This window comes from Streptomyces sp. NPDC019937 (genome assembly GCF_040631655.1).
GTDB lineage: Bacteria > Actinomycetota > Actinomycetes > Streptomycetales > Streptomycetaceae > Streptomyces.
The window spans coordinates 1-113,762 of record NZ_JBEYAL010000030.1; the positions used below are offsets into that span (position 1 = coordinate 1).

Genomic DNA, 113,762 nt, shown 5'->3' on the forward strand with positions numbered 1-113,762 from the left:
GCGGGTTGCGAGGCTCCCCCAGCTACCGCTGGGAGGTGCCCCCTGCACCAGACGCCGCTCGCTGATCCGGCCTGATCCACACGACACCCCCTAGTCCGCCGGTCCCGGGCCGCCCACCCGGGACCAGGCGCGCAGGGCGAGGCCCCGCTCGTCCGTCTTCTGACGCGCCACCAGCAGCCCGCCGTCCGGCGCGAGCGCGGCCAGGACGACCAGCCCGCGCCCGTCGCGGGCCAGCGCCGGGTGCTGGGCGCCGGGGTCGCCGGACGGGGTCCACCACACGCCCGCCGCCTCGTCCTCCGCCGGATGCGCGGCGACGGCCAGTCGGCCGCCGGCGGCGTCGCGGTGCGCCAGTACGGTGCAGTCGTGGCCGTCCACCGGGGCGCGCAGCACCGCGACCGGGCCGGTGCCCGTCGCCCCGCCCAGCGGCGCGGGGGCCGGGGCGTCCGGCCGCCAGGCCATGACCTCACCGCTGCTGGCGTCGCGCCAGTAGTGGGTGACGGTGCCGGGGCTGGTCTCCACCGCGGACGCCGAATCCGGCCGGGCGTCGGCGGGGACGTCCTCGCCCCGCTTCGGGGCGGCGCCGGGCTCGGGCTGGTACCAGCGCAGCGCGGCGCCCTTCCCGGCCGGTGCGAGCAGTTCGAGGCGGCCGTCTGCGGTCACCGCCGCCGACAGGCCGTCCAGCACGTGCGCGCCCTTCCAGTCGGTCCAGCGGTCCCATCCGCCCTTGGGGTCCTGCCGCCGCGCGCTCACCCCGCCCCCGGCGTTGCGGACGAAGACGCGCAGGGCGCCCGTGGAGTCCACCGCCGCGGCCGGTGCGCCGATCCGCCGCGCCTTGGCGCGGTCCTTGGGGTGCGGGGTGCCCAGGGAGTGCCACGCGGTGAGCGGGCGGCCGGTCTGGAACTGGGTGGCGTGGACGATGTCGGTCTGCGGCCCGTCCTTGCCCTCCGTGTGCCGGAGCCCCACGAGATGGACGTAGCCGTCGGGCCCCTGAGCGGCCGTCACCCGGGACAGTCCGGGGGCCTGGATCAGCCAGGGGCCCGTCCAGTCCGGTCCGCCGGGGCGGTCCTCGGTCCAGCGGGCGACACCGCCCGCCGCCGGTGCGTAGGCCGTGAGCCTGCCGTCCTTGCCGCGGAGCAACCGCAACGCCATGGCCCGCCGACCAACCTTCCCGCGTCGATGTGTCCGACCCCCGTCGCCCATAGTATTTTGCCTGGTCTATGAGTGGTCTTGTCGGGCTCGTGATCGTGGACGCGGCGAACGTGGTCGGTTCGGTGCCGGACGGCTGGTGGCGCGACCGGCACGGGGCGGCCGAGCGGCTGCGCGACCGGCTCGGCGCGATCGCGGTGAGCGGCGTCCCGGAGCGCGCGGGCGTCCCCGGCTGGGCCCGTCAACCGCCCCTGGACATCGTCCTGGTGGTGGAGGGCGCCGCGCGCGGAGTGGAACCGGTGGAGGGCGTACGGGTGGAGGCCGCGCCGGGGAGCGGGGACGACCTGATCGTGGAGGTGGTGGCCCGGCGCGACGCGGGGCGGCCCTGCCTGGTGGTCACCGCCGACCGGGAGCTGCGGGAGCGGGTGACGGCGCTGGGCGCGGAGGTCGTGGGCCCGCGCAGCGTCCGGGGTTAGGGGGTGTCAGGGGGCCGACGGGGCGTCAGCCGCGCGTACCGGTCTCGGTCACCCGGCTGTGGCCGCGCCCGTACAGGACGTAGACGACCAGCCCCAGCACCATCCACACCACGAACCGCAGCCAGGTCTGCGCGGGCAGATTGAGCATCAGCCACACCGACGCCGTCACGGAGACGGCGGGCAGCACCGGCACCCATGGCGCCCGGAAGGCGCGGGGCAGGTCGGGACGGGTGCGGCGAAGGACGATGACGCCGAGCGCGACGACGACGAACGCGAAGAGGGTGCCGATGTTCACCAGGGCCGCCAGCTGCTTGATGCTGGTGAACCCGGCGACCACGGCGATGAGGCCGCCCAGCAGGATCGTCGAGCGGTACGGCGTGCCGAACCGCGGGTGCACCTTGGAGAAGACCCGCGGCAGCAGCCCGTCGCGGCTCATCGCGAAGAAGACCCGGCTCTGGCCCAGCAGCAGGATCATGCACACGGTGGTGAGCCCGACCGCCGCGCCGAAGCTGATGAGGCCCGCGTAGAGGGGGTGCCCGGTCGCCTTGAAGGCGTCGGCGAGCGGGGCGTCGATCGACAGCCGGGAGTACTTCTCCATGCCGGTGACCACGATGGACACGGCCACGTAGAGCACGGTGCAGATGAAGAGCGAGCCGAGGATGCCGCGCGGCATGTCGTGCTGCGGGTGCTTGGTCTCCTCCGCCGCGGTGGCCACGACGTCGAAGCCGATGAACGCGAAGAAGACCACGGCGGCGGCGGTGAAGATTCCCTCGACGCCGTAGGCCGTCGGCTGGTAACCGGCCATCAGCTGGATCAGCGGCGCGTTCAGCCCGGAGGCGGCGGGTGTGCTCCGGGGCTCGGGGATGAAGGGGTGGTAGTTGGCGCCGTCGATGAAGAAGGAGCCCGCGATGATGACGAGCAGCACGACGGTCACCTTCACCGCGACCACGACGGAGGTGACGCGCGCGGACAGCTTCATGCCGAGGACCAGGATCGCGGTCAGCACCAGCACCAGCAGGGCGGCGAGGATGTCGAAGGTGAAGCCGCTCGCCTCGTCGGGGCCGGAGAGCACGGCGGGCAGCCGCCAGCCGGCGTTCCCCAGGAGCGAGCGCACGTACCCGGCCCAGCCGACCGCGACCACGGCGGTGCCGAGCGCGAACTCCAGGACCAGGTCCCAGCCGATGATCCAGGCCGGCAGCTCGCCGAGCGAGGCGTACGAGAAGGTGTACGCGGACCCGGCCACCGGCACGGTCGAGGCGAACTCGGCGTAGCACAGCGCGGCCAGCGCGCACACCACGCCCGCGACCACGAAGGCCAGCGCGGTCGCGGGGCCCGCCTGCTGCTTGGCGACGGCCCCGGTGAGCACGAAGATGCCGGTGCCGATGATGACGCCGACGCCGAAGACCGTGAGGTCGAGGGCGGACAGCGACCGGGTGAGGGCGTGCTCGGGCTCCTCGGTGTCCTGGATGGACTGCTCGATCGTCTTCGTCCGCAGATAGGCCGGCCGGGCCTTGCCCCGGGGGCCGCCGCCACGGCCTCCGTCGCCGCCTGGTTCCTCATCGCTCACCGGTGACACCTCCACGCCTGCCCCCGCGCGTCATGGTTCTGCCAACCGCCCCGGAGCGAAGCGCGCACACTCGGCGGCCTCGCCGATTCACCCGATGGGGGCGGGCGAGCGGGACCGGCGCTGGGCCGGTCGGAGCAGATGAGGGCCCCGGCCCGGACCGCGGAGGTCCGGGCCGGGGCCCTCGTGTGACGAAGCTAGTCGCGCACCGGCTCGGCGGGGGTCGCCGGGCGCGTCGCCACGCCCTGCCCCTCCGTACCGGACGGCTCCTCGTAGCCGCCGCCGAGCCGCGACACCAGGCCGGTGATCTGGCGGGCGACGTCCGGGGCGGTCAGACCGATCTCGGCCATGACCTCCTTGCGGGAGGCGTGCTCCAGGAAGCGCGGCGGAATGCCGAAGTCGCGCACCGGCATGTCGACACCGGAGTCGCGCAGCGCCTGGGCGATGGCGGAGCCCACACCGCCGACCCGGCTGTTGTCCTCGACGGTGACGACGACGCGGTGGCGCTCGGCGAGCGCGGGAAGCTCCTCGTCCACCGGCTTGACCCAGCGCGGATCGACCACGGTGGCCGAAATGCCCTGCTTGTCCAGAAGGTCGGCGATCTCCAGGCACATCGGGGCGAGCGCGCCGACCGAGACCAGCAGCACGTCCGGGGTGTCCCCCGCGGTCTCGGCGGGCTCGCGCAGCACGTCCATGCCGCCGATCCGGCCGACCGCGGCGACCTCCGGGCCGACCGCGCCCTTGGAGTACCGCACCACCGTCGGCGCGTCGTCCACCTCGACGGCCTCCCGCAGTTGCGCGCGCACCTGGCCCGCGTCGCGCGGGGCGGCGATCCGCAGCCCGGGGACGACCTGGAGCAGCGACATGTCCCACATGCCGTTGTGGGAAGCCCCGTCCGAACCGGTGATCCCGGCGCGGTCGAGGACGAAGGTGACGCCGCACTTGTGCAGCGCCACATCCATCAGCACCTGGTCGAAGGCGCGGTTGAGGAACGTGGCGTAGACCGCGAAGACCGGGTGCAGCCCGCCGGTGGCCAGGCCCGCCGCCGACACGGCGCCGTGCTGCTCGGCGATGCCCACGTCGAAGACCCGCTCGGGGAACCGTTTCGCGAACTCGGTGAGGCCCACCGGGTGCAGCATCGCCGCCGTGATCGCGACGATGTCCTCCCGCTCCTCGCCGAGCTTGACCATCTCCTCGCCGAAGACCGAGGTCCAGTCGGCGCCGCCCGCCGAGATCGGCAGACCGGTGTCGGGGTGGATCGGGCCGATGCCGTGGAAACGGTCGGTCTCGTCCTGCTCGGCCGGGGTGTAGCCGCGGCCCTTCTCCGTGAGGCAGTGCACGATGACCGGGCCGCCGAAACGCTTCGCCCGCTGCAGCGCGGACTCCAGCGCCTCGATGTCATGGCCGTCGATCGGGCCGACGTACTTCAGCCCCAGGTCCTCGAACATGCCCTGCGGGGCGATGAAGTCCTTCAGCCCCTTCTTGGCGCCGTGCAGCGTCTCGTACAGCGGCCGGCCGACGACCGGGGTGCGCTCCAGGAGGTCCTTGCCGCGGGCCAGGAAACGCTCGTAGCCGTCGGTGGTGCGCAGGGTGGCGAGGTGGTTCGCGAGGCCGCCGATGGTCGGCGAGTAGGACCACTCGTTGTCGTTCACGACGATCACCAGCGGGCGGTTCTTCGCGGCGGCGATGTTGTTCAGCGCCTCCCAGGCCATCCCGCCGGTCAGCGCGCCGTCCCCGATGACCGCGACCACATGGTCGTCCTTGCCCCGCAGCTCGTTCGCCTTGGCGATGCCCTCGGCCCAGCCGAGGACGGCGGAGGCGTGGCTGTTCTCGATGACGTCGTGCTCGGACTCGGCGCGCGACGGGTAACCCGACAGCCCGCCCTTCTTCTTGAGCCGCGAGAAGTCCTGGCGCCCGGTGAGCAGCTTGTGGACGTAGGACTGGTGGCCGGTGTCCAGCAGCACCTTGTCCCTCGGCGACTCGAAGACCCGGTGCAGGGCGATGGTCAGCTCGACCACACCCAGATTGGGCCCGAGATGCCCTCCGGTCTTGGACACTGCGTCGACGAGAAAGGTGCGGATCTCCGCGGCCAGCTGATTCAGCTGCTCCGGGGAGAGCCGGTCCAGATCGCGCGGTCCCCTGATGCCGGTCAGCAGCACCCGTGCCTCCTTGCTGTCGAGCGTCTCCATCGAGCCAGTAGCCCCCGAGAGTCTAATGCTGCCCTACGGAAAGGCCCGGTTCGTCTCCGGGGCACGGTGTCGGTTCGCGCCCGGCCCTGGAGACGTCCCCACGACGGAGGGGGTTCCTAACCGCGGCCGGCCGATCGCTGTGTTCTCCGCGACACCGAGTCGATGACCACGGCGGCCAGCAGCACCGCGCCGGTGATCATGTACTGCACGGAGTTCGCGACGCCCAGCAGGTTCATACCCGACGAGATCGACCCGATGACCAGCATGCCGAGCATCGCCGACCACACCGAGCCGCGCCCGCCGAAGAGGCTGGTGCCGCCGATGACCGCGGCCGCGATGGCCTCCATGAGCAGGTTGCCGGTTCCGGCCTGCTGGCTCGCCGATCCGATCCGGGACGCGATCATGAGACCGCCGAACGCGGCCATCAGCCCGGACAGGGCGAACACCGAGATCCGCACGGCGACCACGTTGATGCCCGCGCGGCGCGCGGCCTCGACGCTGCCGCCCAGGGCGATCACCTTGCGTCCGTACGGGGTACGGCGCACCACGAAATCGAGCGCGACCAGCACCACCACGAAGATCACCAGGGCGAGCGGCAGGCCCATGTACTCGTTGAGCCGCCAGGCCGCCGCGTAGGCGATCACCGCGAGCACGGCGGTGCGCACCAGGATCTCGCTCAGCGGCCGGGAGGGTATGCCGACCGCCTTGCGGCGCCGGCTGTCCAGGAACTGGGCGAGAAAGAATCCGGCCACCGCGACCGTCGCCGCGCCGTAGGCGGCGATCAGCTGGCTGAAGTAGTGATCGGTGAGCATGCGCACGAAGCTGTCGTCGTCGATGCCGATGGTGCCGGTGGTGCCGAGCACCTGCAGCATCAGCCCGTTCCAGGCCAGCAGGCCGGCGAGGGTGACGACGAACGCCGGGACGCCGATCTTGGCGAAGAAGAAGCCGTGCAGCGCGCCCAGCGCCGCTCCGGCGGCCAGCGCCGCGACCACCGCGACGCCCTCGGGCACGCCGTGGCGCACGTTGAGCACCGCGAGGGTGGCCGCGGCCAGACCGCTGAGGGAGCCGACGGACAGATCGATCTCGCCGAGCAGCAGCACGAAGACGATCCCGACCGAGATCATGCCGGTGCCGCCGATGAGGATCGACAGGTCGGAGAGGTTCTTGGGCGAGAGGAAGGCGCTGTCCTTCCACTGGAAGACCGCCCAGATGACGGCGATGCCGACGATCACCGGGACCGCGCCCAGGTCGCCGCTGCGCATCTTGCGGGCGAACTCGTGGAGGTAGCCCTTGAAGCCCTCCTGGCGCACCAGCAGCCGCGGATCGACCACGGTCACCGCGTCCTTGGCGACCGGGCCGGCGTCGGCCGGTCCGGCCGGGGCCTTGTTGCCGACGCCGTCCCCGCCGGCCCCCTCCCCGCCATGGGCGTCATTGGTCTTGTCGAGACGGGTGCTCACTTGGCGGCCTCCCCGCTGCGCGCCTTGCGGCGGGTCACGGCATTGTCCGTGGCGCCGGTGATGGCGGAAATGATCTCTTCTTGAGAGGTGGTACGGACGTCGAACGTGCCGTTGTTGCGGCCCAGCCGCAGCACCGCGACCCGGTCCGCGACCGCCTTGACGTCGGCCATGTTGTGGCTGATGAGGATCACCGCGAGCCCGCGCTCGCGCAGCCGCTCGACCAGGTCGAGGACCTGCGCGGTCTGCTCGACGCCGAGGGCGGCGGTCGGCTCGTCCAGGATGACCAGCTTGGGCTCGCCCAGCATCGAGCGGGCGATGGCGACGGTCTGCCGCTGGCCGCCGGAGAGCGAGGCGATCGGGATCCGCACGCTGGGGATGCGGATCGACAGGGTGCTCAGCAGTTCACGGGCGCGGCGCTCCATCTCGACCTCGTCCAGCACCCCGGCGCGCAGGATCTCGCGGCCGAGGAAGAGGTTGCCGACGACGTCGATGTTGTCGCACAGGGCGAGGTCCTGGTACACCGTCGCGATGCCCAGGTCCTGGGCGTCGTGCGGCCGGGTGATCTCGACGGGCCTGCCCTGCCATTCGAGGACGCCCTCGTCGGCGGGGCCGACTCCGGCGATCGCCTTGACGAGGGTCGACTTTCCGGCGCCGTTGTCGCCCACCAGGGCGACCACTTCACCGGCGCGGACCTCCAGTTGGATGTCGGTGAGCGCCTGGACGGCGCCGAACCGCTTGGAGATCCCGCGCAACGCCAACACGGGTTCGTTCGGCACGATGGCCATCTCCGTTCCGGGCAGGGGGCGGCCCCTGCTGTGTGACGGAGGGGAGAGGACTCTCCCCTCGGACGGGGGTGTTCGTGGGGCAGCGGCCGGGCCGCCGGTGTGTTCACGGCGGCCCGGCCGCGCGCTGACGCGCTGACGCGCTGTGCGCCGTACGGGGCGTACGGCCCGTACGGGTCGTACGAGCGGTACGGGGCGTACGGCGGGGGTTACTCGAGCCCGGCCGCGGCGCAGGCGGCCTTGAACCTCGCCGTGCAGATCTGGCCGACCGAGTACAGACCGTCCTTCACGACGGTGCTCTTGATCTTGTCCTTGGTCAGCGAGATCGGGGGGATGAGGGTGGCCGGGATGTCCTTGGTGGTCGGGCTGTCGACCGTGTTGGACTCGGCGACCTTCTCACCGCGACCGAGGGCGACGGCCATCTTCGCGGCCGCGGTCGCCTCCGCCACGTAGGACTTGTAGACGCTCATGTACTGCTCGCCGCTCACCACCCGCTGCACCCCGGCGAGTTCGGCGTCCTGGCCGGTGACCGGGGGCAGCGGCTTGACGCCACCGCTCTTGAGCGCGGTGATCGCGCCGCCCGCCATGCTGTCGTTGGCGGAGTAGACGCCGACGATGTTGTCCTTGCCGACGGAGGAAATGGCTCCCGTCATGGCCTTGTTGGCCTCTTCGGCCAGCCAGCGGTCGATGTCGTAGGACTTGGCGATGTCCACCTTGCCCTTGAGGACCGACATCGCGCCCTTCTTGAACATGGCGGCGTTGGGGTCGGCCTCCCAGCCGTTGAGCATGATGACCTTGCCGTCCTTGGCCTTCTTCCCCAGCGCCTTCAGCAGCGCCTCGCCCTGGACCTTGCCGACCGTCTCGTTGTCGAAGGACGTGTAGGCGGAGACCGGGCCCTCGGCCAGCCGGTCGTAGGCGACGACCGGGATGTGCGCCTCGGCGGCCTTCTTGACCGATCCGGCAATGGACTTGGAGTCCACCGAATCCAGAATGATCACATCGACCTTCTTGGTGATCATGGAGTCGACCTGCTGCTGCTGTACCGCCGGGTCCGACTTGGCGTTGGCGTACTGAATCTTGCAGCCGGAGCAGTCGGCCAGGATCTTCTTCTTGATCAACGGCCGGTCGAAGTTCTCGTATCTCGCCGTCTGGTCCTCGGGCAGAAGGAGACCGACGGTCAACGGTCCGGACTTCTTCTTCTTATCGCCCTTGTCGTCCGCTTCCTTCGCCGAACCACAGGCGGCGAGCGAGGCGGCCATCGATAAGGCGGCGGTGACCATGGCGACGCGGCGCATCGTTGCGTTCATAACGGGGGTGACCTCCCTGACGAGGCCGCGTCATTGCGGCCGAGGTTGGCGTGAAGTCAACTCCGGCCCCGTCATGGCGTCAAGAAGTAAATCCTTAACGAGATGGCAACGGTGCCATTCGTTATCTGAATGAACGCAGCCGGACGTGCCCGAAAGGCATGCCGCGTGCCCCCGAGGGCACCGGAAAGGCCCTCGGGGGCACGCGGGGCGTCAGACGTACGGCAGGCGCCGCGTACGGCGGCGGCTCAGGCGAGTGCCGGGGTGCCCGCCGAGAGGGCGCCCTCCAGCAGCGTCGAGTCGCCCATCTCGCTCAGCACCAGCGCCAGCGCCCCCAGCACCTCGGCCCGGCCGCCGAGCGCCCCGGGCATCACGGCCAGCTGACGGGCGGCGCTGGGAATGGCGTACCGCGCGACCGACTCGCGGATCGGGCCCAGCACCAGCTCCCCCGCCTCGGCGAGGTGGCCGCCGAGCACCATGCGGCTGGGATTGATCAGGTTGCACAGGTTCGCCACGCCGCTGCCGATGTGCCGGCCGACGTCCGCGATCACCCGGCGGCAGCCGGGGTCGCCGTCCCGGGCGAGCTGCACCATGCGCTCGATGGTGAGGTCCGCGCCATGGCTGGAACGCAGCAGCGGCAGGATGTAGCGGGCCGCGGCGAACGTCTCCAGGCAGCCCCGGTTGCCGCAGCGGCACACCGGGCCCGACTCGTCGAGGGTGATGTGGCCGATCTCGCCCGCCGTGCCGCCCGGGCCCCGGTAGATCTGGCCGCTGATCACCAGCCCCGCGCCGACACCGTCGGCGACCTTGATGTACGCCAGGTCGGCGACCCCGCGCCCGGAGCCCCACACCAGCTCGCCGAGCGCGCCCAGGTTGGCGTCGTTGTCCACGTGCACCGGCACCCCGAGCCGCTGGGCCAGGTCGTCGCGCGGATTGGTGCCCGCCCAGCCCGGCAGGATCGCGGTCGAGCCGAGCGTGCCGGTCTCCACGTCGATCGGGGCCGGAACGCCGAGGCCGACGCCGACGACCTTGTCCTGGCTCAGCCCTGTGCCGGCGATCAGCCTGCTGACCAGCTGCTCCGCCCGGTCCAGGCCCTGTGCGGAGGAGGCGTCCACATCCAGCGGCTCCGCCTCCTCGGCCAGGACCTGGTGGGCGAGGTTGCCGACCGCGACCCTGAGGTGCGTATGGCCGAAGTCCACGCCCACGACGATGCCCGCGTCCCCGCTGAGCGAGACGCTGCGCGCCCGGCGGCCACCCGCCGAGGTGGGCGTGACCTCGACCGTTCCGCCGTCCTTCAGCTCGCGCACGATGTTGGAGACGGTGGCCGCGGACAGCCCGGTGGACCGGGCGATCTCCGCCTGGGTCAGCGAGCCCGCCATACGCACCGCCCGGACCACCCGCTCCAGGTTGGCCCGGTGCAGCGACGACTGCGATCCCGGAGTCTCCACGCCCATCCACTCCCGCCTTCACGGGCGGCACGCCGGCCGCTCCGCCGGCCGGGCCGCAGCAGTGAGGCCCGGCTTTGTCTCCAACATGTGAACTCTAAGCTGAGCCGCCCCGCTTGTTCCACGTCAAGCCCTTGACATGGTGAGGCGGCCTTCGAGCGAGGGTGTGGCAGGAGGTTTCCCCGCGCTTCCCCGCACAATCGCGATATCCCGCCAGCGTACGACGGAGCGATTGCATCCGTTTCGTTCACATATCGAATACTCCGCGGGTTCTACTTGAGCGCCCCGGCGGTCAGACCGCTCTGGACCTGGCGCTGGAAGACGATGTAGGCCGCGAGCACCGGAAGCATCGCCAGCACCAGCCCGGCGAACAGCGCCGACCAGTCGCCCTTGTACTGCTGGCTGGCCGCGAGCTGCACCAGGCCTTGGGTGAGCACCCGCTTGTCCTCGTCCGTGTTGAGCACCGTGGGCAGCATGTACTGGTTCCACTGGCCGAGGAAATTGAAGATGCCCACGCTGATCAGCCCGGGCTTCGCCATCGGCAGCATGACCTGGAAGAACGTCCGGGTGTGGGACGCGCCGTCGATCAGTGACGCCTCCGCCACCGAGGTGGGCAGGGTCTTGAAGAAGGAGGTGAGGAAGAAGACGGTGAACGGCAGCGAATAGGCGATGTAGACCAGGATCAGCCCGTGGAAGGTGTTGAGCAGGCTCATGTTCTTCATGACGAAGAACAGCGGCACCAGCGCCAGGATGATGGGAAAGCTCATCCCGCCGACGAACATGAAGTAGATGACGCGCTTCCCGGGGAATTCGAACCGGGCCAGCACATACGCCGCCATCGCCCCCAGCAGCATCGTGCCGATGAGCGAACAGCCCACCACCAGAATGGTGTTGACGAAGAAGTCGCCGATGTTGGACTTGCTCCAGGCGCGCGACCAGTTGTCGAAGTGCAGCGCGGAGGGCAGCCCCCAGGGCGAGGTGAAGATCGCCTTGTCGGTCTTGAGGGAGCTCATCACCGCCCACAGCAGCGGCATGGTGACGAGCAGCCCCCAGATCACCAGGATGCCGTGCGAGAAGACGTTGAGGACCTTGCCCTCGCTGCCGATCCGCCCCTCCGGGGTGAAGCGCGGCGGCTGCTTGGCGACGGGTCCGGCGAGCGGCGGCGCGTCGTCCTTGGTGACGCCGGCCTTGGTGACGCCGGGGAGTTCCGAGGGCTCTGCTTGCGAGGTCACTGTGATCCCCCCAGGTCGGCGGTCGAGCGGTGGTTCGCGGGTGCGGTCACGGGCCCCGGCATCAGTACTCCAGCCGTTCGCGCCGGCCGAGCCTGCCCACGACGACCGCGAAGATCAGGGTGACGATCAGCATCGCGACGCCGATCGTGGTCGCGCGTCCGGCCTGCCCGTCGTGGAAGGTCTTGGTGTACACGTAGTAGCCCAGGACCTGGGTGGAGTCGGCGGGTCCGCCCGGGCCCACCGTCATGATCTGCACGACGGCGAACGCGTCGAGGGCGATGATGCCCATGTAGATCCAGCCGGTCTGGACGGTGTCCCACAGCAGCGGCAGGGTGATCCGGAAGAAGGTGTGCACGCGGTTGGCGCCGTCGAGCAGCGCCGCCTCGTAGAAGTCCTTCGGGATGGAGCTCATCCCGGCGGAGAAGAGGACGACGTAGAAGCCGACGTTGCTCCAGACCATCACGGCCATGAGGCACCACAGCGCCAGCTTCGGATCGGCCAGCCACTCCTGTTGCAGCGCGTCCAGGCCGACTCCGCCGAGGAAGGCGTTGAGCGCGCCGTTGCGCGGGTTGTAGGTGAACTGGAACAGCAGGGCGACGATCGCGATCGACAGCACCTGCGGAAAGAAATAGATCACCTTGTAGACGCCCGACCCGCGCACGCCCGTGATGGCCGCGTTCTTCCTGCCGCGGCCGCCGACGTTGAGCATGAAGGCGAAGAAGAGTCCGAGCCCGAGCGTCACCAGCGGCACGACCAGCAGCAGCAGAACGTTGTGACCGACCGCTTTCCAGAAGAGGTCGTCATGCAGCAGCCAGTTGTAGTTCCTGAACCCGACCATCTTGAAGTCGGAACTCAAGCCCGTCCAGTCCGTGAACGAATAGTAGATGGCCTGGACGAACGGCGAGATCACGAAGACCGCGTAAAGGATCACCGGCAGGGCCAGGAACCCCGCGATGAACCGGTATTTACCATGCTGCATTTCTACCGACCTCGGACTTCTCTCGCGGATAATGCCGCCGGCGACGCGTCGAACTCCATCAGATGTGCCTCGATCAGACGTGCTTGTACTTCTTGACGGCGTCGTCCTTCGCCGTGGCGTCGGCGAACTTCTGGCACTTCTTGATCGCCTCGGCCGGGGTCATCCGGCCCGCCATCATCTCGCCCAGCGCGCCCACGCCGATCTGCTGCTTCTGGAGCGTCACGTACCAGTCCTGAAGGCGCGGGTTGACGACGTTCTTGCCCGCCTTCTCCAGCGCCTCCTGCGCGGACGACAGGCCCGACGGCAGGGACAGCCCGTCGGTACCGCCGTTGAGCGAGGAGAGCGAGGAGACCTGCTTGACGAAGTTCTTGGTCGACTTCTCGCCCAGCATGATCCGCAGCAGCTCCATGCCGCCCTGCGGGTTCCTGGCCGCCTTCGGCACGATGAAGGGCTCACCGCCGGAGGCCCAGAGGGTGCCGTACGGCATCGCGTCACTCTTGTCGAGGCTGGAGGGCGCGCCCACCGCCATCTGGAAGTCCTTCGGCGTGGTCTTCTTCGCCTCGTTCTCCACCCAGGAGCCGTTGGGGATGAACAGCGCCTTGCCCTGGTTCCACGCGGTCTGCGACTCGATGTGGGTGAGGCCCGGGGTGCCCTTGAGGATGTAGCCCTTCTTGTACAGCTCGTAGTACGCCTCGAAGGCGGCCTTCACGGCCGGGTGCTTCCAGGCGTTCGGCTCCAGGTTGTCGATCGAGTCCAGGACCTGCTTGCCGCCGATCTTGGCGATGAAGGGGTAGAGGCTGAACGGCAGGTAGTACGGGAACTTGCCCGGGTAGGTCCAGCCCGCGACGCCCTTCTTCTTCGCCTTCTCGCAGACCTTGAGCATGTCGTCCCAGGTCTCGGGGTATTCCACGTCGAGCTTCGCCAGATTGCTCTTGGAGTACCAGACGCCGTAGACGGTGTACGCGTAGTACAGGATCCACACCGGCTTGCCGTCGAACTGGCCCATCTCGACGACGCCGGGGCGCAGCGTCTCGCGCACCGTCTTGTTCGGGTCGTCGAGGGAGGGCGAGTCGAGCAGCGGGGTGAGGTCGGTCAGCTGGTTCTTGGCGACCAGGGTGCCGAAGTCCATCTGCTCGGCACCGGAGTTGTCGACCAGGTCCGGCGGGGTGCCGCCGTTGAACCGCGGCTGGAGCACCGTCTGGATCTTCTGCGTCGCGGAGTGCTTGATCTTGCCCTTGGTCTTGGGGTACGCCGTGGCGTACGCGGCCTCGGCGTCCTTGGCGTACTGCTGGCCGAAACCGCCGTCGAAGATGACGACGTCGAGGGCGGCGCTCTCGTTGACGGCGAGCGGGTTCTTGGCGCTCTTCTTGCCCTTGTCGACCTTCTTCTCACTGTCGTCGCCACCACTGGCACAGGCGGAGAGCACGCTCATCGCCGGCACGGTGATCAGCCCGAGGGCCGCCGACCGCTTGATCAGGTCACGCCGTCCGAAATCTGGGGTGGATCCCATGCTCAAGTCCTCGCCTTCGTCAGGACTCAGGCGGTGTAACGGTTTCCCGTACATGCTCGCCTCCGGGCGAGGGGCCCGACACCGCGGGTCAGTTGAAGCGTGAAGCGGAATTGCTGGGTGTGCGCCGGGAGAGCTCAGAACCGCCGAGGCCAGCTCGACACGGCCGTGGCGCGGCCTCCCCCTGGGGCGACAGGTATAGTCCACTGGGCATCGAGAGGGCAAGATCGAATGGTCATCGGGTGGGCATCTTTCCCGAGTTGAGACCTGTCCGACATACCGTGGGGGGCCCAGCCCGTACGGCACTCAGCCGTGCGCGCGATCCCCGAGAGGCGGTCCCCGTGTCCCGCAAGCAGCTCCCCCTCGCCACCAGTGTTGTCGTGGCCGCGACACTCGCGTTCTCCGCGGGCTGCGGCTCGGACAGAGGCGGCTCACCGGCCGGGGACGCCAAGGGCGGTGCGGCGATCGGCAAGGGCATGGCCCGCCTCCCGGTGGAACCGACGCAGGAGCCGACCGAGGAGCCCACCGACGAGCCCTCGGACGAGCCCACCGGCGGCTCGGGGCTCATATCGGCGGACGCCAAGATGGGCACGTGCGGCTGGAGCCCGGACGGCAAGCCGTACGCCAATGTGAAGATCAGCAACTCCAGTTCCTCCACGGCCTACTACTTCCTCCTCGTCGGGTTCGTGGACAGCTCCGACGAGGTCGTGACCACGGGCACCGAGTCCGACGCCTCGGTGGCGGGGAACTCCGACAAGACCGTCAAGGTTTCCGGCCTCCAGGCGGACTCCTCCAAGAAGGCGAAGAAGTGCCGTCTGTCGATGGCCACCAAGTCCGACTCTCCCGGCTGATGGATCGCTGATGGATTATTGACCGGCCGTCATGGACGGGGGCCGCATCCGCCGCGCGGCTGCGGCCCGCGTCGCGCGGTCGCCAGCCCAAGATCACTCGCATGGAGTGCTCGGCCACGTGCTCACCCGCACGGGTTGTGCGCCGCCGTCACCTTGACACCACCCTCCCCGCAACGCCCTACTTATCCTTGCCCCACCCAATCGACAACGTTGTCAGACTCGTTGAGAGGCCGAGTATGCGACAGAGACGGCTCAGACGCAGACCTCCGTTACGCCGAGCGGCCGCCCTGGTGGCGGCCGCTCTGCTGGCGGTCACCGCCCAGGGCGTGGCGACCGCCGTTCCGCGGAGTCCCGGAGCGGCCGCGGACCGGGCCGGGACGGCGTTCGCCTCGTCCTTCGAAGCGGACGATCCGCAGCCCGACTGGCGCAACACCGTCGAGACCACCCCGGACGGCGCGAAGAAGGCCGACGGCGTCGACGGCGGCTACACCACCGGCATCCCGGGGAACGTGACCGACAAGGTCACCGGCATCCGGGCGAGCGGCGAGTACACCGACGCGGGCGAGACCAAGGAGAACCTGGTCGACGGTGAGGTCACCACCAAGTGGCTCGCGTTCGACCGGACGCCCTGGCTCGAATTCGACCTCTCCGAGCCCGTCGCCGTCGTCCGTTACGCCCTCACCTCCGCCAACGACGCCCCGGAGCGCGACCCGGCCGACTGGACGCTCAAGGGCTCCGCCGACGGCTCCGACTGGACCACCCTGGACACCCGCGAGAACGAGGCGTTCGACAAGCCCCACCAGACCCGGGAGTTCCCCGTCGAGGGCGCCGCCCCCTACCGCCACTTCCGCCTGGAGATCACCCGTAACAGGGGCGCGGACGCCACCCAGCTCGCCGAGGTGCAGTTCGGCAACGGTGACACCAGCCCGCCCGCCCCCGCCGACATGCGCAGCCTGGTCGACCAGGGCCCCTCCGGCTCCCCCACCGCCAAGCGGAACGCGGGCTTCACCGGCACCCACGCCCTGCGGTACGCGGGCACCCACACCCCGGACGGCCGGGCGTACTCGTACAACAAGGTCTTCGACGTGAACACGGCCGTCACCCGCGACACCCTGCTCTCGTACCGGATCTTCCCGTCGATGCCCGAGACCGACCTGAGCTATCCCGCCACCCATGTGTCGGTCGACCTCGCCTTCACCGACGGCACCTACTTGAGCGAGCTGCCCCGCGCGGTGGACCAGCACGGGGCCCGGATGAGCCCGCAGGGCCAGGCGGCCTCCAAGACGCTGTACGTCAACCAGTGGAACCACAAGGAGTCCCGGATCGGGGCCGTCGCGGCGGGCAAGACGGTCGACCGGATCCTCGTCGCGTACGACTCCCCGGGCGGCCCGGCGAAGTTCCGCGGCTGGGTGGACGACATCTCGCTCGCTCCCAAGGCGCCCGAGAAGCCACTGAAGCACCTCTCCGACTACGCGGTGACCACGCGTGGCACGAACTCCAGCGGCAGCTTCTCGCGCGGCAACAACTTCCCCGCGACCGCCGTCCCGGGCGGCTTCAACTTCTGGACGCCGGTGACCAACGCGGGCTCCACCAGCTGGCTCTACGAATACGCCCGCGCCAACAACGACGACAACCTCCCCACCATCCAGGCGTTCGGCGCGAGCCATGAGCCGAGCCCCTGGATGGGCGACCGGCAGACGTTCCAGGTGATGCCGTCCGCCGCCTCCGGCACCCCGGACGCCTCCCGCACCGCCCGCGCGCTCCCCTTCCGGCACGAGAAGGAGACGGCCCGGCCGTACGGCTACGGCGTGACCTTCGAGAACGGCCTCAAGGCCGAGATCGCGCCCACCGACCACGCGGCGGTCATGCGCTTCACCTATCCGGGTGAGGACGCGAGCGTCATCTTCGACAACGTCGACAACGACGGAGGGCTCACCCTCGACGCCGAGCACGGCGTCGTCTCCGGCTACTCCGACGTCAAGAGCGACCAGTCCGCCGGCGCCACCCGGATGTTCGTCTACGGCGTCTTCGACGCGCCCGTCAGCGCGAACGGCAAGCTGCCCGGAGGGGGCGGGCAGGACGTCACCGGCTACTTCCGCTTCCGCCCGGGTGCGGACCGTACCGTCACCCTCCGCATCGCCACCTCCCTCATCGGCGTCGACCAGGCGAAGACCAACCTGGCGCGCGAAATCCCCGCCTCCGCCTCGTTGGAGCAGGTCAAACGGAGCGCCCAGAGCGCCTGGGACGACATCCTGGGCCGTATCGAGGTCGAGGGAGCCAGCCGCGACCAGCTCACCACGCTCTACTCCAGCCTCTATCGGCTGTACCTCTATCCCAATTCCGGTTACGAGAACACCGGGACCGCGCGGAAGCCGCGCTACCAGTACGCGAGCCCTTTCTCGCCCGCCGCCGGGGAGAACACCCCGACCCGCACCGGCGCGAAGATCGTCGACGGCAGGGTGTACGTCAACAACGGCTTCTGGGACACCTACCGCACCACCTGGCCCGCCTATTCGCTGCTGACCCCGAAGCGCGCGGGGGAGATGGTCGACGGCTTCGTCCAGCAGTACAAGGACGGCGGCTGGATCTCCCGCTGGTCCTCCCCCGGCTACGCCGACCTCATGACCGGCACCAGCTCGGACGTGGCCTTCGCGGACGCGTACCTCAAGGGCGTCCGCTTCGACGCCGAGGCGGCGTACGAGGCGGCGCTGAAGAACGCCACCGCCGTGCCGCCCTCGCCGGGGGTGGGGCGGAAGGGCATGTCCACCTCCCCCTTCCTCGGCTACACCAGCACCGAGACCCATGAGGGCCTGTCCTGGGCACTGGAGGGCTACCTCAACGACTTCGGCCTGGCGAACATGGGCAAGGCGCTCTACGCGAAGACGAAGAAGGCCCGCTACAAGGAGGAGTCCGACTACTTCCTCCACCGTGCCCAGAACTACGTCACGCTCTTCGACGACAAGGCGGGCTTCTTCCAGGGCCGCGACACGGCCGGGAAGTGGCGTGTGCCGTCCGACAAGTACGACCCGCGCATCTGGGGCTACGACTACACCGAGACCAACGGCTGGGGCTACGCCTTCTCCGCCCCGCAGGACAGCCGGGGCCTGGCCAACCTCTACGGCGGGCGTTCCGGGCTGGCGAAGAAGCTCGACACCTACTTCTCCACCCCGGAGACGGCCTCCCCCGACTTCAAGGGCTCCTACAGCGGCGTCATCCACGAGATGACCGAGGCACGCGACGTCCGGATGGGCATGTACGGGCACAGCAACCAGGTCGCGCACCACGTGACGTACATGTACGACGCGGCCGGACAGCCGTGGAAGACCCAGGAGAAGGTCCGCGAGGTGCTGGCCCGCCTCTACACCGGCAGCGAGATAGGGCAGGGCTACCACGGCGACGAGGACAACGGCGAGCAGTCCGCGTGGTACATCTTCAGCGCGCTCGGCTTCTACCCCCTGGTGATGGGCGGCTCCGAATACGCGATCGGCTCGCCGCTGTTCACCAAGGCCACGGTGCACCTGGAGAACGGCCGCGATCTGGTCATCAAGGCGCCGCGCAACAGCGCGCGGAATGTCTACGTCCAGGGGCTGAAGGTCAACGGCAAGCCGTGGAACTCCACCGCCCTCCCCCACTCGGTCCTCGCCGAGGGCGGCACGCTGGAGTTCACGATGGGCGCCGAGCCGTCGAAGTGGGGCACGGGCGCGAAGGCGGCCCCGTCCTCCATCACGAAGGACGACAAGGTTCCCACCCTGCGCCACGATCTGACGGTCCCGAGCGGTGGCACCGCGCTGCTGGACGACACGTCGGGGACGGAGACGACCTTCGAGTCGGTGGACCTGCCGGTCGAGGAGGCGGGCCGCGCGGTCCAATACACCCTCACCTCCGCCGACCGTACGAAGGCACCCGCCGGGTGGGTGCTCCAGGGCTCGCCGGACGGCAAGGCCTGGAAGGACCTGGACCGCCGGACGGATGAGTCCTGGTCCTGGGACAAGCAGACCCGCGTCTTCACGGTGCGGACGCCGGGTACGTACGAGCACTACCGCCTGGTGCCGGACGACAAGTCGACACTGGCAGAGGTCGAACTGCTCGGCTGAGCCATGGGGGTGGGTCGGGCGGCGTGAACGTGCCCGGCCCTCTTCCCCGCCGTCTCGCGCCTGCGGCGCTTGGAGCATGCGGCGGCCCCGGGGTCCCAGTCCGCGCCATTGCCGTCCGTCGGACCGGATGGGGCGGGGCCTGTGGCACATGGGGTTGGTGAGGTGAGCCCGCTCAGTTGCGGTGAGTTTGAGCCGCGCCATGGCGCCCATGTGCCCTGTGTTGACGGATCAAACTCCCCGCAAACGCCACGGCGCCCCGCCGGACGGCGACGGCGCGGGCCCCGCCCCGGGCCCCGCCGATGCTCCATGCGCCGAAGGCGCGAGACGATGCCCGCGCCCGAGAGCCGGTCTCAGGCCGCCTCGGCCCGTTCGAAGGCGGGCGCCGTGGGCGCGGCGAACCACACGAGCCGCGCGGTGATCCCCTTCTCCCGCCCGAACCACCACGTCGCTCGTTCGGGTGAAGTGAGGCTGAGCCGGTGTTGCCCGTTGGCGGTGACAACGTGCGCGCTCCCGTCCCCGTACGCCAGCCCCCACGCGGCGATTTCCCCGTCCAGCGCGCCGGGTTCCACCTCGTACTGCACGGCGACGGCGAAGACGCGGGGCGCCTGGTCGAGTGCGAGGTCGCGGAGTTCTTGGTCGAAGTCGAAGGCAACCATGGAAGTCTCCCGTCAGGAAGGGGAATTGGGCCATGCACGTACGGTGACGTGGTTCACACCATAACGGGACACACCTAAACCTTTACTTGACTTACCTCGAATCTATTACAGATACCCTCTTGTGGGGGACAAGGGAGGGAACCGACATGCCACCGAGCAACCCGCCAACCGCGCGACGACAACGCCTCGGCGCCGAACTCCGCAAGCTCCGCGAGCGCGCGGGAATGTCTGCCGCGACGGCAGCAGGTCGCCTGGGCGGCAACCAGACCCAGATCAGCAACATCGAGGCGGGCCGCCACGGAGTGAGCGCCGACCGCGTCCGGACCCTGGCTCGCCTGTACTCGTGCGGAGACCAGGACTACATCGACGCACTCGCCGCCATGACCGGCGCGCGCACGCGAGGGTGGTGGGAGGAGTACCGCGAGCTTCTGCCAGTCGGGCTGCTCGACCTGGCCGAGGTGGAACACCACGCCACGTACGTACGCGTCGCCACCATGGTCCACATCCCAGGGCTGCTCCAGACCACCGAACACGCCCGGGTGGTCTTCAACGCGGGCATCCCGCAGCTCGCACCATACGAGGTGGAGCACCGCGTCTCACACCGCATCAAGCGGCAGGCGATCCTCTACGGGGACGCTCCGACTCCCTTGGTTGCGATCATTCACGAAGCGGCTCTCCGCATGGGATACGGGGGCTCCACGGTGGCCCGTGGGCAGCTTCAGCACCTGATCGACATGGGTGAGCGGGACAACATCACCATCGTGGTGATTCCGTTCGGAGCGGGACCACTTCCCGGCTCCGGTCAATCCGTCGACTACTTCGGAGGCCCCGTGCCGCAGCTCGACACCGTCGAACTCGATACGAGTCACGGCGTCGAACTACTCGACGCAGAGGCCCAACTGGTCAATTACCGAAGTGTGCTGGACCGTATGGAGCAGTACGCTCACAAGCCCGCAGCGTCCAGGGACCTCATCCACCGCATTGAGCAAAGTATCTGAGGGGAACCAACGTGCGCATCCATGACTGGCAGAAGTCCTCGTACTGCGCTCAGGCATCCAACTGCCTCTATGTCGCCGCTCCCGCCCCCCACACCATCGCGCTCCGGGAGAGCGACGAACCGGACGTCATCCTCACCACCACCCCCGCCACGCTCGGCACCTTCATACGCGCGGCCAAGGCCGGGGCGTTCGACGGGCTCGCCCAGGACCGATAAGGCGCGCCGTGCCGCCCCCGAATGCCAGGATGGACCGCATGGCTACCGTCCTGGCATTCCACGCCCACCCCGACGACGAGGCGCTGCTGACCGGCGGCACGCTCGCCCGGCTCGCCCACGAGGGGCACCGGGTGGTGGTCGTGGTCGCCACGGACGGCCTCGTGGACGCGGCACCGACGCAGGCCGAGTCACCCCGCCTGCACGAACTGCGCACCAGCGCCGCCCTCTTGGGCGTCGACCGCGTCGTCCACCTCGGCTACGCGGACAGCGGCCACGGCCCGCTCCTCTACCCCGACCCGCCGGACCGCGCGCGCTTCGTCCGCGCGGACACGGAAGAGGCCGCCGAGCGGCTGGCCACGATCCTCCGCGACGAGGACGCGTCGATGCTGCTCCACTACGACCCCCACGGGGGCTACGGCCACCGCGACCACATCAAGGTCCACCAGGTCGGCCGTCGCGCCGCCGAGCTGGCCAAGACGCCGAGGGTGCTGGAGGCAACGGTCCCCCGCGACACCGCCGAACGCCTGGTCCGCCTGGCCCACCGGCTGCGGATCCCCCTCCGCTTCACCGCCGAGGAGCTGAGCACCCGCTTCAGCCCCCGGTCGGACATCACCCACCGCCTCGATGTCCGCCGCTACGCCCGCCAGAAGCAGGCCGCCCTGGCGGCCCACCGCTCCCAGATCAACGGCACGGGCCGCTCAAGCGCCGTCTTCCGCAAGATGATCCGCCTGCCGTCCCCCCTCTTCGGCTTGCTCCTTGGCCGGGAGTGGTTCATCGACGTCTCCCCCGTCCGCTCCCCACAGCCCTAGCCCCGCGCTTTCACGAGGTGGCGTCCCGCCCATGCCCAGTGGCTCAGGCGGAGGCGAAGACGAGGGAGAGACCAAACGCCATGAGGATGGCGCCAATGGTTCGGTTGAGGGTCTTCTGGCGGCGGAGCATGCGGCTGCGGAGGGCGGGGGCGGAGAAGAGGCCGGCGGCGAGGCCGAACCAGATCAGGTGGGCGAGCGACATGAAGAGCCCGTAGCCGACCTGCTGGGCGAGGGGGGTGTCACGGTCAACGACCTGGGTGTAGGTGCTGACGACGAAGAGCATGGTCTTCGGGTTGAGGGCGTTGGTGAGGAACCCGGTGCGCAGGGACCGCCGGCGGGAAGCACGCGATTCCGTGCCGACGGCCTCTGCCGTGGTGTTGATCTCGGCGCGGGCCGAAAACGTCTTGTAGCCGATCCAGACCAGATAACAGGCACCGACGATCTTGACCACGGTGAACAGGGCGGGGGTCCTGGACAACAGCAGGCCCACACCGAGCATGGTGTACGTGACGTGGACCAGGACGCCGAGGCTGATGCCCACGGCGGCGAACAGGCCTGCGGTGCGACCGTAGAGGTAGCTGTTGCGGACGATCATGGCGAAGTCGGCCCCGGGGCTGATGACGGCCAGGACCGTGATGACGGCGACGGCGATGATCTCGGCCACGGGACCGACTCCTTGGCTATGGCGCGGTGGTGAAAATCAGGCGCGATGACGGTAGGTGATCACCAGGACGTCCCGGTGGACGGGGCAGGATGAGTCGTCCTGAAGGACGGGGCTGACGCCGTGGAAGACGCGTTCGTCGTTGACGAACACCAGCTCACGCGGCTCGGTGAGGGTGAAGGAGGTCAGCGGCTGCTTCTCGACGCTGTAAACGGTGCTTTCGCCGCCGGTGACGTTGTCGCGGTCGACCAGCGCCATGAGGACGAATAGGTGTCCAGCGGCATGGGCTGCCAGCTGGCGCGGAATTCGTCCCAGCCCCACCAGGCCGTCTGGGAGAAGTCCGACAGCAGGCGAGATGCCTCGGGGCGGGCAGGTGCACATAGCTGTTGCCTGATAGGCACCGGGCAAGCGTGGTCACAGAGACGAGCGAGGTGGTCAAGAGAAGACCTCTCCTTGCGCTAAGTGATCGGCTTCGCGCTGACGCTGCCCGGCGAGGCTAACCAAGAACAACATGACCGGGGTCGGCTGTCTCAATCTTGTGCCCACTTGTCCCGAAACCGGGGATGATCTGTCTGCATATCACCGCGCCGGGGCGCCTCAAGCTCCCTCGCGCATGCGTTCTCCCCGGCCGCCCAGACGGGCATCGCTGACCTCGAAAACAAGTCACGCTCACCGCTTCACCGCTGACGTGCTGTAATGGCCCACCTGCGTCGTACCGGGTACGGGAACACGCCCCCGAAGGCGAGACGGAAGCGGTGAGCCGACTGCGCGGCCATGCGCTGCACCAAGCCGCGAAGTGCCTGATCGTCATGGTCAAGATCAGCAAGAAGGAGAAACGGTTCGTGCTGACCGTGATCCCTGGAGACAGGCGCGTCGCCTGGGAGCGGTGAAGGAACTGTACGGGGGAACGTACGCCGGCTTCGCCTCACAGGACATCGCCGAGGAGCTGGCCGGCAGCGCCACCGGCACCATCCTGCCGTTCTCCTTCGACGACCGCCTGGAACTCGTCGTCGATCCCGCCCTGCTGAAGGAACCTGAGTTCTTCTTCAACGCGGCCCGTCTGGACTGCTCGATCGCCCTGCACAGTCAGGACTTCCAGCGCATCGCCCAGCCACGCGTCGAGAGCGTCTCCGTAAGCTGACCCTCCCCGAGCGGGGCTTCGACGGCCGCCGGGTTCATCGACGTCTCCCCTGTCCGAGGGCCGCAGCCCTAGCCGTCGGCGAACAGCTCCTCAGCACGAGAGACGGTCCCGGCCCGGTCCAGCCAGGTGCCGAGGACATCCATGTCCTTGCACGACTCAATGCGCTCACGCGTCTCGGCAGTGACCTCAATCCCCCGAGCCTTGAGGAACCGCAGGAGATCGTTGGCGCGCACCTCCGCGAAGGCGTGCTGGACGTGCTGCGAACGGAAGTAGTTCATCAGCGCGCCCATCAGTCGAACAATTCCTCGACGCGAGACGCGGTCACGGCCCGGTCTAGCCAAATGTCCAGGAGTTCCAGATCCTTGCACGACTGGATGCGCTCACGGGCCTCGGAGGTGACCTCGATCCCTCGACGGCCGAGCACCCGCAAAACATCCTTCGCACCCTTTTCAGCCCGAACCTCGGCGAAGGCTCGCTGGGCGTGCTCGGAACGGAAGAAGTTCAGCAACGCGGACATCAGGTCGCTCCAAGTCTTTCGTGCCGTGGTGTTCCCGAGTCCCGCTGCGACGAGCTCGGCGTACATGGTCGCCTCTTCGAGGGGAAGGGTCTTGGTGAGTGTGGTCCCCAGCACCTTCAGTATGTCATCGACGTTTTCATCCCTACTATGCGTCATCGCAGAGAAGGCAGCGATCGGGATATCCCGGGCCACCTCTTTCGCATCCATGATGACGGGAACGTTGCCGGGCCCGAGAACGAGCGGGCGTACCGTCAAGGAGGGGTGATGGGGGATGCCGAGCGTGATCGGGCGGGCGGCCCAGCGGGCCGTAGCCTCATCCGGGCAGAGCACGATCAGCACCGGCTGGTGACCGAACTTCGCATGCATGTACGAGAGATAGTAGGCCCAGGCCGCGGGCTTCTTCGGATCCCTCCTGCTCTGCGACTCGATGGCGAATAAGTATGTGCCGTCATCCTTGGTCTCAACCTGGAGCAACGTGTCCACGCGCCTTTCGATCGGCGCGATCTCGGTAAGGTCCGGGCTGACGACAAACGCCCTGTCCGGCTCGGGAAATGGGACGCCGAGTAGCTGTCTGAGCGCTCGAATGACGGCACCGGTGTCCTCCTGGAAAATCCGGTGGAGCGCTTCGTGTGAGGAACTGACCATGCGTTGAACGCTAAAGATGCGAGGGCAAGTGCCAACGGCATTTGCCCTCCCTTCACCCGAACGCATGCAGCCGCTATTGGCGTTGACGCAAGGCGTCCAGCACCTCCGCCTCCTTCTCCGGATCCAGCCCCACCACCGGCCGGTCCGCACGCTGCGGGGCCTCGCCGCCCAAGCCGCGCAGCCAGGTCCACGTATCGGCCACCGTCTCCCCGACCGGACGGCACCGCAGGCCCGCCGCCACCGCCTTCGAGACGTCGGCGGCATGCAGCGTGTCGTGCAGCTCGCCCGGGGGGATCCAGATCGGGAGGTCGGTCCAGGGGGCGATGTCGGCGGCCAGGATGCGGTCCGGGTCGGTCCAGCGGAGGTCGGCGGCGGCGCCGGTGACGCGTACGCAGGTCTCCAGGAGTTCGCCCATCGTGGTGTGGCCGGGCGGGCTGACCGTGTTGTACGGGCCGCCGAGGCCGCGCTCGGCGGCGTCCAGGAGCCAGGCGGCCAGGTCGCGGGCGTCGATGTACTGCAGGGGCAGGGTGCGCGGACCGGGGGCGAGGACCGGGCCGCCGCGGGCGATGCGGGTCAGCCACCAGGGCAGTCGGCCGATGTTCTCGTACGGGCCGAGGATCAGCCCGGGCCGGGCCAGCAGCGCCCGGTCGCCGAAGGCGGCGAGCGCGGCGAGTTCGCCGCCCCGCTTGGCGCGGGCGTAGTCGGTGTCGTCGCCGTCGTCCGGGGACGCCTCCACCACCGGGCCGTCCTCGGCGAGTCCGGCGCGGGCCGGGTGGGTGTAGACGGAGCGGGTGGAGACGTAGGCGTAGTGATGGACGCGACCGGCGAGGAGGCGGGCCGTGTCGTGTACGGCCGAGGGGGCACCGGACCAGGTGTCGACGACGGCGTCCCATACGCCGGTTTCGAGCGCGGTGAGCCCACCGCGCGCGGTGCGGTCGCCGCGCAGCACCGTGACTCCCGGCGGCGGGGCATGGCGTCCGCGGTGGAACGCCGTGACCTCCCAGCCGCGGGCCAGGGCCGCCTCGGTGACGGCGCGTCCCACGAATTCCGTTCCGCCCAGCATCAGCAGTCTCATAACGGGACTGTTGCCCACTGAGGGCGACGCGCGCCGGTGGATTAGCCCTCGGCAGATTTCGCGCCATGATGGTCCGCATGATCCTCCGCCAGCTACGTGACACCGAGGAGGACGCCGAGGCCGTGAGGACCGTGGCCTCGGCCGCCTTCGACACCTCGCGGGCCCTGCGGGGCGAACCGGCGGCCGACTGGCCGCCCGACCGGCTCGCCCGCGTCGACAGCCGCAACCGCCATCTGGCGCGGACCGATCCGGGCGGCTGCTGGCTCGCCGTGGACGATGTGGGGATGCCGGTCGGCACGGTGCTGTCCACGCGCCGCGAAGGCACCTGGGGGCTCGCGCTGTTCGCCGTGCTGCCCCGGGCCCAGCGGCGCGGGATCGGCCGGGAGCTGCTGGCCGCGGCGCTGCTGTACGGGCGGGCCTGTCTGCGCGGGATCATCTGCGGGTCGCGGGATCCGCGCGCGGCGGCCACCTACCGGCGGGCGGGGTTCACCCTGCATCCGACGATGCGGCTGCGCGGCACGGTCGACAAGGAGCTGAAGACGCGGCTGCCCCCGCTGGACGGGGCGGTCCACGAGGGCACGGAGCGGCACCGGGACCTGATGGACTCCGTCGACCGCCGCACCCGCGGCGGGGCCCACGGCCCCGACCACGAGGAGATGCTGCGGCACTCGCGGCTGCTGGTCGTCGACGACCTGGCCGGGAGCGGCTACTGCTACGTCGGCGCCGACGGAGACGTCGAACTGCTCGCCGCGACCTCCCGCCGGCTGGCGGGCCGACTGCTGACCGCCGCCCTGCTCAGCCTCCCGGAGGGCACGGAGGTGGCGGTGGAGAACCTGACGGCCGAGCAGGAGTGGGCGGTGGACGTCGGCATCGTGGCGGGGCTTGAGCTGTCCAACGCGGGCTACGTGTGCCTGCGCGGCATGCGGCCGCCGTCGCCGTACATCCCCTCCGGCGCGTTTCTCTGAGAAATGCGAACGGGCCGCACCCCTGCACAAGGGGTACGGCCCGTCCGTGGCGTGACAGCGCCTTACTTGCGGATCAGCGAGCGCAGCACGTACTGCATGATGCCGCCGTTGCGGTAGTAGTCCGCCTCGCCGGGGGTGTCGATGCGCACCTTGGCGTCGAACTCCACGTCACCGGCCTTGACCTTGACGGTCTCCGGGATGCCGCCGTCGTTGAGCGCGGTGACGCCGGTGATGTCGAAGGTCTCCTCGCCGGTCAGGCCCAGCGACAGCGCCGAGGCGCCCTCGGGGAACTGGAGCGGGAGGACGCCCATGCCGATGAGGTTCGAGCGGTGGATGCGCTCGTACGACTCGGCGATGACGGCCTTGACGCCGAGCAGCGCGGTGCCCTTGGCGGCCCAGTCGCGGGACGAGCCGGAGCCGTACTCCTTGCCCGCCAGGATGACCAGCGGGGTGCCGGCCGCCTGGTAGTTCTGCGAAGCGTCGTAGATGAAGGAGACCGGCCCGCCGTCCTGGGTGAAGTCGCGGGTGTAGCCACCCTCGGTGCCGGGCGCGATCTGGTTGCGCAGCCGGATGTTGGCGAAGGTGCCGCGGATCATGACCTCGTGGTTGCCTCGGCGGGAGCCGTAGGAGTTGAAGTCACGACGCTCGACACCGTGCTCGGTGAGGTACTTGCCGGCCGGGGTGTCGGCCTTGATCGCACCGGCCGGGGAGATGTGGTCGGTGGTGACCGAGTCGCCCAGCTTGGCCAGGACGCGGGCGCCGGTGACGTCCTCGACCGGGGCCGGGTCCATGGTCAGGCCCTCGAAGTACGGGGGCTTGCGGACGTAGGTGGACTCCGCGTCCCACTCGAAGGTGTTGCCGGTCGGGATCGACAGCGCCTGCCACTGGGCGTCGCCGGCGAAGACGTCCTGGTAGGACTTGTTGAACATGTCCTCGCCGATGGCGTTGGCCACCACGTCGTTGACCTCGGCCTCGGTCGGCCAGATGTCCTTGAGGAAGACCGGGTTGCCGTCCTGGTCGGTGCCCAGCGCGTCCGTGGTGATGTTCACCTTCATCGAACCGGCGATGGCGTACGCGACGACCAGCGGCGGGGACGCCAGGTAGTTCATCTTGACGTCGGGGTTGATCCGGCCCTCGAAGTTCCGGTTGCCGGAGAGCACCGAGGTGACGGCGAGGTCGGCCTCGTTGACGGCCTTGGAGACCTCGTCCGGCAGCGGGCCGGAGTTGCCGATGCAGGTGGTGCAGCCGTAGCCGACGAGGTTGAAGCCGACCTTGTCGAGGTAGGGGGTCAGGCCCGCCTTGTCGAAGTAGTCGGTGACGACCTTCGAGCCCGGGGCCAGGGTGGTCTTGACCCACGGCTTGCGGGTCAGGCCCTTCTCGACCGCCTTCTTGGCCACCAGGGCGGCGGCGACCATGACGTACGGGTTCGAGGTGTTGGTGCAGGAGGTGATCGCGGCGACGGTGACGGCGCCGTGGTCGATCTCGTACGTCGAACCGTCGGGGGCGGTGACCAGGGTCGGCTTGCTCGGTACGCCGTTGGAGACGGCCGGGGCGTCGGAGGCCGGGAAGGACTCCTTGCCCGCCTCGTCCTCCTCCGCCTCGGCGACGTAGTTGCGGACGTCCTGGGCGAACTGCTGCGCCGCCTCGGCGAGCACGATGCGGTCCTGGGGCCGCTTGGGGCCGGCGATCGACGGGACGACCGTCGACAGGTCCAGCTCCAGCTTCTCGGAGAAGTCCGGCTCGGCGGCCGGGTCCAGCCACAGGCCCTGCTCCTTGGCGTACGCCTCGACGAGCGCGACCTGCTGCTCGGAGCGGCCGGTGAGCTTGAGGTAGTTCAGGGTCTCGTCGTCGATCGGGAAGATCGCGGCGGTGGAGCCGAACTCCGGCGACATGTTGCCGATGGTGGCGCGGTTGGCCAGCGAGGTGGCGGCGACGCCCTCGCCGTAGAACTCGACGAACTTGCCGACGACACCGTGCTTGCGCAGCATCTCGGTGATGGTCAGCACGAGGTCGGTGGCGGTGGTGCCGGGCTTCAGCTCACCCGTCAGCTTGAAGCCGACGACGCGCGGGATGAGCATCGAGACCGGCTGGCCGAGCATCGCGGCCTCGGCCTCGATGCCGCCGACGCCCCAGCCGAGCACACCGAGGCCGTTGACCATGGTGGTGTGCGAGTCGGTGCCGACGAGGGTGTCCGGGTACGCCTGACCGTTGCGCACCATGACGGTGCGGGCCAGGTGCTCGATGTTCACCTGGTGGACGATGCCGGTGCCGGGCGGGACGACCTTGAACTCGTCGAACGCGGTCTGGCCCCAGCGCAGGAACTGGTAGCGCTCCTTGTTGCGGCCGTACTCCAGCTCGACGTTCTGGCCGAAGGCGTCCTTGGTACCGAACTTGTCGGCGATCACGGAGTGGTCGATGACCAGCTCGGCTGGGGCCAGCGGGTTGATCTTCGCCGGGTCGCCGCCCAGCTCCTTGACGGCCTCGCGCATGGTGGCGAGGTCGACCACGCAGGGCACACCGGTGAAGTCCTGCATGATCACGCGGGCCGGCGTGAACTGGATCTCCTGGCTCGGCTGGGCCTGGGAGTCCCAGCCGCCGAGCGCTCGGATGTGGTCGGCGGTGATATTGGCGCCGTCCTCCGTGCGGAGCAGGTTCTCCAGCAGAACCTTCAGGCTGTAGGGGAGGCGGGCGGCCCCCTCCACCTTGTCCAGCCTGAAGATCTCGTACGACTCGTCGCCCACCTGCAGGGTGCTGCGGGCATCGAAGCTGTTCGCCGACACGACAGTCTCCTTCATGCATGAATTACGCGCGTACCACCGCAATGCTGCCGCGACATGCCCGCGCCGATCCGCTAAGGTAAGGCTAAGTTAGGTCACCCTTACCGGTGCGGCGCGACGGTAGCGCCCGCCGACAGATATCTCGATGTCGAGATAACTCTAATACATGGCCCTCGCGCGGGTCAGCTCAGCCCTGCCACCCGGCGGCGTCATGCCGTGCGGATCGCGGTACCCGGCCTCGGCCCCGGTATCCGGCAGACCCGTGAACGGCCCTGCCGAGCCGCGATACTTGTCCCCATGGATCCGCATCTGCTCCGCACCTTCGTCTCCGTGGCCCACTGCGGCTCCTTCTCCGACGCCGCCCACAGGCTCGGCGCCACGCAGGCGGCCGTCTCCCAGCAGATCGCGACCCTCGAAGCCGATCTGCGCACCCCGCTGCTGACCCGGCGGCCGGTGACGCTCACCACCGCCGGGGCGCGGCTGCTGGAGCACGCGGGTCCGCTGCTGCGGCGGCTGGACGCGGCCCGGGCGGACGTCGAGCGGCTGGCCGGACCCGCCGCCGCACGGCTGGCCCTCGGCGCCTCACCACTGGCCATGACGCCCGCGGTCGCCACGGCCCTGGACGAGACGCGCCGCGCCTGCCCCGACGCGGCCGCCGCCGTACGGATCCTCGGCCGCCGGGAGCTGCCGGCGGCCGTCGCTTCCGGCGCGCTGGACCTGGGGCTGCTCGACGGCCCGGCCGCCCCCGGCGAGCCCCTGCCGCTGCCCGACGCGGGGCCGCTCACCACGGTCGCGGTCGCGGAGACGCCGCTGGTCGTGGCCCTGCCGCTCGGCCACCCGCTGGCCCGTCGGCTCGGCCTGCGGCTGGCCGACCTCGCCGACGCCCCCTGGCTGGACGCACCGGACGCCGCGGTACCGCTCGGCGCCCTGCGCGCCGCGAGCGGCACCGGCGGCTTCCGCCCCTCACTGACGTACGAGGGCACGGACGTCAGCGCCCTCCTCGCCCTGGCCGCGGCCGGCCACGGCCTGACGCTGCTGCCGCACGCGGCCGCCGAGCGCGCCCCCGGCCTCGCCGCGATCCCCCTGACCGCACCCCGCCTGATCCACCGCACCGAACTCCTCCACGGCCCCGCCGTGGACGGCCCGGCCCGCACCCTGGCGGCGGTCCTGACGGGAGATGGTCACCGGTACGGGTGATCTCGGGCGGATATGCCCGAGCCGGTCGCGGCAGAGCTCCGGCCCGGCTCAGCCGCCCGCCAGCCGGGTGCGCACCAGGGACAGGACCTCCTCGTCCGACAGGCCGAGCGACCGGGCCTCCTCCACCAGGCTCTGGACGCCCTCCAGGAGCCGGGCGCGGGCGGTGGGCTGTTCGCCGGTGACCACGGCGCCGCGGCCTCGGCGGAGGTCGATCAGGTCCTCCTCGCGGAGGCGCTGGTAGCCGCGGAGCACCGTGTGGACGTTGACACCGAGGGAGTCGGCGAGGGTGCGGGCGGCGGGGAGGCGTTCGCCGGGGCGGAGGGTGCCGTCGGCGATGGCGCCGCGGACGGCGGCGGCGATCTGGTCTCCCAGCGGGACCGGGGAGCCGAGGTCGACACGGAAGAGCATGGTCAGCCTTACGTTCCAGGAGCGGGCCGGCCGCGCTCGATCAGGGTGTTGAGCAGGGCCGCCGCGGTGGCGGCGTCGTCCACCGTCACCACGAACTCCTTGCCGGTGACCAGCCGCAGGAACAGCGCGTCGCCCGAGCGCAGCACCAGGGACCTGCGCCCCGGCTGGATGCGGTAGCCCCAGCCGCCGAGGCCGAGGGCATGGGCCTCGCGGCTGGTGGCCTTCTCGATCCGCTCCAGCGGTATCCGCAGCCGCGGGCGCGGTGCGAACCACGGCGCGACGGACAGGCCCCGGCGGTCGGCGATGACCCGGCAGCGGCACAGCGCCACCGAGATCAGCCCGGCGGCGATCAGCACCGCTTCCGCCGTCACCTCCATGGCCACGGTGAGCACCACGCCCAGCAGGGTGCAGCCCGCTCCCACGACGGCCAGCACGGGCGATCCGACGCTGTGCGTCCAGACGGCGGCCTCGCCCTCGGCGAGCGGCAGCCGGGGTCCGGCCGCCGCGTCGGCCTCGTCGGCGGGGGCGGGGCCCCGGCCCGCCAGCAGCCATCCCGCCCAGCCGGCGGCCACGGCGACGGCGAGCGAGACGGCCAGGTGCCACAGGGGGAAGGTCACATCGGCGGCACGGGCGGCGCCGGCGTTGGCGCCCAGCAGCGCGATGAAAACGTACGCGAGCATCGTGGCCATCCCGTACCCCGTGGCGACCAGCATCCGCCACGCACTGAGCCGCGCACGCCACAAGCCGTGCGCACCGGCCGCCGCGAGGAGGCCGAACACGAGCAGAAGGGTGGTGACCACCGGGAGGAAGGCACCCAGACCGGTGAATCCGTCGGCCTGCCCGCCGGGGCCGACATGGATGGCGAGCGGATCCGGCAGCCGGTCGCGCAGCACGGCGAAGGCCGCCAGAACAGCGGCCCAGGCCAGCACAAAGGGCAGAGCGACGACAGCCGCGCGCCGCCAGGAGCGGTCCACCACAACCTCCCTTGTTCGCGTACTACTAGAACAATTCCCGGCTGGACAGCCGCTACACCTCCCCTCCCCCCGGTCGCGTGCGCATCTCATATCTGAGATAGCCTCTTCTGTATGACTGACGACTACCTCTCCCGCATCGGCAAGCTCATCCGTGACGCCCGGCAGCACCGGGGCTGGACCCAGTCACAGCTCGCGGAGGCGCTCGGCACCAGCCAGAGCGCCGTCAACCGCATCGAGCGCGGGAATCAGAACATCAGCCTTGAGATGATCGCCCGCATCGGTGAGGCGCTGGACAGTGAAATCGTCTCCCTCGGGTACGCGGGCCCGATGCATCTGCGTGTGGTCGGCGGCCGGCAACTGTCCGGCGCCATCGATGTGAAGACGAGCAAGAACGCGTGCGTCGCGCTGTTGTGCGCCACGCTCCTCAACTCGGGACGCACGACGCTGCGGAGAGTCGCCAGGATCGAGGAGGTGTACCGCATCCTGGAGGTGCTGGGCAGCATCGGCGTCCGCACCCGCTGGATCAACGACGGGGCCGACCTGGAGATCGTGCCGCCCGCCGAACTGGACCTCGACTCCATGGACACCGAGGCCGCGCGCCGCACCCGCAGCGTGATCATGTTCCTCGGTCCGCTCCTGCACCGGATGGACCGCTTCCGGATCCCCTACGCGGGCGGCTGCGACCTCGGCACCCGCACCGTGCAGCCGCACATGACCGCGCTGCGCCCGTTCGGCCTCGAAGTGACCGCCACCGACGGCATGTACCACGCCCGGGTCGACCGCTCGGTCTCCCCCGGCCGCGCGATCGTGCTGACCGAGCGCGGCGACACGGTCACCGAGAACGCGCTGCTCGCGGCCGCCCGCCACGACGGCGTCACGGTGATCCGCAACGCCTCCTCGAACTACATGGTCCAGGACCTGTGCTTCTTCCTGGAGGAGCTGGGCGTCAAGGTCGAGGGCGTGGGCACCACCACGCTGACCGTCCACGGCGTCACCCACATCGACCGTGACGTCGACTACGCGCCGTCCGAGGACCCGGTGGAGGCGATGAGCCTGCTCGCCGCCGCCGTCGTCACCGAGTCGGAGCTGACGATCCGCCGGGTGCCGGTGGAGTTCCTGGAGATCGAACTGGCCATCCTGGAGGAGATGGGGCTCGACCACGAGCGCACCGCGGAGTACGCGGCGGACAACGGCCGTACCCGGCTGATCGACCTCACGGTCCGGCCGTCGAAGCTCCAGGCGCCCATCGACAAGATCCACCCGATGCCGTTCCCCGGCGTCAACATCGACAACGTGCCCTTCTTCGCCGCCATCGCGGCCGCCGCTCAGGGCTCGACGCTGATCCACGACTGGGTCTACGACAACCGCGCCATCTATCTGACGGAGCTGAACCGGCTCGGCGCCCACGTCAAACTCCTCGACCCGCACCGCGTCCTGGTCGAGGGCCCCACCCGCTGGCGCTCCGCCGAGATGATGTGCCCGCCCGCCCTGCGCCCCGCCGTGGTCGTCCTGCTGGCGATGATGGCCGCGCCCGGCACCTCCGTGCTGCGCAACGTGTACGTGATCAACCGGGGTTACGAGGACCTGGCCGAGCGCCTGAACTCGATCGGCGCGCAGATCGAGACCTTCCGCGACATCTGAACCCGGACGCCGCCACACCCCTGCCTGAGCGGCACGCATGCGAGACGGGAGGAGGCGTGGCGGCATCCATGGGACTTCTCTGGGACTTCGGGGCCCACGCCGGGACATCGGCGACGGCTGTCCGTGCCTTGCGCCGGGCGGTGCGGGCCGGCCGGGTGCCCGTACCCGTGTGCTCACGCGGTGAGCGCCCCGGTACCCGGCAGGCTGAACGGACGGCGGTGCCCACCACGACGGGCAGGGCGCCCCCGGCGCCGATCGCGTCCTTCAGCTCGTACGGACCCGCGCCGGTCAGCACCGGCATGCCGAGCAGCCGACCGCGGGGTCCGGGGGTTCGACGTGGTGCAGTTCCGGGGTGTCGGTGCTGCAGTAGACCAGCCCGTCGGGGTCCACGTCGCAGGGCGTGACCGTGCCGTCGTCGTACACGAGCCAGGCGAGCACGGGACGGCGTTCGAGGTGTTCGGCGCCGCCGACGCCGTCCGTACCGCCGGGGCCGCCCGCGCCGCCGGGCGGCGGTGCGCCGAGTCGGTAGCAGACCGTCCACCCCATTCCGGGCAAGGCCCCGACGACCTGTGGACGTCGCTCGTATGCCAGGAATCCCGGGTGACGGTCAGCACGGACGACACGGCCCTTGTCCCCATGGGCCGCGTCGCCCGTGCCGCATATGTAGCCGACCAGTTCCGCCTCTTCGGGCAGCCACTCGACGATGTCGCACGCCTCGGCGTATCCGTTTCCGCGGTCGACGAGAGCGACCCATCGCTGGCCCATTCGGGCGGTGGCTTCCACCGGCGGTCCTTTCGACGGCTGGTCAGTCGGTCATCGGGTCATGTCATCGGGTCATGACGGTCCGCGGGGACGGCGGCCGGGCCGCCGCCAGCCGACGCGTGATCAGCGGCGTCACCAGGACGACGACCAGCAGGCGCAGGCTCTGCACGGTGGAGACCAGAGCGACATCCGCGTGGGAGGAGACCGCGGTGGCGAGGACCGCGTTGATCCCCCCGGGGGTCGTGGCGAGATAGGCGTCGGCGAACGGAGTGCGCGTCAACCCGGCGAAGATCCACGCCAGCCCGGTGCAGCCGAGGCATACCGCCGCCATGCAGGCCGTGATCGGGAGCAGCAGGCGCCGCACCCTGATGAGCGTCTGGCGGGTGAACCGTACGCCCACGTCGAGGCCGACGAGGACGAAGACGAGGTTCTGGAGCATCCCGACGGGCGCGAAGCCCGGTACGGCGCCGCTGAGCGTGGCGACCAGGGCGGCCAGCATCGGGCCGATCAGCAAGGGCGTGGGCACCCGCAGCCGCCGGCCGGCCCAGGAACCGGCGACGGCGATGACCGCGAGGGTGAACAGGCCGGTGAGCTGGTCCTGCCCCGCGACGACGTGGAGGAGGCCGGAGAAGAAGCCGGACCCGGCGCCGCCGCTCGCGGCCGGGTGACCGCCCGCCGCCGGGGAGGCGGAGGTCAGCCAGTGGGCCGCGAGCGGGGCGGTGGCGGCGACGAGGCCGACACGCAGGTACTGGGTGAAGGCGACGAGCCGCACATCGGCGTTCAGCTCGTCGGCGCAGGTGACGATCGCGGCCGAACCGCCGGGCACCATGCCGAGGAGGGCGCTGGGCCGGCCGATGCGGCCGCCGCGGGCCAGGAACCAGGCGACCGCCGCGCTCATCCCGATCGTGGCCGCGGTGACCACGGTCAGCGGCAGCGCGACGGGCGCGGCGGAGAGGAGGGCGGAGGGGGTGAGATAGCTGCCCATGAGGGCGCCGACCAGCGCCTGGGAGGCCCGGTTGGCCGGCGCCGGGAGCCGGTCGCGGACCCTTCCGCACAACGCCAGGGCGGCGCCGACCAGCAGTGAGGACAGCAGGTAGGGGGCGGGAACGCCGAAGGCGTGCGCCGCGAGGCCCGCGGCGTAACCCCCGGCGATGATCAGGGCCCAGAGCCCGAGGGGAGCCGAGCGGGAGGAGACACGGGATGCGGAGGTGCGCGGGGCGGGCTTCGGCGCGGTACCGGCGGCGGGGGACGGATGTTCGTCCATGCGCCGCGGCGCGGAAGTCGGTGCCACGATGGGCGCCTTTCGTCGAATGGTGCGGGTCCGTTGGACTCGGTGCGTGAACGAAGCAGGCACTTCCCCACTGTGGCGCTTACGGGCTGTGCGCACACTGAGAGCGCTGAGTGAACGCTGAGGAGACCCTGAGAGCCCGCTGAGAGACGCCCGGCCGACCTGCGGTCCGGCCTCTAGACTCGCAACCGAGGATCAGTCTTCCGGCCGACGCGTCGGTACGGTCACGAGGTGATGTCGGGTGCGCGTGCTGGTGGTCGAGGACGAGCAGAACATCGCCGCCGCCGTGGACCGCGGCCTGCGCGCCGAGGGATTCGACGTGGACATCGCCGGGGACGGCGAGAAGGCCCTCGGCCTGATCAGGCACAACGACTACGACGTGATCGTGCTCGACCTGATGCTGCCGGGCCGCAACGGCTACGACGTCTGCCGGACCCTGCGTGCCGCGGGCCTCACCACCCCCGTACTGATCCTCACCGCCAAGGACGGGGAATACGACGAGGCGGACGCCCTCGACCTCGGCGCCGACGACTATCTGACCAAGCCTTTCTCGTTCGTGGTGCTGCTGGCCCGGATCCGCGCACTGCTGCGCCGCAGCGCCCCGCAACGGTCGCCCGTACTCCGTGCGGGTGATCTGTGGCTGGACCCCTCCGCGCACCGGTGCGGTCGCGGCGACGAGCGCCTGGAACTGACACCGCGCGAGTTCGGGCTGCTGGAATTCCTGCTGCGCCACCCCGACACGGTGGTGAGCAAGACCGACCTGCTCGCCCAGGTCTGGGACGCCTGGTTCGAGGGCGACCCCAATATCGTCGAGGTCTATGTCGGCTACCTCCGGCGCAAGATCGACACCCCCTTCGGCCGGTCCGCCATCGAGACCGTGCGCGGTATCGGTTACCGGCTGGATGCGAAGGGCGGCTGAATGTCCCGACGCCTTCGCATCGGGCGTCCGGCATTCGGCCGGGTGCGGCGGTTCACCCGGAAGCTGAGTCTGCGGGCCCGGGTCACCATGTGGGCGACCATGGTGGTCGCCATCGCGATGGTGGCGGCCGGGCTCGGGCTGCTGCTCGGTCTCCAGCACTCCATGTGGGCCGATCGGGACAGCACCGGCCGCCAGCGGCTCTCCGACGTCACCGCCCTCGTCCGGCACGACCAACTGGGTCCCCTCATCCCGTCCAACGGAGGGGACGCCGACGTCGTCGAAGTTCTCGACACCCACGGGAAGGTGCGGGCCAGCTCCGACTACGACACCCGCCCGGGGAGCCCCAGCGGCTTCCCGACCCCGCTCCCCCCGCGGGTGCTCTCGGGACACCCCACCACCCTGCGCGACCTCGGGATCGGCGACGGAGGCGACTTCCGCGTCCTGGCCCGGCCGATCCGCGTCGACGGCCGCCCCGCGACCGTCGTGGTGGGAGTGTCCCTGGCCCAGGCCGAACACACCCTGTCCAGCCTCACCACGGGCCTGGCGATCGGCGTACCCGCACTGACCGCGCTGGTGGCCTGGACGATCTCGCTCACCGCCGGCCGCACCCTGCGCCCCGTGGAAACCCTGCGTCGCCAGGCCGCCGACATCACCGCGACCGATCTGCACCGCCGCCTGGACCTGCCCGCCTGCCAGGACGAGATCCACGCCCTCGGCGCCACCCTCAACGACATGCTCGCCCGCCTCGACGACGCTTCCATGGCCCAACGCCGCTTCGTCGCCGACGCCGCCCATGAACTGCGCAGCCCGCTGACCGCGTTGCGCGCCCAGCTCGAGGTCATGTCCAGCTACCCCGACCCCGGCCGGGACCCACAGATGGCCGCCACCCTGCTGGAGGACACGGTACGGCTGCACGACCTGGTGGAGGGACTGCTGGCACTGGCCCGCAGCGAGGACCCCGCCCGGTCGCGGTCACAGGTCGCGCGCGTCATCGACCTGGACGAGGTGGTACTGGCCGAGGTCCGCCGGCAGCGCTCCCTGACCCAGGCGGACATCGACGCCCGACGGGTCTCCGGCGGGCGGGTCCGGGGCGACGCCGAGGCGCTGCGCTGCGTCGTACGCAACCTGCTGGACAACGCCCGCCGCCACGCCGACCAGGCGGTACGGGTGACCCTGGGCGAACGCGGGAGCACCGTCGAACTCACCGTCAGCGACGACGGGTCGGGCATCCCGCCCGCGGACCGGCTGCGCGTCTTCGAGCGCTTCACCCGGCTCGATGAGGCACGGTCCCGCGAGGCCGGCGGTTCCGGCCTCGGCCTCGCCATCGTCGGAAAGGTCGTCACCGCGCACGGCGGCACCGCCTACGCCGACCAGGACCCCGCGCCGGACGACGGCGGCCTCGGCGGGGCGCGTCTGGTGGTCAATCTGCCGGCCGCGCCCGCACCGCTCGAAAAGTGATCGAAGGGCGAGCCGCAGGGGACGCCGCGGCACCGCGCGCTCCCTGCTCGCCATCGTCCGGCCCGACGGCTCAGGCCGCCGCGTCGAGATCCCGGAGCAGCCCGTAGGTGAACGTGTCCATCGGGCGCTCCCCGCCCGGGGGCACCTGGCTGACGTTGTTCGTCATCATCACCACCGCCACCCCGCTCTCCCGGCTGAACGCCGCGTAAGTGCCGAAGCCGCCGGTGCTGCCGTTGTGCCAGGTCATGGTGCGGCCGCTGGGCAGCGGGCTGAGGTGCCAGGCGAGCCCGAGCCGCAGGTCGCGGCCGGCTGTGAAGCGGGGCCGCTGGGTCAGTTCGATGGCGTCCCGCAACGGGGAGCGCCTTGGGCGGAGTTGGGCGGCCAGGAAGCGCAGCATGTCGTCGGCCGTGCTGTAGATCGAGGTGCCCGCGCCGCTGAGCACGTGGTCGTGCCAGTCGGGCACCGGCGTGCCCTCGAGGTGGCCGACCGCCTTGCGGAGCAGCATGTCCGGCCGCAGTGTCGTCGTGGTGTCGGTCAGGCCCAGCGGCGCGGCCACCCGGTGCCGCAGCATCTCGTCCACGCGGTCGAAGGCCAGCGCCTGGCCGAGGAGCCCGAAGCCGAGGTTCGAGTACGCGTACTCGGTGCCCGGCTCGGTGGCCAGGGTGGTCCTGCCGAGGCCCTCGGCCAGGTCGTCCAGGGTGTAGTGCGCGTACGGGTCGTACGGGTTCGCGCCGTCGAGCAGGCCCTCCGGCAGTCGGGGCAGGCCGGAGGAGTGGGTCGCCAGATCGGCGAGGGTGATCCGCCGGGGACCCTTGCGGGGTATGGGAAAGCGGGCGGGCAGGGTGAGCGGTGCGTCGAGACGCGTTTCGCCCGCGGTGACGGCTCGGGCGAGGGCGGTCGCGGTGAGCGTCTTGCCGATCGAGCCGAGCTGGAAGACGGTCCGGCCGTCCGGCGTCCGCTTGCCCTTTCCGGCCGCACCCGCCACGTACGCACGCCCGCCCCGGATGACGCCGCACACGGCGCTCGGAGCCCCGGCGGCCAGCACCTGGTCCAGGGTGCGCCGCACCTGGGCGGGCAGGGTGTCGCCGGCCGCGGCGGCGGTGCCGGGCAGCAGTGAGGCGCCCGCAGCCGCGGTCGCCATGGCGATTAATTTACGTCGGTTCATGAGTCATTCCCCCGTGGTGGGTTTGCCTGGTGGCACCACCGCGGACAGCAGCACGAGCAGCGGTACGACCCGGCCCGCGGGCACCTGGTAGTGGCCGCGGCCCTCGGCCTGGAGCCAGCCGGCCGCCGTGAGCTGTTTGAGGTGGTGGTAGAGCTGGCCGGTGGTGTTCAGCCCGGCGGTCTCCTGCAGTTCGGCGGCGGAGCGGGTGCCGCCCAGTACGGCGCGCAGCAGGGTGAGCCGCACCGGGTGGCCCAACGCGGCGTAGGGCGCGGCGTGTTCGGACCAGTCCGCATCCAGCAGGCCCTCCGTCGTGGCGCCCTGCTGCCATTCGTAGCGCTGGCCGGTGGGCAGCTCGACCGCGCCGGTGAACAGCACCTGCCCGTGTCCCGTGATCCGCCGGCGCAGCCCCTCCAGCGCCCAGAACACCTCGCTCCGGGGGGAGTCCGGCGCTTCGGACTCCAGCCGCGACACCCGTTCTTCGAGTGCGGCGACCCGCTCGTGCAGGGACTCGTCGGCCATGCGCGAGAGATTACGTTATTCCGGAATAACGGAGCAAGGGGTGGTTACGGCAGCACCGCGATCCCGTCGAGTTCGACCATCGCTTCCTCGTCCCACAGCCGGACGACGCCGATGACCGCCATCGCCGGGTAGTCGCGACCGGCCATCTCCTGCCAGATCCGGCCGAGTTCGGCGGCGCAGTCGCGGTAGGCGGCGACGTCGGTGGCGTAGACGGTCAGCCGGGCGAGGTCGGCGGGGCTGCCGCCGGCGGCCTGCAGCGCGGTGAGCAGATTGGTGAGCGCCCGGCGGAACTGGGCGGGGAGGGTGTCCCCGACGACCTTGCCGTCCTGGTCCAGCGCGGTCTGGCCGGCCAGGAAGACCAGTTGTCCGCCGGTCGCGGTGACGGCGTGGCTGAATCCGGCGGGCGGGGACAGCTCGACGGGGTTGATGCGGTGCAGGGGTTCGGTCATCGGTACAGCTCCTTCGCGATGATCGTGCGCTGGACCTCGGTGGCGCCCTCGTAGATCCGGGGCGCGCGCACCTCACGGTAGAGGTGTTCCAGCGGATGGCCACGGCGCAGTGCGCGGGCGCCGTGGATCTGGACGGCCGCGTCCACGACGTACTGCGCGGTCTCGGTGGCCAGCAGCTTGGCCATGGCCGAGCGCCGGGCGATGCCGGGCTCGCCGTCGTCGTACGCCGCGGCCGCCGCGTACACCAGCAGCCGGGCGGCCTCGGTGCGGGTGGCCATCTCGGCGAGCTGGTGCGCGACGGACTGCAGGTCCTTCAGGGGCCCACCGAAGGCGGTGCGGCTTCCGGCGTGCGCCAGCGAAGCGTCCAGCGCCGCCTGCGCCATGCCGACGGCGAACGCGCCCACGCTCGGCCGCAGCAGGTTGAGGGTGCGCATGGCGACGCGGAAGCCCGCGTCCGGCACGCCCAGCACGTCCTCGCCGGTGACCGGGACGCCGTCGAAGACGAGGCGGCCGATGGGGTGCGGGCTGAGCATCTCCAGGGGCTCGCCGCCGAGTCCGGGGCGGTCGGCGGGCACCAGGAAGGCGGTGACGCCGCGTGAGCCCGCGCCCGGGGTGGTACGGGCGAAGACGGTGGTGACATCGGCCTCGGGCGCGTTGGAGATCCAGCACTTCTCGCCGGTCAGCCGCCAGCCCCCGGCCCCGTCCCGGTCGGCCCGCAGGGTGAGCGCGGCCGCGTCCGACCCGGCGTCCGGCTCGCTCAGCGCGAAGGCGCTGACGGTGCGTCCGGCCCGGATCCCCGGCATCCAGCGCTCGTACATCTTCTCGCCGCCGGACAGCACGATCGGGTACCCGCCGAGCCCCTGGAGGGCGAGCGCGGTCTCGGCCTCCGTGCACTCCATGGCCAGCGACTCGCGCAGCAGGCACAGGTCGAGCGCCCGGACCGGCCCGTCCTCCGGGAACAGCCGCCCCAGCAGGCCCAGTTCGCCCAAGCAGGCGGTCAACGGCCGGTTGATCCGCCCCGGCGTACCGGCGTCCGCGAGGGGGCGCAAGCGCTCGCGGGCCAGCGCGCGCAGCCGCGCGCACCAGCGCCGCTGCTCCGGATCCAGTGCGAATGACGGCATCGGGGCCCTCCCTCGGCGCGACCCTGGTCCGCGACTATCGCGGGATATTGACTGTCGTCACCATCACGTTACGCTGACACAGCGGCTTCAGACAGCCATCCGGCAGGCACATCGGGCAGGCAGGGGGGCGCATCCTCGATGGAGCTCAGGCCTTCGGCACACCTCGACACCTTCGCCCGTGACCACCTCCCGCCCGCCGACCAGTGGCCCGGGCTCCTCCTCGACCTGCCGGGGCCGCGCCGCCCCGACCGGCTCAACTGCGGGGCCGAATTACTGGATCGCACCGTCGAGCGGTACGGCCCGGAGCGGGCCGCCGTGCGCGACGGCTCCGGCGCGGTGTGGACGTACGGGCAGCTCCTCGCGCACGTCGACCGGATCGCGCACACCCTCACCACTGCCCTCGGCGTCGTCCCCGGCAACCGGGTGCTGCTGCGCGGCCCCACCTCCCCCTGGCTGGCCGCCTGCTGGCTCGCCGTCATGAAGGCGGGCGCGGTCGCGGTGACCGTGCTGGCCGCCCAGCGCTCCCGCGAACTGGCCACCATCTGCGACATCGCCCGGGTCGGGCACGCGCTGTGCGACGCGCGGTGCGCGGACGACCTGGTCAGGGCCGGGGTGCCGGGGCTGCGCACCCTCACCTACGGCGGTGACGCGCCCGACGACCTGCTGCGGCTCGCGGCCGGCGCGCCCGCCTCGTACGAGGCCGTGCCGACCTCCGCCGACGACGTCGCCCTCATCGCCTTCACCTCGGGAACCACCGGGCGGCCCAAGGGCTGCATGCACTTCCACCGCGATGTGCTCGCCATCGCCGACACCTTCTCGGCCCAGGTGCTGCGGCCCACCCCCGACGACGTGTTCGCGGGCAGCCCGCCGCTCGGCTTCACCTTCGGCCTCGGCGGCCTCGTCGTCTTCCCGCTGCGCGCCGGGGCGTCGACACTGCTGACCGACCGGGGCGGGCCGGACCGGCTGCTCGCCGACATCGCCCGGCACCGGGTGTCCGTGCTGTTCACCGCGCCGACCGCCTACCGGGCGATGCTGAACCGGCTGCGCACCGAGCCCGCGGCGTACGACCTCTCCTCGCTGCGCCGCTGCGTCTCCGCCGGGGAGAACCTGCCCGCCGCCACCTGGCACGACTGGCAGCGGGCCACCGGGCTGCGCATCATCAACGGCATCGGCGCCACCGAACTGCTCCACATCTTCCTGTCCGCCGCCGACGACGCGATCCGCCCGGGGACGACGGGCGTCCCGGTGCCCGGCTTCGAGGCCCGCGTCGTCGACGCCGACCTGCGTCCCGTCCCCGACGGCGAACCGGGCCTGCTCGCCGTGCGCGGCCCGACCGGCTGCCGTTACCTGGCGGACGAGCGCCAGCGCTCCTACGTACGCGACGGCTGGAACCTCACCGGCGACACCTACATCCGCGACCCGGACGGCTACTTCCGCTACGTGGCCCGCGCCGACGACATGATCATCTCGTCCGGGTACAACATCGCGGGCCCCGAGGTCGAGGACGCCCTGCTGCGCCACCCCGACGTGGTCGAAGCCGCGGTCACCGGAGCGCCGGACACCGAACGCGGCACGATCGTCGTCGCCCATGTGGTGCTGCGCGCGGGCGTCCCGCGGACCGAGGAGACCGTGGCCGCCCTCAAAGCCTTCACCACCGCCGAACTCACCCCCTACAAATGCCCGCGCCGCTTCGTCTTCCTCGACGCGCTCCCGCGCACCGCCACCGGCAAGCTCCAGCGCTACCGCCTCCGCGACAGCGCTCTACAGTGACCCCGTGAACGACCAGCACACCCCCCGCTCCCTGATCGTCACCCACTACGGCGCCTACGGGCGCGGCACCGCCGACCGCCCCGCCGGGCCGGTGCCCGTCGCCGCCCTCATCCGGCTGCTGGGCGCCGTCGGCGTCGACCCGCCCTCGGTGCGCTCCGCCGTCTCCCGCCTCAAGCGGCGCGGCCTGCTGGTCGCCGATCGCACCGCGACCGGCTCCGCCGGGTACGCCCTGTCCGCCGACGCCCGCCAGCTCCTCGACGACGGCGACCACCGCATCTACCCCCGCCCCGCCCCCGGGCCCGACCGCTGGCTCCTCGCCGTCTTCTCCGTCCCCGAACAGGAGCGCAACAAGCGTCACCTGCTCCGCTCCCGCCTCTCCCGCCTCGGCTTCGGCACCGCCGCCCCCGGCGTCTGGATCGCCCCGGACCGCCTCTACGACGAGACCCGCCACACCCTTCAGCGCCTCGGCCTCGCCTCCTACGTCGACCTCTTCCGGGGCGACCACGCGGGCTTCACCCCCACCGCCGAGGCGGTCCGCCGCTGGTGGGACCTGGACGAACTCGCCGCCCTCCACCACGCGTTCCTCACCGGCCACGAGCCGGTCCTCACCCACTGGACGCACCACGCCCCCACCCCCGAAGCCGCCTACCGCGACTACCTGCTGGCCCTCGACTCCTGGCGCCACCTGCCCTACGCCGACCCCGGCCTCCCCCCATCGCTCCTCCCCGCCGACTGGCCCGGCGCCCGCGCCGCCACGGTCTTCGCGGCGCTTCACGACCGCCTGCGCGACACGGGCGCGAAGTACGCGGAGGCGGCGCTGCGCGGAGCGGCGGTGAGACCGGCCTGATGGCACTCGCGGGCCGTTCGGGCTAGGCCGGCGGCACGGGCTGAAGGTGCTGGGCGGCCTCGGCCGCGGTGTAGGAGGCGGTGAAGGTGAACGCGCGGGGGGACGGCCCGTGCGCCCGCAGGTCCGCCAGCCGCTCCAGGGCCTCGTCGACGGTCGGGAGGTGACCGGCGGGGATCCACCAGAGCACCAGGTGCGCCTCGACGTGCCGCTCGAACCATTCGCGGCGCCGCCGCATCGCCTCCAGGTGCCCGCTGCGGTAGGTGAAGTCCCACAGGGCCTCCCGGGTCTCCCACACCGACAGGGTGACGATGACGTTCTCGCCCGCCGGGCGCAGGCCGGTGGCGTCGGCCGCCCCCTCCTCCACGAGCCGCCACACAAAGCCGGGTGCGCCGTCGGCGGCGGCGTTGACCGGGTCGAGCCTCTCGACGAACGGCGCCGTGCGCGGGTCGTCGAGGGGGTGGCGGAGCGTGGCGACGTTGAGGTGGGCGAGGTGGGCGAGGTGGGCGGCATGCGGGGATGCGGTCATGGCGTCATACCAGCACGGCCGACTTTCTATGTCAATCGATATTGTTTTTAGAAGGCTCGACCACCACACAGCACTCCCCCGGCCGGGCGTCCATGCGGGCACGGACGGGACCGTCCGTGCCGAGCAGCCCCTCCAACAGCGCGAGATTCATGCCGCAGACCAGCGGCGGGAAGCGTTCGGCGACGGCATGGAAGGGGCAGTTGCGCATACGGACGACGCGCGCGGCCGCCCCGGGCGCCCCCTTGGCGCCTTCGGCATCTTCCAGGTGGGGTTCGTAGCCGCGGGCGGCCAGCGCCTCCATGGCTTCTTCGAGACCGCCGCAGGGCGCCGCCGAGCCGCGCAGGGCCTCGCCCCGGCGGCGGGCGGCCACGCAGAGCCCGGCGTCCAGCCCGGCCTGCTCAGCGGCCTCGGCGAGCAGCTCGGCGGCGGTGCGGTAGTCGCGGGCGGGCAGCGACACCGCCCGCTCGGCCCGTGCCCGCGTGTACACCTTGGCGGGCCGGCCCGCCCCCGGCCCCGAACGCCCTGTCAGGCGGCGGCTGCCGCTCTCCAGCAGCCCGGCCTCGGCCAGCCTGTCCAGATGGTGCGCAGCGAGCGCGCGCGCCACCCCGGCCGCCTCGGCGGCCTCGTTGCGGCCGACCTCGCGGCCCTGTGCCACCACGTACTCGTACAGGCGGCGGCGCACCGGATCCCGCAACGCCGCGATCGCTTCGATGTCCTTCACCCGGCCATTCTAGGAATAATGCAGATTGGAGATAGAAGCCCCGGTTCCTCACCGGCACCACCCGGGGCGAATGTCGGCCACACCTTCTAAAGCGATTGCCTTAATAAGTCAGTCGACTTACGGTGATCGCAGGTCCCCGACACCGGAGGAGTCCCCCATGACGGAAGCCGTCCCCGACTACCCGTTCGAGCAGCCGAACCTCCTGGAGCCCCCGCGCGAGTGGGCCGAGACGCGGGCCGCGTGCCCCGTGGCACACGTGCGGATGCCCAGTGGGGATGTGGTCGGTCTGCTGACCGGGTACGAGGAGATCCGCGGGCTGCTGACCGACCCGCGGTTCAGCCGCAACCTCGACCGCAAGGGCGCCGCGCGCATGGCGACCACCGACGACGGGGGGATGTTCAGCCGGCCGTCCCCGGGAGAGGTGGACAACAAGGAGGGGCCGGGGCACCGGCGGTGGCGGCGGCTGATCAGCCGTGCGTTCACGGTGAAGAAGATGGAGGCGTGGCGGCCGCGCGTCCAGGAGATGGCCGACGCGCTGGTGGACGACATGATCGCCAAGGGGTCGCCCGCGGATCTCCGCGCGGCGCTGGCGCTGCCCCTTCCGGTGCAGGTCATCTGCGCGCTGCTCGGCGCGCCGAGCGAGGACCAGGACAGGTTCGCGCACTGGTCGGAGGTGCTGCTGACGCTGACGCGTTACACCCAGGCCGAAGTGGACGAGGCACAGCGGGACTTCCACGCCTACGCGTCGGATCTCGTCGAGCGCAAGCGGGCGCGTCCGGGCGAGGACCTGCTCAGTGAGCTGACCCAGATCTCCGACAGCGAGGACGGGCGGCTCAGCCACGACGAGCTGATCTCCACCGCGGTCGGCCTCCTGCTGGCGGGGCACGAGACCACCTCCAACATGATCCTGAAGATGACGGCGATGCTGCTGTCCGAGCGGGAGCGCTACGAAGCCGTGGTCGCCGACCCCGGGCTGGTCCCCGGCGTGGTGGAGGAAGCGCTGCGGATGGACGCGAACGGCGGCGTGGGCATCCCGCGGTTCATCACCGAGGACACGGAGGTCGGCGGGGTGCCGGTCGCCGCCGGGAGCACGCTGTTCGTCAATCTGCACGCCGCCAACCGGGACGAGCGCAAGTTCCCCGAGCCCGACCGGTTCGATCCGCGCCGCGAGAACAACGCCCAGCACCTCGCCTTCGGCGCGGGTCCGCACTTCTGCGTCGGGCAGACCCTCGCGCGGGTGGAACTCCAGGTGGTCCTCGGCACGTTCGTCAGGCGGCTGCCGGAGCTGCGGCTGCGGGAGTCCGCGGAGAATCTCCGCGCCCGCGAGGGAGTCGCGGCGGGCGGTTTCGAGGACCTGTGGGTCACCTGGTGACGGCCGGCGAGGAAGGTACCATGAAGATCACTGCTGACCAGGGAGTCTGCTGCGGCAGCGGGATGTGCGTGCTCAGGGCCGACCAGGTCTTCGACCAGCGTGAGGAGGACGGGATCGTGGTCGTGCTGGACGACGCTCCGCCTCCGGAGCACTTCGACGCCGTCCGTGAGGCGGCCTCGGTGTGCCCGACCGGCGCCATCCACCTGACGGAATGACCCTCCCAGCGGAATGACTCTCCCCGGCCCGGCTGCCCCGCCCTCTCCCCGCTCGGTGCTCGCGCGGGACAAACTGATGCGCACCGCCGAGCGGCTCTACGCCGAGCGCGGCTTCGCGAACGTGTCGGTCAGGCAGATCAGCGAGGCAGCCGGCCAGCGGAACAACTCCGCGGTGCAGTACCACTTCGACAGCCGTGACAACCTCATCAAGACGATCCTGTCGAACCACACCGCGCTCGTGGAGAAGCACCGCATCGCCATGGTGGAGGCGCTGCGCGGGCAGAGGGCCGTGTCCCTGGAGGAGCACTACCGCTGCCTCATCCTGCCGACCGTGGAGACCCATGTCGAAGCGGGCACCCCCACGTGGCGCGCCCGCTTCTTCGCCCAGGCGCTCGTCGAACCGGTGTTCCGCGACTACGTCCTGCGGGAGCATCTGGACAGCCCGTCCCTGCGCCTGCTGGACGAGATCGGCGCCATTCGCCGGGACGACATCCGCCCCGATCTCTTCGCCCGGCACGGCGCCATGGTGCGCCAGCTGTCGGCGCACGCCTTCGCCGAGCTGGAGTACGACCTGGCGAACGGCCGTATCGACCCCGCCGCGGCGGTGGATTCGTGGCGGGTCCTGGGCCGGGACCTGATCACAGCGCTGTGCGGGCTCAGCACCGCCCTGCTCGGTCCCCTCTGAGGTTCTGGAGCGCGAGCCGGGGCCGGGGGGCGTCGGTGCGGCCGGTGGGGGGTTTGCGGCTGCCCGCCCGGTACGGGAGGGGCCAGGGGGCGGCGGGGCCGGTGTAGCCCTGGTCGGCGGCGGCGTGCAGGGTCCAATGGGGGTCGTAGAGGTGGGGGCGGGCGAGGGCGCAGAGGTCGGCGCGGCCCGCCAGGATCAGGGAGTTGACGTCGTCCCAGGAGGAGATGGCGCCGACCGCGATGACGGGAACGCCCAGTTCGTTGCGTATGCGGTCGGCGTAGGGGGTCTGGTAGGAGCGGCCGAAGTCGGGGGTCTCGTGGGGGACGACCTGGCCGGTGGAGACGTCGATGGCGTCGGCGCCGTGAGCGGTGAAGGCGGCGGCGATGGCGACGGCGTCGTCCGCCGTGGTGCCGCCGTCGGCCCAGTCGGTGGCGGAGACGCGGACCGTCATGGGGCGGTCGCCGGGCCAGACGGCGCGGACGGCGTCGAAGACCTCCAGCGGGTAGCGGAGGCGGGCCTCGATGGAGCCCCCGTAGGCGTCGGTGCGGTGGTTGGTGAGCGGGGAGAGGAAGCTGGAGAGCAGATAGCCGTGGGCGCAGTGGAGTTCGAGGAGGTCGAAGCCCGCGCGGACGGCGCGTTCGGCGGCGCGGACGAACTGGTCGCGGACGGCGGCGAGTCCGGCGGCGTCGAGGGCGTGCGGGGTCTGGCTGACGCCGGGGCGGTACGGGAGGGGCGAGGGGGCGGCGAGGGGCCAGTTGCCGTGCGGGAGGGGAAGGTCGATGCCCTCCCACATCAGCCGGGTGGAGCCCTTGCGCCCGCTGTGGCCGAGCTGGACGCCGACGGCCACGCCCGGCGCGTGGGTGTGGGCGAAGTCGGTGACACGGCGCCAGGCGGTTTCGTGGGCGTCGGCGTAGAGGCCGGTGCAGCCGGGAGTGATACGGCCCTCCGGACTGACGCAGACCATTTCCGTCATCACCAGCCCGGCCCCGCCGAGCGCCCGGCCGCCGAGGTGGACGAGGTGGAAGTCGCCGGGGGTTCCGTCGTGGGCGGCGGAGTACATGTCCATGGGGGACACGACGACGCGGTTGCGGAGGGTGAGGCCGCGGAGGCGGAAGGGGGTGAACATGGGCGGGGTCGCGGCGGGAACGGCGGCCTCCCGCTCCACCGTCTCGACGAATTCCGTATCGCGCAGCCGCAGGTTGTCGTGGGTGACGCGGCGGCTGCGGGTGAGGAGGTTGAAGGCGAACTGCCGGGGCGGCTGGTCCAGATACAGCTCCAGGTTCTCGAACCACTCCAGGCTGGCGCGGGCCGCGCGCTGGGTGGATTCGACGACCGGGCGGCGTTCGGCCTCGTACGCGGCGAGCGCGTCGGGCAGGACGGGGTGTTCGTCGAGGGCGGCGGCCAGGGCGAGGGCGTCCTCGACGGCGAGTTTGGTGCCGGAGCCGATGGAGAAGTGGGCGGTGTGCGCGGCGTCGCCGATGAGGACCGTGTTGCCGTGTGACCAGCGCTCGTTGACGACCGTACGGAAGGCGGTCCACTGGGAGCGGTTGCCGCGCAGGGGGTGGCCGCCGAGGGCGTCGGCGAAGAGCTTGGCGCAGCGCTCGGTGGATTCGCGCTCGGTGCACCGGTCGAGTCCGGCCCGTCGCCACACCTCTTCCCGCGTCTCGATGATGACGGTGCTGGCGTCCGGCTCATACGGGTAGCCGTGGAGCTGCATGACGCCGTGCCCGGTCTCGGCGATCTCGAAGCGAAAGGCGTCCAGGGCGATGTCGGCGGCGAGCCAGATGTAGCGGCAGCGGTGGGTGGTGATGTGGGGGCGGAAGGCGTCGGCGTGGGCCTGGCGGGTGGCGCTGCCCGCCCCGTCGGCCGCGATGACCAGGTCGTACGTGCGTGACAGCTGCTCGGCGGGCGGCGCCTGGGTGCGGAAGCGGAGCCGTACGCCGAGGGCCTGGCAGCGCTCGTGGAGGATGCGCAGCAGTCGGCGGCGGCCGAGGGCGGCGAAGCCGTGGCCGCCGGAGGTGAGCACATGGCCCCGGTGGGCCACGTCGATGTCGTCCCAGCGGACGAACGCGTCGCGGAGGGCGGCGTAGACGGCCGGATCGGCGTGTTCGATGCCGCCGAGGGTCTCGTCGGAGAGGACGACACCGAAGCCGAAGGTCTCGTCGGGGCCGCCCCGCTCCCAGACGGTGATCTCGCGCCGCGGGTCGAGGCGGGCGAGCAGGGCCGCGGCGTAGAGGCCGCCGGGGCCTCCGCCGATGACGGCGATGCGCAGGGGGCGGCCGGGAGAGGGGGCGGTCATCGGCCCTGCCACCGGGGGGTGCGGCCGGCGGTGAACGCGGCGTGGAACTCGGCGTAGTCCGCGCCGGTCATCAGCAGCGCCTGGGTCGACGCGTCCATCTCGATCGCGGCGGACAGCGGCATGTCGAGTTCGGCGGTGAGCAGCGCCTTGGTCTGGGCGAGGGCGAGGGAGGGGCCGTCGGCCAGCCGCCGGGCGAGCGCCGCCGCCTCGGCCCCGGCCTGTCCCTCGTCGGACAGCACGCTGATCAGTCCGATGCGCTCGGCCTCGGGGGCGCGGACCGGTTCGCCGAGCATCAGCAGCCGGGTGGCGTGGCCGAGTCCGACCACGCGGGGCAGCAGATAGGCCGCGCCCATGTCGCCGCCGGAGAGCCCGACCTTGGTGAAGAGGAAGGAGAAGCGGGCCGACGGGTCGGCGACCCGGAAGTCGGCGGCGAGCGCGAGGACGGCGCCCGCGCCCGCGGCGGCGCCGTGCACGGCGGCCACCACGGGGAAGGGGCACTCCCTCAAGCCGCGGACCACCTGCCCGGTCATCCGGTTGAAGTCGAGCAGCCGGCGGGTGTCCATGGCGAGGGTGGCGCCGATGATCTCGTCGACGTCGCCGCCGGAGCAGAAGCCGCGGCCCTCGCCGCCGAGCACCAGGGCGCGCACGGAGCCGTCGCGGGCCAGCTCGGCGAGGAGGTCGCGCAGATCGGCGTAGGCGCCGAAGGTGAGCGCGTTGAGCTTCTCGGGGCGGGCGAGGGTGACGGTGGCGACGCCTTGGTCGAGGGTGAGGCGCAGATGCCGCCAGTCCTCGGTGCGGGGCGCGGAACCGGTGAATGGACTCATGGGGGCCATGGCCTCCTTCAGCCGGACGGCTGGGTCTGCCGGGTGCCTGCCCTTCGAAGTTATCACCGGTACGTGACTGTCGTCACGAGCGCGCGATAGGGCGGATGCATGATCGGGGAGGACATAAGTCCTCCCAAGAGTGGTCCATGGCCCCTTCCGGCACTATCGTCCGCTTCATACCGTCAAGGGCTGCGGTGCCCCTCCTCCCCACCGACCGACTGGACCAGTACGTTGCCCGATCCCACCCGCGCCGCCACCTGGCGCTTCGCACTGCCGCACACCACGGCCGCGGTGCCGCTGGCCCGTGCGCTGATCCGCAACACGCTGGCGGACATCGGCGCGCCCGTGGACGGTGACACGGCGGAGCTGCTGACGGCCGAGCTGGTCGCCAACGCCGTGCAGCACACGGTCGGGGACGAGCCGATAGAGCTGGTGGTGGAGCTGGTGCCGACCGGCGGCTGGCAGGTCGAGGTGCACGACATGGACCCCACCCCGCCCGGCGGGTTCGGCGGACCGGACGGCCACGGTCCGGGCGGCACACGGGAGGCCGTACGGGACGGCGTGCGCGATGACGTGCGCGATGACGTGCGCGATGACGTGCGCGAGTCCGACGGCCCGGGCCGCCCCGAGGGCCCGAAGAGACCCGACGCCCTCGCCGAACGGGGACGCGGGCTGCTGCTCATCCGCGCCCTCAGCGCGGACACCGGCTACCGCCCCACGCCCTACGGCAAGGCCGTCTGGTTCACACTGCCCCCGGCGGAAGCCTCGGAGGCCACGGAGAGGTGACGGCTTCGGCTACGCGCCGAGCGTCGCGACCAGCACCGCCTTGATGGTGTGCATCCGGTTCTCCGCCTCGTCGAAGACGACCGAGTGCTCCGACTCGAAGACCTCCTCGGTGACCTCCAGCTCGGTCAGCCCGTGCCGCTCGTGGATCTCCCGGCCCACGTCGGTGCCCAGGTCGTGGAAGGCCGGGAGGCAGTGCAGGAACTTCACGGCGTCGTTGCCGGTGGCGCGCAGCACGTCCATCGTCACCGCGTACGGCCCCAGCAGAGCTATCCGCTCGTCCCACACCTCCTTGGGCTCACCCATGGACACCCAGACGTCGGTGGCGATGAAGTCCGCGCCGCGCACGCCCTCGGAGACGTCCTCGGTGAGCGTGATCCGGGCGCCGGAGGCCTTGGCCATCTGACGCGCCAGCTCCACGATGGTGTTGTCCGGCCACAGCAGCTTGGGCGCGACGATCCGGACGTCCATGCCCAGCAGGGCGCCGGTGACGAGGTAGGAGTTGCCCATGTTGTACCGGGCGTCGCCGAGGTAGGCGTAGGCGATCCGGTCCAGCGGCTTGGTGCTGTGCTCGGTCATGGTGAGGATGTCGGCGAGCATCTGGGTGGGGTGCCACTCGTCGGTGAGGCCGTTGTAGACCGGCACCCCGGCGTGGGCGGCCAGCTCCTCGACGACGCCCTGGCCGTGTCCGCGGTACTCGATCGCGTCGTACATCCGCCCGAGCACCCGCGCCGTGTCCTTGACCGATTCCTTGTGCCCGATCTGCGAGCCGGTCGGGTCGAGGTACGTGGTGGAGGCGCCCTGGTCGGCGGCGGCGACCTCGAAGGCGCAGCGGGTGCGGGTGGAGGTCTTCTCGAAGATCAGGGCGATGTTCCTGCCCTGGAGCCGACGCACCTCCGCGCCCGCGCGCTTGGCCGCCTTCAGCTCGGCCGACAGGTCGACCAGGCGCCGGAACTCCTCCGCGGTGAAGTCCAGCTCCTTGAGGAAGTGACGGCCGGTGAGGTCAATCGCCATGGGTGGGCTCCTATGTCGCGGCGGTCGAGCGGGTCGGGCGGGCGGACGTGGTCGCAGCGCACATCACTCCGACCGGAACCATGGAAGCATATACGAGCAGCTGTATATATACGGAGGCCCGGGGGGTGACCCCTCCATTACGGCTCCACGGCTACGACTCCACGGCGTCCCGCTCGACCGGGCAGCTCATGCAGCGCGGCCCGCCCCGGCCGCGGCCCAGCTCGCTGCCCGGGATGTCGATGACCTCGATACCGCGCTTGCGCAGGAAGGTGTTGGTCGTCGCGTTCCGCTCGTAGGCGACGACCACGCCCGGCTCGACCGCGAGCACGTTACAGCCGTCGTCCCACTGCTCGCGCTCCGCCGCGTGCACGTCCTGGGTGGCGGTGAGCACCCGGATGGCGTCCAGGCCGAGGGCCGCGGCTATGGCCCGGTGCATGTGCTCCGGCGGATGGTCGGTGACCTTCAGTTCCTGGCCGCCCGCGCCCGGCTCGATGGTGTACGAGCGGAGCATCCCGAGCCCCGCGTACTGGGTGAAGGTGTCCCCGTCGACCATCGTCATCACCGTGTCGAGGTGCATGAAGGCGCGCCCCTTGGGCATGTCGAGCGCCACGATCGTACGGGCGGAACCGGCCTCGAAGAGCCGGTGGGCCAGCATCTCCACCGCCTGCGGGGTGGTCCGCTCGCTCATGCCGATCAGCACCGCGCCCTTGCCGAGCACCAGCACGTCGCCGCCCTCGATCGTCGAGGGGTACGCGGCCTGGCCCTCCGACCAGACGTGGAAGTCCTCGTCCGCGAACAGGGGGTGGTGGCGGTAGACGGCCTCGTAGTGCACCGTCTCGTGCCAGCGGGCGGGCCAGCGCATCGCGTTGATGGCCACCCCGTCGTACACCCAGGCGGAGGCGTCCCGGGTGAAGAGGTGGTTGGGCAGCGGGTTCACCAGGAAGTCGTCGGGCTCCATGGCGTGGAAGCGGATGGAGACCGGCTCCGGGAACCGCGCCAGATACTCCCGCTTCGTCATGCCGCCGATCAGCGCCTCGGTCAGCTCCGGGGCGGTCAGCTCGTCGAACGCCGCGCGCAGCCGGTCGGTGGCCAGCGGGCCGTACTCCTTCTCGTCGAAGACCCGGTCCAGCACCAGGGTCCGCGCCTCGGCGAGGGCCAGGCTCTCGGCCAGCAGGTCACCGAACAGATGGACCTCGACGCCCCGGTCGCGCAGCACGTCCGCGAAGCCGTCGTGCTCCTGACGGGCCCGGCGCACCCACAGGACGTCGTCGAAGAGGAGCGCGTCCCGGTTGGAGGGGGTGAGCCGCTTCAGCTCCAGGTCGGGACGGTGCAGAATGACGCGGCGCAGCCGCCCGGCCTCCGAGTCCACATGGAATCCCATGATTCCATCTTCGCCGTTCCGGGCCCGCCGCGGATGTCCCGCGACACAAGTCGTGACCGAGGCCCCGGGCCTGACCGCCCCGGTCAGACCGCGGCCAGGATGACGATCAGGACCAGGGCCACGGCCAGGAAGCCCAGCAGGGCCGAGACCCACAGCTGACCGGGCTGCAGATCGATGCGGCCACCGCTCTCCTTGGCGGGTCGGCGGGCGGGCCGGCGGGCCCCACGGGGGCCGGCCTCCGCGCGCTCCCGGCACCCCTCATGCTCCCGGCACTCCTCCGCCAGCCCGCCGAACAGCGCCTTCCAGCCCTTCTCCCCGAAGCCGGTGACCTGCCGGGCGGCGACGATACGGCGCACCACCTCGCGCCCCGCGCCGTCGCCCGCCGCCCACAGCCCGGGCAGGACGCACGCCATCAGCTCGGGCACGGCGCCCCGGTCGGCGTACGGGCGCACCAGGCCCTCGTACAGCATCAGCGCGTTGCGCACCCGAAGCCGGTCGCCGCCGCCCGGCTGATCGAGGTAGAGGTGGGCGATCAACACCTTCTCGCAGACCGCGTCGGCGAGCCGTGGCCCGCGCTCGGGGGCGCGGCGCACCAGCTCGACGACGATGCGGGTGGCCCGGTCGGCGGGCAGCCCCGCGTCGAGCGCGCTCAGCAGCAGCCCGTCGTCGGCCTCGCGCAGCGCCGCGGGGAGGGCGTCGCCGCCATGGCGCAGCGCCTCGCGCAGGCCGCGCTGGGTGCGTACGCCGCCCACCGGCGTCCGGGACGGGCCGCCGCCCGTGTCCTGTACGTGCTCCGTGTTCCGTATGTGCCCCGTGTCCTGGGTGTACTCCGTGTCCTGGGTGTACTCCGTGTCCTTCACCATCGACGTCCCTCTCCTCACAGCGCTTCCAGCACCTCCCGGATCCGGGTGGCCGCCCGTACGTCGAGCGGTTCGTCACCGTCATGCGCCAGCCGGGGCAGGAAGCCGTACAACACCGCCAGCTGGCGGTCGTCGCGGGCGGCCCGCCGGATCCAGCCGACCAGCGCGTCTTCGGCCGCGGCCGCCGACCGGGCCCAGGTCAGGGCGGCCCGCAGCAGTTCGGCGAGCTGCGGTGCGCTGCCCGGGCGGGCCGCCAGCAGCGCGGTGGCCAGCGGCCAGGCGGCGTACGGCTCCAGCTCCGGCACCTCGCCCAGGCCCCACAGGTGGGAGGTCCGGGTGGTGACGGCGCGCAGCACCGTCAGCAGCGCCAGGTCCCGGCGCGGCCGCCGGGTGTCGTGCAGCCAGTGGGTGAGCCCGGCGAGCACGGCCTCCGGTTCCGTCCCGGCCAGCAGCCGCAGCACGCTGTACGAGGTGATCCGGCCGTCGTCCTCGTACGCCAGCCGGGCCAGCTCCTCCAGGGACGCCCGGACCGAGCCCGCCGCGAGGCCGTAGCCGTGGGCGAGGACCGCCGTCTCGCGCTCGCGCTCGTCGTCGCCGAGCGCCCAGCCGCGCAGCAGGCCGTCCACGGCGGGCCGTACGCCCTCGTCACGGGCCGCCTCGGCGAGCGCGGTGGCCGCCGCCATCCGCTGCACCGGGCTGTCGGCGCGGGCCAGCGGCAGCAGCAGTTCGACGAAGCCGTACAGATAGTCGCGGGCGCAGAGCACTCCCGCGGCGACCGCCGCGCGCACCCACACCTGGGGGCGCGGATCGTCGCACAGGGCGCGCAGCCAGCGGGCCATCGGGCCGCGGACGTTGTGGTGGCCGTCCCACGCCTCGCACAGCACCGCGGACGCCAGCCGCCGCCCCTGGAACCGGACGGCGCGGACCGGGACCGACGCGTCGCCCAGGTCCTCCACGCCGTCGCCGCACACCGCGCGCGCCGCGGCGAGCCCCGCGCCGGGGCGGGCGGCGAACAGCTGGCGCCCGGGCGCGTACTGCGGGTCGAGGGTGACGGCCAGCTCCCAGGTCAGCAGCTCGGCGGCCTCGGCGGTGAGGCTGTGCGCCGAGCCGTTGAAGACGGCGAGCGCGATCCGCAGCGCCGCCGTACGCAGGGCGGGCAGCGCGGCGGGCAGCGTCCCGGGGCGGCCCGCGCCGTCGAACCACGCGCGGGCCTGGTCCGGGGCGAAGGCCCGGCAGCGCTCCCGCAGCCCCTCGTCGGACAGCCGGCCCTCGGCGTGGGCGGCGAGGTGCCGGGCGAGCCGGGCGGCCTCGCCGGGGCGCGGCTCGTCCAGGCCGAGCGCGTCGGCCACGTCGGGGCGGGCGGCGGTGGCGCGGGCGAGGTCCAGCAGTTCGGCGGGTTTGTCCGCGAGCAGGTCGGCCAGCTGGTGGTCCAGCACCTCGGCGGCGGCCGGGGGTTCGTACGGTACGGCGTGCCGGCGGACGCTCAGCAGCCGGTCGGCGGCCGGGCCGTCCGCGACCAGGACGACGGCGAACGCCTCGCGCTCGGCGAAGTGGGCGCGCAGCCGGTCCAGGAGGGGGCCGGGGTCGGTGTCGTCGGCGGGGAGTTCGAGGAGGTAGCCGTGGCCGCGCTCGGTCCGCTGCGCGGTGGGGGCGGCGCCGGGCCCGAGCCGGATCACGTCACCGCCCGCCGCCTCGGTCTCTCCCTCGGTCGGGCCGTCTCCCTCGGTCAGGTCGTCTCCTTCGGTCAGGTCCGCCAGGAGCGCGAGTCCGGTCCAGGCGCGGCCGGTGCCGGGTTCGCCGCACAGGGCGAGGAGGTGAGTGTGGCGCAGCCGCTCCCGCATCGCGGCGTAGCCGGGGACGGGCCGGTAGACCCGGCGCAGATGCGCCAGCTCCTCGCGGGCGACCGGCCCCTCGGGCAGCGGACGGTGCTCGTCCCCGCCCGGCGGGCGCGGCGGGCAGTCGGCGAGGCGCAGGTGCGCGCGCGCCTCGCGCGCCGTGCGGGCGCCGCCCGCCTCCCCCGCGCCGTCCAGCGGGCCGCCCCTCGGGATGTCCAGCCGCCGCGGGCCCGGTTCCGCCGGGATGCCGATGTCGTCCGGTCCGCTCATCGCCCGCCGTCCTTCATGCCGTGGTCCCCGTGGGTCCTCGTACGTTCCTCGGGGGCGGCGTCCTTGGAGGCAGGCCCGGAAGCGGGCGGCGAAGCCTCTCCCCCGATCCGCCCCGCCGCCCTTCTCCGGTGCCAGGCACTGGGCCGTGTGCACCCCCGTCGCACACGGTCCCGTTCGCCTGTGCCACCACCAGAGTGGGCCGGGCGCGGGGCGGGGGCTGTAGCCGTTTACACAGTCGCGCGCATTCGCGGGGCGTGCGCGCCCGCGCTCATTCGCAGGGGCGCGCCGGGATGTGCTCCCCCGTCGCACGCCCCTCGGCCAGCAGCCGCAGCAGCCCGATGTCCCGCACCTCGAAGCGGCGCGAGGCGGTCCGTACGACACCCTGGTCGCGCAGCAGCCGCAACGCCTTGGCGACGGCTTCCCGGGTCGAGCCCACGGCGGCGGCGATGTCGTGCTGCGGCAGCGGCAGATCGACGGCGATGGCCCCGCCGGGACCGGTGTGCCCGGTGCGTTCGGCGATCTCGACCAGCCGGGCGGCCAGCCGCTGGAGCACCTTCTCGGAGGCGAGGGAGCGCCGTTCACCGTCGGAGCTGCGCAGCCGGGAGCTGAACTGGCGCATGATCAATACGGTGGCGACCGGCCGCGCGGCCAGATAGGCGCGGAACCGGTCGCCGGAGACCACGACCGCCTCCATCCGGCCGAGCGCGGTGACGGTGGCGCTGCGCGAGCCGTGGTCCACCGCGGCCTGGTCCCCCACCACCTCGCCCGCGCCGCGCAGCGCCAGGATCAGCCGCACCCCGCGCTCGGTCTCCACCGAGACGGTGGCCCAGCCGGAGACGATCGCGACGACGAAGGTGGTGCGGTCGTGCTCGCGCAGGACGACCTCGGAGGGTTCGTACGTCCGCGGGCTGCCGAGCGCGAGCAGCGCGCGCCGGTCGTCGGCGGGAAGCGCGTGCAGAAAGGGCCGGCCGTCCTCGAAGAGACTCATCCGCCCTCCCGCTTCGCTGGTGGCTCGTCAGGTTGCGGAGAACCGATGGGATGACGAGCACGCTAGGCAGGTGGCACGGGCACGTCAATGGGGCGGCCGGAACCGGTGTCCACGGACGGACCTGCGGCGGAATCCGTTCGAACACCCCTGCAGTCCCCCGCCCGTCCGTCGGAGCCGGCACCGGCCCGCCCGAGCCGAGGGACAGCCGCCGCCCTCCGCTACAGCCGGGGGTCCACCGGCTCCGACTCCAGGGCCAGCACCGCGAACACCGCCTCGTGTACCCGCCACAGCGGCTCGCCGTCCGCCAGCCGGTCCAGCGCCTCCAGCCCCAGGGCGTACTCCCGCAGGGCGAGCGAGCGCTTGTGGCCGAGGTGGCGCCGGCGCAGCCGGTCCAGGTTCTCCGGGCGGGTGTACTCCGGGCCGTAGACGATCCGCAGATACTCCCGGCCCCGGCATTTGACGCCCGGCTGGACCAGCCGGCCGTCGCCCTTGCGGACGAAGCCCTGGAGGGGTTTGACGACCATGCCCTCGCCGCCCGCCTCCGTCAGCTCCAGCCACCAGGCGACGCCCTCGGCCACCGACGCGTCGTCCTCGGTGTCGACGACCAGGCGGCGGGTGGGGGCCAGCAGGGGGCCGCCGTCCGGGCCCGGCTTCTCCGCCTCGATCATGCGGTCGATCAGGGCGAGCTGCCGGTCGTGCGGGAGCGCGGTGAGACTGCGGCCCTGGGCGGCCAGGATCTGGAACGGCGCCATCCGTATGCCGTCGAGCCCGTCGACCGGCCAGCAGTAGCGCCGGTACGCCTCCGTGAACGCGGCCGCGTCCACGGCCCGCCCGCGCTGCTTGTCCAGGAGCGCGGTCACCTCGACGCCACGCGCCGCCGCGCCCTCCAGCGCCGAGAGCACCCCCGGGAAGACGGCGCCCGAGGCCGCGCCCACCGCCGCGTACTGGTTGCGCAGCAGCCCCGCCGCCTTGAGGGACCACGGCATCAACTCGGCGTCCAGCAGCAGCCAGTCGGTCTCCAGCTCCTGCCACAGACCGGCGCCCCCGATGCCGCCGCGCACCCCGCCGAGGACGGACTCGGTCAGCCGCGGGTCGTCGAAGAACGGCCGCCCGGTGCGGGTGTACACCATGCCGGATACGCCCTCGGGTGCCCCGAAGCGCTCCTTCGCCACCTCCTCGTCGCGGCAGACCAGCGCCACCGCCCGGGAGCCCATGTGCTTCTCCTCGCAGATCACCTGGCGCACCCCGTCGGCCCGGTAGGCGGCGAACGCCTCGGCCGGGTGCTCCAGGTAGTGTCCATCAGCGGCTCCGCCGCGGGCCTCCTCGGCGGAGGTGGCGGCGGGCGCCATGGTGGGCGGGAGGTAGGCGAGCAGCCGCGGGTCGACGGCGAAGCGGCTCATGACCTCCAGCGCCGCCGCCGCGTTCTCCTCCTCGACCGCGATCCGGCCCATGTGCCGGGTCTCGACGACGCGGCGGCCGCGCACATCGGCCAGGTCGAGCGGACGGCCGTCGGTGCCGCCCGGGGCCTCGTTGCCCAGGGGCTTGACCGGCTCGTACCAGACGCGCTCGGCCGGGACGTCCACGATCTCGCGCTCCGGCCAGCGCAGCGCGGTCATCCGGCCGCCGAAGACGCAACCGGTGTCCAGGCAGAGGGTGTTGTTCAGCCAGGACGCCCTTGGGGTGGGGGTGTGGCCGTAGACGACGGCGGCGCGGCCCCGGTAGTCCTCGGCCCATGGATAGCGCACCGGCAGCCCGAACTCATCGGTCTCACCGGTCGTCTCCCCGTACAGCGCGTGCGACCGCACCCGGCCCGAGGTGCGGCCGTGGTACTTCTCGGGCAGCCCGGCGTGACAGACCACCAGCGCCCCGCCGTCCAGCACGTAGTGGCTGACCAGCGACTCGATGAACTCCCGCGCCCGGTCGGCGAACTCCGGGTCCGCGGCGTGCTCACGGTCCAGCTGCTCGACGGTCTCGGCGAGGCCGTGGGCGATCCGGACCTTGCGGCCCTTGAGGTAGCGGACGAGCTTGTTCTCGTGGTTGCCGGGCACGCACAGGGCCGCCCCGGAGGCGACCATGCCCATCGCCAGGCGCAGCACCCCGGGGCTGTCCGGACCGCGGTCGACGAGGTCGCCGACGAAGACGGCGGTGCGCCCCTCGGGGTGGACGGCGTCGACCGGGCGGCCCCGCTCGTCGCGGCGCAGCGCGTATCCGAGCTTGCCCAGCAGCGTCTCCAGCTCGGAGCGGCAGCCGTGGATGTCGCCGATGATGTCGAACGGGCCGGTGAGGTGGCGCAGATCGTTGTAGCGGCGCTCGGTGACGACCTCGGCGGCCTCGACCTGCTCGGCACCGCGCAGGATGTGCACCTTGCGGAACCCCTCGCGCTCCAGGGACCTCAGGGAGCGGCGCAGCTCGCGGCGCTGGCGCGGGATGACGTGGGAGGGCATGCCGGCCCGGTCGGGGCGGGCCGCGTTGCGCCGCGCGCATTCGCCCTCGGGGATGTCGAGGACGATCGCGACCGGGAGGACGTCGTGCTCGCGCGCCAGCTGGATCAGGGCGCGGCGGGCCTCGGGCTGGACGTTGGTCGCGTCGACCACGGTCAGCCGCCCGGCCGCCAGCCGCTTGCCCGCGATGTAGTGGAGCAGGTCGAAGGCGTCCGAGGTGGCGCTCTGGTCGTTCTCGTCGTCGGAGACCAGGCCCCGGCAGACGTCGGAGGAGACGATCTGGGTGGGCAGGAAGTGGCGCCGGGCGAAGGTGGACTTGCCCGAGCCGGTGGTGCCGACGAGGACCACGAGGGACAGGTCGGGCACGCCGAGGCTGCGCCGGTCGAGCGTCGTGGTGTCGGTCATGCGGCGGCCTCCTTCGATGGGGTCGTCGTGTTGGTCGTCGTGGTCGTCGTCCGGGTTTCGCCGCCGTCCTGCCGGAAGAGCGCGAGCTGGGTCGGCGGGCCGACCTCGGGGTCCTCAGGGCCGACGGGGCGGAACTCCACGGCATAGCCGTGCCGTTCGGCGACCCCCCGGGCCCAGTGGCCGAACTCCTCGCGCGTCCACTCGAAGCGGTGGTCGGGGTGGCGGACCTGCCCGGCGGGCAGGGACTCCCAGCGCACGTTGTACTCGACGTTGGGCGTGGTCACCACGACGGCCGTGGGCCGGGCGGCGCCGAACACCGCGTACTCCAGGGCGGGCAGCCGGGACGGATCCACATGCTCGATCACCTCGCTGAGCACCGCCGCGTCATAGCCGGTCAGCCGGGAGTCGGTGTACGCGAGCGAGCCCTGCGTCAGCTTGAGCCGCGCCGACTGCCGCTCGGGCATCCGGTCCAGGCGCAGCCGCCGCGCCGCCTCGTTCAGCGCGCGTATCGACACATCGATACCGACGATCTCGGTGAACCGCGCGTCCTTGAGCAGCTCGCCCAGCAACTGACCCTGGCCGCAGCCGAGGTCCAGCACCCGGGACGCCCCGGCGCCCCGCAGGGCTTCGAGGATCGCCGCGCGCCGCCGCACGGCCAGCGACACCGGCCGCGGTGCGCTCTCCTCCTCCGGCTCCACTCCCCCTCGCTCCCCTCGCTCCACCTGCTCCGGCTGCCCTCCCTGCTCCGGCTGCTCCGGCTGTCCTTCCTGCTCGGCGGGGTCGGCCGCGTACTCGGCGGCGGGCTCCTCCACCGCGTTGTCGATCTCCTCCACCTCGGCGTCGTCCGTCTCCGCGAGCCGCGCCAGCTCCAGCCGCTCCATCGCGCTGCGGGTCAGCGACCAGCGGCGGGCCAGATAGCGGTTGGTGATCAGCCGCTGCTCGGGATGGTGCTCAAGCCAGCCCTCGCCGGACCGCAGCAGCTTGTCCACCTCGTCCGGGGTGACCCAGTAGTGCTTGGCGTCGTCCAGGACCGGCAGCAGTACATACAGATGGCGCAGGGCGTCGGCGAGCCGCAGCTCGCCCTCCAGCACCAGCCGTACGTACCGCGAGTCGCCCCACTGCGGGAACCGCTCGTCCAGCGGCACCGGCTCGGCCGTCACCGCCCAGCCCAGCGGCGCGAAGAGCCGCTCGACCAGGGCGGCGCCGCCGCGCGCGGGCAGGGCGGGCACCTCGATCCGCAGGGGCAGCGGCCGCTCCGGCAGCTCGGGCCGCGCCTTGCACTGTCCCCTCAGGGCGCTGGAGAAGACGGTGCTCAGCGCGACGGCCAGCAGCGAGGAGGCCGCGTACGGACGGTCGTTGACGTACTGGGCGAGCGCGGAGTCGGGCGCGCCGCCCCGCCCCTTGCCCCGGCCTCGCCGCACCAGCGCGACGGGGTCGACCTCCAGCAGCAGCGCCGCCGTGCAGCGCTCGGCGTCCGCCTCGGGGTAGAGGAGATGCGCCGTGCCGTGGGAGGTCGAGAACCGCTGCGCCTTGTCGGGGTGTTTGTGCAGCAGAAATCCCAGGTCGGTCGCGGGGCGCTCGCTGGTGCCGGTGGTGGTTATCGTCAAGAACACCCGTCCGAGTATCGCCGGGTGAGCGCCCCCTCACCTAATGGTTTCCCACGACGCCCGCCAGTTCGGCGATCCGGTCCGGCCCCACCCGGCAGCAGCCGCCGATGAGCCGCGCACCGGCATCCCGCCACGCCTTCACCCGCGCCGGGTCGAAGGTCGACCGCCCGCGCCAGCTCCGGGCCGCCGCGTCCCACTCCTCTCCGCTGTTCGGATACACCACCACCGGCTTTCCGGTGGCCTCGGCCGCTATCTCCACGGCCCGGTCCGCGTCGCCCGGCTCGCAGCAGTTGACGCCGACGGCGATCACCTGCTCGTTCCCGGCGGCGAGGGCGAACGCCTCCCGGAGCGGCTGCCCGGCCCGGGTGGTCTCCCCCGCGATGCTGTACGACAGCCAGACGGGCACCCCGCAGCCCTCGACGGCCCGCAGCATGGCCGCCGCCTCGTCGGCGTCCGGCACCGTCTCCAGCGCGAGCACATCGGGCCCGGCCGCCACCAGGGCCTCGATCCGCGGCCGGTGGAACCGCTCCAGCTCGGCCACGCTCAGCCCGTACCGCCCCCGGTACTCGCTGCCGTCGGCCAGCATCGCCCCGTAGGGCCCCACGGAGGCCGCCACCCACACCGGGGCGGCCTGGCCGGCAGCCTGCCCGGCCGCGCCGCGCGCCAGCTCGACGCTGCGGCCCAGCAGCGCCGTGGCGTCCTCGCGCGCCACGCCCCGGTGGGCGAAGCCCTCGTAGGTGGCCTGGTAGCTGCTGGTGATGAGCACCCGTGCGCCCGCCCGCACATACGCGGCGTGCGCCGCCTCGATCTGCCCCGGGTCGTCGGCGAGCAGCCGGGCCGACCACAGCTCGTCGGACAGGTCGCAGCCCTGTGCCTCCAGTTGGTTGGACAGCCCGCCGTCGAGGACGAGCGGCGCGCCTTCCAGAGCGGTGGCCAGTGGCGTGGGCGGGACGGACATCACGGGTACTCCTGGTGGTTCGGTGAGCCATGGGGCTCCGTCGGCCCGGCGGCCGGGGCGGGCCGACGGGTCGGTCGGACCGGTGGCCGATGGGACCTGCCGGCCGGCGGTCAGCCCAGCTGGGCCTGGACCTGGGATGAAATCAGCTCGAGGTGATCGAGGTCGTCGAGGTCCAGAATCTGGAGGTAGACCCGGGACGCCCCGGCCTCCGCATAGCGGCCGATCTTCTCGACGACCTCGGCCGGGGAGCCCGCCAGCCCGTTCTCCTTCAGCTCCGGGACCTCGCGGCCGATCTTCGCGGCCCGCCGGGCGACCTCGGCGTCGTCCTTGCCCACACAGGCCACCAGCGCGTTGGAGTACACCAGGTCGTCGCCCTTGCGCCCGGCCTCCTCGGCGGCCGCCCGCACCCGGCCGAACTGGGCCTGGCTGTCCTCGACCGAAGCGAACGGCATGTTGAACTCGTCCGCGAACCGCGCGGCCAGCCGCGGGGTGCGGGTCGGCCCCTGGCCGCCGACCAGCACCGGCACCCGGTCCTGGGCGGGCTTGGGCAGCGCGGGCGAGTCGGTGAGCTGGTAGTGCGCACCGTCATGGCTGAAGGTCTCGCCGGCCGGCGTCTTCCACAGGCCGGTGACGATGGCCAGCTGCTCCTCCAGCCGCGCGAACTTCTGCTTCGGGAAGGGGATGCCGTACGCGGTGTGCTCCTCCTCGTACCAGCCGGCGCCGAGGCCCAGCTCGACCCGTCCACCCGACATCTGGTCGACCTGCGCGACCTGGATCGCGAGGACGCCCGGCAGCCGGAAGGTGGCGGCGGTCATCAGGGTGCCCAGCCGGATCCGCTTGGTCTCGCGGGCCAGCCCGGCCAGGGTGAGCCACGCGTCGGTCGGGCCCGGCAGCCCGTCGACATCCCCCATGTGCAGATAGTGGTCCGAACGGAAGAAGGCGTCGAAGCCGAGGTCTTCGGTGGCCTTCGCGACGGACAGCAGAGTGTCGTAGGTCGCCCCCTGCTGGGGCTCGGTGAAAATGCGGAGATCCATGGCCCCCATCCTGCCTTCTCACGCCGCACCACCCCACTCCCCACCCCACTCCAGCTCCGTGAGGTGCCTCAGCATCCCGTGGACCCGGTCCCTGGCCTCGTCCGCCGCGTCGATCGCCTCCACGCACTGCCAGTACAGCGCCTCCTCCTCCGTGCTGGAGGCGACGCCCACCAGCGCGAATCCCGCCTCCGCGAGCAGATCCCCCAGCGCCAGCAGCACGCCCCTGGGGTCCCGCACCTCCGACATCTGAGCCGCCCGTAACCCCGCGCCGCGCAGCGCGGGATGGTGCAGCGCCGGGTGGAACAGCGCCCCGCGCGCCCTGCCACCCGCCTCGCACAGGCCGCGCGCCTCCGCTCGCGCCGCCGCCGGGCCGCTCACCATGAAGTATCCGCCGACCGCTTCCGCCAGCGCCTGGACCTGCCAGGCCTCGGCCACGATGTCGTGCACACCCCCGGCCTTCGCCAGGGCGTGCCGGGTGACACCGATCAGCCGCATCGCGTCCATGCCCCGAACCCCTCTCAACGGACTTTCCGCACCCGTCACTCCTCCACTACCCAGAGTGATGACTAACAGGCCGAAAAGCTAGGGGAATTCAGGAATCTGTTGACAACAGTTGCGTTATGGATAACTTCATCACTACTGAGAGTGACGAACGGGGCCTCCAGGGCCCGCGACCGGGAACCGGCCCTCGTTGCGGTCGATCTTCGCGGCCAGCGCCGCGAGCGCGTCGATCCCCAGTACCTCGCAGAACTGGAGCAGATACGCCAGCACGTCGGCGACCTCGTCCTCGACCCGGGCCGCCTTCCCCGGCTCCTCCATCACCCGCGCCGACTCCTCCGGCGTCAGCCACTGGAAGATCTCCACCAGCTCCGACGCCTCGACGCTCAGCGCCGCCGCCAGGTTCTTCGGGGTGTGGTACCGCTGCCAGTCGCGCACCGCAGCGAAGGCCGCCAGCCTGCGCTGCAGGCCCGCCACATCGAGGTCGTCGGACCGTCGCTCCCCAGCGGCGGGACACGCGGCGGAAGGCACACCGGACTCGGGTTCACAAGACTCGCTCACGCTCCAGGTTTACCACCGTGACGGGGGCGTCCCCGACCGCCCCCGTCACGTCCCCCACCGTCCCCACCAGCCGGATGTGCCCCCGTGCGCACATCCGGGCCGCCACCCCCAGCAGCTCCCGCGCCTGCCGCCGGTCCAGGCACCGGTCGAAACCGTCCGCCAGCACCGTCAGCACCTGCCGGGCCGGCAGGACGTCCGCGGCCGGGTCCATCGCCAGCACCCCCGGCCCGGTCAGCAGCACCAGCGCGAGCGCCAGATAGCGCAACTCCCCGTCGCCCAGCCGCTCCACGGGCATCGCGCCCAGCTCCCCCTGCTCCACCAGGGCCCGCACCCCGCCGCCCCCGGCGCCCTCGGTCACCAGGCCCTCCACCGGCCCCGCGCACCCCGCCCGCACCGCCGCGACCAGCGCCGCGTGCCGGGAGCCGCACTCCCGGCTGGTGCGCCGCAGCACCGCCGCCAGGTTCTCGCAGCCCCCGCGCAGCCGCCCGTCGCGCGGCGCGGCCGGCGCCCGCATCCGATCCGGCCGCGGATCGCACGGGAACACCGAGCGCAGCGCGATCACCACCTGCTCGGCGGCGGCCAGCGCCAGCCGCTGCCCCTCGGTGATGCCCGCCACCCGCAGGGGCAGCACCGAGGTCGCCAGCCGGTCGTCGGGCAGCGGAGCCCGGGTGACCGCGACCGCCCCCGCCGTGTGCCAGGCGGCCTGCACGCAGCGCCGCCCCGGGTCGCGCAGTGCCGTCTCCAACAGGGTCTCCCCCGCCCCCGTCAACCGCTCGCCCACGATGCGCAGTTCGGGTTCGGCCTGTACGGCGACATCGAGCCGCACCGGCCCGACCGGGCCGTCCACGGTGCACCCGATGCGAAAGCCGCGCCGCCCCTGCCGGTCCGGCCGCGCCCGGCGCGGGATGTACGACGCCGGCTCGCGGAACACCTCCGCGAGCCGGGCGCCGCCCGCCAGGCGCGCGAGCGCCCCGTACGCCTCCAGCACGCCCGACTTACCGCTTCCGCTCGGCCCGGCGAACAGCGTCAGCGGCCCCAGGGAAAAGACCGCACGTCGATGGGACTTGAAGGCGGACAGCCTCAACTCGGTCACGGCGGGCCGCAGCCCGGATGCGCTCATGCCCGGAACATATCTGTGGCGCATACCGCCGAACCGTTACTCCTTCCGTATCTTCCTACCATCGGGGGATGGTGACCGTGGCCGAAGATGACCGATGGGGAAGCGGGGGCGACATGAACGGGGCAGCGGTGAGGGGTGGTCGTGTTGGCTGACAGCACCTTCTGGATCGCGGCGCTCACCGGCGGCACCGCCGTCCTGGCCAGCTGGGTCACCAGCCGCGGCAACACCCGCGCCGCCCAGATCCAGGCCGACACCGCGGCCCGCGCCCAGCAGAAGGAGCGGCTGCGCGACAGCAGGCGCACCGCGTACCTCGAACTGATCGAGCAGGTTCACCGCATGGGCGACTTCTACTGGGAGATCTCCGCGGCCCAGCGGAGCGGCGAATTCCGGACCCGTCCCGCCCTGCTCGACGAAACGCTGGAGCGCGAGCGCGACCACTACGGGAAGCTGCGGCACTGTGCGCGGGTGGTCGAACTGGAGGGCCCCGCCGCCGCGGGCGAGGCGGCCCACAAGCTCCAGAAGTCGACCGGCCGGTTCCACCGCTCGCTGGAGGCCATGGCCGCCGACGACGCCGAGGCGGTACGGCGCTTCAACGACGCCTACAGCCCGTTCTGGGCCGCCCTCGCGGACTTCGTGGACGCCGCGAAGACGTCCCTCCAGGAGCCGTAGACGACGGCCGCCGACCGCGGGCCCCAACAGCACAACCTTCAACTTGACTTGACCGTCTATTTACGGTGAGCTGCGGCGTCTACTTGATGAGATCCGGGGGGATCCCGCATGAATCGCACCATACGTACCGCCGCCGTGTCCGTGGCCCTCACCGGCCTCGTGCTCGGCCTCGCCGCCTGCACGGAGGAGAAGGCCGTCGACACCGTGGACAAAGTGGTGGACCAGACGTACGAGGTCACCTACGAGGTGACGGGGAAGAACGTGGACTCGATCGAGTTCAACGGGGGCGGCGGCAAGGCCATGAACCCCAAGACGGCGACGGTGAAGAAGCCCACGCTGCCCTGGAAGAAGACGGTGACGCTGCGGGGCATCATGCCGTCGTCGGTGATGCCGGTCTCCACCGACTCCACGGTGAGCTGCAAGATCCTGCACAAGGGCAAGGTCATCGCCGAGGAGAAGGGCGAAAGCCTGATCAACGCCGGCGGCTGCGTCGCGGAGTCGCCGATCGGCGAGTGACGCCGGGCGGCTCGCCCGGGGTCGCGCATCACCACCCGCTCAGTGGTGCCGGGGATGCGCTTCGAGTGCGCCGAGGCTGATGGTTGCGCGCTGCAGTTTCGCGTCGTGGGGTGCGTTCAATCCGGCGTTGGCGATGTACAGCTGGTTGCCGTGTACGGCGGTGGTGGTGGGTGAGGCGAGGCCGTCGGCTGCGGTCGGTGCGGTCTGGGCGGTTCCGTTCGGGGGCACGACGCTGATCCGGTCGGTCGGGTCGTTCTGCGCGGCGAAGACGGTGTCGGAGCGGCTGTCGAGGAAGGAGAAGTCGTCGACGTCGGGCAGCTTGTCGGCGACAGTATGGATGGCGCCGGGCGTTCCGTGGACGGTGACCGGGATCCTCAGCAGCGTTCCCTGGTTGAAGTTGCTCACCCATACGGCGCCCTTGTGGAAGCGGACGCCGTTCACACCCAGCTTCAGGGATGCCTTGGGGTCGGGTGCGAGCGCCGGGCCGGTCAGCCAGACCCTCGCCGGCCCGCCGGAGGCGGGCATGGCCCACACCGTGCCGCTCCGGCTGTCGGCGGCATAGAGGGCACGGCCGGTCGGATCGATGGCCAGGCCGTTGAGCAGGCCGTCGACGGGCAGGGCGGCCAGGCGCTCGGGGCGGCCGTGCGGGGGCAGTTTCCAGGTACCGTTCCGGGAGGCATCGTCGGAGGCCACGTTGTAGGAGACGGTGCCGTCGCTGCCGCGGGTGTTGCCGGTGATCTGATCGCCCAGGTGCCCGCTGACGAGGGTGGTCCGGTGCCCGGACGAGGTGATCCGTATCAGCTTCGGCGGCTTGCGCGCGGGCGCGCCCAGCAGGGATACGGTCAGGGAGCCGTCCGGGTCGACGGTGATGTTCTCGGGAGAGTCGCCGGAGGCGAAGTCGCACGCGGCCATGGTCTTCACGTTGGTGACGACGGGCTGCGTACGGTCTGCTCCGGCGGACGCGGACGGGGGCAAGACGAGAACAGCCGCCGCAGCGGGGATTGCCGCGACGCGAGCCGAGCGAGTGCGCATGATGGCCATGACTGAAGCCTTTCTTTCTCTCGCCGTGGGGTCGTCGCCGCCGTCCGGTCAGCGCGCTTGACGCCGTCCGGGCGGCAGGTAGGGGTCCCTTGCGGGGTCAGCTCTGTGCTGATTCCGCCCTGCGGTGGGAGGCGGCCAGCAGGCCAAGAGGCAGCAGGGCCGCCAGGGCGAAGGCGAAGCCGGTCAGCGACGGGCCTCGCAGGCCCAGGCTGGAGGTCAGGGCAAGGCCGCCGAGCCAGGAGCCCGTGGCGATGCCGATCTGGAACGCGGACGTGGCCAGGGCCATGGGCAGGGAGCGGCCGGCTCCGGCGATGCGGACGACCTCGCCGACCACGATGGGGTTGTTGGCGAAGCCGGCGGTGCCGAGCAGCACGACCAGGACCACGGCCACGACACTGTTGGTCGCCCACAGGGTGATGGCGCCCAGAAGCGCGGTCGTGAGGGCGGTGGCCGGGAAGAGCGTGGCGTAGGGGCGTCGGTCGCCGAGGCGTCCGCCGACCGTGGTGCCGGCCAGGGCGCCGACGCCGTAGCCGAGCAGCGCCAGCGGCACCAGGGCGGTCGCGAGGTGGGCGCGGTCGGTCAGCAGCGGGGCGACATAGCTGTAGGCGGCCATGAGGCCGGCCTGGATGAGGGCGATGGCCAGGTAGACCAGCCACAGGCGCGGGTGCCTGAGCGCGGTGGCCTCGGCGCGCAGGGAGGTGCTGGCGCGGGTGGTGTCGGCCGGGATTCGGCGGGCGATCACGGCGGCGGCGGCCACGGCGAGAGCGGCGAGCAACCAGAAGGGGACCTGCCAGCCGCCCAACTGGCCGGCTGCCGTACCGAGCGGGACGCCGACGATGTTGGCGAGGGTGATGCCGCCGACCATCACACCCATGGCGCGGGTGCTGGCGGCCGGTCCCGCGGCGGCGGTCGCCACCACCGCGCCCACGGCCCAGAAGGTGCCGTTGCCCAGCGCGGCAGCGAACCGGCCGACGAGCGCGAGGGGCAGGTTCGAGCTGAACGCACCGACGACGTGCCCCGCGGCGAAGACCAGCAGCGCGGCGACCAGGGCCGAGCGGCGCGGCAGGCGCTGGGTCGCAACGGACATCACCGGTGCGCCGATCATCATGCCGACGGCGAAGGCGGTGATCAGCGTCCCGGCGCCGGAGACGCTGACGTCGAGGGCGCCGGAGATCTGCGGCAGCAGGCCGGAGACGATGAACTCGCTGGTGCCCATGATGAAGGCGACGGCACCCAGCAGCCACACCACCGGTGGCAGCTTGACCTTTCCCGCGGGTACGGTGCCGCCGCCGTCGCCCGTGAGCGGGGCGGCGGCCGAGGTGTCCGGCTTCGTGGACGAGGGGGAACTCACTGTCGGTCCTTTCAAGACAGGTGGCGCGGGCCCGGTCATCCGGGGCGTGCCGGCGAAGCGGCACGCGCGCCGAGGGTTGTGCGGGCGGAGCCCATCGGCCCGCCGCGATCCACGAAACCAGGAGCCGAGCCCGGCAGGCAGTCATGCTTGTGAGGGGTAACAGCGGGGACCCCCTCATACCGGAGGCGTGAGCGTGTGCACGGCGGTCGGGGCAAACGGCCGCGGCACCGGATGGGGCGGCGCCGATGGCCGGAGCCGACGGGACGCCGCGTGTGACGGGCGTGAGGTGCGGCGGGCCGACCGGCACGGAGGCGTCGGGTGACCGAGGGAAAGGAGGGGCCGGCCGGCGTCAGCGCTCGGTGTCGACCTGCGAGGCGGCGGCGTCCCGCTCCTGGCTCGCAGCCCAGCTGGCGAGGAGCTTCAGTGCGTCCGCGGCCGGAGTGCCGGGATCGGCGCTGTAGACGGTGATGGAGAGCCCCGGATCGCCGGACAGGTCCAGACTTTCGTGAACCAGCTCCATCTCGCCCACCGCCGGGTGGTGGAACCGCTTGGTGCCCTCGGTGAAAACGTGCACGTCGTGCGCGCCCCACAGGGTGCGGAAGGCGTCGCTGCGGGTGGACAGCTCACCGATCATGTTCGACAGCTCACGGTCGAACGGGTTCTTGGCGGCCTCGACCCGCAGTGCCCCGACTCCGTTGCGGGCCACCCGTTCCCAGTCGGGGTAGAGCCGGGTGGCGCGGGGGTCGAGGAAGACGAACCGGCAGGTGTTGGCCGGCGTCTGCTCGAACACCTCGTAGTGCAGGGCGCGGGCGAGCGGATTGGCCGCCAGGACGTCCATGCGGTTGTTGCGCACGTAGGCCGGCTGGTCGTGCAGTCCCTCGATGATGCGCAGCACGCTGGGCCGCACGGTTGCCTTCCTCGGGCGGCGCCGGACCCGGGCCGGGGTCGTGCTCGCCGCTCGGGCCAGGGCGTAGAGGTGGTCCCGCTCGGTGTCATCCAGCCGCAGGGCCTGAGCGAGGGCGTCCAGAACGCTGTCGGAGACCCCGCTCAGGTCGCCGCGCTCCAGCCGCGTGTAGTACTCCACGCTCACCCCGGCGAGCATCGCGACCTCGCCCCGGCGCAGCCCGGGCACCCGACGGTGCCCGTACACCGGCAACCCCGCCTGCTCCGGCGTGATCCTGCCGCGGCGGGACTTGAGGAATGCGCTGACTTCGGCCCGATTGTCCATACATCCCAGCGTAGGAAGGCGAGGCGATCAGTGGGGGTCCCTGTCAGTACCCCTCACAGCACAGACATCACCCCGCGCCGACGTACTCGCTGAGGGCTGTACGAGCGCCCGTTGACGGATCACGACGCTAAGGACGCCAATGGTGTCCGCGCGCAGTTCAGCGGCTGCTGGTGCGGTCGGGGTCTGCGGTGGTGGAGGCGTCCGTGGTGGCGGCCCAGGCGGCCAGCAGTTGCAGTGCTTCATGCGCCGGAGTGTCCGGGTCGGCGCTGTACGCGGTCAGGGTCAGGCCTGGCTGTGCGGGCAGCTCCATGGCGTCGAAGTCAAGGGCGATCTGGCCGACGACCGGGTGGCGGAAGGCTTTGCGGCCGGTGTGGTGCAGGCGCACGTTGTGCTGGGCCCACGCGGTGCGGAACTCCTCGCTGCGGGTGACGAGCTCGCCGATCAGCCCGGTCAGGTCCCTGTCGCCGGGAGCCCGCCCGGCCTCCGTGCGCAGCAGGGAGACGGTCGTGTTCACGGACTGCTCCCAGTCGGGGAAGAAGTCCCGGCCGTGCGGGTCCAGGAACTGGAAGCGGGCGACGTTGACCGGGCGCGGCGCGTCCTCGGTGTACAGCGGCGCGTACAGGGCGCGGCCGAGGCGGTTGACGGCGAGGATGTCGAGGCGGCCGTTGCGGATGAAGGCCGGTGAGTCGGTCATGGAGTCAAGGACGCGCAGGACGCTGTCCGGAAGCGGGCCGCGGCTGCGTGTGGGGCGGCGGGCGGGGCGCCTGGCGACGGCGCGGGCCAGATCGTAGAGGTGGGCGCGTTCGGCCTCGTCGAGCTGCAGGGCTCCCGCGACCGCGTCGAGGACTTCCTCGGACGCTCCGGCGAGGTGGCCGCGCTCCAGGCGGACGTAGTAGTCCACGCTGACGCCGGCGAGCATCGCGACTTCCTCGCGGCGCAGCCCGGGCACGCGCCGGTTGCCGCCGTAGGCGGGCAGTCCCGCCTGCCGCGGGGTGACCTTGGCGCGCCGGGAGGCCAAAAACTCGCGAATGTCACTCTCGGTACTCACGCACTCCAGGCTAGGCGGGCAGGCGCAGACGAGGGGGGTTCTGTCAGTACCTGGTACAGCCATACCTTCCACACGCGCGTGGCCTGCGGTTACCTCGGTAATGACCTGCCGCCCCGGCGTCCGCGCGGGCGAGGACCGTTCCTGCGGGCGGCCCCGGCACGGCCCGGCCGTTGAGGCCGCCGTAGCGCGCACTGGGCGCTGCGCCGACCCCCGGACCAGAGCCCCTACCGGATGGGAGGAACCACGCATGACGATGACCTACAACCACCTCGGCCGGACGGGCCTGAAGGTCAGCAAGCTCGGCCTGGGAACCATGAACTTCGGCTGGGTCACCGACGGGCCCACCGGCTTCGCCATCCTCGACCGGGCCGTCGAGGAAGGCGTCAACTTCATCGACACCGCCGACGTGTACGGCGGACCGCAGTCACCCGGCATGGCACAGGGCTACGGCCTCTCCGAAGAGATCATCGGCCGCTGGCTGGCGAAGGACGGCGGCCGACGCGACCGGATCGTGCTGGCCACCAAGCTCTACCAGCCCATGGGCACCGGCGCGAACGACAAGTACCTGTCGGCCTACAAGATCCGCAGGGCCGCCGAGGCCAGCCTCCGACGCTTGCAAACCGATCACATCGACCTGTACCAGATGCACCACATCGACCGCTCGACCCCGTGGGACGAGATCTGGCAGGCCATGGAGCAACTCGTCCGCGAGGGCAAGGTCACCTATGTCGGCACCCGAAGCGTACGCCTGGTAGCCCGCGGAGCAGGACGACAAGCACGTGACCCGGCACGCGTCACCGAGAACGACGTCCGACGCTCCGGCGGCAGCCCCACCGCCCCCGCCACCGCAACGGCTACCACCAAGGAGGACACGATGCACCAGCGCACACTGGGGCGCGACCTGCACGGCTTTGCCATCGGCCTCGCCGTCGCCCTCTTCGGCACCGCGGAGGGACGCGACGTGACCGTGGAGGCCGGCGCGTGAACGACCAGGCGACACTTCCCACTGGTCACCACTCGGCCACAAGCCCCACGCGACACGTCGGGCCGGCCCTGTCCACGCTGCTGATGCTGCTCACCGTGTTCGGCCCCATATCGATGGACCTCTACCTGCCGGTCCTGCCCTCGCTGACGAGCGATCTCGGCGCGGCCACCCCCGCGGCGCAGTTCACCCTGACCGCCTGCCTGATCGGACTCGCTGTCGGGCAGATCATCGCCGGGCCGCTGTCGGACCGGTTCGGACGCCGCCCGCCGCTGCTCATCGGCATCGCCGCCTACATCGCCGCGTCCGTGCTGTGCGCGATCAGTCCCAGCCTCGTGACCCTGGTGATCGCCCGGCTCGTGCAGGGGCTGGCGGGCGCGGTGGGGATCGTCATCGCGCAGGCGGCCGGCCGGGACGTCTATGAAGGCGGTGCCCTGATCCGCTACTTCGGGCGACTGACCGTCCTCGGCGGTCTCGCCGCGATCGCCGGTCCCGTCCTGGGAGGGCAACTCGCCCGCATCACCGACTGGCGCGGCACCTTCCTCTTCCTCGCCGTGATCGGGGTGCTGTTGCTGGTCGCCACCCTGATCATCTTCGGCGAGACGCTTCCCGTCGACCAGCGCACCAGCGGCGGCATGAAACAGACAGGCCGCGACTTCCGCCGCCTGTTCTCCGACCGCCTCTTCATCGGATCAGTGCTCATCACCGGTCTGACCTACGCCGCGCTGTTCGCCTACCTCTCCGGGGCGACCTACATCCTCCAAGGCGCCTACGGGCTCTCCCCGCAGGCTTACTCCGTCGCATTCGGTGCGAACTCCTTCGGTTTCATGGTCCTCGGCTACATCGGCGGCCGCACTGCCGAGCGGTGGTCCGAACGCGGCGCACTCGTCATCGGCCTTGCCATGACCGCCACCGGCTCCCTCGGGCTCCTCACGACCGGACTGTGGAACCTGCCCCTGCCCGTCGTGCTCGTCTCCCTGTTCGTCCTCGCCTCCGGCGTCGCGTTCGCCGCGCCCCCGACCACGTCGCTCGCCCTGGCCGACTACCCGGAACTCGCCGGCACCGCGTCCTCGGCACTTGGCTGCGCCCGCTTCGGGCTCGGAGGGGTCGCCGCACCGCTCGTCGGCCTCGGCGGCGCCCAAGCCGTCCTCCCTCTGGGCATCGTCACCGTCGCGTCCATCGCACTCGGCGTCGTCGCCCATGCCATGTTCGTCAGGCAGTCGGGTCAAGACGCCACGGCCCGAGGGCGCCGCGGGCACGAGGGGGCGCGGCGACGCGGTCGATGAGAAACAAAGACCACAAGGGGAGCACTCGCAAAACCACCCACATCCATCAACCGGAGTATTCGATACCGCTATGAAGTACACACGACTTGGAACCTCAGGGCTCGTTGTCAGTCGTCTCGCGTTCGGCTGCATGACGTTCGGGGAGGGAGCGAACAGTTTGAAATGGGCGCTCAGCGAGGAGGAATCGGAGCCGATTTTCCGGCAGGCCGCCGAACTGGGCATCACCTTCTGGGACACCGCCAATGTCTACAGTTTCGGCAGCTCGGAAGAGATCGTCGGGCGCGCGATCAAAAAGTATGCGCGCCGCGAGGACATCGTGCTCGCCACCAAGCTCTTCTACCCGATGCACTCCGGCCCAGGGGGATCCGGAACGTCCCGCAAGGCGGTCATGGAGCAGATCGACGCGTCGCTGACCCGGCTCGGCACGGACTACGTGGATCTCTACCAGATCCACCGCCTCGACCATGAGACGCCCGCCGAGGAGACGATGGAGGCCCTCCATGACGTCGTCAAGGCGGGCAAGGTGCGCTACATCGGCGCGTCGTCGATGCTGGCCTGGGAGTTCGCCAAGCTGCAGTACACCGCTGATCTGCACGGGTGGACGCGGTTCGTGTCCATGCAGGACCAGTACAGCCTCCTCATGCGTGAAGAGGAACGGGAGATGTTCGGCCTGCTCGCAGATCAGGGCGTCGGAAGCATCCCGTGGAGCCCGCTGGCGCGCGGCCGGCTCACCCGGCCCTGGGGTGAGCAGACCCGGCGTTCGGAGGCCGACCCCGCCTACGGGCGCCTCTTCGTCGAAGAAGAGTCGAACCGGAAGATCATCGAGGCAGTGCGGTCGGTGGCCCAGGCACGCGATGTGTCCATGGCCACGGTCGCACTCGCGTGGGTCCTGGCGAATCCCGTGGTCACCGCCCCGATCATCGGGGCGTCCAAGCCACATCACCTGGCGGACGCCGCCGCGGCTCTCGATATCAGCCTGACGGACGAAGAGATCACCACGCTCGAGGAGCACTACACGCCTCGATTTGCCACCGGCATGAGCGCCGCAGACCGTCCGCCGGGGCGCTGACAGCAGCCGACGGGTCCGCAAAGCGAAGCAATTCACAGGAACGTGAGGAAACTCCCGGATGAAAGTCATCGGACTGAGCGAATGCGGCGGCCCGGAAGTGCTGCGGCCGTTCGAACTCCCCGACCCGCACCCCGGAACACAGGAGGTGCTGGTGCGGGTGCACGCCGCCGGTGTGAACCCCGTCGACGCGATGCTCCGCTCCGGGCAGCTGCAGCAGCTGTACCAGGGGCAGACGCCCCCGTTCGTTCCCGGGATGGAGTCGCCGGCACGATCGAGGAGGTCTTGACGTCTTCCGCCTGTCCCCGGGCGCCACCCTCCTGATCACCGGCGCCGCCGGCTCGGTCGGCGGCCACCTGGCCGAACTCGGCGCCGCGGAGGACCTGCACGTCGTCGCCGTCGCAGCCGAGGACGACGCGGCAGCCGCGCACATACGACTCGAACAGGGCGCCCTGCGTGAACGCATCGTCCTGACCTTCGACCACGACAGGTGACCATCCCACTCGGCAGGACAGACCCACTCGGCTCATCGAGCGGGCTGGCCGGCAAGGAGGAGAACGATGCACACACGAACGCTCGGACGGGACCTGCGCGTCTCCGCGATCGGGCTCGGCGCCATGGGCATGTCCCAGAGCTACGGCCCCAATCCCGGTGACCGCAAGGACATGATCGCCGTACTCCGCGGGGCCGTCGAACGCGGCGTCACGTTCGTCGACACCGCGGAGGTGTACGGCCCGTACGTCAACGAGGAACTCGTCGGAGAAGCTCTCGCACCGCTGCGCGACCAGGTGGTGATCGCCACCAAGTTCGGCTTCCGCATCGAGGACGGCGCGCCCGCCGGGCTCAACAGCCGTCCCGAGCAGATCCGCGCCGTGGCCGACGCTTCCCTCAGGCGCCTCGGAGTGGACACGATCGACCTGTTCTACCAGCACCGCGTCGACCCGGACGTACCGATCGAGGACGTTGCCGGCACGGTGGGTGAACTGGTCCAGGAGGGCAAGGTGCGCTGCTTCGGGCTCTCGGAGGCCCGTGCGCGGACCATCCGCCGTGCCCACGCGGTGCATCCGGTGACGGCGGTGCAGAGCGAGTACTCGCTGTGGACCCGGGACCCCGAGCCGGAGGTGCTGCCCACGTGTGTGGCCCTCGGCGTCGGCTTCGTGCCGTTCAGCCCGCTCGGCAAGGGATTCCTGACCGGGACGGTCGACGCGTCCACGCCGTTCACGGACGGCGACGTCCGCGCCACCATCCCCCGGTTCTCCGCGGGGAACCGCGCGGCGAACCAGGCTCTGGTGGACCATGTCGCGGCACTCGCGCAGACCAAGGGCGCCACTCCCGGCCAGGTCGCCCTCGCCTGGCTCCTCGCCCAGCACCCGTCGATCGTCCCGATCCCCGGAACGCGACGCCTGTCCCGCGTAGAAGAAAACATCGGCGCCACTCACCTGCCGCTCTCCGCCGACGAACTGGCCGACTTGAACGAACTGGCCGGCCGGATCGGCGTGCGGGGCGACCGCTACAACGAGCACCACATGTCCCTGGTCGACAAGTAGGCGTCAGGGCCGCCCTGCGCGGCCCCGTCGACGCACGGAGGCACCACGCGCCTGCCGTCCCGGCAAGGCTCGGAACCAAGAAAGCCGCAGGTCAGAGCCCCTTGGGTGCAGGCTCCAGCACCGCCACGCACTCCACGTGGTGCGTCACCGGAAAGATTTCGGCCTGGACATAGACAGGAAAGCAGCAGGCCAGAGATGCTTTGGGGGCCCGGATGAGGGTCGCCGGGCGCCCGGAGCGTCAAATGAGCGTCACGGCCCTACGTCGGTTGAACTCTGGCGCGTCATGGCTCCCCGTAGTACGCAGCGCTTCCACCGGAACGGAGCCTCACGCCGGTGGAGTCGCGTCGGTGCGCCCAGTGCGCACGAGAGGCCCGCCGTCAAAGGGGCAGTGTGATCGAAATTCGCTGACGAGGCCGCTCCGGGCCTGGGAGGCTTGTCCCGCTTGTTGCACGCCGCCCGGGGACAGAGCCACCTACTTTGATCATCCTGGACACGAACATGTTGTGGGGTGTCTCCCCTGACAACGCGAACGTCGACCTGCTCAAGACCATCCGGGCGACGGGGGTGCAAGGCGTCGCCGTCCCGTGGACGGTCATGGAGGAGTTGGCCGCGCAACGGGCGCTGCCTAGATCATTCTCGACGACGAGGAGCCTCGCGTGTGGCTTCATTTAGACCGGGATCATGCCTCGTTCGCCGGGATGGAGATCTGCGGATTCGACCTGGGGCCAGCCCCGGTGCTCGACCTTGACCGGCCTTCCGAGATGAGCTGATTCCTGCGGTCGTGCCGTCCCGACCATGCGACCGTCGGTCGGGGCGTGCCGTTGACTGACGCGCAGTGGGTGCACCTGACCCCCGAATACGACTCACAGAGTCATGGCGAGCAGGCCGAGGACGAGGAAGAGGAGCTTTTCGGTGGGTACCACTACTATCCAGGATGCCTCGCGGGACGACGAACGGAGTCAGGGAATGGGCTACGTGAACGAAGCAGCGGTCAAGCGGAAGTTGGGTATCCCGAACTGGCGAAACCTGTCCAAGGACAAGGTGCTCAAGTTCGCGGCAGCGATGCCCGAAATGGCCACCGAGGTGCGGCTCAAGCTCATCGAGCAGTTCCCCGCCTTCAAGGACCTGGGCAAGGCCGACATCGATGCGGTCACAGAGGCCCACAAGTCCACTCTTGCAGCCAACGAGAACAGTCAGAATCGCTTCTACCAGGCTTCGCAGGACCAGCGGGACGCCCTGCGGGCCGGCCTCGGTCGGGACGACCTCAGCTGGGCACAGCGGGAGGCCCTCGACGACCGCCTCGACCGAAACGTGCGGCAGGTACACGAGAAGGACAGCGAGAGCAAGCAGTTCCTGGCGGCGGGGATGAAGGTGGTGGCAGCCGCCAGTGCAGCCGCCCTCGGGCTGGGCGTGGTATTCGTCGGCGGCAAGATCGTTGGAGCGAGCGAAGACGGTTCCGAGGAACCCGCTTGGCCGCCCCAGGCATCCGGAAGGGAGCTTACGCATCTTCACGGGATTGTAGACGGGCTCGTATCTCCTCTTTTTGGTCTTTCTCTAGATTCATTTTCAGTGCTTCGCGCCAGCATGCGTGGGCTCTATCGATCTGTCCCAGCTTCTCCAATGCCAGCCCCAGCAGGTTCAATATCGTGCCACGACGCAGCTTGTCGCCGAGGGAACGCATGGACAGGGCCTGTTCGGCATGTGCGGCTGCTTCGGTTGGACGGTCCGACGCAAGGTACACTTCGGCCAGTCGAGCATGCGTGGAACCTTCCCAGAGCCGTTGCCGATTATCGCGGAATATGGCGAGGGCCTCCAGAAACTCATGCAGAGCCTCAGCGTGACGTTCTGCTTGATGCAGGGCAATCCCTAAGGCGAACCGGGCATTGCCGACTCGCCACACAGAACCCAGGCTGCTCCATAGGTTAAACCCGCGTGTGGCCAGCTCGATCGCGCTCTCAGCGTGCCCCGTGGCGGCGCGTACACGAGAGAGGTTGCATAGCGCGCTGGCGACTCCGGAGAGGTTGCCGTCGGTTTGGAACCCATGAAGTGCGTCACGGAAATATCCTTCAGCATCTTCGAATCGCCGCTGATAGATCGCGATGACGCCGCGCATATTCGAAGCGTGACAGGCGGCGGTCAGGTCTCCGATCGTGGTTGCGAGATCGCTGGCCAGGCTGGCTTCGTTGTCGGCTTGTTCCTGCCCCATGGCGTGGGGGAACAAAAGTGCGAGCGTCAGGTGCGCTCGGCTTTTCGCTCTCGTGTCTCCGGCGATGTGGGCGGCTTTCTGTACCGACTGGGCTGCTGTCACATATTGAGAGGAACGCGCGCCGGACTCGGCCAGATCTCTCGTGACCAGGAGGAGATCTGCGGCGCGGCATACGGCGCTTTTGTCGGAGGACTCGGCAGCTTGCTGGGCACAGGCGAGCAGGCAGTCGGCCTCCGTGAAGAGCCAGTCCAGTGCGGTGCCGACGTCTGGGAAGTGTTGCCCGAGGTGGTGGGTGGGTGCCAGGTGGTCGACGAGCCGGTCTTTTGGCCGTCCCATGGCGTAGGCGTGTGCAGCCGAGGCCAAATAGAAGTCCAGCAGACGTGATCTGGCTGCTGTTCGACTTTCTTTCAGTTCGTCCCGGTCGGCGCAGGCGCGGCCGTAGAGTCGTACGAGGTCGTGGTACCGGTAGCGGCCGGGTACGGTCGAATTCAGCAGGCTGGTGTCGACGAGTGCTTCGAGTAGGTGTTCGGTCTCTCTGGTGTCCATGTCGAGTGTGGCCGCTGCTGCGGCCAAGGAGATGTCCGGCCCGTATGTGAGTGCCAGGAGCCGGAATGCACGTGCCTGGGCTGGTTCCAGCTGTGCGTATCCGAATTCGAAACTAGTCTGGACTTCGAGGTCTCCGGCCCGGAGTTCTTGCAGGCGGTGCTGGGTGTCGGCCAGGCGGCTGGTGAGCATGGTGACGGACCAGTTGGGGCGGCTTGCCAGGCGGGCGGCGGCGATGCGGATGGCCAAGGGAAGGTAGCCGCAGGCAGCAACGGCTTCGCGGCAGGAATCCGGCTCAGTCGCGGCCCGCTCTTCGCCGATGATGCGGGTGAACAGGGCCAGGGCCTCTGACGGGTCCATGGTGTCCAGGTCGATCAGGTGGACGCCGTCGAGTCCGACCATGGAGGTACGGCTGGTGATCAGGGTGGCACAGCCGGGGGCGCCGGGCAGCAGCGGGCGTACCTGTCTCGTGTCGTGGGCGTTGTCGAGCACGACCAGGACACGGCGGTTGGCCAAGGTGGAGCGGTACAGCGCCGCCCGCTCGTGCAGCCCCTCCGGGAGGTCGGAGGAGGGGATGCCCAAGGCGCGCAGGAACACGCCGAGTACGGCTGTGGGATCGGCCGTACGGGAGCTTTGTCCGAGGAGATCCACGAACAACTGCCCGTCTGGGAAGTGCTCCCGGACGACATGGGCAACGTGTACGGCCAAGGCGGTCTTGCCCACCCCGCCCAAGCCTCGTACCGCGAAGACTGCCATCACCGTCCCCTGAGCGTTCAGCAGTCGCGCTCGCAGAGTGTTCACGGCGGAGGCGCGGCCGGTGAAGTCAGCCGGTCCGGCTGGGAGCTGAGCCGGACGCGGTATGGATAGGTGCGCCGCCTCCACATCCGATGGATGCTCCTGGAGTATGAGGGTGGGGTCGGCGTGCAGGATGCGTTGGTGCAACTGGGCGAGCTCCGGGTCTGGGTCCACGCCGAGTTCGTCGGCGAGCAGACGGCGGGTATCGGTGTAGACACCCAGCGCTTCTGCCTGCCGGCCGCTGCGGTAGAGCGCCAGCATCAACATGCTGCGCAGCCGCTCCCGCAGCGGGTGCTCGGCCGTGAGCGCGGTCAGCTCCGAGACCATCTCCGTGTGCAGGCCCAATTCCAAGTCGAGCTCGAGGCGGGCCTCCAGCAGAGCCAGGCGCCATTCCTCCAGACGGCTGCGCTGGGCCTGCGCGTACGGGCCGGGAACCCCGGCCAGCGGCTGCCCATCCCACAACCCGAGCGCCATGCACAGCAATCTCCGCGCCTCAGACAGAGCCCCTCCTGCCCGGGCATGCTTCGCTTGCGCCTGGCGTTCCTCGCAGACCTCGAGGTCCAGCGCCTTCGGCCCCGCTCGGAGCGCGTACCCTCCGGCTTCCGAGACCAGTACGCCAGGCCCCAGCTTCCGACGCAGCCGGAAGGCATAGGTACGCAATCCCGCGATCACTTCAGGCGGCGGCGTTTCCCCCCACACCGCGTCAACCAACTCCTCCGCGGTGGCTGTACGTCCCTGCCGGAGGAGCAGCACACACATCAGTGCCTGCTCCTGCGGGCTGAGGGCCGCACGTGCTCGTTCACCACGCCAGATACGAACCGGCCCCAGCACGGCGAACCGTAACCTCGTGCCCGCGTCATCGGGCAGCTTGTCCGGTCTTCCGGTGACACCGGCCTTCTCCGACGGCAACCGCGCATCGACGGTGGAATCAGATGTGGTGGGTGAGCCCGCCGTCGATCGGCGGCGCGAGGGCAGAGTAAAGCCAAGCTGCTCCAAGGGCATTTCGAACATCTCTTCCAGCACCCGCTGCCGAGACGGTCCCGGGCACGGCGGATCAGGCTGACGCCACCGGTGAAACTGCCGCGCTGTCACCTGCTCGGGCTCTCCCAGGCTGGCCGCGGCCCTGGCGTACGCCCTGAGAAACGCCTCCGGCCGACCCCACTGACGCTCCTCACACAGCCGCCTGAAGACTGCTTGATCCACTCGTGTCTCGCCTCCGTGCCCCATGTCCACCGGATGCCCGGTCACCGTAGCCCCCTGACAGAAGCGCCCCCAGAGCGCAACCAGCCACAAGTCCGGAAGTCCGATTACGTAAGACTTCCTGTTCCGTCGGGAAGCTCACAAGAACACCGCTGACCAGGACCAACACCTTCGAGACGGAACATTAGTTCGGTGATGTCTGAATTCACTGAGTTTTTATGCGCGAACGGTTGTCTGTTGCTGTGCTTGAAATTCGGCACTGGCACCACGACCCCGTAGAAGAGGGCAGGGGGCTTGGGAAATCCTTCACATGCTGATTCTGTTCTCGTCCTCGACCGAAGGAGGCTCAAGGTGAGTTCGAGGTTACGTACGTCCATAGCGGCGACAGCTCTGGCGACGGTCCTGGGCATGATGGCCGCACCCGCTGCCGTGGCATCTCCCGGTTCCAGCGCCTTCGCGACGCAGAGTCGGCAGGCTGGGCTGACCGCCACGCAAAGCGCGCGATTGCAGCGGGATGTCGACGCAGTCATCGCTGAGTCCGGTGGCCGGCAGGTGGCGGCAAACATCGTCGACCTCGGCGACGACGCCTCGGTACGGCTCGTCGTGCCCGGCGAGAAGTACGTGCGCGACCTCGCGACCACCCGCGGCCCTGTGACCGCTCCGATTCAGGCAGTGTGCCCTTACAAGGACTTCTGCGCCTATCAGGGCACCAACTACACCGGGCACGAACAGAGGTTTGGCGAGTGTCGAGAGGAGAACCTGAAGGGAAGGGGCTGGAGCGGGTCGGGTTCCTGGTACAACAACCAGTCAAAGCCGTCCATGCGCGCGAAAATGTACGGCAAGGCCGGCAATCTGGTTTACAAGGACGGCGGGCCAGGATCCCACGACCTGAACGCGAACTGGCGCCCCGTTTGGTCGATCAAACCCTGCTGATCTCGTCAGCGGTGGCGCTGAAGGTGCACTCGCGTCTGGCCTGATGCCAGGAGTGCCGAAACGGATGAAGGATCTCCGGTCGACAGTCCGGGGGTCCTTCATCCGTTAAAGGCCCTCCCCTTCGCGAGGGACTGAACATGTCGGGAGGGCCGATCGGCCACCTCCTCACTCTGGGTGCCGGTGGATGTGGTCAGCTCTTCCATGTACGCGTCCTGCTGCTCGGTGCTCATGCCGCTCCTCCCTTGCCTTTCGGGTGCCAGTTGGTTGCCCAGTGCGGGTCGCGCTCGGGCACGTCGACCGGCTCGGGGGCCGGCCGGTGGGCAAGCCGCCAGCTGGCGCGCGGCGCGGTGACGAAGTGGGCCAGGACGAGGGCGGCCTGTCAACGTGGGGCGGTAGAGGTACCTCCCGGCGGCTCTTGGAGCTCTTCGGGTACTCCTTGATTCCGCTCTTGGTGTTGACCTCCACGACGAACAGGCGCGAGCGGCGCTGGTCGACGCGATGGCGATGCAGGCCGGAGAGCTCGCCCCACCGCAGCCTGGTGTAGAAGCCGAGCAGGCACATCGTCCGCCACACGGTGGGGAATTCATCCAGAATGCTCTGCGCCTGGTCAAGGGTGAACCACTGCGGTGGCTTGACCGCGATCTGGGGCAAGTCGATGCTGCGGCATGGGGACACGGCCAGGACATCGTCGTCGACTGCCGCGCGCATGATGGAGGACGTCAGGTTGTAGGCCCGCTTGATCGCAGCGGCCCCCGCTCCCTTCTCGACCAGGGTCCGGATCCAGCTCTGGATGTCCATGCGGGTGATCGCCCGCATTTCCCAGTCCGCCCAGTAAGGAATGACGTGGTTCTTGATGCTGGAGGCATCGCCGCGCAGCGTGTGGGGCTCAACAATGCGAGCGTTCCACCACCGGTCGTGCCACTCGCGGAACGACATCTCGCCGGCACGTGGGTCACGCATGCCTCCGCGAGCGAGCTGTGTCTCCATCTCGATGCCCCAGGCGCGGGCCTGCGCCTTGAGGGGGAACGACTCGCTGAACCGGTCTCCTGTCCGGTTGCGTACCGTCGCTTGCCACTTGCCTGACTTCAACCTGCGGAGGTACGAGGTTCTACTCCTTGTTCAACGGTGACGGGGCCGGAACGGCCTCGGTCAGCGGCGGCCTGGCAGCGGCACTACGGCCCGGCGGCTGATGAACTCGTCGAGCCCGGCCGCGGGCACCCGTACGCGGGACCGGCCTGGTCCGGTACGGAGGTCGACCACAGGAAGGTCGCCAGCAGCGATGAAGCGGTAGACGGTGCGCCGATCGACGTCCAGAGCGGCGGCGACGGCGGGGATGGACAGCAAGCGTGCAGGCATAGCGGAGACCTTGAGGTGATGGGAGAGTGATGAGCTGGCCGCTCGGGGCAGCCAGCGATCAGAGCTCAGCCGGTCAGAGCGGCCGACCAGTCTTATCCGGGGTGTGGGAACCCTTTACGGAGAGCTTCGGCAAAAAGGAGGCCCGCCCAGCCGACGGCTTCGCCGGAGTAAAGATCACCGTACGAAGAGGGTGAATTGTGCCCTGTGGCCCGCGCTCTGGACGTCAGCCAGAGCGCGGGACGAGATTCACGACTTGAGCGGCTCTGGAGCGGCCATGGCATCGGCAAGCTGATCCCGGTCGATCGCGGCGTTCTCCGCGCGGAAGCAGTGCGGATAGCGCAGCGCCAGCCAACTCGGGGTCACGCCGGCAAGCTCAGCAACCGCGAAGCATGAGATGCCCATCTGGAGCCACTTCACCAGGCAGGACTCGCGGAGGAGATCGGCTCCCCCAGGCGCCATGAGTACCGCTCGTCCCGTGGCAGGACAGCTTCTTGGGCCTGCTCCCACACCCGCTGGTATTCGGGAGTCGAGAGCGGTCGGCCGCCCCTGCTGGGGAACAGCAGATCGCCCTCCCGTAGACCGGCCTCGCTGATCCATTCCCGCAGGAACTCGACCAACCGCGGCTTGAGGGGAATTTCACTCGCGGTCCTCCTGGAGCGAACGTTCAACTTCCCCCAGCCATGCACCGGGAGGTCTACGTCACTGACACGCAGTGCCTGGGCTTCGCTCGGGCGCAGGGCCTGCTCGGCCACGATGCACATGAAGGGATAGACCGAGCGTTCGGCGCCCGCCCGTCCACGCACCCACTCGAGCAACGCTCGAACCTGCCCCTCGGAATACAACCACTCTTCTTCCATGACCTCGACCGACATAGCTCTGAACTCCTCACAAGAAAAGACGGAACACGTCACGCAGATCAGCGGGGCAGGTTCAATGGTCTGCAGAATTGCCGGTTTGGCCAACCGGCGATCGTCGGCTATGTTGCGCCTGGCTCGACGCTCGTGACGTCTCGACAGACACACGAATGCAACGCGTAGTCGCGCTACTGCGGACTGTTCTAGGTTTGCTTGCTTCGCCGCGTCATTCCAGTCCGTTGCGCCCTCAATGTGTCTGCCGTCGGCGAATCAGCACAACCAAGCATCACAACGGGGCGCTGCCGCCGGCACCGCCGCCAAGCGGCGAGGAGCCGAGAACAGAGCAGGTGCCTTCTAAGCGCTTACTCTATCCACCAGAAGCATACCCAGCCTCCTGCTTGCATTCGCCTAGACACAGACCTCGACTGACCACATTCGCTGAGCGGCCTACCCGAATAGTGCAGTTCATGGCTGACCGGGCCGGTCGATGCAGACGAGGTGAACGTGCAGCGCTCCATCAAGCCGCCACGCACTTTCCGCTCCGGAGAACAAGGGCCGCTTGGAGTCGCTCAACGGTGACGTCGGCCTATTCGACGTCGTTGATGCCCTCGCCCTCTTCCTGCTCTTCGTCCTCTTCCTCGCGATCCGCAACCTGAGGATGAACAAGGATTTCACCGGCCAGCTTGCGTACTTCGTTGATGATGCGGTCCAGTTCGTCGGGCGACCCGAAGGGGTGCACGGTAGTGGCTCGTGCCTCGGGAGTATCGGCAAGACTCATCAACTTTCTCACCGCTTGCCTTGCATCGGCTACGGCCTGGCGTAGGGTGCGCCGCTCGGCGGCCAGCTGATCGGACACCGGCAGTTCGGAGGCGTCGTTCTCGTTCTGTTGGTTTCGATCGTTTTCCGCGTCGCGCGCTTTGTCTGGGTTGGAAACAGTCACGACACGCCACTGGTCGAGAGGTTCGGGGGCGACACCGCCCGCGTCCTTGCGGATCTTGTCCTCGGCGGTGATGTCGACTGCGGGGATCGAGTACATCGTGGCCGTGTTGCGTGCCAGGAGCTGCGTATTGGTGAAGGAGTTGAGGCATTCCCGCTCGGCGTCGAAGGCCCTGGCAGCGAAGGCGAGAGTCCACAGCCCCTCCTCGGAGTCTGCGAGCCCGGCGATGATCTGATCCGTGTTGGCGCGGAAGGGTACCGTCTTGCCCACTGCAGACCCGACGTTCCTCGTGATGAGCTTGTCCGTGATAAGAGCGACTCCCCCTGCGACGGTGAGTGTCTGCCGCGCGCTGTTGTTACCGTTCAACGCCTGCTTGACGAGTTCGGTGAAATCCGCCGTGGGGACGGGCCGCCAGTCGCTGAGAACGCCCTTGGTCAGCGCTCCACCGTTCGCCCATGCGTTCCGCGCTTGTTGGAGCGTTCCCGCCTTGTAGCCCCGCCAGGGAAGGTCGATGACCGGCCCGAGGAGTTCCGCGTATCCGGAGGTCTTCATCTTGCTCGTGCCCTTGATGTCCTTGGCGAACCCCTTGACCTGCTCGAAGACGTCAGGCCGGGTGAGGAAGTGCACCAGGTAGACGGCCCGCCACAGAGGCGTTCCGGGAACGCTGTCGTCATGGAAAACGTCCGGCAGTTCCACGGGCTTCCGACGTCCGAGCGCAAGGCCGATAATGCCGTCGAGGAGATTGTTCTGCGGCAGTCCGGGGATACGGACACGGCTGATCGCCCGCGTACCGACCTCCACGTTCTGCGCTGCCGCCTCCCAGTGCCGAAATTCGACGTGAATCGAGGCAAGGATGGAGCGGACCGCGTCATCAAAGACCTCTTTGGCAGAGAGTCCGGCCGAGCCGTGCCGGTGAACTCCGACCGTGACCTGGGCGGGCACTACGAGGGTCTGACCGAGGCGCACTGAGCGATCCGTCGGTTGCGCCTCGTTCACTCCGCGCTGGAATTCGGCGAGGAAGCCGTTGAGTGCCTCCTGCCGGCCGAGTGCCATCCGCTGGCTGAGTGCCTTCTCCGCAGCGCCACGTCGCTGCGGCCTCTCTGCGGACAGGACTTCGAGGGCGGTCACGGCGATGTCGTCGGCATACGGTGCCTCTCCCTCAGTAAGGAGAGCCCAGGCGCTGGTCAGGCGAGTGATGCCGTCGCGAACGGCGAGTACGTCGATACACTCGCTGCCGTCGGCGAATTCGAGCCGGCACGGGTGGGCAATGACGGCACGAGTGATACGACGGGCCAGGATCGACCGGTCGTAGGGGGTCGGGTTGGCGTGCCGGGTCTGCTCGATGGTCTGCGCCAGGTGTGCGTGCAAATGCTTGCGGTCACGATAGCGGTAGATAACTCGAGCGTACGGTCGTCCGTGCTCATCCACGTCGCCGTGGACCTCCGGGTCCTCCTCGGGGAGCGCTCCCTGGCTGGTCCGCGGCTGGTGCCCCGGAAACAGTTCGGTCAGCCATACTCTGGTGTGAAGCGAGCGGAGCGTTGCTCCCTCCACGTGCTCCTCGATCAGCGCGGACGCCTGCCCCTTAGAAGAGCGCAGTTGGGCTGCTGCCGCTTCGGGCGCAATGATGGCGCGCGCCACGGCATGCCACGCGTCCTCGTCGAGTGAAGCGCCGTCCGCCGCCAAACCCGCTTTCACTAGTTGGGAACGTTCAGCGGCATTTGAGGGAGTCGGGAGGGTCCGCTCGAATCCCGAGACCGTGAACTCCTCTCCCGAGAAGCGGAACGAGATCGTTTCGGGGCCGCTCGGCGGGGCCATGAGGCAGGCTGATTGAGTGGCACCCTCTGCCTCCTCCGCGACCTGAACCTGGGATTCGTTGGCATCAGACATATTTTTCCTTCCAATAGCCTGCCGGGACTCACCGAGATCGGTCGATGGCACTACTGGCTGGCTACCGTCCCGGCCATTAGACTGGAGAACGCAGTCAGGGCCGCGCGGAGCGCGTGCCAGGTCTGCTTTCACGAGCCCCGGCGTCTGGCCGGGGCTCGTCATACAGCCCGTCTGGTTAGCACCGTTCCGGGGCGGGGGCTTTCGACAGGTGTCGGCTGTACCAACCCCACATAAACCTCCTGGAGTGCTGCCGCGCAATGGCCTGGCAAGCGCTGTGGGCCACCACGTCGGCCATCTGGATCCAGGGCGAGGCGTGTGCCGGAACCTCAACGGCCGGGAACGGGATATGTCGAGGGCTAACCTGACGATGCACCTGCCCGTAAAGATGTTCGGAGCCATCCCCGTCAACGACCAGCGCAGCGCGTTCACCGGTCTCGTCTAGCCGTCGGTCGAGGCGACGGAGCAATCCCTCGTACGCCTGCCGCTTCGCCCTGCCCCAATGCGCCGGCTCCTCGGTGTAGACGGTCACGATACTGAGCGACGCCTGCGCGCCGATGAGATCGAGGGCCGCCTGAGCCATGCGGTATCGATCGATCTTGGTGGGGTTGAGGCCACCCGGGCGCCCTCGGCCTGAGAGGAAGTTGGTCGCGTGCAGTTCGAAGTCGGTCGGTACCCCGTACTCGCTATGCCACTGGTTGCGTAGTTCTCGCCAGGCACGAAGGACTTCGGGAGCTTGCTCTGCGGGAACGCCGAGGGCAGCGTAGAGCGCCAAGCCGGTACCAGGGATGCCGGATTCGTCGACGTAGTAGGTTTGGCCGACCGACTGATGAGTGGTGATGACTGTGCCCGGCCTTTCGCTCGAATCCGAACGCGATCAGGACAATATGCGGCTGCACCGCTTCGAACTGATCGCTCTAGCCGAGTTGGGACACGGCCGGGCATGTGGATTCGGGCGATACGCGCTGCGTCTCTCCGCCACCACGCTCCCCAGGTTCTTTCTCGGTGGCCTGCTGAGACTCAACGAGTCTGTGAGGTCTGCCAGTCAGAGTGCCCGGGTGGCATTCGGCCGTCCGCCGCCTGCTTTTTCGCGAGGTAATGAAGGGCTCGTACACACTCAGATTAGCCGTACGCCTTTCACGACGTCAACTTTTCTACATAAAAGGCACTTGAGTTCCCTTGTGCGGTATTAGCAAGGAATCCGACAGCAGTTCGAGCGTCCGCACGTGCAAGGCTCGACTTTTTCCTCTAGTTGGCCGGAACACCAGACACCGGAATTGGATCATCGCGCCCAGATACAGGCAACGAGCCTGGACGCCGTACATGGCGGAAGGCCCAGCGACCGACAGTGTCGGCGATGACGGGATTACGGTGGACGGCTACGACCACCGCGCCTGGAAGAAGCGGAACTTAATCACGCGTAGCAGGTCGACCTGTTCCGGCCTTCAGAAGCTCTGGGCGGCAACGGCGAAGAGCAGTTGGAGAGGTTAGCGCCCCTCTTGGTCAGTGGCCGACGGGTCGACCATCAATTCGGCGACGACCGCGGTCTCGTCACTTACACCGGGGACGGCGAGCAGCGCCAGAACCCGCCAGCACGACTCAGGCCGCCAGGCACCGCACCGTCGCCGAGCCAGGTGGCAATGACGTCGGAAGAGCCACCACCGAGTGGGCGGGTACACGCTCGAGACCTACACATCAACACACCTGACGCCCCGCCAGAACGAGCGTCAGGTGAGCGTCACGAGCGTCATTTCAGCGTCAAGATATCGCCCGTAACGCCCACACCGCACATAATGCGCGGCATCAAAACCGCAGGTCAGGAACCCTTCGCGGCCGGTTCGAGGATGGCGACGCACTCCACGTGGTGCGTCACCGGGAACAGGTCGAACGCGCGCAGGCGGCGCGGTACGTAGCCCGCTTCGCGGAAGTAGGCGAGGTCGCGGGCGAGGGCCGCCGGGTCGCAGGCCACGTAGGCGATGCGGCGGGCGCCCAGGGTCGCGAGGTGGGCGACCGTGTCCTTGCCCGCGCCGGAGCGGGGCGGGTCGAGGACGATCAGGTCGGCCTCGGAGATGCCGGTGCGGGGCAGCACCTGCTCCACCTTGCCGTGCTCGATCCGGACCCGGTCCAGGTCCTGGAGGTTGTGCCGGGCGTCCTCGGCCGCGCGCTTGCTCGACTCGATGCCCAGCACCGCGCCGCGCTCGCCGACCCGCTCGCCGAGAGCGCCCGCGAAGAGGCCGACGCCGCAGTAGAGGTCGAGCGCGGTGTCGCCCTTGCGCGGCATGAGGCCCTGCATGACGGCCTCGACCAGCAGGTCCGCGGCCTTGGGATGGACCTGCCAGAAACCGCCCTCGCCGACCCGCCAGGTGCGGTCCGCGGCGCGCTCGCGGACGAAGGGGCGGCCGTGGACGCGGTGCACGAGACGCTGCCGCTCGCGGCCGCGGGACTCGCCGACGCGCAGGACGGAGACCGGGCGGTCGAGTTCGACGATGGGCAGCCGGCCACCGGGGCGGGGGGTGAGGACGACCTGACGGTCGGAGGAGCCGGTGGCGGCGATGGCCTCGATGGTTTCGATCTGCGGCCATTCCCGCTTCTCGATGCCGAGTTCGGTGACCCCGGGCGCGGCGATCAGGCAGTGGTCGACGGGCTCGACCTCGTGCGAGCGGTGGCGGCGCAGCCCCGGGCGGCCCTGTGCGTCCACCGCGTACTGCAGCCGGGTGCGCCAGGCCGGGACCTCGCCGCGGGACACCTTGTCGCCGGGGGCGGGTTCGACGGTGCCGTCCCAGCGGGCGTCCTCGGGGGTGAGTCCGGCCAGCCGCCGCAGCTGCTCGGTGATCACCTCCGCCTTGAGCCTGCGCTGGGCGCCGGGGGCGACGTGCTGCCAGTCGCAGCCGCCGCACCGGCCGGGGCCGGAGAACGGGCAGGGCGCCTCGACCCGGTCCTTGGCGGCGTCCAGAATCCGGACCGCGTCGGCGCGCAGGAAGCGCGCGCCCTCCTCGCCCTCGGTGACCTTGGCGACGACCCGCTCGCCGGGCAGGGTGTGGCGTACGAACAGCACCTGGCCCTCGGCGGTCCGGGCGATGCAGTGGCCGCCGTGGGCCACCGGGCCGACCTCGACCTCGTACTCCTCGCCGACCAGCGACGCCTTGGGTTCACTTTGCATGGCGGGTTCGGCTCCGTAAGGGGGTGAGGGTGCGGATGGGACACAGCGGCCCGGGCGGGACGACAGCAGCCCACCAGTCTACGTCCCCGCGCCCCCGGCTCCCCACGAAGGGGGCGGCGGCTACCGCCCCGGCGTCCGGACGGCCGCCTTCTCGGCCTTGCGCTCGCCCTTCGGCCGCGGCGGTGCCACGGGCCCGCGCCGCACCGCGCCCGGAGCGTTCCACTCGGCGCGCTTGCGGGCGCGCTTGCGGGCCAGCTCCGAGGAGTCCAGCTGCCAGGGCACGGAGGTCACCATCACGCCGGGGGTGAACAGCAGCCGGCCCTTGAGGCGCAGCGCGCTCTGGTTGTGCAGCAGGTGCTCGTACCAGTGGCCGACCACGTACTCGGGGATGTAGACGGAGACCACATCGCGCGGGCTCTCCCGGCGCAGCCCCTTGACGTAGTCGATGACCGGCCGGGTGATCTCCCGGTACGGCGAGTCGAGGATCTTCAGCGGGACGTCGATGCCGCGCTCGCTCCACGCCGACTGCAGCGCCTTGGTCTCGGCGGGATCGACGTTGATGCTCAGCGCCTCCAGCCGGTGGGAGCGCATCAGCTTGGCGTAGGCCAGGGCCCGCAGCGTCGGCTTGTGGATCTTGGAGACGAGGACGATGGAGTGCACCCGGGAGGGCCGGACCTCCTCCTCGTCCTGCTGCTCGTCGGCCGCGGCCAGCTCCTCGGAGACGCCGTCGTAGTGGCGCCGGATCGCGGTCATGGTGACGTAGAAGACGGCCATGCCGAGCAGCGCCACCCAGGCGCCGTGGGTGAACTTGGTGAGCAGCACGACGACCAGGACCAGCCCGGTGAAGAAGGCGCCGAAGGTGTTGATCGCGCGGGAGCGGATCATGCGGCGGCGGGTGGCCGGGTCGCGCTCGGTGGCCAGGTGGCGGTTCCAGTGCCGCACCATGCCGGTCTGGCTGAGGGTGAAGGAGACGAAGACGCCGACGATGTAGAGCTGGATCAGCCGGGTCGAGTCCGCGCCGTAGAGGTAGACGAGGACGGCGGCCGCGGAGGCGAGCAGCACGATGCCGTTGGAGAAGGCGAGCCGGTCGCCGCGGGTGTGCAGCTGGCGCGGCAGGTAGCGGTCCTGGGCGAGGATCGCCCCGAGCAGCGGGAAGCCGTTGTACGCGGTGTTGGCGGCCAGGAACAGGACCAGCGCGGTGGCCGCGGCGAGCACCACGAACAGGAACGAGCCGTCGCCGAAGACGGCGGCCGCGACCTGCGAGATCACCGGGTTCTGGGTGTATCCGGAGCCGAGCGCGACGCCGTTCTTGAACAGGTCGTTGGCCGGGTCCTCGGCCATCTTGACGTTGGTGACCAGCGCGAGGGTGATGATGCCGACGAACATCGCGACGGCGAGCCCGCCCATCAGCGCCAGCGTCGTCGCCGCGTTCCGGCTCTTGGGCTTGCGGAAGGCGGGCACCCCGTTGCTGATGGCCTCGACGCCGGTGAGCGCGGCGCAGCCGTCCGAGAAGGCGCGCAGCAGCAGGAAGACCAGCGCGAAGCCGGCCAGCCCGGTCTGCTCGGCGTGGACCTCGAAACCGGCGGTGGGGGCCTTCATGTCGTCGCCGAGGACGAGCCCGCGGTAGGCGCCCCAGAGGATCATCACGAAGACGCCGCCGACGAAGACGTACGTGGGGATCGCGAAGAGCTTGCCCGATTCGCGGACCCCGCGCAGGTTCATCAGGGTCAGCAGCAGGATGATCGCGACCGCGACGAGCGTCTTGTGCTCGACGATGAAGGGGACGGCGGAACCGAGGTTCTCCACACCGGAGGAGATCGACACGGCCACCGTCAGCACGTAGTCGACCAGCAGGGCGCTGGCGACCGTGAGGCCCGCCTTGGGGCCGAGGTTGGTGGTGGCGACCTCGTAGTCACCGCCTCCGCTGGGATACGCGTGCACGTTCTGGCGGTACGAGGCGACCACCGTGAACATGAGCACGATGATCGCGATCGTGATCCACGGAGAGTAGTGGTAGGCCGACGCACCCGCCACGGAAAGGACGATCATCACCTGCCCGGGCGCGTACGCGACGGAGGACAGGGGGTCGGAGGCGAAGACGGGGAGCGCGATGCGCTTGGGGAGAAGGGTTTCTCCCAACTTGTCGCTGCGCAGCGCCCGCCCGATCAGGATCCGTTTCGGGAGGTCGGTCAGTTTGGACACGCAGAGGATCGTAAAGGGTGGGCGGGGCGCCCGCCCACCCGCCCGTCCCCGCGGGGACGGGCGGGCGGCGGGGCGGCCGCCACGGCGGTCAGGACAACCGGACCGGCAGGGTGCGGTGGCCGTTGGAAATGAAGGATTCCACCGGCTCCAGCGCGTCCTGCCCGGCCGCGAGCGAGAGTCGAGGGAAGCGCTCGAACAGCGCCGGGAGCGCGATCATGGCCTCCAGCCGGGCCAGCGGCGCGCCGACGCACAGATGGACGCCGTGGCCGAAGGCGAGGTGGTTCTTGAGGTTCCGGGTCACGTCGAACCGGTCCGCGTCCTCGCCGTGCACCTCCGGGTCACGCCCGGCGGCCGCGTAGGCGGCGACGATCGCGTCGCCCTTGCGCAGCACGACACCGCTGTCCAGCTCGATGTCCTCGACGGCGTAGCGCAGCGGCAGGTTGGCGACCGGGGCGGAGTGCCGCAGCGTCTCCTCGATCACGTCCTCCCAGGTGGCCCGCCCCGCCCGGACGTGCTCGAGCTGCTCGGGCCGGGTGAGCAGCGCGTGGATGGCGTTGTCCAGCAGGTTGACGGTGGTCTCGTGACCTGCCGAGAGGAACAGGGCGAGGGTGTCGGTCAGCTCCTTCTCGCTGAGCTTGGCGTCGTCCCCCTCCCCCCGCACCGCCAGCAGCCCGCTGGTCAGGTCGTCGCCCGGGTTCTCGCGCTTGGTGGCCACCAGCTCGCCGAGGACGGAGTACAGCTCGGTGTAGGTGGCGGTGACCTCCTCCGGGGTGGCGGAGGTGTGGAAGATGCTGTCGACGACCCGGCGCATCCGCGCCACCAGGTGCTCGTCGTCCATCCCGAACAGCTCGGAGATCACCTGGATGGGCACCGGGTAGGCGTACGCGTCGCGCAGGTCGACCACCTCGCCCGGTTCGGTGGCGGCCAGCGCGTCCAGCAGGTCGGCGCACATCTCCTCGATGCGCGGCCGCAGGGCGGCGGTGCGCCGCGCGGTGAACGCCTTGGAGATCAGGGTGCGCAGCCGCCGGTGGTCGGTGCCGTAGGAGGTGAACATGTTCTCCACGGCGACCCAGGTGATCAGCGGCCACTCCTGCGAAATCTCACCGTTGATCCACGCCGGCCAGTGCTGGCGGGGGTCCTTGGAGACGCGGGGGTCGGTCAGCAGCCGCTTGAGCGTGCTCTGGGTGCTTATTGCCCACGCCACCACGCCGTGAGGAAGCTCAACAAGCGTCGCTTCGCCGCCTGCGGCGACTCGGGCTGCCTCTCCGACGATGTCTCGGCCGGTGGGATCGAGGACGATGGGACGGGTTTCCATGGGGTGTCTCCAGGGTTCTCGTCGAATCGGGCTGACTCGGGTGCGGACGCTGCGAACGGTTCGGCGTGAGTCGCCAATTGGGCGGGGAAGCGCACCGGCAGGGACGCCAGGGCGCGGTGGAAGGGCCCGGTCCGCCACGTCAGCTGTTCGACGGGGACGGCCAGCTCCATGTCCGGGAGACGGTCCAGGAGTCGCTCGATGGCGACGGTGGCGATCACGCGGGCGGGCCGCTCCGCGGGGCAGCGGTGGGCACCGGCGCTCCACGCCAGATGGGCCCGGTTGCCGGATCGCCGGTCGGAGGCGATGGCGGCCTCGTGGTTGGCGGCGGCGTAGCTGATGAGCACCGGCTCGCCCTTGCGCAGCCGTACGCCCGCGACATCGCAGTCGTAGCGGGGGAATCGGGTGCCGTAGTTGGCCATCGGCGGGTCGTTCCACAGGACCTCGTCGATGGCGTCCTCCACGGGCATGCTGCCGCCGGACAGCTCACCGGCGAAGCGGTCGTCCGACAGCAGCAGGCGCAGCGCGTTGGCGATCAGGTTCTGCTGGGGGTCGGTACCGGCCGCCATCAACAGGATGATCTGCTGCATCAGCTCGTCGTCGGCCAGCTGCGAGGGGTGCGCGATCAGCCAGGAGGTGACGTCGGCCGAGGGCTGCTGGCGCTTGCTCGCGACCAGGCCCGAGATCCAGCGGAGCAGGTCCTCGTTGGCCTGGGCGGCTTCCTCGCCGCTGTCGAAGAGCTTCATCATGGTCTCGACCAGCTTCGGGCCGTCCGCGGCGAGCGCGCCGAAGAGCTGGTTGAAGACGAGCAGCGGGAGCACCGACGCGTACTCGATGAGCAGATCGGCCTCGCCCCGGGAGGCGAAGGCGTCGATCAGGGTCTCCGCGCTGCGCTCGACGTACTCGCTGAGCGCGTGCGGGTCGACCCGGTCCAGGCTGTCGGTGATCGCCCCGCGCAGCCGGGCGTGTGCCTCGCCGTCGCAGAACAGGGCGTTCGGCCGGTACATCATCATGGGGGCGACCGGGCTGTCCTGCTGGACGGTCCCGTCGTGCACCGCCCGCCAGCCGCGCGGGTCCTTGGCGAACCGCTCGGTGTCGCGCAGGACCTCGAGCCCGAGCTGGTAGCTGGTGACGAGCGAGCCGTAGACCCCGGGCGACAGCTCCACCGGCGCGATCGGCCCATGGACGGTGCGCATCCGCTCGTAGGCGGCGTGCGGGTCGGCGGCGAAGTCGGGCCCGTACATCGGCACCGTGCCGCGGCTGCCCACGACTCCGGTGGCGCCCGTGCGTACGGGGCAGACCGGTGGTGGAACGGGTCCGGCGGCGGCGATACGGTCGGTCACACATTCTCCTGAGCGCTACGGGTGTGGCGGGCCTGCAGATACTGGACGAGGGCGATCAGCGCGTGGGTGGAGGAGATCCGGTCCCTGGCGTCACAGGTGACCAGCGGGGTCTCGGGCAGCAGGTCGAGCGCCTCCCGGACCTCCGTCTCGGCGAAGCGGGGCGCTCCCTCGAAGTGGTTGACGGCGACGGCGTACGGCAGCCCCTGCTCCTCCAGGACGGCCATCACCGGGAAGGACTGCTCCAGCCGCCGGGTGTCGGCGAGCACCAGCGCGCCCAGCGCGCCGCGCGTCATGTCCTTCCACATCCGGGTGAAGCGCTGCTGCCCGGGCGCGCCGAAGAGGTACAGGACCAGGGACTCGCTGAGAGTGAGCCGGCCGAAGTCCATGGCGACGGTGGTGGTCGTCTTCTCCTCGATGCCCGCGAGGTCGTCGATGAGCGCGCCCGCCTGAGTCATCGTCTCTTCGGTGCGCAGCGGGCGGATTTCGGACAGTGAGCCCACGAAGGTCGTCTTGCCGACCGCGAAGTGTCCGACGACCAGCAGCTTGGCCGCGGTCCGTACGGTCTGGGGCAGATAGACCGCACCCCGGTCAGAGGCGAGCGCGGAGTCCATCGAGCACCTCCTGGAGCAGCTGGGTCTCGGGGAGTTCGGCGGGCGGGATGGGGGCGCGGGTGCTGATGTGGCCGCTGTCGACCAGATCGCCCAGCAGGACCTTGGTGACGCTCACCGGCAGCTCCAGATAGCCGGAGACCTCGGCGACCGACAGCGCGCCGCCGAGGCAGAGTTCCATGACCGCCCGTTTCTCCGGGCTGAGACCGGCGAGCGGCCGGTCGGGGTGGGCCATGACCAGGGTCACCAGGTCGAAGGTGTTGCGGGTCGGGTAGGCACGGCCGTCGGTCACGACATACGGCCGTACCAATCCTCGTTCGCGCCTGCCCGGGCTCATGCGGGGCTGCCGATCCCCTGCCAGGCCGCGCCCTGCCGCGGCGGGCTGGTCAGTTCCTTGCCCAGCCGGTCGACCAGCTTCTGCATCCGGTAGCTGACCGCCTCCATGTCCACGTCCTCGGTGGCCGAGACGGCCAGGTACGCGCCGGGGCCGGCGGCGATCAGGAAGACGTAGCCGCCGACGAACTCGACCAGCGTCTGCTGCCAGGGCGTCTCGTCACGGTCGCAGAACTCGGAGGTGCTGCGGCTGATCGACTGCAGTCCGGAGAGCGCGGCGGCCTGGCGCTCGGCCTCGTCGCGCGCGATGCCCTTGGAGTGCGCCCGCAGCATCCCGTCGGCGGAGAGCAGGATCGCGTGCCGTGCCTCCGGCATCTTGACCACCTCGTCGAGCATCCAGCCCAGCTCGTTGTTCATGTGGTCGTTCATGCCTGGCGATTCCCTTCTTCGGTGTGAGGGGCGGCATCCGGTGTGACGCCACGGCCGGAGCGCGTACCGCGCGCGAACGCGCCCATGCGCTTGGCGGTCTCTTCGGCCGAGCGGACGCGGTGCGGACCCGTGTCGGTTTCGGGGGCGCCGGACCCCGGTCCGGGCGCGGTGGGCCAATCGTCCACCGGTGGGGCGGCGGTGGGCCTGCGGCGGCGGCGCTTGGGCAGCCCGCCCTCGGTCTCCCCGTACACGCGCGTCGCCTCGTCGTCCACGGACGGCTGCCCGGGTCCCGCGGAGGGCGCCGGCGCGGGAGCCGCCGCCGGGGCCGGGGCGGGCGCCTGGGGCGCGGCGGGGGCCTGCGCCGCGGCCCTGCGGCGGTTCGCGCGGGACGGGAGGGTACGCAGCGGGGCGGCGGCCTCGGCCTCGTACGCGTCCTGGGCCGCGGGCGCGGCGGCGGGCGCTTCCGCGTCGATGTGGGTGAGCAGCGCGCTGGGGAGGAACAGGACGGCGCGCACACCGCCGTACGGGGACCGGGTGTCCACCGAGACGCTGAAGCCGTACCGGGCGGCGAGCAGGCCCACCACGGCGAAGCCGAACTGCGGCGGGTCGCCCAGCCGCGAGACGTCCACGGCGCGCTGGCCGGACAGCAGCCCGGCGGCCCGCTGGACCTCCAGGCCGTCCATGCCGACCCCGGCGTCGTCGATCACGATGCAGGCGCCGTTGTGCACCGGCTGCAGGCTGACCTCGACGTTGGTGTTGGGCTGGGAGTGCCGGGCGGCGTTGTCCAGCAGCTCGGCGACCGCGAGCACCACGGGCTCCACCGCGCGGCTCGCCACACCGATGTCGATCAGGGCGTGCACCTGGACCCGCCGGTAGTCGCGGATGCGCGACTTGGCGCCCCGGACCACATCGGTCATCGGGGAGGCGGTGCGCTGGCGGCCGGGCCAGGAGCCGCACAGCACGGCGATGGCCTGGGCGCGGCGGCCGAACTGCGCGTTGGCGTGGTCGATCTCCAGCAGGTCGCGCAGCACGTCGGGGTTGTCGTGCCGGTCCTGCATCTCCGAGATCGCCACCTGCTGTTCATTGGCGAGGCCCTGGAGGGCGCGCATCGACGCCTTCAGCGCGGCCTTGGCGGAGGCGTCGGCCCGCGACTGTGCCTTGTCCACCGCGCGCGCGAAGTGCTCCATGACCGCGTGCAGGCTCTGCGCGTAGGCGGTCCCGGCCAGCTTCTCGTCCCGCAGCCCGGGCAGCGGGGCGGGCTGGCTCAGCACGTCCGCGATCGCCGGGAGCCGGACGTCGACCAGATGCCGCACTTCCTCGTCGCGGGAGCGCAGGTTGTCCTCGAGCGTGGCGTTACGCCTGCGCACTCCGGCGGTGATCCGCCGCTGGCGCATCAGAAGCACCAGAACGACAAGGAGGACGCCGGCCAGGCACCAGGTCACCGCCTCCGGTATGTGATCTGTCATCAGGAACCTCGTGCAGAGAACGCGGGCGTGGAGGGAACGATTCAGTGCCCTGATGTCCCGTCCGGGAACGGAATACGGCGATCATCTTAGCCACGCCGTGACCAAGTGTCCGACGGGCGCAACAAAGTTCGAACTCCTCGGACCCTATTGCCCATTCTCGTAAGAGTTCAGTGAAGGTCCTGGATATCGGGCAAAGATGAGGGAGCCCCCCTGCCGCGGCCGCCGGCGCCCGCCCCCTCTCACGGTAGCCGCCGGACCGTCCGCGCGCCGTGGTTTCCTCCCGGCCGGGTGCACTCGGGCAGGGAATCGCCCCATGGGTATGGATACGGTGGGAACAGACGCCGTGGCGGACGACCTGTCGTCGCCGTGCGGCACCGGCATCGGGGCCTCTTGCCCCGCTGTCACCCCGTAGGTCCTGGAAGGAAGATGTGAGCAGGGTGTTTGCGCAGGTCAGCACGGTCATCAGGAGTGCGGGGTAAGACGCATGCATATCGTGATCATGGGCTGTGGCCGGGTGGGCGCGGCGCTCGCCCAGACCCTGGAGCAGCAGGGACACACGGTCGCGGTCGTCGACCAGGACCCCACCGCCTTCCGCCGCCTCGGCGCGGGCTTCGGTGGCCGCCGGGTGACCGGCGTCGGATTCGACCAGGACACGCTCCGCGAGGCGGGCATCGAGGAGGCCGGGGCCTTCGCGGCGGTCAGCAGCGGCGACAACTCCAACATCATCGCGGCCCGGGTGGCCCGCGAGATGTTCGGCGTGGAGAACGTCGCGGCCCGGATCTACGACCCGCGCCGCGCCGAGGTCTACCAGCGCCTGGGCATCCCGACCGTGGCCACCGTGCGGTGGACCGCGGACCAGATGCTGCGGCGGCTGCTGCCGTCCGGCGCGGAGCCGCTGTGGCGGGATCCGAGCGGCGGGGTGCAGCTCGCCGAGGTGCACACCTCCCCCGCGTGGGTGGGGCACAAGGTCAGCAAGCTGCAGGAGGAGACCGGAGTGCGGGTCGCGTTCCTGACCCGGCTCGGCGAGGCGATGCTGCCCACCTCGCAGACGGTGCTCCAGGAGGGCGACCTGGTGCATGTGATGATGCGCACCGATGAGGTCGAGAAGGTCGAGGCGGCCTTCGACGAGGGACCTGAGGAAGGTGGGGCCCGATGAGGGTTGCCATTGCCGGAGCGGGCGCCGTGGGGCGCTCCATCGCGGGCGAGCTGCTGGAGAACGGGCACGAGGTCCTCCTCATCGACAAGGCGCCGACCGCCATCTCGGTGGAGCGGGTGCCGCAGGCCGAATGGCTGCTGGCCGACGCGTGCGAGATCACCTCGCTGGACGAGGCGGCGCTGCAGCGGTGCAACGTGGTCATCGCGGCCACCGGGGACGACAAGGTCAACCTGGTGGTGTCCCTGCTGGCGAAGACCGAGTACGCGGTGCCGCGGGTGGTCGCCCGGGTCAACAACCCCAAGAACGAGTGGCTGTTCAACGAGGCGTGGGGCGTCGATGTCGCCGTCTCCACGCCGCGGCTGATGTCGGCGCTGGTCGAGGAGGCGGTGAGCGTCGGCGATCTGGTGCGGCTGCTGCGTTTCAGCCACGGCGACGCGAACCTGGTGGAGCTGACGCTGCCGCCGGAGGCGGCTCTGGTCGGCACCCGGGTCGGCGACGTGGAGTGGCCGGAGGACACCACGCTGGTCACGATCATCCGGGGTACCCGGGTGCTGACGCCGAACAAGGACGACGTCCTGGAGGCGGGCGACGAGCTGCTGTTCGTCGCGGCCCAGGCGCGCGAGGAGCAGCTGGAGGCGCTGCTGTCCGTCCAGCGCCAGGACGCGCCGGGCTAGTGCCGCGTAAGAAGGCCATGAGGAAGGGCCCCTGGCTCCCGCGCGGGAGCCAGGGGCCCTTCCTCATGGTCAGTGCCGGTCCACTCCGTCAGCAGCGGGTCGACGATCCGGCCGGCCGTCCCGCTCCGCCTTCTCCTCGGCCTCCATCTCGGCGATGACGTCGATCGGCGGCGGGGCCTTGGCGAGGAAGATCCACGTCAGATAGACGCACAGCAGGAACGGCGGAATGCCGAGCGCCACCTTCACCCAGCCGAGCTGGGTGACGTCCCCCCACCAGTAGAGCGGGAAGAGGATCGCCGACTTGGCGAGCAGGATCAGCCCCCACGCCCAGGTGGCCCGGGTGTACGCGCGGAACCGGCCGGGGTTGCGGGTGCGCCAGGAGAGGTTCTCCTTGAGCATCGGCCCGAGCAGCACGCCGATCAGCGGATAGCGGAAGATGGCCGAGAGGACGTACGCGATCGCCAGGCCGAGCGTGTAGAGCATGCCCGGCAGGTAGAAGTTCTTGGCGTCGCCGGACATCATCGCGAAGATCGCGCCGAACGCGACCCCGAAGACCCCGCTGAAGGCGTGTTTCAGCGTCTCCTTGCGCGCCAGCCGGGTCAGCCCCAGCAGCACGGTCAGCCCGAGCGCGGCGATCGCGGCCAGGTGGATGTCGCGCTTGATGGTGTACAGCAGGACGAACACCAGCCCGGGGACGGTGGTGTCCACCATGCCCCGCACCCCGCCGAACGCCTCCAGGAGCGCGGTGTCCGCCGCCGCCCTGCTCTGCGCGTCGGCGGCGTCCTGGTGATCGGTCGGGGTCGTCTTGTCGTCAGACGTCACCGGCTACTCCTGTCCGAGCGGTCGGAGTTCGTACTTCGGATTGAACAGCACCCGGCGCCCGTGGCTCATGGAGATCCGGCCGGTGGCGATCAGCTTGCGGCCCGGTTCTATGCCGATGATGGAGCGGCGGCCCAGCCACACGACGTCGAGGGCGGCAGTGCCGTCGAACAGCTCTGCCTCCAGCGCGGGCACTCCGGCCCGCGGCCGCAGCGTGACCGTGCGCAGTGTACCCGTCACCTTGACGATCTGTCGGTCGCCACAGTCGCCGATCTTCGTGCAGCCCGCGTTCTCCGCGTCCTGCTGCAGCTCGGCGGAGTGCAGCTCCTCCTGGGAGCTGGACAGCCGGTCGATCATCCGCCGGAAGCGGCCGACCGGCTTGTCACGCTTCCCGGGGGGCTGGGGTACGGAACTCATACCGTCAGCGTACCGGTGAGCCCCCGCCTCACCGCTCGAAGCGGTACCCCATCCCGGGCTCGGTGATGAAGTGCCGCGGATGCGCGGGGTCGTTCTCCAGCTTGCGGCGCAACTGCGCCATATAGACGCGCAGGTAGTTGGTCTCGGTGCCGTACGACGGCCCCCAGACCTCCTGGAGCAGCTGCTTCTGGCTGACCAGGCGGCCCTGGTTGCGCACCAGCACCTCCAGCAGATGCCACTCGGTGGGCGTCAGCCGCACGTCGCGGCCGTCCCGGTGCGCCTTCTTGGCGGCCAGGTCGACGCTGAACCCCTCGGTCTCGACGATCACGGCCGCGTCCGACGGCCCCGACGGCTCGGCGCGCCGCACGGCGGCGCGCAGCCGGGCCAGCAGTTCGTCCATGCCGAAGGGCTTGGTGACGTAGTCATCCGCCCCCGCGTCCAGGGCCTCGACCTTCTCGTCGGAGGTCTGGCGGGCCGAGAGGACGAGGATCGGGACGCGGGTCCAGCCCCGCAGCCCCTTGATCACCTCCACGCCGTCCATGTCGGGCAGGCCCAGGTCGAGCACGACCACGTCGGGGTGGCGGGTGGCGGCGAGCTTCAGGGCGGTCGCGCCGTCCCCGGCGGCGTCGACCTCGTACTTGCGCGCCTTCAGGTTGATCACGAGGGCGCGTACGATCTGCGGCTCGTCGTCCACCACGAGCACCCGGTTCATCTGACGGCCTGCCTTTCCGTTGTGCCGTGTGGGTCGTGCGCCGGGCTGCCGGGGGCGGCCCGCAGGGTCAGCACCATGGTCATCCCGCCCCCCGGCGTGTCCTCGGCGGCCAGCGATCCGCCCATCGCCTCCACGAAGCCGCGGGCGACGGCGAGTCCGAGGCCGACCCCGGAGCCGCGCGGGGCGTCCCCGTAGCGCTGGAAGGGTTCGAAGATACGGTCCTTCGCGGCGTCCGGCACACCGGGGCCCCGGTCGGCGACGCGCAGCTCGACCCGCTCGCCGAGGGCGCTGGCGGAGACCAGCACGGGCCGGTCCCGCGGGCTGTACTTCACCGCGTTCTCGACGATGTTGGCGACGCTGCGCTCCAGCAGCCCCGGGTCGACCCCGACCATCGGCAGGTCCTCGGGGATCTCCAGGGTGACGCCGCTCTCGGGCACGCCGACGAGCGCCATCGGCACCACCTCGTCCAGGTCGATCTCCCGGATGAGGGGGGCGACGGTGCCGGTCTGCAGCCGGGACATGTCGAGCAGGTTGCCGACCAGGTGGTCGAGGCGGTCGGCGCCGTCCTCGATGCCCGCCAGCAGCTCGGCCTCGTCCTCCGCCGACCAGGCCACGTCGTCCGCGCGCAGGGACGACACGGCCGCCTTGATGGCCGCGAGCGGGGTGCGCAGATCGTGGCTGACGGCGGCGAGCAGGGCGGTGCGGATGCGGTTGCCCTCGGCCAGCTCGCGGGCCCGCTCCGCCTCCCCCACCAGCCGCTGCCGGTCCAGCACGACGGCGGCCTGGGCGGCGAAGGCGGCCAGCACCCGGCGGTCCTCGGCGGGCAGCACCCGGCCGGACAGCGCGAGCGCCATGTGGTCGCCGACCGGCATGTCCACATCCGCGTCCTCGGGCCGCTCCGGCGGCGGTACCCCCGCGGTGCCGCCGACACTGCCCGCGCACGTCCAGGGCGCGACATCGCCCTCCCGCTCCAGCAGGGCCACCGTGTCCATGCCGAACGTCTCGCGGACCCGCTCCAGCAGCGCCTCCAGGCTGGTCTCCCCGCGCAGCACACTGCCCGCGAGGAAGGACAGCACCTCGGACTCGGCGCGCAATCGCGCGGCCTGGTGGGTGCGGCGCGCGGCCAGGTCGACGACGGAGGCCACGCTGACCGCCACCGCCACGAAGATCACTATGGCGACGATGTTCTCGGGGTCGGCGATGGTCCAGGTATGGGTGGGCGGGGTGAAGTAGTAGTTGAGCAGCAACGATCCGACGGCCGCCGAGGCGAGGGCGGGCAGCATTCCGCCCAGCAGGGCCGCCAGCACGTTGAGGAAGAGGAACAGCAGCACCTCGTTGGCGAAGCCGGGACCGGCGTCCGCGGTGAGCGTGGCGCCCGTGCCGGTGAGCCCCAGGGTGAGCAGGGCGGGCCCGCCGATCCCCACCAGCCAGCCCGCGATCAGCCGGGAGCGGCCGAGCCGGGCCCCGCGCGCGACGGGCAGTCCGCGCCCCTTGGCGACCTCCTCGTGGGTGACGATGTGCACGTCCAGGTCGGGCCCGGAGTCCCGGGCGACGGTCGCGCCCACCCCCGGCCCGAAGACGTACTGCCACGCCTTGCGGCGGCTGGAGCCGAGCACGATCTGGGTGGCGTTGACGCCGCGCGCGAACTCCAGCAGCGCTCCGGGGATGTCCTCCCCGATGACGTGGTGGAAGGTGCCGCCCAGGTCCTCGACCAGGGTGCGCTGGACCGCCAGCTCCTTCGGGGAGGCCGAGGTGAGGCCGTCGCTGCGGGCGATGTAGACGGCCAGGATCTCGCTGCCGGAGCCCTTGGCCGCCATCCGGGAGGCGCGCCGGATGAGCGTGCGCCCCTCGGGGCCGCCGGTGAGCCCGACGACGATGCGCTCGCGCGCCTGCCAGGTGGAGCGGATGCTGTGCTCGTCGCGGTACTGCTGGAGGTATTCGTCGACCCGGTCGGCGGTCCACAGCAGGGCCAGCTCGCGCAGCGCGGTGAGGTTCCCGGGCCGGAAGTAGTTGGACAGCGCGGCGTCGACCTTGTCGGGCGCGTAGATGTTGCCGTGCGCCATCCGGCGGCGCAGCGCCTGGGGCGACATGTCGACCAGCTCGATCTGGTCGGCGCGGCGCACCACCTCGTCGGGCACGGTCTCCCGCTGCCGTACGCCCGTTATCGACTCGACGACGTCCCCCAGCGACTCCAGGTGCTGGATGTTGACGGTGGAGACGACGTCGATGCCGGCCTTCAGCAGCTCCTCGACGTCCTGCCAGCGCTTGGCGTTGCGGGAGCCGGGGACGTTGGTGTGGGCCAGCTCGTCGACGAGCGCGACGCCGGGGCGGCGGGCGAGCACCGCGTCCACGTCCATCTCGGTGAACGTGCCGCCCCGGTACTCCAGCTCCCGGCGCGGCACCTCCTCCAGGCCGGCCATCATCACCTCGGTGCGCCGGCGGCCGTGGTGCTCCACGAAGCCGACCACGAGGTCCGTGCCCCGCTCGGCCCGCCGGTGCCCCTCGGACAGCATCGCGTAGGTCTTGCCGACGCCCGGCGCCGCGCCGAGGTAGATCCGAAGCTTGCCGCGTCCCATGCCCCTATTTTCCCCGTTCGCTCATTTTTCCAGCTGGTGGAGCGCGATGTTCAGCTCCAGCACGTTCACGCGCGGCTCGCCGAGGAAGCCGAGGGCGCGGCCGTCGGTGTGGTCCTCGACCAGCCGTGCGACCTCGGCGCGCGGCAGCCCGCCCGCCCGGGCCACGCGGGTCACCTGGAGGGCGGCGTACGCGGGCGAGATGTCCGGGTCGACGCCGGAGGCGGAGGCGGTGACCGCGTCGGGGGGTACGGCGCCGGGCGCGACCCCGTTGAAGGCGGCGATGCGGGCGCGGCGCTCCTTGATCTGCTGGAGCAGCACCGTGCTGTCGGCGGCGAGGTTGGACCCGCCCGAGACGGTGATCTTGTACTGGGTGTTGACGGTGTTGGTGCCCGCGGCCGAGGGGCGGGGCTGGAAGTACTTCGGGTCCGGCAGCGGGTTCCCGGCCTTGTCCTTGCGGTCCAGGGTGTACGTCTGGCCGATGAGCGCGGAGCCCGCGGTCCTGCCGTCCGCCCGGACCTCGGAGCCGTTCGCCCGGTGCGGGAAGGCGGCCTGCGCGATCCCGGTGACGGCGAGCGGATAGAGCACCCCGCAGAGCACCGTGAGGGCGAGCAGGGCGCGCAGGGCGGCGCCCGCCAGCCGGGCGGTGGAGCGTGCCGTGCCGTGAGGAAGGGTCATGGTCTCGATTCACCCGATGCCCGGTATGAGGGAGATGAGCAGGTCGATCAGTTTGATGCCGAGGAACGGGGCGATGAGCCCGCCCAGGCCGTAGAGGGCGAGGTTGCGGCGGAGCATCCGGTCGGCGCTCATCGGGCGGTAGCGCACGCCCTTGAGGGCGAGCGGCACCAGCGCGACGATGATCAGCGCGTTGAAGATGACGGCCGACAGGATCGCGGACTGGGCCGAGGCCAGACGCATGATGTTGAGCGCGTCCAGCCCCGTGTAGCCCGCCACGCCCGCGAACATCGCCGGGATGATCGCGAAGTACTTCGCGACGTCGTTGGCGATCGAGAAGGTGGTCAGCGCGCCACGGGTGATCAGCAGCTGTTTGCCGATCTCCACGATCTCGATGAGCTTGGTCGGGTTGGAGTCCAGGTCGACCATGTTCCCGGCCTCCTTGGCGGCCGAGGTGCCGGTGTTCATGGCCACGCCGACGTCGGCCTGGGCGAGCGCCGGGGCGTCGTTCGTGCCGTCGCCGGTCATCGCCACCAGCTTGCCGCCCGCCTGCTCGCGCCTGATGAGCGCCATCTTGTCCTCGGGAGTGGCCTCCGCCAGGAAGTCGTCCACGCCCGCCTCGTCCGCGATGGCCCGGGCGGTGAGCGGGTTGTCACCCGTGATCATCACGGTCTTGATGCCCATCCGGCGCAGCTCGTCGAACCGCTCCCGCATGCCCTCCTTGACGACGTCCTTGAGGTGGATCACGCCGAGGACGCGCGCGCCCCGGTCATCCTCGACGGCCACCAGCAGCGGGGTGCCGCCCGCCGCCGAGATCGCGTCGGCCTTCTCCCGGGCGTCGTCCGAGACCCGTCCGCCGCGCTCGGCGACCCAGCCGGTGACCGCGGCGGCCGCGCCCTTGCGGACCCTGGTGCCGTCCAGGTCGACGCCGGACATCCGGGTCTGGGCGGTGAACGGGACGAACGCGGCGTGGCCCAGTTCGCCCTGGTGGCGGGCCCGCAGGCCGTACGCCTCCTTGGCGAGGACGACGACCGAGCGGCCCTCCGGCGTCTCGTCGGCGAGCGAGGACAGCTGGGCCGCGTCCGCCAGCTCCTCCTCGGTGGCCCCGCCGACGGGGACGAACTCGGCGGCCTGCCGGTTGCCGAGCGTGATCGTGCCGGTCTTGTCGAGCAGCAGCGTCGACACGTCGCCCGCCGCCTCGACCGCGCGGCCGGACATGGCCAGGACGTTGCGCTGCACCAGCCGGTCCATGCCCGCGATGCCGATGGCGGAGAGCAGGGCGCCGATGGTGGTGGGGATGAGGCAGACCAGCAGCGCGGTGAGCACGACCATCGTCTGCTCGGCGCCCGCGTGGATCGCGAACGGCTGGAGGGTGACGACGGCGAGCAGGAAGACGATGGTGAGCGAGGCGAGCAGGATGTTGAGCGCGATCTCGTTGGGGGTCTTCTGCCGGGCCGCGCCCTCGACCAGCTTGATCATCCGGTCGATGAAGGTCTCCCCGGGCTTCGTCGTGATCTTGATGACGATGCGGTCGGAGAGCACCTTGGTGCCGCCGGTGACCGCCGACCGGTCGCCGCCGGACTCGCGGATGACCGGCGCCGACTCCCCGGTGATGGCCGACTCGTCGACGGACGCCACGCCCTCGACGACATCGCCGTCGCCCGGGATCACATCCCCCGCCTCGCAGACCACGAGGTCGCCGACGCACAGCGCGGTGCCGGGCACCCGCTCCTCGCCGGCGTCCGCGAGCCGCCGGGCCTCGGTGTCGGTCTTGGCCTTGCGCAGGGTGTCGGCCTGGGCCTTGCCCCGGCCCTCGGCGACGGCCTCGGCGAGGTTGGCGAAGACCACGGTCAGCCAGAGCCAGACCGTGATCGCCCAGCCGAACCAGTCGCCCGGGTTCAGCGCGGCCAGCACGGTGGTGAGCACCGAGCCGATCTCCACGACGAACATCACCGGGGACTTCGCCATCACGCGCGGGTCGAGCTTCCGGAGGGCGTCCGGCAGCGAGGTGAGGAGCCGGTGGGGGTCGAAGAGGCCACCGGAGACCCGGCCGCCGCCCGCGTCGTGCTGGTGCGGGCGCTCGCCGCCGGGGGCGGGGCGTAGGGGGGTGGTCGTGCTCATGAGAGTCCCTCCGCCATCGGGCCAAGGGCCAGGGCCGGGAAGTAGGTGAGGCCGGTGATGATCAGGATGGCGCCGACCAGCAGCCCCGCGAAGAGCGGCTTCTCGGTGCGCAGGGTGCCCGCCGTCTCGGGGACGGGCTTCTGCTCGGCGAGCGAACCGGCCAGCGCCAGGATGAAGACCATCGGCAGGAAGCGGCCGAGCAGCATCGCCAGGCCCAGCGTGGTGTTGTACCAGTCGGTGTTGGCGTTCAGGCCGGCGAAGGCGGAGCCGTTGTTGTTGGCGCCGGAGGTGAAGGCGTACAGCACCTCGGAGAAGCCGTGCGCCCCGCTGTGGCCCGCCGCGTTCCCCGCGGTGTTGAGGATCGAGTGCTGCGGGGTGGACAGCACCACGGACAGGGCGGTGAAGGAGAGCGCCAGCGCCGGGGTGACCAGGATGTAGCAGGCGGCGAGCTTGATCTCGCGGGAGCCGATCTTCTTGCCCAGGTACTCGGGCGTACGGCCGACCATGAGCCCCGCGATGAAGACCGCGATCACGGCCATGACGAGCATGCCGTAGAGGCCGGAGCCCACCCCTCCGGGGGCGATCTCGCCGAGCATCATGCCCAGCAGCGCGATGCCGCCGCCGAAGCCGGTGAGGGAGGAGTGCATCGCGTCCACCGCGCCGGTGGAGGTCAGCGTCGTACTCGTCGCGAAGATCGACGACGCGCCGATGCCGAACCGCTGCTCCTTGCCCTCCATCGCGCCGCCCGCGGCCCGGAGCGCCGGACCGCCGTGGTGGAACTCGCTCCACATCATCAGCGCCGTGAAGCCGAGCCAGATCAGGCCCATGGCGGCGAGGATCGCGTACCCCTGCCGGACGTTCCCGACGAGCACGCCGAAGGTGCGGGTCAGCGAGAACGGGATGACCAGGATCAGGAAGATCTCGAAGAGGTTGGTGAAGGGGTTCGGATTCTCGAACGGGTAGGCGGAGTTGGCGTTGAAGAAGCCGCCGCCGTTGGTGCCGATCTCCTTGATGGCCTCCTGCGAGGCGACCGCGCCACCGTTCATCTGCCGGGTGCCGCCGGTGAGCTGCCCGACCTCGTGGATGCCCGCGAAGTTCTGGATCGCGCCGCACGCGACCAGCACGATCGCGGCGATCACCGCCATCGGGATCAGGACGCGGACGGTCGTGCGCACCAGATCGGCCCAGAAGTTGCCCAGCTCGCCGGTGCGGGAGCGGGCGAAACCCCGGACGAGCGCGATGGCCACCGCGATGCCGACGGCGGCGGACAGGAAGTTCTGCACCGCGAGCCCGGCCGTCTGCACCACATGGCCCATGGACTGCTCGCCCGCGTAGGACTGCCAGTTGGTGTTGGAGACGAAGGACGCGGCGGTGTTGAACGCCTGCGCCGGGCTGATCGAGGAGAAGCCGAGCGACAGCGGCAGGGCGCCCTGGAGGCGCTGCAGCAAGTACAGGAAGAGGACGCTGACGCCGGAGAAGGCGAGCACTCCGCGCAGATACGCGGGCCAGCGCATCCGGGTGTCCGGATCGGCGCCGACGCAAGCGTAGATCCACCGCTCGGCGCGCAGATGCTTCCCGGAGCGGTAGACGGCCGCCATGTAGTCGCCGAGCGGCCGGTACGCCAGGGCGAGCGCGCCGATGAGCGCGGCGAGCTGGAGCACCGCGGCGAGTTCGGAACTCATGAGGCCCTCAGAACCTCTCGGGGAAGAGGAGGGCGAGGACCAGATAGCCCAGCAGCGCGACGGCCACGACCAGGCCGACGACGTTCTCGGCGGTCACAGCTTCGTCACCCCTTTGGCGACGAGGGCCACCAGCGCGAACACCGCGAGCGTGGCGACGACGAAGGCCAGATCGGCCATCGTGGGCTCCTAGAGGATCGGTGGAGAGCTGACCTCTAGAGCAAAACCCGTGTTCGGGGCCCGGGAGCCGCCGTTGACGGCTCCCTTACGGCGGCGAGCACCCTCTTGACGCCTCCCTGACGCCCAGGGGTGCCCGCACGACGCGACATAGCCGGTGGGCCGTACTCCGCAGAGAAAAGTACGGCCCACCGGTAGAACGCTCACATCAGCCGAGCCTTACGCCGGGGACTCAGCCGGATGCGAGCGAGCAGCCCGCCAGAGCGTCAAGACCGGAGGGGGCGGTCGAGCCCTGACGGGAGAATGAGATCTTGATGCGGTCGATCGTGGACTTCCGCTTGTCCGCCAGCGGGCCCAGGATCGCGTTCTTCACGAAGTTCGGGCCGCCCTCGCCCGCGGAGGTCGCGAGTCTCTTGTTGGCCTCGCTGAGCTGCGTGTCCAGAAGCGCGAGGTTGCGGTCCACCTCCGCCTGGGCGGCGGCCGGTACGTTGCCGATCTGACCGGCGACGTCCGGGCAGCTGATCGTCTGGCCGGAACCGGCGCCCGCGTCCGCGCCGGTGTCCGCACCGGCGCCCGTGCCGGCGCCGGACTCCGCCGCGGGGTCGGCCGAGGCCGCGCCGCTCACGGCGGCCGTCGGGCTCGCCCCGGTCCCCGCCCCGGCGCCCGCACCACCGGCGTCGCCGCCGGACAGCGTGCACTCCGCGAGCGCGTCGAGGCCGGTCGGCTTCTCGGCCCGGCGCCCGATGGAGATCGCGATGCGATCGAGGGTGGACTTCCGCTTGTCCGCCAGCGGACCGAGGATCGCGTTCTGCACGAAGTTCGGGCCGCCCTCGCCCTGGCTGGTGCTCAGCCGCTTGTTCGCCTCGGCGAGCTGGGTGTCCAGAAGGGCGAGGTTGCGGTCCACCTCCGCCTTGGCCTCCGCGGGAATCTCCGGCAGGGAACCCTCCACGGCGGGGCAGCTGATGGAGGACGCGGCCTTGACCGACGCCTTCCCCGTGTCGCTGCTGTCGTCCTGCCCCGCCATGGCGGCTCCCACCGCGACGGACGCACAGGTAATACCGCCGATCACACCGGCGACAACAATCCGCCGACGGTGAAGTAACGGAAGGCCTCGGGACATTGATCACTCACCTCGTTGAGGTCGGACAGGGGGGTGTCCCCATCGCGCCCGCTCTCCCACTGCCGCGGGCGCGCCGGGGGTCTCTCGCCCATCAATACGCCCCGGGCGGCACGCGTGTTCAACGCGGTGCGAAAAAAAGTCGAAGGGGCCCGGGAAGACTCCCCGGACCCCTTCGGACCTGGCCTTACGTACGCGGTGTGGCCTCCGGTCAGCGCACCTCGGTGATCTCCGGACCGCGCTGGAGCTGGTCGGCGCCGCCCGCGAACCGCGAGCCCTGCGCCTCGTCCTGCTGCACCCCGTCGGGCACCATCTGCGCGTCGTTCGGCAGCTTGAGCACGATCGGGTCACGCGGGGCCATCGGGCCCTCGCCGCGCACCACGACCGTGTCCTGGAAGATCGCCTCCAGCAGGCTGCCGGTCTCGGGCTGCACGGCGCCCTGCCCGGAGATCACTCCGCGCAGGAACCAGCGCGGCCCGTCGACCCCGATGAAGCGCACCACCTGGACGCCGTTCTTGCCGTCCGGCAGCTGCACCGGCACCTGGGCCCGCAGCTCCCAGCCGAGCGGGCCCTCGACCTCGTCCACCACACCGCCCTGCTGGGTGATGCCGGTGGCGATCTCGTCCCGCACCTCGGTCCAGATGCCTTCCTTCTTCGGCGCGGCGAACGCCTGCAGCTGCACGGCGCTGTCCCGCAGCACCACGGTCGCGGCCACGATCGCGTCCCCCGCGACCTCCACCCGCAGCTCCATGCCCTCGACACCGGGCACGAACATGCCGCCGAGGTCCACCCGGCCCTCGCCGGGCTCCCGCACCTCGGACACGTCCCACGGGCCGTCGGGGCGCGGCGCGGGGGGCAGGCTCACCCTGGGAGCCTCCGCGTCGCCCTCGTCGTCGACGAGGCCCGCCGCGTCCTCCGCGTCCTCGGCCAACTCCTCGGAGGTCACGTCGAGCGACTCGACGTCCTCCTCGCTGCGCTTGCGGCGACGTCCGAACACGTCATCGTCCTTCCCGGTCGGAACCGACCGAAGCGTATCCATTCCCACCCGTTGTGCCGTCCACGGCGGCATGACCGCCGGTGGACCCGAAGCCCCCTTCGGCCCGCGCCGACCCGGGAAGCTCCGCCACCTCCTGGAAGCGCACCTTCTCGACCTGCTGGACGACCATCTGGGCGATCCGGTCGTAGCGCTCGAACCGCACGCTCTCGCGCGGGTCCAGGTTGACCACGATCACCTTGATCTCTCCACGGTACCCGGCATCGATGGTCCCCGGGGCATTCACCATGGCGACCCCGCAGCGGGCGGCGAGTCCGGACCTCGGATGCACGAAGGCGGCATACCCCTCCGGGAGCGCGATAGACACTCCGGTGGGCAGAACCGCGCGCTCCCCCGGGGCCAGCTCCGCCGCCTCGGTCGTGACGAGATCGGCGCCGGCGTCCCCCGGGTGGGCATACCCCGGGATCGGCACCTGGGGGTCCACCCTGCGGATCAACACGTCCACCGGTACGGGAGTCACGGATTCACCTCGAATGCGCGCGCGACCTTCACCTGATCCGGGTCGGAGAGCGCCGCGTTGATCTCCTCCGGCCGGCCGTTCTTGATGAAGTGGTCGACCCGCACCTCTATGAAGAGGGCCTCCGCGCGCACCGCGACGGGCCCCTCGGGACCCCCGATGCGTCCCGTGGCCGCACAGTAGATCTTGCGGCCGTGCACGGCGGTCACCCGTGCCTCCAGGTGCAGCACGGTGCCGACGGGCACCGGCCGGACGAAGTCCGTCTCCAGCCGCCCGGTCACCGCGATCACGCGCTGCAGCCAGTTCAGCGCCCCCAGCGCCTCGTCCAGCGCGGCGGTCAGCACCCCGCCGTGCGCCAGGCCGGGCGCGCCCTGGTGGGCGGCGTCCACGGTGAACTCGGCGGTGAGGCCGACGCCCTCGCCCGCCCGCGCCCGCAGGCGCAGGCCGCCGCTCTGCTCGCCGCAGCCGAAGCACTGCTCGTAGTGCGCGCCGAGGGGCTCCCCGGGCGCGGGCGCGTCGGGGTGGCGCACGGGTGCCGTGGCGCCGTCCGGCGGCTTCAGCACTGTCGTTCTTCCACTCACAACGGCTGACCTTACCCGCGAGAGATGCCTGGGCAGGCGGCCATGCCAAGCTGATACGCATGCAGCCTTACGACGAACGTCTCACCGCGCCCCGTTCATGGTGGTTCATCGCGATTCTGATCGGGATCGGCACGGCGCTGGCCCTGCTGCCGCTCGGCACGCTGCCAATGCTCGGCGGCCTGATCGGCGGCGCGGCGCTGGCCTGCGTGGTGGTGAGTTCGTACGGCTCGGCCCGGGTGCGGGTGGTGGCGGGCTCGCTGGTGGCGGGAGAGGCCAGGATCCCGGTGTCGGCCCTCGGGACCGCCGAGGTGCTGGACGCCGACGAGGCGGCCGCCTGGCGGACGTACAAGGCCGATCCACGGGCCTACATGCTGCTGCGGAGCTACATCCCGACCGCGCTGCGGGTCGAGGTCACCGATCCGCAGGATCCGACGCCGTACGTGTACGTCTCGACCCGGGACCCCGAGGGCCTGGCCGCGGCCCTGACGGCCGTACGCGCCTGAGGAGGCGTTCCTAGAGGGTGTCCCGCGGGCCGGGCCACGGGGGCGGCAGCTCGCCGGGGGTGGCGGGCGGTTCGCCGGGGGCGTCCGGGGACGGGGGGAGGGCGTCCCAGGGCACCTGGCGGTCGCGCAGGTCCTTGCGGACCTTGCGCGCGAGTCTCTTGGTGTCGCGCCGGTTCATCGAGGCGCCGACGGCCGCGCCGACCATGAAGGGCGCGAGGACCGGCAGGTTCCGGAAGCTCCGTCTCAGCACCCGCTGGCGCAGCTCGCGCTTCATCTGGACGTTCAGCGCGGCGTTGACGCTGGCCGGGACGGTGGGGTCGATGCCCCGCTCCTCGGACCACGCGCCGAGGTA

At 70.8% G+C, this 113,762-nt stretch carries 101 protein-coding genes and 2 pseudogenes (1 of these 103 running past the window's edge); 30 read left to right on the top strand and 73 right to left on the bottom strand.

Annotation, left to right across the window (positions count from 1 at the left end):
• Nucleotides 1-90: 90 nt before the first annotated feature.
• Nucleotides 91-1,149 (bottom strand): hypothetical protein, encoded by a 1,059-nt coding sequence (locus ABZ562_RS27465; protein WP_361484592.1) that lies wholly within the window; start codon nt 1,147-1,149, stop codon nt 91-93.
• Between the two features lie 68 nt (nt 1,150-1,217).
• On the opposite strand from ABZ562_RS27465, the gene ABZ562_RS27470 reads away from it, so the two are divergent.
• Complete coding sequence (locus tag ABZ562_RS27470; protein WP_361484594.1) at nt 1,218-1,622, top strand: NTP pyrophosphohydrolase; 405 nt, start codon at nt 1,218-1,220, stop codon at nt 1,620-1,622.
• A gap of 25 nt (nt 1,623-1,647) precedes the next feature.
• On the opposite strand, the gene ABZ562_RS27475 is transcribed toward ABZ562_RS27470, so the two are convergent.
• From ABZ562_RS27475 to ngcE, 9 genes are all read right to left on the bottom strand, one after another.
• The gene (locus ABZ562_RS27475) at nt 1,648-3,117 is read right to left on the bottom strand and encodes an amino acid permease (RefSeq protein WP_361484796.1); all 1,470 of its coding nucleotides are present in this window, start codon (nt 3,115-3,117) and stop codon (nt 1,648-1,650) included.
• 266 nt (nt 3,118-3,383) lie between these two features.
• Complete coding sequence (gene dxs / locus ABZ562_RS27480) at nt 3,384-5,375, bottom strand: 1-deoxy-D-xylulose-5-phosphate synthase (RefSeq protein ID WP_361484596.1); 1,992 nt, start codon at nt 5,373-5,375, stop codon at nt 3,384-3,386.
• A gap of 116 nt (nt 5,376-5,491) precedes the next feature.
• On the bottom strand, nt 5,492-6,832 hold the full coding sequence (locus ABZ562_RS27485; RefSeq protein WP_361484598.1) for a sugar ABC transporter permease: 1,341 nt from the start codon (nt 6,830-6,832) through the stop codon (nt 5,492-5,494).
• Nucleotides 6,829-7,617, bottom strand: a complete 789-nt coding sequence (locus tag ABZ562_RS27490) for an ATP-binding cassette domain-containing protein (protein ID WP_361484599.1) — start codon at nt 7,615-7,617, stop codon at nt 6,829-6,831. Before ABZ562_RS27490 ends, ABZ562_RS27485 begins: the two co-directional genes overlap by 4 nt.
• Nucleotides 7,618-7,823: 206 nt before the next feature.
• On the bottom strand, nt 7,824-8,921 hold the full coding sequence (locus ABZ562_RS27495) for a substrate-binding domain-containing protein (protein ID WP_361484601.1): 1,098 nt from the start codon (nt 8,919-8,921) through the stop codon (nt 7,824-7,826).
• 245 nt (nt 8,922-9,166) lie between these two features.
• A complete protein-coding gene (locus tag ABZ562_RS27500; protein WP_361484603.1) occupies nt 9,167-10,366 on the bottom strand; it encodes an ROK family transcriptional regulator in 1,200 nt (399 codons plus the stop codon).
• A 269-nt stretch (nt 10,367-10,635) separates the two neighbouring features.
• Entirely contained in the window at nt 10,636-11,595 is a 960-nt protein-coding gene (locus ABZ562_RS27505) for a carbohydrate ABC transporter permease (protein ID WP_361484605.1), read from the bottom strand.
• Between the two features lie 61 nt (nt 11,596-11,656).
• A complete protein-coding gene (locus ABZ562_RS27510) occupies nt 11,657-12,574 on the bottom strand; it encodes a sugar ABC transporter permease (RefSeq protein WP_361484607.1) in 918 nt (305 codons plus the stop codon).
• 73 nt (nt 12,575-12,647) lie between these two features.
• Nucleotides 12,648-14,084, bottom strand: coding sequence for an N-acetylglucosamine/diacetylchitobiose ABC transporter substrate-binding protein (ngcE, locus tag ABZ562_RS27515; protein ID WP_361484609.1), 1,437 nt, complete (start codon nt 14,082-14,084; stop codon nt 12,648-12,650).
• 338 nt (nt 14,085-14,422) lie between these two features.
• Between ngcE and ABZ562_RS27520 the strand changes: the two genes are divergently transcribed.
• Together ABZ562_RS27520 and ABZ562_RS27525 are read left to right on the top strand one after the other, a co-directional pair.
• Nucleotides 14,423-14,932, top strand: coding sequence for a hypothetical protein (locus tag ABZ562_RS27520; RefSeq protein WP_361484611.1), 510 nt, complete (start codon nt 14,423-14,425; stop codon nt 14,930-14,932).
• Between the two features lie 236 nt (nt 14,933-15,168).
• Nucleotides 15,169-19,026 (top strand): GH92 family glycosyl hydrolase, encoded by a 3,858-nt coding sequence (locus tag ABZ562_RS27525; protein WP_361484613.1) that lies wholly within the window; start codon nt 15,169-15,171, stop codon nt 19,024-19,026.
• 350 nt (nt 19,027-19,376) lie between these two features.
• On the opposite strand, the gene ABZ562_RS27530 is transcribed toward ABZ562_RS27525, so the two are convergent.
• Complete coding sequence (locus ABZ562_RS27530; protein ID WP_361484615.1) at nt 19,377-19,682, bottom strand: hypothetical protein; 306 nt, start codon at nt 19,680-19,682, stop codon at nt 19,377-19,379.
• A gap of 146 nt (nt 19,683-19,828) precedes the next feature.
• On the opposite strand from ABZ562_RS27530, the gene ABZ562_RS27535 reads away from it, so the two are divergent.
• Genes ABZ562_RS27535 through ABZ562_RS27545 form a run of 3 tightly spaced genes read left to right on the top strand, consistent with a single transcriptional unit; the run spans nt 19,829 to nt 21,704 of the window.
• Nucleotides 19,829-20,680 (top strand): helix-turn-helix transcriptional regulator, encoded by an 852-nt coding sequence (locus tag ABZ562_RS27535; RefSeq protein WP_361484617.1) that lies wholly within the window; start codon nt 19,829-19,831, stop codon nt 20,678-20,680.
• Nucleotides 20,681-20,691: 11 nt separating this feature from the next.
• The gene (locus ABZ562_RS27540; protein WP_361484619.1) at nt 20,692-20,895 is read left to right on the top strand and encodes a DUF397 domain-containing protein; all 204 of its coding nucleotides are present in this window, start codon (nt 20,692-20,694) and stop codon (nt 20,893-20,895) included.
• 38 nt (nt 20,896-20,933) lie between these two features.
• Nucleotides 20,934-21,704, top strand: a complete 771-nt coding sequence (locus ABZ562_RS27545) for a PIG-L family deacetylase (RefSeq protein ID WP_361484621.1) — start codon at nt 20,934-20,936, stop codon at nt 21,702-21,704.
• Between the two features lie 43 nt (nt 21,705-21,747).
• Here the strand turns inward: ABZ562_RS27545 and ABZ562_RS27550 are convergent, their stop codons facing one another.
• On the bottom strand, nt 21,748-22,368 hold the full coding sequence (locus ABZ562_RS27550; protein ID WP_361484623.1) for a LysE family transporter: 621 nt from the start codon (nt 22,366-22,368) through the stop codon (nt 21,748-21,750).
• A gap of 36 nt (nt 22,369-22,404) precedes the next feature.
• The gene (locus ABZ562_RS27555) at nt 22,405-22,746 is read right to left on the bottom strand and encodes a 2OG-Fe dioxygenase family protein (RefSeq protein WP_361484625.1); all 342 of its coding nucleotides are present in this window, start codon (nt 22,744-22,746) and stop codon (nt 22,405-22,407) included.
• A gap of 374 nt (nt 22,747-23,120) precedes the next feature.
• Here ABZ562_RS27555 and ABZ562_RS27560 point away from each other — a divergent pair, with 374 nt between their 5' ends.
• Nucleotides 23,121-23,255, top strand: coding sequence for a hypothetical protein (locus tag ABZ562_RS27560; protein WP_361484627.1), 135 nt, complete (start codon nt 23,121-23,123; stop codon nt 23,253-23,255).
• The gene (locus ABZ562_RS27565) at nt 23,252-23,506 is read left to right on the top strand and encodes a YbaK/EbsC family protein (protein WP_361484629.1); all 255 of its coding nucleotides are present in this window, start codon (nt 23,252-23,254) and stop codon (nt 23,504-23,506) included. Before ABZ562_RS27560 ends, ABZ562_RS27565 begins: the two co-directional genes overlap by 4 nt.
• Nucleotides 23,507-23,574: 68 nt before the next feature.
• Here ABZ562_RS27565 and ABZ562_RS27570 read toward each other — a convergent pair whose 3' ends face one another.
• The 3 genes from ABZ562_RS27570 to ABZ562_RS27580 form a co-directional block, all read right to left on the bottom strand.
• On the bottom strand, nt 23,575-23,796 hold the full coding sequence (locus ABZ562_RS27570) for a hypothetical protein (RefSeq protein WP_361484631.1): 222 nt from the start codon (nt 23,794-23,796) through the stop codon (nt 23,575-23,577).
• Nucleotides 23,796-24,668: a hypothetical protein gene (locus tag ABZ562_RS27575; protein WP_361484633.1), complete on the bottom strand. Its 873-nt coding sequence runs from the start codon at nt 24,666-24,668 to the stop codon at nt 23,796-23,798. The genes ABZ562_RS27570 and ABZ562_RS27575 overlap by 1 nt, the downstream gene beginning before the upstream one ends.
• A gap of 73 nt (nt 24,669-24,741) precedes the next feature.
• On the bottom strand, nt 24,742-25,743 hold the full coding sequence (locus ABZ562_RS27580) for an NAD-dependent epimerase/dehydratase family protein (protein WP_361484635.1): 1,002 nt from the start codon (nt 25,741-25,743) through the stop codon (nt 24,742-24,744).
• Nucleotides 25,744-25,820: 77 nt separating this feature from the next.
• On the opposite strand from ABZ562_RS27580, the gene ABZ562_RS27585 reads away from it, so the two are divergent.
• Nucleotides 25,821-26,708 (top strand): GNAT family N-acetyltransferase, encoded by an 888-nt coding sequence (locus tag ABZ562_RS27585; protein ID WP_361484637.1) that lies wholly within the window; start codon nt 25,821-25,823, stop codon nt 26,706-26,708.
• Nucleotides 26,709-26,770: 62 nt separating this feature from the next.
• On the opposite strand, the gene acnA is transcribed toward ABZ562_RS27585, so the two are convergent.
• Nucleotides 26,771-29,488: an aconitate hydratase AcnA gene (gene acnA, locus ABZ562_RS27590; RefSeq protein ID WP_361484639.1), complete on the bottom strand. Its 2,718-nt coding sequence runs from the start codon at nt 29,486-29,488 to the stop codon at nt 26,771-26,773.
• A gap of 294 nt (nt 29,489-29,782) precedes the next feature.
• On the opposite strand from acnA, the gene ABZ562_RS27595 reads away from it, so the two are divergent.
• Nucleotides 29,783-30,682, top strand: a complete 900-nt coding sequence (locus ABZ562_RS27595) for a LysR family transcriptional regulator (protein WP_361484641.1) — start codon at nt 29,783-29,785, stop codon at nt 30,680-30,682.
• 48 nt (nt 30,683-30,730) lie between these two features.
• Here ABZ562_RS27595 and ABZ562_RS27600 read toward each other — a convergent pair whose 3' ends face one another.
• Both ABZ562_RS27600 and ABZ562_RS27605 read right to left on the bottom strand, forming a co-directional pair.
• Nucleotides 30,731-31,090, bottom strand: a complete 360-nt coding sequence (locus tag ABZ562_RS27600) for a GntR family transcriptional regulator (RefSeq protein WP_361484643.1) — start codon at nt 31,088-31,090, stop codon at nt 30,731-30,733.
• Nucleotides 31,091-31,098: 8 nt separating this feature from the next.
• Nucleotides 31,099-32,064 (bottom strand): hypothetical protein, encoded by a 966-nt coding sequence (locus ABZ562_RS27605; protein WP_361484645.1) that lies wholly within the window; start codon nt 32,062-32,064, stop codon nt 31,099-31,101.
• 111 nt (nt 32,065-32,175) lie between these two features.
• Between ABZ562_RS27605 and ABZ562_RS27610 the strand changes: the two genes are divergently transcribed.
• Nucleotides 32,176-33,705 carry a UDP-N-acetylglucosamine 1-carboxyvinyltransferase gene (locus tag ABZ562_RS27610; RefSeq protein ID WP_055549643.1) on the top strand — a complete coding sequence of 510 codons (1,530 nt, stop codon included), beginning with the start codon at nt 32,176-32,178 and terminating at the stop codon, nt 33,703-33,705.
• A 211-nt stretch (nt 33,706-33,916) separates the two neighbouring features.
• Here the strand turns inward: ABZ562_RS27610 and ABZ562_RS27615 are convergent.
• From ABZ562_RS27615 to ABZ562_RS27625, 3 genes and pseudogenes are all read right to left on the bottom strand, one after another.
• A pseudogene (locus ABZ562_RS27615) lies at nt 33,917-34,012 on the bottom strand (undecaprenyl-diphosphatase); the annotation flags it as partial.
• The gene (locus tag ABZ562_RS27620; protein ID WP_361484799.1) at nt 33,994-34,488 is read right to left on the bottom strand and encodes a hypothetical protein; all 495 of its coding nucleotides are present in this window, start codon (nt 34,486-34,488) and stop codon (nt 33,994-33,996) included. The pseudogene ABZ562_RS27615 and the gene ABZ562_RS27620, both read right to left, overlap by 19 nt.
• A 43-nt stretch (nt 34,489-34,531) precedes the next feature.
• The gene (locus ABZ562_RS27625; protein WP_361484647.1) at nt 34,532-35,758 is read right to left on the bottom strand and encodes an AbrB family transcriptional regulator; all 1,227 of its coding nucleotides are present in this window, start codon (nt 35,756-35,758) and stop codon (nt 34,532-34,534) included.
• A gap of 238 nt (nt 35,759-35,996) precedes the next feature.
• Here ABZ562_RS27625 and ABZ562_RS27630 point away from each other — a divergent pair, with 238 nt between their 5' ends.
• Both ABZ562_RS27630 and ABZ562_RS27635 read left to right on the top strand, forming a co-directional pair.
• Nucleotides 35,997-36,674 carry a response regulator transcription factor gene (locus ABZ562_RS27630; protein ID WP_361484649.1) on the top strand — a complete coding sequence of 226 codons (678 nt, stop codon included), beginning with the start codon at nt 35,997-35,999 and terminating at the stop codon, nt 36,672-36,674.
• Nucleotides 36,675-38,132 (top strand): ATP-binding protein, encoded by a 1,458-nt coding sequence (locus tag ABZ562_RS27635; RefSeq protein ID WP_361484651.1) that lies wholly within the window; start codon nt 36,675-36,677, stop codon nt 38,130-38,132.
• A gap of 70 nt (nt 38,133-38,202) precedes the next feature.
• Here the strand turns inward: ABZ562_RS27635 and ABZ562_RS27640 are convergent, their stop codons facing one another.
• The 4 genes from ABZ562_RS27640 to ABZ562_RS27655 are packed head-to-tail and all read right to left on the bottom strand — an operon-like array spanning nt 38,203 to nt 41,386.
• Nucleotides 38,203-39,273: a serine hydrolase domain-containing protein gene (locus ABZ562_RS27640; protein WP_361484653.1), complete on the bottom strand. Its 1,071-nt coding sequence runs from the start codon at nt 39,271-39,273 to the stop codon at nt 38,203-38,205.
• Nucleotides 39,274-39,300: 27 nt separating this feature from the next.
• Entirely contained in the window at nt 39,301-39,816 is a 516-nt protein-coding gene (locus ABZ562_RS27645) for a winged helix-turn-helix domain-containing protein (protein ID WP_361484655.1), read from the bottom strand.
• A 44-nt stretch (nt 39,817-39,860) separates the two neighbouring features.
• On the bottom strand, nt 39,861-40,265 hold the full coding sequence (locus ABZ562_RS27650) for a RidA family protein (protein ID WP_361484657.1): 405 nt from the start codon (nt 40,263-40,265) through the stop codon (nt 39,861-39,863).
• On the bottom strand, nt 40,262-41,386 hold the full coding sequence (locus ABZ562_RS27655) for an acyl-CoA dehydrogenase (RefSeq protein ID WP_361484659.1): 1,125 nt from the start codon (nt 41,384-41,386) through the stop codon (nt 40,262-40,264). The genes ABZ562_RS27650 and ABZ562_RS27655 overlap by 4 nt, the downstream gene beginning before the upstream one ends.
• A gap of 138 nt (nt 41,387-41,524) precedes the next feature.
• Between ABZ562_RS27655 and ABZ562_RS27660 the strand changes: the two genes are divergently transcribed.
• Nucleotides 41,525-43,156 (top strand): AMP-binding protein, encoded by a 1,632-nt coding sequence (locus ABZ562_RS27660; protein WP_361484661.1) that lies wholly within the window; start codon nt 41,525-41,527, stop codon nt 43,154-43,156.
• 4 nt (nt 43,157-43,160) lie between these two features.
• Nucleotides 43,161-44,003: a PaaX family transcriptional regulator C-terminal domain-containing protein gene (locus ABZ562_RS27665; protein WP_361484663.1), complete on the top strand. Its 843-nt coding sequence runs from the start codon at nt 43,161-43,163 to the stop codon at nt 44,001-44,003.
• Between the two features lie 22 nt (nt 44,004-44,025).
• Here ABZ562_RS27665 and ABZ562_RS27670 read toward each other — a convergent pair whose 3' ends face one another.
• Together ABZ562_RS27670 and ABZ562_RS27675 are read right to left on the bottom strand one after the other, a co-directional pair.
• Entirely contained in the window at nt 44,026-44,529 is a 504-nt protein-coding gene (locus tag ABZ562_RS27670) for a DUF3291 domain-containing protein (RefSeq protein ID WP_361484665.1), read from the bottom strand.
• A 31-nt stretch (nt 44,530-44,560) separates the two neighbouring features.
• The gene (locus ABZ562_RS27675) at nt 44,561-45,250 is read right to left on the bottom strand and encodes a helix-turn-helix domain-containing protein (RefSeq protein WP_361484667.1); all 690 of its coding nucleotides are present in this window, start codon (nt 45,248-45,250) and stop codon (nt 44,561-44,563) included.
• A 157-nt stretch (nt 45,251-45,407) separates the two neighbouring features.
• Between ABZ562_RS27675 and ABZ562_RS27680 the strand changes: the two genes are divergently transcribed.
• From ABZ562_RS27680 to ABZ562_RS27690, 3 genes are all read left to right on the top strand, one after another.
• Nucleotides 45,408-46,622, top strand: a complete 1,215-nt coding sequence (locus ABZ562_RS27680) for a cytochrome P450 (protein WP_361484668.1) — start codon at nt 45,408-45,410, stop codon at nt 46,620-46,622.
• A gap of 20 nt (nt 46,623-46,642) precedes the next feature.
• Complete coding sequence (locus tag ABZ562_RS27685) at nt 46,643-46,837, top strand: ferredoxin (protein ID WP_361484670.1); 195 nt, start codon at nt 46,643-46,645, stop codon at nt 46,835-46,837.
• 76 nt (nt 46,838-46,913) lie between these two features.
• The gene (locus ABZ562_RS27690; RefSeq protein ID WP_361484672.1) at nt 46,914-47,522 is read left to right on the top strand and encodes a helix-turn-helix domain-containing protein; all 609 of its coding nucleotides are present in this window, start codon (nt 46,914-46,916) and stop codon (nt 47,520-47,522) included.
• On the opposite strand, the gene ABZ562_RS27695 is transcribed toward ABZ562_RS27690, so the two are convergent.
• Together ABZ562_RS27695 and ABZ562_RS27700 are read right to left on the bottom strand one after the other, a co-directional pair.
• The gene (locus tag ABZ562_RS27695) at nt 47,494-49,821 is read right to left on the bottom strand and encodes a bifunctional salicylyl-CoA 5-hydroxylase/oxidoreductase (protein WP_361484674.1); all 2,328 of its coding nucleotides are present in this window, start codon (nt 49,819-49,821) and stop codon (nt 47,494-47,496) included. The genes ABZ562_RS27690 and ABZ562_RS27695 overlap by 29 nt on opposite strands.
• Entirely contained in the window at nt 49,818-50,645 is an 828-nt protein-coding gene (locus ABZ562_RS27700) for an enoyl-CoA hydratase family protein (protein WP_361484676.1), read from the bottom strand. The genes ABZ562_RS27695 and ABZ562_RS27700 overlap by 4 nt, the downstream gene beginning before the upstream one ends.
• Nucleotides 50,646-50,876: 231 nt before the next feature.
• On the opposite strand from ABZ562_RS27700, the gene ABZ562_RS27705 reads away from it, so the two are divergent.
• Entirely contained in the window at nt 50,877-51,431 is a 555-nt protein-coding gene (locus ABZ562_RS27705) for an ATP-binding protein (protein WP_361484678.1), read from the top strand.
• A 9-nt stretch (nt 51,432-51,440) separates the two neighbouring features.
• Here the strand turns inward: ABZ562_RS27705 and argF are convergent, their stop codons facing one another.
• From argF to ABZ562_RS27765, 12 genes are all read right to left on the bottom strand, one after another.
• Nucleotides 51,441-52,442 carry an ornithine carbamoyltransferase gene (gene argF / locus ABZ562_RS27710; RefSeq protein ID WP_361484679.1) on the bottom strand — a complete coding sequence of 334 codons (1,002 nt, stop codon included), beginning with the start codon at nt 52,440-52,442 and terminating at the stop codon, nt 51,441-51,443.
• 151 nt (nt 52,443-52,593) lie between these two features.
• A complete protein-coding gene (locus ABZ562_RS27715; RefSeq protein WP_361484681.1) occupies nt 52,594-53,823 on the bottom strand; it encodes an arginine deiminase in 1,230 nt (409 codons plus the stop codon).
• Between the two features lie 83 nt (nt 53,824-53,906).
• Entirely contained in the window at nt 53,907-54,686 is a 780-nt protein-coding gene (locus tag ABZ562_RS27720) for a hypothetical protein (protein ID WP_361484683.1), read from the bottom strand.
• Between the two features lie 14 nt (nt 54,687-54,700).
• Nucleotides 54,701-56,788: a hypothetical protein gene (locus ABZ562_RS27725; protein WP_361484685.1), complete on the bottom strand. Its 2,088-nt coding sequence runs from the start codon at nt 56,786-56,788 to the stop codon at nt 54,701-54,703.
• 268 nt (nt 56,789-57,056) lie between these two features.
• Nucleotides 57,057-57,776 carry a Crp/Fnr family transcriptional regulator gene (locus tag ABZ562_RS27730; RefSeq protein ID WP_361484687.1) on the bottom strand — a complete coding sequence of 240 codons (720 nt, stop codon included), beginning with the start codon at nt 57,774-57,776 and terminating at the stop codon, nt 57,057-57,059.
• Between the two features lie 218 nt (nt 57,777-57,994).
• Nucleotides 57,995-60,622: a polynucleotide kinase-phosphatase gene (locus tag ABZ562_RS27735; RefSeq protein WP_361484689.1), complete on the bottom strand. Its 2,628-nt coding sequence runs from the start codon at nt 60,620-60,622 to the stop codon at nt 57,995-57,997.
• Entirely contained in the window at nt 60,619-62,235 is a 1,617-nt protein-coding gene (locus ABZ562_RS27740) for a 3' terminal RNA ribose 2'-O-methyltransferase Hen1 (RefSeq protein ID WP_361484691.1), read from the bottom strand. The genes ABZ562_RS27735 and ABZ562_RS27740 overlap by 4 nt, the downstream gene beginning before the upstream one ends.
• 34 nt (nt 62,236-62,269) lie before the next feature.
• The gene (gene mmuM, locus ABZ562_RS27745) at nt 62,270-63,187 is read right to left on the bottom strand and encodes a homocysteine S-methyltransferase (protein ID WP_361484692.1); all 918 of its coding nucleotides are present in this window, start codon (nt 63,185-63,187) and stop codon (nt 62,270-62,272) included.
• 110 nt (nt 63,188-63,297) lie between these two features.
• Nucleotides 63,298-64,221, bottom strand: coding sequence for an LLM class F420-dependent oxidoreductase (locus tag ABZ562_RS27750; RefSeq protein ID WP_361484694.1), 924 nt, complete (start codon nt 64,219-64,221; stop codon nt 63,298-63,300).
• Between the two features lie 18 nt (nt 64,222-64,239).
• On the bottom strand, nt 64,240-64,725 hold the full coding sequence (locus tag ABZ562_RS27755; RefSeq protein WP_055549708.1) for a DUF6099 family protein: 486 nt from the start codon (nt 64,723-64,725) through the stop codon (nt 64,240-64,242).
• 132 nt (nt 64,726-64,857) lie between these two features.
• Nucleotides 64,858-65,250 (bottom strand): nucleotide pyrophosphohydrolase, encoded by a 393-nt coding sequence (locus ABZ562_RS27760; protein ID WP_361484798.1) that lies wholly within the window; start codon nt 65,248-65,250, stop codon nt 64,858-64,860.
• A 13-nt stretch (nt 65,251-65,263) separates the two neighbouring features.
• The gene (locus tag ABZ562_RS27765; RefSeq protein ID WP_361484697.1) at nt 65,264-66,400 is read right to left on the bottom strand and encodes an ATP-binding protein; all 1,137 of its coding nucleotides are present in this window, start codon (nt 66,398-66,400) and stop codon (nt 65,264-65,266) included.
• Nucleotides 66,401-66,544: 144 nt separating this feature from the next.
• Here ABZ562_RS27765 and ABZ562_RS27770 point away from each other — a divergent pair, with 144 nt between their 5' ends.
• A complete protein-coding gene (locus ABZ562_RS27770) occupies nt 66,545-67,069 on the top strand; it encodes a hypothetical protein (protein WP_361484699.1) in 525 nt (174 codons plus the stop codon).
• Nucleotides 67,070-67,177: 108 nt separating this feature from the next.
• Nucleotides 67,178-67,585, top strand: coding sequence for a hypothetical protein (locus ABZ562_RS27775; RefSeq protein WP_361484701.1), 408 nt, complete (start codon nt 67,178-67,180; stop codon nt 67,583-67,585).
• A 39-nt stretch (nt 67,586-67,624) separates the two neighbouring features.
• Here ABZ562_RS27775 and ABZ562_RS27780 read toward each other — a convergent pair whose 3' ends face one another.
• From ABZ562_RS27780 to ABZ562_RS27795, 4 genes are all read right to left on the bottom strand, one after another.
• Nucleotides 67,625-68,560 (bottom strand): hypothetical protein, encoded by a 936-nt coding sequence (locus ABZ562_RS27780; RefSeq protein WP_361484703.1) that lies wholly within the window; start codon nt 68,558-68,560, stop codon nt 67,625-67,627.
• Nucleotides 68,561-68,723: 163 nt separating this feature from the next.
• On the bottom strand, nt 68,724-69,977 hold the full coding sequence (locus ABZ562_RS27785; RefSeq protein WP_361484705.1) for an MFS transporter: 1,254 nt from the start codon (nt 69,975-69,977) through the stop codon (nt 68,724-68,726).
• A 349-nt stretch (nt 69,978-70,326) separates the two neighbouring features.
• Complete coding sequence (locus tag ABZ562_RS27790; RefSeq protein ID WP_361484707.1) at nt 70,327-71,205, bottom strand: helix-turn-helix transcriptional regulator; 879 nt, start codon at nt 71,203-71,205, stop codon at nt 70,327-70,329.
• Nucleotides 71,206-71,362: 157 nt separating this feature from the next.
• Nucleotides 71,363-72,253: a helix-turn-helix transcriptional regulator gene (locus ABZ562_RS27795; protein WP_361484709.1), complete on the bottom strand. Its 891-nt coding sequence runs from the start codon at nt 72,251-72,253 to the stop codon at nt 71,363-71,365.
• Between the two features lie 253 nt (nt 72,254-72,506).
• On the opposite strand from ABZ562_RS27795, the pseudogene ABZ562_RS27800 reads away from it, so the two are divergent.
• The 5 genes and pseudogenes from ABZ562_RS27800 to ABZ562_RS27820 all read left to right on the top strand — a co-directional run.
• A pseudogene (locus ABZ562_RS27800) lies at nt 72,507-72,989 on the top strand (aldo/keto reductase); the annotation flags it as partial.
• A gap of 332 nt (nt 72,990-73,321) precedes the next feature.
• Complete coding sequence (locus tag ABZ562_RS27805; protein WP_361484711.1) at nt 73,322-74,521, top strand: multidrug effflux MFS transporter; 1,200 nt, start codon at nt 73,322-73,324, stop codon at nt 74,519-74,521.
• 70 nt (nt 74,522-74,591) lie between these two features.
• Nucleotides 74,592-75,590, top strand: a complete 999-nt coding sequence (locus tag ABZ562_RS27810; protein WP_361484713.1) for an aldo/keto reductase — start codon at nt 74,592-74,594, stop codon at nt 75,588-75,590.
• Nucleotides 75,591-75,648: 58 nt separating this feature from the next.
• Entirely contained in the window at nt 75,649-75,876 is a 228-nt protein-coding gene (locus tag ABZ562_RS27815) for a hypothetical protein (RefSeq protein ID WP_361484715.1), read from the top strand.
• Nucleotides 75,877-76,147: 271 nt separating this feature from the next.
• Nucleotides 76,148-77,134, top strand: coding sequence for an aldo/keto reductase (locus tag ABZ562_RS27820; protein WP_361484717.1), 987 nt, complete (start codon nt 76,148-76,150; stop codon nt 77,132-77,134).
• Nucleotides 77,135-78,632: 1,498 nt separating this feature from the next.
• On the opposite strand, the gene ABZ562_RS27825 is transcribed toward ABZ562_RS27820, so the two are convergent.
• A complete protein-coding gene (locus ABZ562_RS27825) occupies nt 78,633-81,701 on the bottom strand; it encodes a BTAD domain-containing putative transcriptional regulator (protein WP_361484719.1) in 3,069 nt (1,022 codons plus the stop codon).
• Nucleotides 81,702-82,286: 585 nt separating this feature from the next.
• Here ABZ562_RS27825 and ABZ562_RS27830 point away from each other — a divergent pair.
• Complete coding sequence (locus ABZ562_RS27830) at nt 82,287-82,811, top strand: peptidase inhibitor family I36 protein (protein WP_361484721.1); 525 nt, start codon at nt 82,287-82,289, stop codon at nt 82,809-82,811.
• A gap of 165 nt (nt 82,812-82,976) precedes the next feature.
• Here ABZ562_RS27830 and ABZ562_RS27835 read toward each other — a convergent pair whose 3' ends face one another.
• The 13 genes from ABZ562_RS27835 to ABZ562_RS27895 all read right to left on the bottom strand — a co-directional run bounded on the left by ABZ562_RS27835 (nt 82,977) and on the right by ABZ562_RS27895 (nt 98,695).
• Nucleotides 82,977-83,900 carry a hypothetical protein gene (locus ABZ562_RS27835; protein ID WP_361484723.1) on the bottom strand — a complete coding sequence of 308 codons (924 nt, stop codon included), beginning with the start codon at nt 83,898-83,900 and terminating at the stop codon, nt 82,977-82,979.
• A 60-nt stretch (nt 83,901-83,960) separates the two neighbouring features.
• Nucleotides 83,961-84,167 (bottom strand): helix-turn-helix domain-containing protein, encoded by a 207-nt coding sequence (locus ABZ562_RS27840; protein ID WP_361484725.1) that lies wholly within the window; start codon nt 84,165-84,167, stop codon nt 83,961-83,963.
• 413 nt (nt 84,168-84,580) lie between these two features.
• The gene (locus ABZ562_RS27845; RefSeq protein ID WP_361484727.1) at nt 84,581-85,039 is read right to left on the bottom strand and encodes a tyrosine-type recombinase/integrase; all 459 of its coding nucleotides are present in this window, start codon (nt 85,037-85,039) and stop codon (nt 84,581-84,583) included.
• Between the two features lie 568 nt (nt 85,040-85,607).
• Nucleotides 85,608-87,845, bottom strand: coding sequence for a hypothetical protein (locus ABZ562_RS27850; RefSeq protein WP_361484729.1), 2,238 nt, complete (start codon nt 87,843-87,845; stop codon nt 85,608-85,610).
• A gap of 175 nt (nt 87,846-88,020) precedes the next feature.
• Nucleotides 88,021-88,617 (bottom strand): hypothetical protein, encoded by a 597-nt coding sequence (locus ABZ562_RS27855; protein WP_361484731.1) that lies wholly within the window; start codon nt 88,615-88,617, stop codon nt 88,021-88,023.
• Between the two features lie 1,041 nt (nt 88,618-89,658).
• The gene (locus tag ABZ562_RS27860) at nt 89,659-91,002 is read right to left on the bottom strand and encodes a TRAM domain-containing protein (RefSeq protein ID WP_361484733.1); all 1,344 of its coding nucleotides are present in this window, start codon (nt 91,000-91,002) and stop codon (nt 89,659-89,661) included.
• Nucleotides 91,003-91,122: 120 nt separating this feature from the next.
• On the bottom strand, nt 91,123-93,204 hold the full coding sequence (locus ABZ562_RS27865; protein WP_361484735.1) for an APC family permease: 2,082 nt from the start codon (nt 93,202-93,204) through the stop codon (nt 91,123-91,125).
• An 88-nt stretch (nt 93,205-93,292) separates the two neighbouring features.
• On the bottom strand, nt 93,293-94,411 hold the full coding sequence (locus tag ABZ562_RS27870) for a cytochrome P450 (RefSeq protein WP_361484737.1): 1,119 nt from the start codon (nt 94,409-94,411) through the stop codon (nt 93,293-93,295).
• A complete protein-coding gene (locus ABZ562_RS27875) occupies nt 94,393-95,859 on the bottom strand; it encodes a cytochrome P450 (RefSeq protein WP_361484739.1) in 1,467 nt (488 codons plus the stop codon). Before ABZ562_RS27875 ends, ABZ562_RS27870 begins: the two co-directional genes overlap by 19 nt.
• A complete protein-coding gene (locus tag ABZ562_RS27880) occupies nt 95,856-96,470 on the bottom strand; it encodes an ATP/GTP-binding protein (protein ID WP_361484741.1) in 615 nt (204 codons plus the stop codon). Before ABZ562_RS27880 ends, ABZ562_RS27875 begins: the two co-directional genes overlap by 4 nt.
• The gene (locus ABZ562_RS27885) at nt 96,448-96,804 is read right to left on the bottom strand and encodes a DUF742 domain-containing protein (protein WP_361484743.1); all 357 of its coding nucleotides are present in this window, start codon (nt 96,802-96,804) and stop codon (nt 96,448-96,450) included. The genes ABZ562_RS27880 and ABZ562_RS27885 overlap by 23 nt, the downstream gene beginning before the upstream one ends.
• Nucleotides 96,801-97,229, bottom strand: coding sequence for a roadblock/LC7 domain-containing protein (locus tag ABZ562_RS27890; protein ID WP_361484745.1), 429 nt, complete (start codon nt 97,227-97,229; stop codon nt 96,801-96,803). The genes ABZ562_RS27885 and ABZ562_RS27890 overlap by 4 nt, the downstream gene beginning before the upstream one ends.
• Nucleotides 97,226-98,695: an ATP-binding protein gene (locus ABZ562_RS27895; RefSeq protein WP_361484747.1), complete on the bottom strand. Its 1,470-nt coding sequence runs from the start codon at nt 98,693-98,695 to the stop codon at nt 97,226-97,228. The genes ABZ562_RS27890 and ABZ562_RS27895 overlap by 4 nt, the downstream gene beginning before the upstream one ends.
• 484 nt (nt 98,696-99,179) lie before the next feature.
• Here ABZ562_RS27895 and ABZ562_RS27900 point away from each other — a divergent pair, with 484 nt between their 5' ends.
• Nucleotides 99,180-99,851, top strand: coding sequence for a TrkA family potassium uptake protein (locus tag ABZ562_RS27900; RefSeq protein WP_361484749.1), 672 nt, complete (start codon nt 99,180-99,182; stop codon nt 99,849-99,851).
• Entirely contained in the window at nt 99,848-100,525 is a 678-nt protein-coding gene (locus ABZ562_RS27905; RefSeq protein ID WP_361484751.1) for a TrkA family potassium uptake protein, read from the top strand. Before ABZ562_RS27900 ends, ABZ562_RS27905 begins: the two co-directional genes overlap by 4 nt.
• Before the next feature lie 69 nt (nt 100,526-100,594).
• Here ABZ562_RS27905 and ABZ562_RS27910 read toward each other — a convergent pair whose 3' ends face one another.
• The 12 genes from ABZ562_RS27910 to ABZ562_RS27965 all read right to left on the bottom strand — a co-directional run bounded on the left by ABZ562_RS27910 (nt 100,595) and on the right by ABZ562_RS27965 (nt 112,907).
• A complete protein-coding gene (locus tag ABZ562_RS27910; protein WP_361484753.1) occupies nt 100,595-101,347 on the bottom strand; it encodes a DUF3159 domain-containing protein in 753 nt (250 codons plus the stop codon).
• A 3-nt stretch (nt 101,348-101,350) separates the two neighbouring features.
• Nucleotides 101,351-101,761, bottom strand: a complete 411-nt coding sequence (locus tag ABZ562_RS27915; protein ID WP_361484755.1) for an OB-fold nucleic acid binding domain-containing protein — start codon at nt 101,759-101,761, stop codon at nt 101,351-101,353.
• 28 nt (nt 101,762-101,789) lie between these two features.
• Nucleotides 101,790-102,473: a response regulator gene (locus ABZ562_RS27920; protein WP_361484757.1), complete on the bottom strand. Its 684-nt coding sequence runs from the start codon at nt 102,471-102,473 to the stop codon at nt 101,790-101,792.
• Nucleotides 102,470-105,049, bottom strand: a complete 2,580-nt coding sequence (locus tag ABZ562_RS27925; RefSeq protein WP_361484759.1) for a sensor histidine kinase KdpD — start codon at nt 105,047-105,049, stop codon at nt 102,470-102,472. The genes ABZ562_RS27920 and ABZ562_RS27925 overlap by 4 nt, the downstream gene beginning before the upstream one ends.
• 21 nt (nt 105,050-105,070) lie before the next feature.
• A complete protein-coding gene (gene kdpC, locus ABZ562_RS27930; RefSeq protein ID WP_361484761.1) occupies nt 105,071-105,724 on the bottom strand; it encodes a potassium-transporting ATPase subunit KdpC in 654 nt (217 codons plus the stop codon).
• 9 nt (nt 105,725-105,733) lie between these two features.
• Nucleotides 105,734-107,842 carry a potassium-transporting ATPase subunit KdpB gene (gene kdpB / locus ABZ562_RS27935; protein WP_361484763.1) on the bottom strand — a complete coding sequence of 703 codons (2,109 nt, stop codon included), beginning with the start codon at nt 107,840-107,842 and terminating at the stop codon, nt 105,734-105,736.
• A complete protein-coding gene (gene kdpA / locus ABZ562_RS27940) occupies nt 107,839-109,524 on the bottom strand; it encodes a potassium-transporting ATPase subunit KdpA (protein ID WP_361484765.1) in 1,686 nt (561 codons plus the stop codon). Before kdpA ends, kdpB begins: the two co-directional genes overlap by 4 nt.
• A gap of 7 nt (nt 109,525-109,531) precedes the next feature.
• Complete coding sequence (gene kdpF / locus ABZ562_RS27945) at nt 109,532-109,621, bottom strand: K(+)-transporting ATPase subunit F (protein WP_037817630.1); 90 nt, start codon at nt 109,619-109,621, stop codon at nt 109,532-109,534.
• 309 nt (nt 109,622-109,930) lie between these two features.
• Entirely contained in the window at nt 109,931-110,818 is an 888-nt protein-coding gene (locus ABZ562_RS27950) for a hypothetical protein (RefSeq protein WP_361484768.1), read from the bottom strand.
• 208 nt (nt 110,819-111,026) lie between these two features.
• Nucleotides 111,027-111,812 (bottom strand): DUF3710 domain-containing protein, encoded by a 786-nt coding sequence (locus ABZ562_RS27955; protein WP_361484770.1) that lies wholly within the window; start codon nt 111,810-111,812, stop codon nt 111,027-111,029.
• Nucleotide 111,813: 1 nt separating this feature from the next.
• Nucleotides 111,814-112,329 (bottom strand): dUTP diphosphatase, encoded by a 516-nt coding sequence (gene dut / locus ABZ562_RS27960; protein WP_079038332.1) that lies wholly within the window; start codon nt 112,327-112,329, stop codon nt 111,814-111,816.
• A complete protein-coding gene (locus ABZ562_RS27965) occupies nt 112,326-112,907 on the bottom strand; it encodes a PaaI family thioesterase (protein WP_361484772.1) in 582 nt (193 codons plus the stop codon). Before ABZ562_RS27965 ends, dut begins: the two co-directional genes overlap by 4 nt.
• 59 nt (nt 112,908-112,966) lie before the next feature.
• On the opposite strand from ABZ562_RS27965, the gene ABZ562_RS27970 reads away from it, so the two are divergent.
• Complete coding sequence (locus ABZ562_RS27970) at nt 112,967-113,410, top strand: DUF3093 domain-containing protein (RefSeq protein WP_361484774.1); 444 nt, start codon at nt 112,967-112,969, stop codon at nt 113,408-113,410.
• A 10-nt stretch (nt 113,411-113,420) separates the two neighbouring features.
• Here ABZ562_RS27970 and ABZ562_RS27975 read toward each other — a convergent pair whose 3' ends face one another.
• Nucleotides 113,421-113,762, bottom strand: the 3' end of a protein-coding gene (locus tag ABZ562_RS27975; protein ID WP_361484776.1) for a hypothetical protein. It continues 438 nt past the right edge of the window; 342 of the gene's 780 nt are visible here — the last part of the coding sequence; its start codon lies off the right edge, out of view; the stop codon is at nt 113,421-113,423.

What these genes read in the sequence shown, in the direction of transcription:
- ABZ562_RS27555 (WP_361484625.1), bottom strand. Translation starts at nt 22,746, where the DNA reads ATGTGCACCTGCCCGCCCCGAGGCATCTCGCCTGCTGTCGGACTTCTC.
- ABZ562_RS27585 (WP_361484637.1), top strand. Translation starts at nt 25,821, where the DNA reads ATGATCCTCCGCCAGCTACGTGACACCGAGGAGGACGCCGAGGCCGTG.
- ABZ562_RS27690 (WP_361484672.1), top strand. Translation starts at nt 46,914, where the DNA reads ATGCGCACCGCCGAGCGGCTCTACGCCGAGCGCGGCTTCGCGAACGTG.
- ABZ562_RS27765 (WP_361484697.1), bottom strand. Translation starts at nt 66,400, where the DNA reads ATGAGCGCATCCGGGCTGCGGCCCGCCGTGACCGAGTTGAGGCTGTCC.
- ABZ562_RS27920 (WP_361484757.1), bottom strand. Translation starts at nt 102,473, where the DNA reads ATGAACCGGGTGCTCGTGGTGGACGACGAGCCGCAGATCGTACGCGCC.
- ABZ562_RS27650 (WP_361484657.1), bottom strand. Translation starts at nt 40,265, where the DNA reads ATGACCGAACCCCTGCACCGCATCAACCCCGTCGAGCTGTCCCCGCCC.
- ABZ562_RS27840 (WP_361484725.1), bottom strand. Translation starts at nt 84,167, where the DNA reads ATGCCTGCACGCTTGCTGTCCATCCCCGCCGTCGCCGCCGCTCTGGAC.
- ABZ562_RS27645 (WP_361484655.1), bottom strand. Translation starts at nt 39,816, where the DNA reads ATGGCCGACGAGTCCCTGCACGAGCGGGTCGCCGCACTCGAAGAACGG.
- ABZ562_RS27510 (WP_361484607.1), bottom strand. Translation starts at nt 12,574, where the DNA reads ATGCAGCATGGTAAATACCGGTTCATCGCGGGGTTCCTGGCCCTGCCG.
- dxs (WP_361484596.1), bottom strand. Translation starts at nt 5,375, where the DNA reads ATGGAGACGCTCGACAGCAAGGAGGCACGGGTGCTGCTGACCGGCATC.
- ABZ562_RS27715 (WP_361484681.1), bottom strand. Translation starts at nt 53,823, where the DNA reads ATGGGATTCCATGTGGACTCGGAGGCCGGGCGGCTGCGCCGCGTCATT.
- ABZ562_RS27890 (WP_361484745.1), bottom strand. Translation starts at nt 97,229, where the DNA reads ATGAACGACCACATGAACAACGAGCTGGGCTGGATGCTCGACGAGGTG.
- ABZ562_RS27575 (WP_361484633.1), bottom strand. Translation starts at nt 24,668, where the DNA reads ATGGTCAGTTCCTCACACGAAGCGCTCCACCGGATTTTCCAGGAGGAC.
- ABZ562_RS27680 (WP_361484668.1), top strand. Translation starts at nt 45,408, where the DNA reads ATGACGGAAGCCGTCCCCGACTACCCGTTCGAGCAGCCGAACCTCCTG.
- ABZ562_RS27530 (WP_361484615.1), bottom strand. Translation starts at nt 19,682, where the DNA reads ATGGTTGCCTTCGACTTCGACCAAGAACTCCGCGACCTCGCACTCGAC.
- ABZ562_RS27725 (WP_361484685.1), bottom strand. Translation starts at nt 56,788, where the DNA reads ATGAGCGGACCGGACGACATCGGCATCCCGGCGGAACCGGGCCCGCGG.
- ABZ562_RS27815 (WP_361484715.1), top strand. Translation starts at nt 75,649, where the DNA reads ATGAAAGTCATCGGACTGAGCGAATGCGGCGGCCCGGAAGTGCTGCGG.
- ABZ562_RS27595 (WP_361484641.1), top strand. Translation starts at nt 29,783, where the DNA reads ATGGATCCGCATCTGCTCCGCACCTTCGTCTCCGTGGCCCACTGCGGC.
- ABZ562_RS27750 (WP_361484694.1), bottom strand. Translation starts at nt 64,221, where the DNA reads ATGGATCTCCGCATTTTCACCGAGCCCCAGCAGGGGGCGACCTACGAC.
- ABZ562_RS27925 (WP_361484759.1), bottom strand. Translation starts at nt 105,049, where the DNA reads ATGGGACGCGGCAAGCTTCGGATCTACCTCGGCGCGGCGCCGGGCGTC.
- ABZ562_RS27535 (WP_361484617.1), top strand. Translation starts at nt 19,829, where the DNA reads ATGCCACCGAGCAACCCGCCAACCGCGCGACGACAACGCCTCGGCGCC.
- ABZ562_RS27860 (WP_361484733.1), bottom strand. Translation starts at nt 91,002, where the DNA reads ATGCAAAGTGAACCCAAGGCGTCGCTGGTCGGCGAGGAGTACGAGGTC.
- ABZ562_RS27685 (WP_361484670.1), top strand. Translation starts at nt 46,643, where the DNA reads ATGAAGATCACTGCTGACCAGGGAGTCTGCTGCGGCAGCGGGATGTGC.
- argF (WP_361484679.1), bottom strand. Translation starts at nt 52,442, where the DNA reads ATGGCGATTGACCTCACCGGCCGTCACTTCCTCAAGGAGCTGGACTTC.
- ABZ562_RS27850 (WP_361484729.1), bottom strand. Translation starts at nt 87,845, where the DNA reads ATGTCTGATGCCAACGAATCCCAGGTTCAGGTCGCGGAGGAGGCAGAG.
- ABZ562_RS27950 (WP_361484768.1), bottom strand. Translation starts at nt 110,818, where the DNA reads ATGTCCCGAGGCCTTCCGTTACTTCACCGTCGGCGGATTGTTGTCGCC.
- ABZ562_RS27525 (WP_361484613.1), top strand. Translation starts at nt 15,169, where the DNA reads ATGCGACAGAGACGGCTCAGACGCAGACCTCCGTTACGCCGAGCGGCC.
- ABZ562_RS27730 (WP_361484687.1), bottom strand. Translation starts at nt 57,776, where the DNA reads ATGAGTCTCTTCGAGGACGGCCGGCCCTTTCTGCACGCGCTTCCCGCC.
- ABZ562_RS27915 (WP_361484755.1), bottom strand. Translation starts at nt 101,761, where the DNA reads ATGAGTTCCGTACCCCAGCCCCCCGGGAAGCGTGACAAGCCGGTCGGC.
- ABZ562_RS27830 (WP_361484721.1), top strand. Translation starts at nt 82,287, where the DNA reads ATGATGGCCGCACCCGCTGCCGTGGCATCTCCCGGTTCCAGCGCCTTC.
- ABZ562_RS27720 (WP_361484683.1), bottom strand. Translation starts at nt 54,686, where the DNA reads ATGGTGAAGGACACGGAGTACACCCAGGACACGGAGTACACCCAGGAC.
- kdpA (WP_361484765.1), bottom strand. Translation starts at nt 109,524, where the DNA reads ATGAGTTCCGAACTCGCCGCGGTGCTCCAGCTCGCCGCGCTCATCGGC.
- ABZ562_RS27885 (WP_361484743.1), bottom strand. Translation starts at nt 96,804, where the DNA reads ATGAGCCCGGGCAGGCGCGAACGAGGATTGGTACGGCCGTATGTCGTG.
- mmuM (WP_361484692.1), bottom strand. Translation starts at nt 63,187, where the DNA reads ATGTCCGTCCCGCCCACGCCACTGGCCACCGCTCTGGAAGGCGCGCCG.
- ABZ562_RS27880 (WP_361484741.1), bottom strand. Translation starts at nt 96,470, where the DNA reads ATGGACTCCGCGCTCGCCTCTGACCGGGGTGCGGTCTATCTGCCCCAG.
- ABZ562_RS27660 (WP_361484661.1), top strand. Translation starts at nt 41,525, where the DNA reads ATGGAGCTCAGGCCTTCGGCACACCTCGACACCTTCGCCCGTGACCAC.
- ABZ562_RS27700 (WP_361484676.1), bottom strand. Translation starts at nt 50,645, where the DNA reads ATGAGTCCATTCACCGGTTCCGCGCCCCGCACCGAGGACTGGCGGCAT.
- ABZ562_RS27655 (WP_361484659.1), bottom strand. Translation starts at nt 41,386, where the DNA reads ATGCCGTCATTCGCACTGGATCCGGAGCAGCGGCGCTGGTGCGCGCGG.
- ABZ562_RS27495 (WP_361484601.1), bottom strand. Translation starts at nt 8,921, where the DNA reads ATGAACGCAACGATGCGCCGCGTCGCCATGGTCACCGCCGCCTTATCG.
- ABZ562_RS27775 (WP_361484701.1), top strand. Translation starts at nt 67,178, where the DNA reads ATGAATCGCACCATACGTACCGCCGCCGTGTCCGTGGCCCTCACCGGC.
- ABZ562_RS27640 (WP_361484653.1), bottom strand. Translation starts at nt 39,273, where the DNA reads ATGGCGACCGCGGCTGCGGGCGCCTCACTGCTGCCCGGCACCGCCGCC.
- ABZ562_RS27580 (WP_361484635.1), bottom strand. Translation starts at nt 25,743, where the DNA reads ATGAGACTGCTGATGCTGGGCGGAACGGAATTCGTGGGACGCGCCGTC.
- ABZ562_RS27570 (WP_361484631.1), bottom strand. Translation starts at nt 23,796, where the DNA reads ATGGGCGCGCTGATGAACTACTTCCGTTCGCAGCACGTCCAGCACGCC.
- ABZ562_RS27465 (WP_361484592.1), bottom strand. Translation starts at nt 1,149, where the DNA reads ATGGCGTTGCGGTTGCTCCGCGGCAAGGACGGCAGGCTCACGGCCTAC.
- ABZ562_RS27735 (WP_361484689.1), bottom strand. Translation starts at nt 60,622, where the DNA reads ATGACCGACACCACGACGCTCGACCGGCGCAGCCTCGGCGTGCCCGAC.
- ABZ562_RS27970 (WP_361484774.1), top strand. Translation starts at nt 112,967, where the DNA reads ATGCAGCCTTACGACGAACGTCTCACCGCGCCCCGTTCATGGTGGTTC.
- ABZ562_RS27695 (WP_361484674.1), bottom strand. Translation starts at nt 49,821, where the DNA reads ATGACCGCCCCCTCTCCCGGCCGCCCCCTGCGCATCGCCGTCATCGGC.
- ABZ562_RS27810 (WP_361484713.1), top strand. Translation starts at nt 74,592, where the DNA reads ATGAAGTACACACGACTTGGAACCTCAGGGCTCGTTGTCAGTCGTCTC.
- ABZ562_RS27820 (WP_361484717.1), top strand. Translation starts at nt 76,148, where the DNA reads ATGCACACACGAACGCTCGGACGGGACCTGCGCGTCTCCGCGATCGGG.
- ABZ562_RS27490 (WP_361484599.1), bottom strand. Translation starts at nt 7,617, where the DNA reads ATGGCCATCGTGCCGAACGAACCCGTGTTGGCGTTGCGCGGGATCTCC.
- ABZ562_RS27600 (WP_361484643.1), bottom strand. Translation starts at nt 31,090, where the DNA reads ATGCTCTTCCGTGTCGACCTCGGCTCCCCGGTCCCGCTGGGAGACCAG.
- ABZ562_RS27670 (WP_361484665.1), bottom strand. Translation starts at nt 44,529, where the DNA reads ATGACCGCATCCCCGCATGCCGCCCACCTCGCCCACCTCGCCCACCTC.
- ABZ562_RS27610 (WP_055549643.1), top strand. Translation starts at nt 32,176, where the DNA reads ATGACTGACGACTACCTCTCCCGCATCGGCAAGCTCATCCGTGACGCC.
- ABZ562_RS27805 (WP_361484711.1), top strand. Translation starts at nt 73,322, where the DNA reads ATGCTGCTCACCGTGTTCGGCCCCATATCGATGGACCTCTACCTGCCG.
- ngcE (WP_361484609.1), bottom strand. Translation starts at nt 14,084, where the DNA reads ATGGGATCCACCCCAGATTTCGGACGGCGTGACCTGATCAAGCGGTCG.
- kdpB (WP_361484763.1), bottom strand. Translation starts at nt 107,842, where the DNA reads ATGAGCACGACCACCCCCCTACGCCCCGCCCCCGGCGGCGAGCGCCCG.
- ABZ562_RS27845 (WP_361484727.1), bottom strand. Translation starts at nt 85,039, where the DNA reads ATGTCGGTCGAGGTCATGGAAGAAGAGTGGTTGTATTCCGAGGGGCAG.
- ABZ562_RS27635 (WP_361484651.1), top strand. Translation starts at nt 36,675, where the DNA reads ATGTCCCGACGCCTTCGCATCGGGCGTCCGGCATTCGGCCGGGTGCGG.
- ABZ562_RS27470 (WP_361484594.1), top strand. Translation starts at nt 1,218, where the DNA reads ATGAGTGGTCTTGTCGGGCTCGTGATCGTGGACGCGGCGAACGTGGTC.
- ABZ562_RS27545 (WP_361484621.1), top strand. Translation starts at nt 20,934, where the DNA reads ATGGCTACCGTCCTGGCATTCCACGCCCACCCCGACGACGAGGCGCTG.
- ABZ562_RS27900 (WP_361484749.1), top strand. Translation starts at nt 99,180, where the DNA reads ATGCATATCGTGATCATGGGCTGTGGCCGGGTGGGCGCGGCGCTCGCC.
- ABZ562_RS27905 (WP_361484751.1), top strand. Translation starts at nt 99,848, where the DNA reads ATGAGGGTTGCCATTGCCGGAGCGGGCGCCGTGGGGCGCTCCATCGCG.
- kdpC (WP_361484761.1), bottom strand. Translation starts at nt 105,724, where the DNA reads ATGACCCTTCCTCACGGCACGGCACGCTCCACCGCCCGGCTGGCGGGC.
- ABZ562_RS27755 (WP_055549708.1), bottom strand. Translation starts at nt 64,725, where the DNA reads ATGGACGCGATGCGGCTGATCGGTGTCACCCGGCACGCCCTGGCGAAG.
- ABZ562_RS27895 (WP_361484747.1), bottom strand. Translation starts at nt 98,695, where the DNA reads ATGACAGATCACATACCGGAGGCGGTGACCTGGTGCCTGGCCGGCGTC.
- ABZ562_RS27790 (WP_361484707.1), bottom strand. Translation starts at nt 71,205, where the DNA reads ATGGACAATCGGGCCGAAGTCAGCGCATTCCTCAAGTCCCGCCGCGGC.